The organism is Asticcacaulis sp. P2_B1 (genome assembly GCF_056404915.1).
Genome location: NZ_JBFUDD010000003.1, coordinates 510,094 through 619,107, shown reverse-complemented (window position 1 = coordinate 619,107; position 109,014 = coordinate 510,094). Strand labels below are relative to the sequence as shown.

The 109,014-nt window shown below is 60.7% G+C and carries 81 protein-coding genes and 1 other RNA gene (1 of these 82 only partly in view); 49 read left to right on the top strand and 33 right to left on the bottom strand.

From position 1 onward, the window contains the following. The first annotated feature begins 145 nt into the window (after nt 1–145). Genes hisIE through AC1DX3_RS11880 form a run of 3 tightly spaced genes read left to right on the top strand, consistent with a single transcriptional unit; the run spans nt 146 to nt 1,893 of the window. Nucleotides 146–793, top strand: a complete 648-nt coding sequence (gene hisIE / locus AC1DX3_RS11890) for a bifunctional phosphoribosyl-AMP cyclohydrolase/phosphoribosyl-ATP diphosphatase HisIE (RefSeq protein ID WP_476989495.1) — start codon at nt 146–148, stop codon at nt 791–793. A gap of 52 nt (nt 794–845) precedes the next feature. Then, nucleotides 846–1,358, top strand: a complete 513-nt coding sequence (locus AC1DX3_RS11885) for a DUF805 domain-containing protein (protein ID WP_476989494.1) — start codon at nt 846–848, stop codon at nt 1,356–1,358. Between the two features lie 43 nt (nt 1,359–1,401). Further along, nucleotides 1,402–1,893, top strand: coding sequence for a DUF805 domain-containing protein (locus AC1DX3_RS11880; RefSeq protein ID WP_476989493.1), 492 nt, complete (start codon nt 1,402–1,404; stop codon nt 1,891–1,893). Here the strand turns inward: AC1DX3_RS11880 and AC1DX3_RS11875 are convergent. Continuing rightward, the gene (locus AC1DX3_RS11875; RefSeq protein ID WP_476989492.1) at nt 1,890–2,888 is read right to left on the bottom strand and encodes a cupin-like domain-containing protein; all 999 of its coding nucleotides are present in this window, start codon (nt 2,886–2,888) and stop codon (nt 1,890–1,892) included. The genes AC1DX3_RS11880 and AC1DX3_RS11875 overlap by 4 nt on opposite strands. A gap of 128 nt (nt 2,889–3,016) precedes the next feature. Here AC1DX3_RS11875 and AC1DX3_RS11870 point away from each other — a divergent pair, with 128 nt between their 5' ends. The 4 genes from AC1DX3_RS11870 (at nt 3,017) to dgcA (ending at nt 7,828) form a co-directional block, all read left to right on the top strand. After that, nucleotides 3,017–3,532 carry a DUF805 domain-containing protein gene (locus tag AC1DX3_RS11870; RefSeq protein ID WP_476989491.1) on the top strand — a complete coding sequence of 172 codons (516 nt, stop codon included), beginning with the start codon at nt 3,017–3,019 and terminating at the stop codon, nt 3,530–3,532. A 157-nt stretch (nt 3,533–3,689) separates the two neighbouring features. Beyond that, the gene (locus tag AC1DX3_RS11865; RefSeq protein WP_476989490.1) at nt 3,690–3,971 is read left to right on the top strand and encodes a hypothetical protein; all 282 of its coding nucleotides are present in this window, start codon (nt 3,690–3,692) and stop codon (nt 3,969–3,971) included. A 150-nt stretch (nt 3,972–4,121) separates the two neighbouring features. Continuing rightward, nucleotides 4,122–6,854: a tipN gene (locus AC1DX3_RS11860; protein ID WP_476989489.1), complete on the top strand. Its 2,733-nt coding sequence runs from the start codon at nt 4,122–4,124 to the stop codon at nt 6,852–6,854. After that, nucleotides 6,851–7,828: an N-acetyl-D-Glu racemase DgcA gene (gene dgcA, locus AC1DX3_RS11855; protein ID WP_476989488.1), complete on the top strand. Its 978-nt coding sequence runs from the start codon at nt 6,851–6,853 to the stop codon at nt 7,826–7,828. Before AC1DX3_RS11860 ends, dgcA begins: the two co-directional genes overlap by 4 nt. A gap of 100 nt (nt 7,829–7,928) precedes the next feature. Here dgcA and AC1DX3_RS11850 read toward each other — a convergent pair whose 3' ends face one another. Continuing rightward, nucleotides 7,929–9,164: an MFS transporter gene (locus tag AC1DX3_RS11850; protein WP_476989487.1), complete on the bottom strand. Its 1,236-nt coding sequence runs from the start codon at nt 9,162–9,164 to the stop codon at nt 7,929–7,931. Nucleotides 9,165–9,216: 52 nt separating this feature from the next. Between AC1DX3_RS11850 and pip the strand changes: the two genes are divergently transcribed. Continuing rightward, nucleotides 9,217–10,218: a prolyl aminopeptidase gene (gene pip / locus AC1DX3_RS11845; RefSeq protein WP_476989486.1), complete on the top strand. Its 1,002-nt coding sequence runs from the start codon at nt 9,217–9,219 to the stop codon at nt 10,216–10,218. Nucleotides 10,219–10,572: 354 nt separating this feature from the next. Here the strand turns inward: pip and rodA are convergent, their stop codons facing one another. The 6 genes from rodA to AC1DX3_RS11815 all read right to left on the bottom strand — a co-directional run bounded on the left by rodA (nt 10,573) and on the right by AC1DX3_RS11815 (nt 17,789). After that, nucleotides 10,573–11,736: a rod shape-determining protein RodA gene (gene rodA / locus AC1DX3_RS11840; RefSeq protein WP_476989485.1), complete on the bottom strand. Its 1,164-nt coding sequence runs from the start codon at nt 11,734–11,736 to the stop codon at nt 10,573–10,575. A gap of 3 nt (nt 11,737–11,739) precedes the next feature. Further along, nucleotides 11,740–13,764, bottom strand: coding sequence for a penicillin-binding protein 2 (gene mrdA, locus AC1DX3_RS11835; RefSeq protein WP_476989484.1), 2,025 nt, complete (start codon nt 13,762–13,764; stop codon nt 11,740–11,742). Between the two features lie 14 nt (nt 13,765–13,778). Next, complete coding sequence (locus AC1DX3_RS11830) at nt 13,779–14,372, bottom strand: hypothetical protein (protein ID WP_476989483.1); 594 nt, start codon at nt 14,370–14,372, stop codon at nt 13,779–13,781. Beyond that, entirely contained in the window at nt 14,369–15,559 is a 1,191-nt protein-coding gene (mreC, locus tag AC1DX3_RS11825; protein ID WP_476989482.1) for a rod shape-determining protein MreC, read from the bottom strand. The genes AC1DX3_RS11830 and mreC overlap by 4 nt, the downstream gene beginning before the upstream one ends. Before the next feature lie 78 nt (nt 15,560–15,637). After that, nucleotides 15,638–16,681: a rod shape-determining protein gene (locus AC1DX3_RS11820; RefSeq protein ID WP_476989481.1), complete on the bottom strand. Its 1,044-nt coding sequence runs from the start codon at nt 16,679–16,681 to the stop codon at nt 15,638–15,640. Between the two features lie 364 nt (nt 16,682–17,045). Beyond that, nucleotides 17,046–17,789, bottom strand: a complete 744-nt coding sequence (locus AC1DX3_RS11815) for a TVP38/TMEM64 family protein (RefSeq protein ID WP_476989480.1) — start codon at nt 17,787–17,789, stop codon at nt 17,046–17,048. A 162-nt stretch (nt 17,790–17,951) separates the two neighbouring features. On the opposite strand from AC1DX3_RS11815, the gene AC1DX3_RS11810 reads away from it, so the two are divergent. Then, the gene (locus tag AC1DX3_RS11810) at nt 17,952–19,160 is read left to right on the top strand and encodes a pyridoxal phosphate-dependent aminotransferase (RefSeq protein WP_476989479.1); all 1,209 of its coding nucleotides are present in this window, start codon (nt 17,952–17,954) and stop codon (nt 19,158–19,160) included. A 233-nt stretch (nt 19,161–19,393) separates the two neighbouring features. Next, nucleotides 19,394–20,557, top strand: a complete 1,164-nt coding sequence (locus AC1DX3_RS11805; protein ID WP_476989478.1) for a glycosyltransferase family 4 protein — start codon at nt 19,394–19,396, stop codon at nt 20,555–20,557. Here the strand turns inward: AC1DX3_RS11805 and AC1DX3_RS11800 are convergent. The 6 genes from AC1DX3_RS11800 to AC1DX3_RS11775 form a co-directional block, all read right to left on the bottom strand. Then, nucleotides 20,535–21,047: an N-acetyltransferase family protein gene (locus AC1DX3_RS11800; protein WP_476989477.1), complete on the bottom strand. Its 513-nt coding sequence runs from the start codon at nt 21,045–21,047 to the stop codon at nt 20,535–20,537. The genes AC1DX3_RS11805 and AC1DX3_RS11800 overlap by 23 nt on opposite strands. Next, a complete protein-coding gene (gene arfB, locus AC1DX3_RS11795) occupies nt 21,031–21,459 on the bottom strand; it encodes an alternative ribosome rescue aminoacyl-tRNA hydrolase ArfB (RefSeq protein ID WP_476989476.1) in 429 nt (142 codons plus the stop codon). The genes AC1DX3_RS11800 and arfB overlap by 17 nt, the downstream gene beginning before the upstream one ends. Before the next feature lie 35 nt (nt 21,460–21,494). After that, a complete protein-coding gene (locus AC1DX3_RS11790; protein WP_476989475.1) occupies nt 21,495–23,531 on the bottom strand; it encodes an alpha/beta hydrolase domain-containing protein in 2,037 nt (678 codons plus the stop codon). A 128-nt stretch (nt 23,532–23,659) separates the two neighbouring features. After that, nucleotides 23,660–24,328, bottom strand: coding sequence for a DUF2459 domain-containing protein (locus tag AC1DX3_RS11785; protein WP_476989474.1), 669 nt, complete (start codon nt 24,326–24,328; stop codon nt 23,660–23,662). 98 nt (nt 24,329–24,426) lie between these two features. After that, nucleotides 24,427–24,888, bottom strand: coding sequence for a Dps family protein (locus tag AC1DX3_RS11780; RefSeq protein WP_476989473.1), 462 nt, complete (start codon nt 24,886–24,888; stop codon nt 24,427–24,429). Nucleotides 24,889–24,973: 85 nt separating this feature from the next. After that, on the bottom strand, nt 24,974–25,999 hold the full coding sequence (locus AC1DX3_RS11775) for an SRPBCC family protein (RefSeq protein ID WP_476989472.1): 1,026 nt from the start codon (nt 25,997–25,999) through the stop codon (nt 24,974–24,976). Nucleotides 26,000–26,179: 180 nt separating this feature from the next. Here AC1DX3_RS11775 and nadA point away from each other — a divergent pair, with 180 nt between their 5' ends. The 5 genes from nadA to AC1DX3_RS11750 are packed head-to-tail and all read left to right on the top strand — an operon-like array spanning nt 26,180 to nt 30,413. Further along, a complete protein-coding gene (gene nadA / locus AC1DX3_RS11770) occupies nt 26,180–27,268 on the top strand; it encodes a quinolinate synthase NadA (protein ID WP_476989471.1) in 1,089 nt (362 codons plus the stop codon). Between the two features lie 37 nt (nt 27,269–27,305). After that, a complete protein-coding gene (locus AC1DX3_RS11765) occupies nt 27,306–28,862 on the top strand; it encodes an L-aspartate oxidase (protein ID WP_476989470.1) in 1,557 nt (518 codons plus the stop codon). After that, nucleotides 28,862–29,710: a carboxylating nicotinate-nucleotide diphosphorylase gene (gene nadC / locus AC1DX3_RS11760; protein WP_476989469.1), complete on the top strand. Its 849-nt coding sequence runs from the start codon at nt 28,862–28,864 to the stop codon at nt 29,708–29,710. The genes AC1DX3_RS11765 and nadC overlap by 1 nt, the downstream gene beginning before the upstream one ends. 57 nt (nt 29,711–29,767) lie before the next feature. Then, on the top strand, nt 29,768–30,001 hold the full coding sequence (locus AC1DX3_RS11755) for an AbrB/MazE/SpoVT family DNA-binding domain-containing protein (RefSeq protein ID WP_476989468.1): 234 nt from the start codon (nt 29,768–29,770) through the stop codon (nt 29,999–30,001). Next, nucleotides 29,988–30,413 (top strand): PIN domain-containing protein, encoded by a 426-nt coding sequence (locus AC1DX3_RS11750; protein WP_476989467.1) that lies wholly within the window; start codon nt 29,988–29,990, stop codon nt 30,411–30,413. Before AC1DX3_RS11755 ends, AC1DX3_RS11750 begins: the two co-directional genes overlap by 14 nt. Before the next feature lie 122 nt (nt 30,414–30,535). Here the strand turns inward: AC1DX3_RS11750 and AC1DX3_RS11745 are convergent, their stop codons facing one another. The 6 genes from AC1DX3_RS11745 to uvrC form a co-directional block, all read right to left on the bottom strand. Beyond that, complete coding sequence (locus tag AC1DX3_RS11745) at nt 30,536–31,624, bottom strand: acyltransferase family protein (protein WP_476989466.1); 1,089 nt, start codon at nt 31,622–31,624, stop codon at nt 30,536–30,538. 45 nt (nt 31,625–31,669) lie between these two features. Beyond that, nucleotides 31,670–32,647 carry an efflux RND transporter periplasmic adaptor subunit gene (locus AC1DX3_RS11740; protein ID WP_476989465.1) on the bottom strand — a complete coding sequence of 326 codons (978 nt, stop codon included), beginning with the start codon at nt 32,645–32,647 and terminating at the stop codon, nt 31,670–31,672. A gap of 25 nt (nt 32,648–32,672) precedes the next feature. Beyond that, the gene (locus tag AC1DX3_RS11735) at nt 32,673–33,392 is read right to left on the bottom strand and encodes an ABC transporter ATP-binding protein (protein WP_476989464.1); all 720 of its coding nucleotides are present in this window, start codon (nt 33,390–33,392) and stop codon (nt 32,673–32,675) included. Beyond that, on the bottom strand, nt 33,389–34,528 hold the full coding sequence (locus AC1DX3_RS11730; protein ID WP_476989463.1) for an ABC transporter permease: 1,140 nt from the start codon (nt 34,526–34,528) through the stop codon (nt 33,389–33,391). Before AC1DX3_RS11730 ends, AC1DX3_RS11735 begins: the two co-directional genes overlap by 4 nt. Before the next feature lie 223 nt (nt 34,529–34,751). After that, nucleotides 34,752–35,372, bottom strand: a complete 621-nt coding sequence (gene pgsA / locus AC1DX3_RS11725; protein WP_476989462.1) for a CDP-diacylglycerol--glycerol-3-phosphate 3-phosphatidyltransferase — start codon at nt 35,370–35,372, stop codon at nt 34,752–34,754. A 102-nt stretch (nt 35,373–35,474) separates the two neighbouring features. Further along, entirely contained in the window at nt 35,475–37,364 is a 1,890-nt protein-coding gene (uvrC, locus tag AC1DX3_RS11720; protein WP_476989509.1) for an excinuclease ABC subunit UvrC, read from the bottom strand. Nucleotides 37,365–37,573: 209 nt separating this feature from the next. Between uvrC and AC1DX3_RS11715 the strand changes: the two genes are divergently transcribed. Then, complete coding sequence (locus AC1DX3_RS11715; RefSeq protein WP_476989461.1) at nt 37,574–38,707, top strand: acyltransferase family protein; 1,134 nt, start codon at nt 37,574–37,576, stop codon at nt 38,705–38,707. On the opposite strand, the gene AC1DX3_RS11710 is transcribed toward AC1DX3_RS11715, so the two are convergent. After that, entirely contained in the window at nt 38,708–39,181 is a 474-nt protein-coding gene (locus tag AC1DX3_RS11710; protein WP_476989460.1) for an NUDIX domain-containing protein, read from the bottom strand. It lies immediately after the preceding gene. 114 nt (nt 39,182–39,295) lie between these two features. Between AC1DX3_RS11710 and AC1DX3_RS11705 the strand changes: the two genes are divergently transcribed. Both AC1DX3_RS11705 and AC1DX3_RS11700 read left to right on the top strand, forming a co-directional pair. Continuing rightward, nucleotides 39,296–39,511 carry a hypothetical protein gene (locus AC1DX3_RS11705; protein WP_476989459.1) on the top strand — a complete coding sequence of 72 codons (216 nt, stop codon included), beginning with the start codon at nt 39,296–39,298 and terminating at the stop codon, nt 39,509–39,511. Then, nucleotides 39,504–40,253: an SDR family oxidoreductase gene (locus AC1DX3_RS11700; RefSeq protein WP_476989458.1), complete on the top strand. Its 750-nt coding sequence runs from the start codon at nt 39,504–39,506 to the stop codon at nt 40,251–40,253. Before AC1DX3_RS11705 ends, AC1DX3_RS11700 begins: the two co-directional genes overlap by 8 nt. A gap of 263 nt (nt 40,254–40,516) precedes the next feature. Here AC1DX3_RS11700 and AC1DX3_RS11695 read toward each other — a convergent pair whose 3' ends face one another. The 3 genes from AC1DX3_RS11695 to AC1DX3_RS11685 are packed head-to-tail and all read right to left on the bottom strand — an operon-like array spanning nt 40,517 to nt 44,338. Further along, a complete protein-coding gene (locus tag AC1DX3_RS11695) occupies nt 40,517–42,055 on the bottom strand; it encodes a helicase HerA-like domain-containing protein (RefSeq protein WP_476989457.1) in 1,539 nt (512 codons plus the stop codon). A 35-nt stretch (nt 42,056–42,090) separates the two neighbouring features. Continuing rightward, nucleotides 42,091–43,290 (bottom strand): acyltransferase family protein, encoded by a 1,200-nt coding sequence (locus AC1DX3_RS11690; RefSeq protein WP_476989456.1) that lies wholly within the window; start codon nt 43,288–43,290, stop codon nt 42,091–42,093. 10 nt (nt 43,291–43,300) lie between these two features. After that, entirely contained in the window at nt 43,301–44,338 is a 1,038-nt protein-coding gene (locus AC1DX3_RS11685; RefSeq protein ID WP_476989455.1) for a polyprenyl synthetase family protein, read from the bottom strand. A gap of 225 nt (nt 44,339–44,563) precedes the next feature. Here AC1DX3_RS11685 and AC1DX3_RS11680 point away from each other — a divergent pair, with 225 nt between their 5' ends. Further along, nucleotides 44,564–45,250 carry a tRNA1(Val) (adenine(37)-N6)-methyltransferase gene (locus tag AC1DX3_RS11680; protein ID WP_476989454.1) on the top strand — a complete coding sequence of 229 codons (687 nt, stop codon included), beginning with the start codon at nt 44,564–44,566 and terminating at the stop codon, nt 45,248–45,250. After that, nucleotides 45,244–46,053 (top strand): hypothetical protein, encoded by an 810-nt coding sequence (locus AC1DX3_RS11675; protein ID WP_476989453.1) that lies wholly within the window; start codon nt 45,244–45,246, stop codon nt 46,051–46,053. The genes AC1DX3_RS11680 and AC1DX3_RS11675 overlap by 7 nt, the downstream gene beginning before the upstream one ends. A gap of 32 nt (nt 46,054–46,085) precedes the next feature. On the opposite strand, the gene AC1DX3_RS11670 is transcribed toward AC1DX3_RS11675, so the two are convergent. Continuing rightward, nucleotides 46,086–47,924, bottom strand: a complete 1,839-nt coding sequence (locus AC1DX3_RS11670; RefSeq protein WP_476989452.1) for an acyltransferase family protein — start codon at nt 47,922–47,924, stop codon at nt 46,086–46,088. Next, nucleotides 47,921–48,913 carry a ketol-acid reductoisomerase gene (gene ilvC, locus AC1DX3_RS11665; protein ID WP_476989451.1) on the bottom strand — a complete coding sequence of 331 codons (993 nt, stop codon included), beginning with the start codon at nt 48,911–48,913 and terminating at the stop codon, nt 47,921–47,923. Before ilvC ends, AC1DX3_RS11670 begins: the two co-directional genes overlap by 4 nt. 64 nt (nt 48,914–48,977) lie before the next feature. Here ilvC and AC1DX3_RS11660 point away from each other — a divergent pair, with 64 nt between their 5' ends. The 4 genes from AC1DX3_RS11660 (at nt 48,978) to AC1DX3_RS11645 (ending at nt 55,947) form a co-directional block, all read left to right on the top strand. Beyond that, nucleotides 48,978–49,790: a thymidylate synthase gene (locus AC1DX3_RS11660; protein WP_476989450.1), complete on the top strand. Its 813-nt coding sequence runs from the start codon at nt 48,978–48,980 to the stop codon at nt 49,788–49,790. After that, entirely contained in the window at nt 49,787–50,308 is a 522-nt protein-coding gene (locus AC1DX3_RS11655; RefSeq protein WP_476989449.1) for a dihydrofolate reductase, read from the top strand. The genes AC1DX3_RS11660 and AC1DX3_RS11655 overlap by 4 nt, the downstream gene beginning before the upstream one ends. 9 nt (nt 50,309–50,317) lie before the next feature. Further along, complete coding sequence (locus AC1DX3_RS11650; RefSeq protein ID WP_476989448.1) at nt 50,318–51,319, top strand: M23 family metallopeptidase; 1,002 nt, start codon at nt 50,318–50,320, stop codon at nt 51,317–51,319. A 113-nt stretch (nt 51,320–51,432) separates the two neighbouring features. Further along, nucleotides 51,433–55,947, top strand: a complete 4,515-nt coding sequence (locus AC1DX3_RS11645) for a hypothetical protein (RefSeq protein WP_476989447.1) — start codon at nt 51,433–51,435, stop codon at nt 55,945–55,947. Nucleotides 55,948–55,950: 3 nt separating this feature from the next. On the opposite strand, the gene AC1DX3_RS11640 is transcribed toward AC1DX3_RS11645, so the two are convergent. Together AC1DX3_RS11640 and AC1DX3_RS11635 are read right to left on the bottom strand one after the other, a co-directional pair. After that, nucleotides 55,951–57,300: a hypothetical protein gene (locus AC1DX3_RS11640; RefSeq protein ID WP_476989446.1), complete on the bottom strand. Its 1,350-nt coding sequence runs from the start codon at nt 57,298–57,300 to the stop codon at nt 55,951–55,953. 124 nt (nt 57,301–57,424) lie between these two features. Further along, nucleotides 57,425–58,531, bottom strand: coding sequence for an NADH:flavin oxidoreductase (locus AC1DX3_RS11635; protein ID WP_476989445.1), 1,107 nt, complete (start codon nt 58,529–58,531; stop codon nt 57,425–57,427). 189 nt (nt 58,532–58,720) lie between these two features. On the opposite strand from AC1DX3_RS11635, the gene AC1DX3_RS11630 reads away from it, so the two are divergent. The 7 genes from AC1DX3_RS11630 (at nt 58,721) to AC1DX3_RS11600 (ending at nt 71,436) form a co-directional block, all read left to right on the top strand. After that, nucleotides 58,721–60,679, top strand: coding sequence for a hypothetical protein (locus AC1DX3_RS11630; RefSeq protein WP_476989444.1), 1,959 nt, complete (start codon nt 58,721–58,723; stop codon nt 60,677–60,679). A 219-nt stretch (nt 60,680–60,898) separates the two neighbouring features. Further along, the gene (locus AC1DX3_RS11625; RefSeq protein WP_476989443.1) at nt 60,899–61,168 is read left to right on the top strand and encodes a hypothetical protein; all 270 of its coding nucleotides are present in this window, start codon (nt 60,899–60,901) and stop codon (nt 61,166–61,168) included. A gap of 47 nt (nt 61,169–61,215) precedes the next feature. Further along, nucleotides 61,216–62,583 carry a calcium-binding protein gene (locus tag AC1DX3_RS11620; protein WP_476989442.1) on the top strand — a complete coding sequence of 456 codons (1,368 nt, stop codon included), beginning with the start codon at nt 61,216–61,218 and terminating at the stop codon, nt 62,581–62,583. A 53-nt stretch (nt 62,584–62,636) separates the two neighbouring features. Then, nucleotides 62,637–63,461 (top strand): calcium-binding protein, encoded by an 825-nt coding sequence (locus tag AC1DX3_RS11615; protein WP_476989441.1) that lies wholly within the window; start codon nt 62,637–62,639, stop codon nt 63,459–63,461. Between the two features lie 162 nt (nt 63,462–63,623). Then, nucleotides 63,624–67,853, top strand: a complete 4,230-nt coding sequence (locus tag AC1DX3_RS11610) for a beta strand repeat-containing protein (protein WP_476989440.1) — start codon at nt 63,624–63,626, stop codon at nt 67,851–67,853. Between the two features lie 498 nt (nt 67,854–68,351). Beyond that, nucleotides 68,352–69,065 (top strand): hypothetical protein, encoded by a 714-nt coding sequence (locus AC1DX3_RS11605; RefSeq protein WP_476989439.1) that lies wholly within the window; start codon nt 68,352–68,354, stop codon nt 69,063–69,065. A gap of 1,210 nt (nt 69,066–70,275) precedes the next feature. Beyond that, nucleotides 70,276–71,436 (top strand): calcium-binding protein, encoded by a 1,161-nt coding sequence (locus AC1DX3_RS11600; protein WP_476989438.1) that lies wholly within the window; start codon nt 70,276–70,278, stop codon nt 71,434–71,436. 178 nt (nt 71,437–71,614) lie between these two features. Here AC1DX3_RS11600 and AC1DX3_RS11595 read toward each other — a convergent pair whose 3' ends face one another. Then, nucleotides 71,615–72,712 carry an Mrp/NBP35 family ATP-binding protein gene (locus AC1DX3_RS11595; protein WP_476989437.1) on the bottom strand — a complete coding sequence of 366 codons (1,098 nt, stop codon included), beginning with the start codon at nt 72,710–72,712 and terminating at the stop codon, nt 71,615–71,617. A 157-nt stretch (nt 72,713–72,869) separates the two neighbouring features. On the opposite strand from AC1DX3_RS11595, the gene miaA reads away from it, so the two are divergent. The 7 genes from miaA to AC1DX3_RS11560 all read left to right on the top strand — a co-directional run bounded on the left by miaA (nt 72,870) and on the right by AC1DX3_RS11560 (nt 86,018). Further along, a complete protein-coding gene (gene miaA, locus AC1DX3_RS11590; RefSeq protein WP_476989436.1) occupies nt 72,870–73,730 on the top strand; it encodes a tRNA (adenosine(37)-N6)-dimethylallyltransferase MiaA in 861 nt (286 codons plus the stop codon). A gap of 65 nt (nt 73,731–73,795) precedes the next feature. Continuing rightward, the gene (locus AC1DX3_RS11585) at nt 73,796–75,745 is read left to right on the top strand and encodes an alpha/beta hydrolase family protein (protein ID WP_476989435.1); all 1,950 of its coding nucleotides are present in this window, start codon (nt 73,796–73,798) and stop codon (nt 75,743–75,745) included. 55 nt (nt 75,746–75,800) lie between these two features. Beyond that, complete coding sequence (locus AC1DX3_RS11580) at nt 75,801–77,810, top strand: alpha/beta hydrolase family protein (protein ID WP_476989434.1); 2,010 nt, start codon at nt 75,801–75,803, stop codon at nt 77,808–77,810. 53 nt (nt 77,811–77,863) lie between these two features. Then, the gene (locus tag AC1DX3_RS11575; protein WP_476989433.1) at nt 77,864–79,792 is read left to right on the top strand and encodes an alpha/beta hydrolase family protein; all 1,929 of its coding nucleotides are present in this window, start codon (nt 77,864–77,866) and stop codon (nt 79,790–79,792) included. Nucleotides 79,793–79,905: 113 nt separating this feature from the next. After that, complete coding sequence (locus AC1DX3_RS11570; RefSeq protein WP_476989432.1) at nt 79,906–81,903, top strand: alpha/beta hydrolase family protein; 1,998 nt, start codon at nt 79,906–79,908, stop codon at nt 81,901–81,903. Between the two features lie 56 nt (nt 81,904–81,959). After that, the gene (locus AC1DX3_RS11565) at nt 81,960–83,939 is read left to right on the top strand and encodes an alpha/beta hydrolase family protein (RefSeq protein ID WP_476989431.1); all 1,980 of its coding nucleotides are present in this window, start codon (nt 81,960–81,962) and stop codon (nt 83,937–83,939) included. A gap of 66 nt (nt 83,940–84,005) precedes the next feature. Next, a complete protein-coding gene (locus tag AC1DX3_RS11560; protein ID WP_476989430.1) occupies nt 84,006–86,018 on the top strand; it encodes an alpha/beta fold hydrolase in 2,013 nt (670 codons plus the stop codon). 6 nt (nt 86,019–86,024) lie between these two features. Here the strand turns inward: AC1DX3_RS11560 and araD1 are convergent, their stop codons facing one another. Next, complete coding sequence (gene araD1 / locus AC1DX3_RS11555; protein ID WP_476989429.1) at nt 86,025–87,020, bottom strand: AraD1 family protein; 996 nt, start codon at nt 87,018–87,020, stop codon at nt 86,025–86,027. A 142-nt stretch (nt 87,021–87,162) separates the two neighbouring features. On the opposite strand from araD1, the gene AC1DX3_RS11550 reads away from it, so the two are divergent. The 4 genes from AC1DX3_RS11550 to AC1DX3_RS11535 all read left to right on the top strand — a co-directional run bounded on the left by AC1DX3_RS11550 (nt 87,163) and on the right by AC1DX3_RS11535 (nt 92,963). Continuing rightward, nucleotides 87,163–87,993: a FadR/GntR family transcriptional regulator gene (locus AC1DX3_RS11550; RefSeq protein ID WP_476989428.1), complete on the top strand. Its 831-nt coding sequence runs from the start codon at nt 87,163–87,165 to the stop codon at nt 87,991–87,993. Between the two features lie 266 nt (nt 87,994–88,259). Further along, the gene (locus tag AC1DX3_RS11545; RefSeq protein WP_476989427.1) at nt 88,260–89,462 is read left to right on the top strand and encodes an aldose epimerase family protein; all 1,203 of its coding nucleotides are present in this window, start codon (nt 88,260–88,262) and stop codon (nt 89,460–89,462) included. 6 nt (nt 89,463–89,468) lie between these two features. Continuing rightward, nucleotides 89,469–91,259 carry an IlvD/Edd family dehydratase gene (locus AC1DX3_RS11540; RefSeq protein WP_476989426.1) on the top strand — a complete coding sequence of 597 codons (1,791 nt, stop codon included), beginning with the start codon at nt 89,469–89,471 and terminating at the stop codon, nt 91,257–91,259. 63 nt (nt 91,260–91,322) lie between these two features. Next, nucleotides 91,323–92,963, top strand: a complete 1,641-nt coding sequence (locus AC1DX3_RS11535; protein WP_476989425.1) for a GH39 family glycosyl hydrolase — start codon at nt 91,323–91,325, stop codon at nt 92,961–92,963. Between the two features lie 2 nt (nt 92,964–92,965). Here the strand turns inward: AC1DX3_RS11535 and AC1DX3_RS11530 are convergent, their stop codons facing one another. Continuing rightward, a complete protein-coding gene (locus AC1DX3_RS11530) occupies nt 92,966–97,492 on the bottom strand; it encodes a M10 family metallopeptidase C-terminal domain-containing protein (RefSeq protein WP_476989424.1) in 4,527 nt (1,508 codons plus the stop codon). Between the two features lie 283 nt (nt 97,493–97,775). Between AC1DX3_RS11530 and AC1DX3_RS11525 the strand changes: the two genes are divergently transcribed. Together AC1DX3_RS11525 and AC1DX3_RS11520 are read left to right on the top strand one after the other, a co-directional pair. Then, nucleotides 97,776–99,125: an MFS transporter gene (locus AC1DX3_RS11525; RefSeq protein WP_476989423.1), complete on the top strand. Its 1,350-nt coding sequence runs from the start codon at nt 97,776–97,778 to the stop codon at nt 99,123–99,125. A 107-nt stretch (nt 99,126–99,232) separates the two neighbouring features. Then, nucleotides 99,233–100,075, top strand: coding sequence for a methyl-accepting chemotaxis protein (locus tag AC1DX3_RS11520; protein ID WP_476989422.1), 843 nt, complete (start codon nt 99,233–99,235; stop codon nt 100,073–100,075). Nucleotides 100,076–100,379: 304 nt separating this feature from the next. Here AC1DX3_RS11520 and AC1DX3_RS11515 read toward each other — a convergent pair whose 3' ends face one another. Next, a complete protein-coding gene (locus tag AC1DX3_RS11515; protein WP_476989421.1) occupies nt 100,380–101,414 on the bottom strand; it encodes a GAF domain-containing protein in 1,035 nt (344 codons plus the stop codon). Between the two features lie 212 nt (nt 101,415–101,626). Between AC1DX3_RS11515 and exaC the strand changes: the two genes are divergently transcribed. Continuing rightward, complete coding sequence (exaC, locus tag AC1DX3_RS11510) at nt 101,627–103,144, top strand: acetaldehyde dehydrogenase ExaC (protein WP_476989420.1); 1,518 nt, start codon at nt 101,627–101,629, stop codon at nt 103,142–103,144. Between the two features lie 100 nt (nt 103,145–103,244). Here the strand turns inward: exaC and AC1DX3_RS11505 are convergent, their stop codons facing one another. After that, complete coding sequence (locus AC1DX3_RS11505; RefSeq protein WP_476989419.1) at nt 103,245–103,841, bottom strand: DUF4142 domain-containing protein; 597 nt, start codon at nt 103,839–103,841, stop codon at nt 103,245–103,247. Nucleotides 103,842–103,953: 112 nt separating this feature from the next. Between AC1DX3_RS11505 and ssrA the strand changes: the two genes are divergently transcribed. From ssrA to AC1DX3_RS11485, 4 genes are all read left to right on the top strand, one after another. Further along, nucleotides 103,954–104,317, top strand: a transfer-messenger RNA (tmRNA) gene (gene ssrA, locus AC1DX3_RS11500). A 155-nt stretch (nt 104,318–104,472) separates the two neighbouring features. Then, entirely contained in the window at nt 104,473–105,897 is a 1,425-nt protein-coding gene (locus tag AC1DX3_RS11495) for a hypothetical protein (RefSeq protein WP_476989418.1), read from the top strand. Between the two features lie 99 nt (nt 105,898–105,996). Then, nucleotides 105,997–106,548, top strand: coding sequence for an SspB family protein (locus tag AC1DX3_RS11490; protein WP_476989417.1), 552 nt, complete (start codon nt 105,997–105,999; stop codon nt 106,546–106,548). Nucleotides 106,549–106,748: 200 nt separating this feature from the next. After that, a protein-coding gene (locus tag AC1DX3_RS11485; protein WP_476989416.1) for a serine hydrolase domain-containing protein crosses the window boundary here: on the top strand, nt 106,749–109,014 show its 5' portion. The gene runs 68 nt beyond the window's last position; 2,266 of the gene's 2,334 nt are visible here — the first part of the coding sequence; its start codon is at nt 106,749–106,751; its stop codon lies beyond the right edge, outside the window.

Below are 109,014 nucleotides of genomic sequence, written 5' to 3'. Positions count from 1 at the left end.
GCAAGCGGGGAGGATCAAGGAGACTGTGAACCTCCCCGCTTGCCGGGGAGGGGGACCGCGAGCCGACTCCGAGTCGATGCAGTCCTGAATGGCTCGTGGTGGTGGGGTCCTTGTCGCAAGCCAAAGCACAATAAAAGAGTTTCTAATGCCCGAAGCCCATCACCTGCCCAATCCGCTGACCGTTGCCGATGTGGCGCGGATCGACTTCACCAAGGGCGACGGCCTGGTGCCGGCGATCGTGCAGCATGCCGATACCCTGCAGGTCCTGATGCTGGGCTATATGAACGCCGAGGCCCTGACCGCGACCTTGAAGGGCGGGCTCGTGACCTTCTTTTCGCGCTCGAAAGACCGGTTGTGGCGCAAGGGCGAAACCTCGGGCGACACCCTGGAACTCAGCTATATCCTGACGGACTGTGATGAGGATTCCCTTCTGGTCTATGCCCGGCCGAATGGTCCGACCTGCCACACCAAGACGACCTCGTGTTTCGGCACGGAGACGGCGCCCGGTATCGGTTTCATGGGCCATCTCGCCGCAGTCGTGAAGGAGCGCGCCAAGGCGCCGCCGGCCGACAGCTATACGGCGCGGCTGATGGCCAAGGGTGTCGCCAAGATCGCGCAAAAGGTCGGCGAGGAAGGGCTGGAAACCGCCTTGGCCGGCCGGGCGGGCGATCTCGACGAACTGCATAATGAAGCGGCCGACCTGCTCTATCACCTCAGCGTGCTGTTGATGGCGCGCGAAACGACGCTTGAGGCCGTGCTGGACGTTCTGCGCGAACGCCATAACGGACGCTGATTGACTTCGCCTGGTGATTGCGGTCTGCTGACCTCTACACAGGGGGACTCAGATGAACTTTGCCGTACTTTTTCCAGCGTGGCAGCAATGGCTCAGTCCTTACGGGCGCCTGTGCCGCAAATCCTATTTTGCCAGTCTTGTTGTCTATTTCGCTCTAACGTTTTTTTTCCTGCTGCCAATCGGCTTGGCTTTGCGCGATTGGTCATTCTCGACCCGTCACGGGTCCGGCAGTAATGTAGCAATGTGGTTGGTAAGCGGCCTCGTCATGCTCGCGCTCGCCTATTGCATTTTTTGCCTGCACGCGAAGAGACTCCACGATCTGGGGCTGCCGGCGGCTATCGCGCTGGTTTTCATCATCGGCATGCCGGTGGGACTGGTTGCTGGAATTGTAAGCCAAGTCGGCGCTGCGCCCGAATGGCTGGATATCCTGGAGAAAGGTTTGAATGAGTTGGCACGGGACGCCAACATCGGCTTCGGCGCCTATCTCCTGCTGGCGCCGGGGGAGCGTGGTGACAATCGTTACGGCGAAGACCCGCTTTATACACCTTCCGACGGTTGGAAGTGATGATTAAACCGTTTCCATCTATACGCTGAACAGGAGAGCAATCATGGGCAGGTTGGCTTTGAAAGACCTTTTCCATCCCCGCGGAAGTATCAATCGCATGGACTTCCTGGTGGGTGGCATGCTGGTGGCCATATTCGGCGTGTGTCTTGGATTTGCCATCAGCACGATCATGGGCATGTTCAATGGCCTGCCCGCGCCGGTCGTCGTCCTCATTCAGATCGTCCTGACGGCGCCTCTGGCCTATGGTCAGTTTTGCGTGAGCGCCAAGCGTCTGCACGATCTCAATCTGCCGGCGGTTCTTGCCCTTTTCAGCTTTGTCGAACTGGTCTTTACCCTCTATGTCGGTTTCACTCCGCCTGCCCTGCTGCCGCCGGCACTGAGCCAGAACATCACGACCATAGATAACAGCTTGATGGCCGTCGTCGTCGTTTTCAGTCTCTTGCTGCTGTTTATCCCCGGCACCAAAGGTGAAAATCGTTATGGCCGCCGCACTGTTGCCGACGCTCGCCCCCAGGCCCATAACCTCGAAGGCTAATCCTGCATAGTCTTGCCGAGCTGGCGGCGGATGGCCGCGCGCTGCTCGGGCGTCAGATCGCCCTGGATGCCGCGCACCTCGGGCAACAGGTGATCGGTGATCGGATCGCTTTGGTGGAAGACGAAGTGGTCGAACATCGCCCTCCAGGCGGCATTCTGGTTGGACGGTAAGTCACGCAGGGACAGCATGGCATGGATCAGGACCTGCATCGGCTGGCCCGTGGCGGCAACGGCCGGGTCCCACCAGTAGTTGATCTGGACATTGAAGTCGCCGTCCGAGACGACGTGGTGCCACCACATATAGGGAATGAACAGGACATCGCCCGGTTCGAGATCAGCGACGGTCGCGGTCTCCAGCGCCTCCCGGAACCGCGGATGGACCGCAAAATCGGGGTTTTCGAGGTTGACCATGGCCGTCGGCACGCCGGAAATCGTGGTGTCGAACGGCCCCATATAGAGGTTCTTCGTCTGATCCGGCGGGAACAGGATAAAGCGCTTATGGCCGCCGACCATGCAGGCGAGATTGTCATAAAGATCGAAATGGACCTGGGTGGTCGAACGATTGCCGATCCAGATGCGCGGCTCTGCGGCGATGCCGGGCAGGACATTCTCGGCTTTCGCCGCCGGCAAGTGCTCGTTCAGCGGCGCCGACTGGATATAGATGTGCTCGGCGCCGGCTTGGCCGAACAGGCTGCGCAAACGGTCCAGCGTCAGGCTCATGGGTATGGCGGCGCGGGCGAAGTTCAGGGTTTTCTGGTCGTTGCCGTAGAAAAACTTGCCGTCGCCTTCGGGCGTTTGGCGAAAGGTCGTGGCCGGCTTGCCGTTGTCGCGCGCCTTCAGGTAATCGATCAGGCCGGATGCGGTTTCCGCGGCGGCGACGATCGGCCATGAAGCCGCGACACCTTTGAAAATAACCGGCTTATCGAGGCCCGCCACGGCCTCCGCCAGGGTACCGAGCGTGACATCTGTGCGGCTGGCGACGGGCGGGCAGGTCATGGTGGATCCAGGGATTAAGATGCATGGTCTTAAAGCACAGCCCGCCGGCACGCAAATGCCCCGAAGCAAGAGTTTACATAACGCCGTTGCGGCCCTAAACTGGTTAACAGAACGCGTGGAGGGACGGGATGATCAGTCTGGCATGGAATACGCGGGGACGGCTGGGACGCCGCGCCTATAAGGAAGCCACGGGCTGGATGAGCTTCAGCATGCTGGTCGCCATCGTTGCCGTCGTTCTTGTCATTTTCAACTTCACCCGCAGTCACGTCTATATCACCGGCGTGGTCGCCGCCGTGGTCATGGCGACCCTGCTCTACCTGCAATACCGTTATGCCCAGCTGTCGATCCGGCGCCTGCACGATCGCGGCTTGTCGGGGATCCTCTATTTTCCCGTCATGGCGTTCAGCTTGGTCGCTCTCTATTACGCCGGTTACGCCGTGGTCAAGATTCTCTATGCCGGCGGATTCTGGTCGCTGATCTATAATCTGCCCGGCCTGCTGGAGCCCTATGTCCAGGTCTTTTTCTACAAGGGCATCGGCTTCGGCCTGGCCTGCCTGCTGGTGCTGTACAATATTTTCGTGGCGTGGAATTTGAGCGCCGAGGGTCGCCCAAGCGATAATCGCTACGGTCCAGCAACCGAATAAACCCCGTGGCGAAATTGCCGCAAGGGAAGCCAAATCCGCGGGCGGTTAACCGTTTCCATTGCAACCTCCAAAGTCCTCAGGCAATGCTGCGATTGCGGTGGCGGCCGCGCGTTGCGTGCACCTGATTCGTCATCTCCCCAGCAGCGGAACCCCGGCAATGTCATCCTTTTTTGACATGATCTGCGCCTTCATCGTCTTCCTGATGGCAGCCGCCTTCCAGCATTTCGGCGCGTCCGATGGCACTGCCCTGGGCGATATGCCGACCCCTGCGCCCGTCGTCGCCCAAAGCCACAGCGAAAGCACGATAAGTCCAGATGCGGGGAGTCCGGACGCTATGAAGCCGGATTCGGAAGATAACCCGGTCGCCCGTCCCGAGGACGCCGCAACCCCTGCCGAACCGGTGATGGCGCAACCGCCCGCCGACCGCCACAGCGCCTGACGAAGCGGCCAAAGAAGCGGCCAGAGATTCACGCCGTCATCTGACAAAATCCTTTGCTAAAAAAGTCCGTTAAGGCTAGCTTTCGCGCGATGGGAGAACTGTGCCTGGCTCCCGGATCGCCGAAAGAATTCGGGTCACAGGATTGTTTGAATGAGATCACGACGCCCACCGCTGAATTTGACCGAGCCCAAATTGAAGAGCCAGAGCAAGACTGGGCGGGAAACCGTGAGCGAAGAAACGACCGAAGACGCGGCCGAGGATATTCTCGATGCGCCCCTCACCTCGGCGACGGCCGAAGCGCAACCTGAAACGGCCGGGAATGAAACGGCGAGCGATTTCGACATTCCAGAAACCAAGCCCGAGCCTGCCCTGCATTTCACGCCGCCGCCGGAGGTGACGCCGCCGGCGCGCACCACCCAGGCCAAGACGCCGAAAAAAGCCAAGGACAATGAGAGCCCGCGCCGCGACCTCAGCACCCTGAAGGTCGAACCCGAAGGCGTGATGAAGGCGACCGGCACCTCGCCCGGCATCTTCTGGGGCGCCGTCACCGTGGTCAGCCTGCTGCCGGCCTGCGCGCTCGCCGCCTTCATCCTGGGTGCGCAGGGCGATATCGGCGCCTTTGCGCTCAAACCCTTCAACCTGGCGGTCGTCGCCTGCCTGGCCCTGTTCCCGGTTGCCCTGATCTTCGCCTCGGCCTTTGCCTTGCGCAATGCCGCCGCCTTGGCGCGGCAATCGCAACGCACCGCGGCCCTGGCCGACGCTATGCTGGCTCCGGCGGCCTCGGCGGCCACGGAAACCGCCGCCCTGGTCGAGGCCCTGCGCAGCCAGGTCGACCACGCCGTACGCGCCGTGCGCCTGGCCCATGCCGATGTTACCGAACTGAGCAACAAGCTGAAGAGCGAAACCGACCGCCTCCAGGACGCGGCCCAGATCGCGCGCGCCGCCACCCAGGCGATCACGCGCTCGCTGGAGCACGAACGCGAGGCCATCGGCCAGGTCAGTTCGTCGCTGAGCATCCAGACGACCGGCATTATCGAAACCGTCGATCGTCAGGCGCGCATGGTCGCCGACGCTTCGGACCTGGCGCAAACCCAATTGCGCGAAGCCGAGGCGTCTTTGGCATCGACCGCGTCCGAAATGATGAGCGCTGCCTCCGACGTATCGGATACCGCCCGCCGGGTCAGCGAAGACCTCGATCGCCAGACGCAACGCCTGGAAACGGCCGGTTCGGGCGTGTCCGACCAGATCCGTTCGGTCGAAGAAGGCCTGTCGCAACAACGCGCCGGCCTGGTGTCGGCGGCGCTCAGCCTGCGTGCAGACCAGGAAGACTTCGCCGTTCATATCGAAAACCAGCGCGCGCAACTGACCGAAGCCCTGTCGATCACTCGTGTCGCCACAGTCGATCTCGGCGAGACCTCGGCGCGCGGCATCGACGTCCTGCGTGACATCGTCCTGTCGGCCCAGGAGAATTTCAGCGCGCTCAACGGCGCCGCCGAAAACGAGCGCACCGCCTTCGAGACGCGCATCCACGCCACGCTGTCGAACATTTCGATCATGGCGGCCGACGCCCGCGACGACCTGATCGACGAGACCCGGCGTTCGCTGGAGCAATTGACCGTGGCCGCCGCCGACGCCAAGCGAGCCGCCGATTTGGCGGCGCAGACGGCGCAAGCCCGCGTCGACCGCCTCAATGAAACGATCTTCGAAGCCAGCAAGAAGGCCGACGAGGTCTTCGATTCGCGCTTCAACGCAGCGCGCCGCCTGATCGAGGATTCGGCCGAACTGATCAACGAAGCCGGCGACCAGACGGCCGAAAAGCTCGATCAGAGCTTCGCCCATACGCGTCAAACGATCGATGAGGTCAACCAGGCCCTGACGGAACTGACCCAGAGCGCCGACCAATTGCCGCTGATGGCCCAGGATCGCCTGCACGATATCCGCAAGGCCGTCGAGGACGGTTTGGCGGCGATGACGGCGGCGGCGAAGAAGGCGACGCTCGAAACCGAAGCCGTCGACCTGGCCTTCCAGGACCGCGTCAAACGCAATTACGAAATGCTCAACGAAGCCGTCCGGCTGATGGGCGTGATTTCCGGCGAGACGCCTTTGTCTTCGTCCGCCGCTGCCGGCGCCGACACCTTCCGCGACCGCGATTACGGCCGCACCATCACCACGCCTCGCCGCGAGGTGACGCCCGCCCCCGTTATGCCGCGGCCGACCCCCACGCCGGCCCCAAGCCAGGCGGCGCCGCGCCAGGCCGCCGATTCGCGCCTGCGTCTGTCGCCGCTGGGCAGCGAAACGCGTCCCTCGCCCGGCCCGCAACCAGCGGCTCAGCCATTGAGTCAGCCTGCCCCCCAACCGGCACGCCCGGCTGCACCCAGCCCGCAAAAGACGCCCGACGGCTGGTCGTGGCGCGACCTGCTGAACGGCATGGAAGGCGGCAACCACAACGTCGCCGAAGCCCAGCCCAATGTCCGTACCTATGAGCCGCCGGCCCAGGAGGTCGAGCCGCCGTTCGACGCCGAATTCGATAGCCTCGACGCCGTCATGATCAACGAGGTCAACGCCATGGGTGTCGACGCCGCCGCCCTGCTCAGCCGCGGCCGCATCGAGGAAACCGTCTCCGCGATTATGGCCGAGGACAATGAAGGCGCCCGCATGGTCATCCGCCGCGTGGCGCCGGCCGCCATCCGCCGCCTGACGCGGCGCCTGGTCTCCGACGTCAATCTGCGCCAGCAGGCCAACGACTTCGCCACCTTCTACGACCAGCAGATCAATATCGCCCTGATGTCGAAGGACCCGTCGCGCGCCCTGACCGAGATATTGGCCAATGATACCGGCCGCGCCTATCTCCTGCTCGATGCCGCCATCAGCGACCTGATATGAGACTCACCACCCGCGCCGATACTTTCCCGATTGCCGGGCGCTTTACCATTGCGCGCGGATCAAAGACCGAGGCCCATGTCCTCTATGTCGAGCTCGAAGGCCAGAACCATATAGGCCGCGGTGAAAGCGTCCCCTATCCGCGTTACGGCGAAAGCATGGAGCAGTCGCTGGCCGATCTGGAGGCTGCGCGGCATAAGATCGAGACCGAGCTGAGCTTCGGCGAGCTTTACGACATCCTGCCGGCCGGGGCGGCGCGTAACGCCGTCGACTGCGCTTTGTGGGACCTCAACGCCAAGATCACCGGCATCCCGGCCTGGCAGACAGCCGGGCTGAAGCGGCTGGATCCTCTCAAGACCGCCTATACGCTCAGCCTCGATACGCCCGAAGCCATGGGCGCCCAGGCCTCGGTCAATGGCCGCAGGCCGATGCTGAAGCTGAAAATCGGCGGAGCCCATGACCTCGACCGGGTCGAAGCCGTCCGCAACAAGGCACCGCACGCGCGGTTGATCGTCGACGCCAATGAAGGCCTGTCGTTCGAGGAATTGCAGCAGATCGCGCCGGAGCTTCATCGCCTGGGCGTCAAGCTGATCGAGCAGCCGTTGAAGGTCGGTGAGGACGAGCAATTGCAGGGCTATCACAGCCCGGTGCCGCTATGCGCCGACGAAAGCCTACATACGCGCGCCGAACTCGATCGCTGTTCGCGGCTCTACAGCCACGTCAATATCAAGCTCGACAAGACCGGCGGGTTGACCGAGGCGTTAGCTCTCAAGGCGGCGGCTCTCGACGCCGGTCTCGGCATCATGGTCGGTTGCATGGTGGCGACCTCGCTCAGCATGGCGCCGGCGATGATCGTGGCCCAGGGCGTGGAATTCGTCGATCTCGACGGGCCGTTATTGCTGGCGAAGGATCGCGAGCATGGGCTTGAGATTACCGGCTCGATGCTGCATCCGCCGGTGCCGGCACTGTGGGGTTAATACCAACGATCATAAAGAATGATCGCTGGTATTTTTTTAGCTCAAACGCCGCATGGCTCCTCGCAACGGCTCGGGCGGGCACTTGCCCGCTGCCAACGGCCTATGAGGCAAGATCATGGGCCGTTGGGATAGCCACCAACTTGTCGCGCTCGATATAGAGCCAGACGGCGCTGGCAAGACCTACCAGGACAATCCCCGACATCAGGCCGTAACCACGCGCGCCGAAGGCGGCATAGACGGCACCCGAGGCCAGGGTGCCGATGCCCAGCATGAGCCCGCTGGTATAGGCGGCATTGAGCGTCTGGGCCAGGCCTTCATAGCCTTTCGGCGTCAGGCGGTGGACGAGGTCGAGGCCGGCGAGATAGGCTCCGGCGAAGGTCATGGCGTGCAGCAATTGCAGCGGCCACAACAGCCAGACCGGCGGCAGGGCCATCATGGCGGTCCAGCGTACGATACCGCAGAGGCCGGCCAGGATCAGCAGCCGCCAGGGTCCCAGGCGCCGGCGCAGGCCTTCGCCGAACGCCATGAAGGCGATTTCGCAGGCAACGCCTGTCGCCCACAGGTAACCGCAGGTCGAGGACGACAGGCCGCGTTCCTTCCAGATGATGGTCGAGAAGGCGTAATAGAAGCTATGGGCCGCCTGCATGCAGCCGACGGCGATGACCAGCAGGACGAAGCCTTTGTTGCGCATCAGGAAGAGGACGCGCGTCAGGCCGGAAGGCCGCGGTTGATCACCAAGAGGCGCGTCGACACGGGCTTCGGCGCCCAGGAGGTAACGGGCGCCGAACGCCGCCGCCAGGGCGGCGACGATCATCCAAATGACGATAGCGTCCGAGGGCAGGAAGACCAGCAGGAAGCCCAGGATGATATTGGTGACGATAAAGGCGGCCGAACCGGCGGCGCGCGGAATGGCGTAGGCGAAACTGTCGCGCCTTGCCAATTGTAGGGTCATGGCATCGATCAGCGGCGAGGCCGCGTTGACGCAACTAAAACCCAGGGTAAACAGCACAAGATAGGCGGCGAACCGGACCGGCGGGAAGGCCGTGCCGAGATTGATCAGGAGATAGAAGCTGGCGCCGCCCGCCGCCAGGATCATGATCGGTGTGCGGTAAAGGGTGAAGCGGTCGGCCCACACCCCGCTGAGCGGCCCGGTCACCGCGCGCAACAGCAAGGGCACCGCCAGGATCAGTCCGATCTGCCCGGACGTCATGCCGTGCGTCTTCAACCATAGCGGCATAAATGGCAAGGAGGCGCCCGTGCCGGCGAACAGCAGGGTATAGAACACCGCCTGGCGGAACGGAGTCGTGAGCCTAAAAACGGTTGTGAGTTTGGACATTTTGGGGCTTAGATGATCGGCATATTCAGCCGCCTGTATTTACCTAGAGACCATGACCGATTCTATCAATTCAAAGCCGCAGCCGTCCCGCGGACTTTATCCCGATATCGAGCCCTATGACAGCGGCCATATGCCGACGGGCGGCAAGCATCGCATCTATTACGAACAATGCGGCAATCCGGCGGGCGTTCCGGTCGTCGTTCTCCATGGCGGACCGGGCGGCGGCTGTTCGCCCAACCTGCGTTGTTATTTCAATCCCGACGGCTATCGCGCCGTTTTGTTCGACCAGCGCGGTTGCGGCAAGTCGACGCCGCATGCCTCGGAAGACATTTCGCTGGCCGACAATACGACCTGGGACCTGGTGCGCGACATCGAGGCCCTGCGCGAGCGCCTGGGCATCAAACAATGGGTGGTATTCGGCGGTTCGTGGGGTTCGACCCTGGCCCTGGCCTATGCCCTCACCCACCCGGATCGTTGCCTGGGATTGATTCTGCGCGGCATCTTCCTGGTGCGCAAGTCGGAGCTAAGTTGGTTCTATCAGGAGGGCGCCAGCCACGTCTATCCCGACATCTGGAAGAAGTTTATCGCCCCGATTCCCGAGGCCGAACGCGGCGACCTGATGGCCGCCTATGCCAAGCGGCTGAACGGGCCGGACAAGGCCGAGTCGCGGCGTTGCGCTTTGGCGTGGAGCGGTTGGGAGGGGGACACCCTGTCGATCGAAGGGCCCAGCGAGGCGGCGTCGAAATTCTCCGATCCGGAATTCGCCCTGGCGTTCGCGCGCATCGAAAGCTGGTATTTCACGAACGGCGGCTTCTTCGAGAGCGACACCTGGGTTTTGGACAATATAGACCGCATCCGCCATATTCCGGGCTGGATCGTCCAGGGGCGTTATGACGTCGTGACGCCGATGGCGACAGCCTGGGCGCTGCATGAAAAATGGCCCGAAGCCAAGTTCAACCTGATCAAGAAGGCCGGCCATTCGTCGAGCGATCCGGGCATATTGGAAGGCCTGGTTTCAGCTGCGGACGACGCCTTGGGGCTATTGGCGAAGTAGCCGGCGAGATTCGGAGTAGTTTGGGCCGAATTCCGAGAAAATCGGCACTCCGAATAGAAATTTTGCTGAATATAACAGGCTGTATATTACCGCTACACGGACGCAGTGAAAACGACCTTATATCGCATTCGGAGTGAATTCAGAGGCCCCCTCCGTCGCGGACTTCGCGCCCAAGAGCGCGAGAGCCGCGCCACCTCCCCCGCATCGCCTGAAGAAGGCTCGCAAGGGAGGAGATGGTCTCCAGCGCTGGCGCGTGAAAGCCAGAGATTTGGATGAGATGCTAGCCGGCGCGCGTCGCAGGTACTATTGTACCTGCAAGCGAGACTGCGACGCAGATCGCCAAAGACCTGGCTTTCACTCGAAGCGGGCGAAAATGGAGGCTTGGCGGGGCAATTCCTGATAGCGGTGAACCTTGACACCGAGGACGAGACCGAAGCCGGTCATGACCATGAGCATGGCCGAGCCGCCGTAGGAGACCAGAGGCATGGGAACGCCGACGACCGGGAACAGGCCCATGACCATGGCACCGTTGATCAGGACATAGAGGGCAAAGGTCGCGGTGGCGCCGGCGGCGGCCAAGCGGCCGTAGTGCGAGTGCGACAGGGCCGCCATGCGCAGCGCCATCAGGATGATCAGGCCGTAGAGCAGGAAGACCATGAAGCCGCCGGCGAAGCCCAGTTCTTCGCATACCGCCGACATGATGAAGTCAGTGTGCTTTTCCGGCAGGAAGTTGAGCTGGGATTGCGAGCCGAGGCCAAGCCCCTTGCCCAGGAGGCCGCCCGAGCCCATGGCGATCTTAGATTGGAGAATGTGGTAACCGGCGCCGGACGGGTCGGCTTCCGGGTGCAGGAAGGTCAGGATGCGTTCACGCTGATAGTCGTGCATGGCGAAGGTGAAGACGAGAAACCCGGCGATCGGCGCGATGATGGCGCCGGCGGCAAGCACCCACCTGTTCAAGCCGGCCAGGATCATGACGGTCAGGCCGGTCAGAGCGATCAGCACGGCGGTGCCGAGGTCCGGCTGTTTCATGACCAGCAGGACCGGCATGCCGATGAGCGCGCACGGGATCAGCAGTTTCCACGACCAGCTGGCGTCCTTGGCGGAGCATTCGTGGTAGAAGCGCGCCAGGGCCAGGACGATGGCCAGCTTCATGAATTCAGAGGGTTGGACCGCAATCGGGCCGATATCCAGCCAGCGCCGCGCGCCCATGTGGATCGAGCCGCCCAACATGACAGCGATCAGCAATAGCAGCGAAAAGCCGTAGATATAGTAGCTGAGTTCGAGCCATACGCGCAGGTCGAGCAAGGCCAGGCCCAGCATCCAGGCGACGCACAGGGCAAAGGTAATCAGCTGCTTATAGGCCCAGGGATCCCACTTCATGCCGTCGGCGCTGTAGAGGATCAATATGCCTATGCCGGTCAGGACGACGAGCAGCGACACGAACACCCAGTCGATCTGAAGGAGCTTGCTGTCGTAGCGTTCGCGTTGTCCGGGGCGTGAAAGGGCGCTGTCAACCATGGGTCAGTTCCCTGTCGGTAGAGTTGGAACGGGCGCGGGAGCGCCGTTGGCGTCGGTCGGGTCGATGGGGACATCGATCGGGCCCGCCGCCGCGACCGAGGCCTCTTCTTTATTCAGTTCGGTGGCGTTGAAGGTGTCGGTCACCGGGCCAACGATGCGTTTTTGGATTTCCGGGTCCTTGATCAGGGCCAGGCGCATCAGCTCGCGTGCCTTGGGCACGGCCGCCGAGGCGCCCCAACCGCCGTGCTGGACGATGACGCTCATGGCGTATTTGGGATTGTCGGCCGGAGCGAAGGCGACGAACCAGGCGTGGTCGCGCTTCTCCCAATCGAGGTGCAAGGTAGCGCGTGAGCCGCCGGTAATGGTGTGCGCCTGGGCCGTGCCAGTCTTCCCGGCCATCATAATGGGGCCGAGATTGAGTTGGCCGGCGCGCGCGGCGGTGCCGCCGGAGGCGGCGACAACGTCGGCCATAGCCGCACGGACGAAATCGACATTGGCAAAATTCGCCGGCAAGTTTTCGAATTCAGGATAGGCAACGTCCTTGCCGCCGATCGATTTGACCAGTTTCGGCATGACCGCCTTGCGGCCATTGGCGAGGCGGGCGACCATGACGCAGTTTTGCAGGGCATTGACATTGGTGAAGCCCTGGCCGATGCCCATAGACGGCGTTTCACCCGGCAGCCAGCGCACATTATCCGGTTGGCGCTTTTCGAAATACTTCTTTTTCCACGCCTTGTCCGGCACGACGCCACGCTTTTGGCCATCGATACCGATGTCGAAGAGTTGCCCAAGGCCGAAATTGCGTGCGGTTTCGGCGATCTTGTCGGGACCGACGGCCAGGGCGCATTGGTAGAAATAGACGTCGCACGACGTGACGATGGCGCGGTGCAGATCGAGCGTGCCGTGGCTGGAATCGCAGTGGAAAACGTGGTTGCCGAAGGGAAAGACGCCGTTGCAGGTGTGGGTGGTCTTCGGGTCGTAGCCGTTTTCCAGGGCGGCCAGGGCGACCATGGTCTTGAAGGTCGAGCCGGGCGGATAGGTCGCCGACAAGGCCTTGTCGAGCAGGGGTTGGTGATCGTAGCCGGAATATAGCTTATAGACGTCCGACGAGATGCCCGAGACGAACAGGTTGGGATCGAAGCCCGGCGACGAGGTCATGCACAGGACTTCGCCGGTATGGATGTTCATCATGACCGCCGAGCCCGACTCCTCGCCGAAGACTTCGATGGCGCGCTGCTGGATATCGGCGTCGAGATTGAGGACGATTTCCGCCCCTGGCGTCGCCGGCACCGAGCCGTCGAGGTCGACCTTGACGACCTTGCCCATGGCGTCGACTTCGACCTTCTTGCCGCCGGCCTTGCCGCGCAGCTCCTGTTCGTAGGCTTTTTCGATGCCCTGTTTGCCGATGCGGAAACTGGGGTCGTGCAGCAGCTTGGAGTCGCTGTCATCCGCGGTTTCGGCGTCGAGATCCTTCTGCGATACCTTGGAGACATAGCCGACGACATGGCTGAAGGCGCCGCCGTAATAATAGGCGCGCTGTTCGTTCATGTCGGCGACGACGCCCGGGATATCGTTGGCGTAGAGACTGACCTTGGAAAAGTCTTCCCAGTTGAGGTCGGCGGCGACGATGGTCGGGATCGAACGTTCGTTCTGATTGATATCACGCAGGATGCGGCGGCGTGAGGTCACGGTCTGCGGCAGGATATAGGTCAGCTGGTTCAGGGTGTCGTCGATGTTCGAGACTTCGTTGGCTTCGATCATGACGCGGAAAGACGGCCGGTTGCCGGCGATCAGCTTGCCGTTACGGTCGAGGATATTACCGCGCGGCGGCGGGATCAAACGAAAGTTAAACTGGTTGGCGGTGGCCAGGGTCTGGTATTTTCCGCCCTGGATGATCTGGAGATGGGCTAGGCGCCCGGTCAGGGCGAACAGGCCGAAGGCCACGGTGCCGCCCATGAGAAAGGCGCGCCGGGTGAACATGCCCTGGCGTTCATTGACATCGGTAAAGACGATGGAAGGTTCGGCCATTTGCTCCTCCCTTCCTAACTGAACCGCACGTCGCTGTGGACGTACTTTTCAAGCAGATAGAGGATGTAAGGGAACAGCAGAGCGGTGGCAAACGCCTGTTCGAACACACCCCACAGGCGTGGCACGGCGCCGGCGTCGAGTGTCATCAGGATCGAGGCGAAGGTAAAGAAGATCAGTTCGGTCAGCAGGAAGCAGCCGAAGACGACGATCCATTCCTGGCCGATGATCCAGGTGCGCACCAGAACGATAACGGCATAGACCAGCATGAGGCTGAGCGTCCAGAAGCCGACCGGCGCCCCCCAGAAGAAGTCGAGGAACAGGCCCAGTGCCGCCAGGGCGAAGGGCGCGAAATAGGACGGACGGATCAGGGGCCAGGCGAAGGCCAGGATCAGGGGCGATACCGGCTCGGGCAAATAGAAGCCGAAAGGCTGGAAAGCCGTGGCAAGAACGATGGTTAGAACGATACTGAGCAGGGCCGGAGCGATGATCCAATCCCACGGACCGATGATTTTCGACGCCATGCCGCCGCGCAGGCCGCGATTAACGGCACTGCCCGTCCCTCCACTGCTGAGTCCTCCGCCGCCGAACCCGCCAAAAGGCGTTTTCATCGCTTGCCCCCTACGCTGGAAGAAGTGGCGGGCGGGGTGAACGGCTTGAGCTCGGGCGTCGAGGCGGACGCTGGGGTGGCAGCGGGTTCAACAGGCTTGGACGTAGTGGGTTTGGGCGTAACGGGTTTGGGCTTGGGCTTTACCGGCGGCTTGGCCACGGTTGACGATGACGCGCCGGCGGCGGCGGGCGTCGTGGTCTTCACCGCAGCGCCCGAACTGGCGGAAGCCGCAGCCGAAGACGACGTGGTTGAAGATGTCCCCGTCTGGACCGCCGGCATGGGCGGCGGCGGCAGGATGTCGCTGACCGGCGGGCTGCGTAGCAGGGCGTCGGCATTGGGGAGCTGCGAGAAATCGTGGAACAACAGGACCTTGACGAAGTCGATCGCCGAACGGTTCGAATAGAGGCGAACACGCCACACGCCATCGACGCCCTTGACCGCTTCGCCAACCGGCAGGCCGCGCGGGAAGACGCCACCGTCGCCGGAGGTCAATATCTGGTCGCCGACGCGGACGCTGTCCTTGCCACGCACCCAGTCGAGCTTGGGATAGCCGCCGCCGTCGCCGTCCATCATGGCGCGGCCGTCGGAGCGCAGCATCATGACCGGAACCTTGCTGGTAACGTCGGTGACCATCAGGACGCGTGACACGTCGGGCGAGACGCCTACAACGCGGCCGACCAGCCCCTGGTCGGTGATGACGGGATAGCCGAAAGAGATCTTCTTGTTGGCGCCGGCATCGATCAGGCGGTTGTTGGAAAACGGCCCGCGCGACACGGCAACGGAGCGCGCCGTCACGGTTTCGACCGGCGGCTCGGTGCGCAGATTGAGCAGCTTTTCGTAGCGCGAATTGACGTCCTGGAGCTCGACCATGCGATCATGGTCCTGCTGCAGCAGCGCGACCTTTTTCTTGAGGATGCGGTTTTCGCGGACGGCGAAGAGATAATCGTCCAGCCAGTTGGTACCGTCGCCGACGACGTGGACCGGCGCCGACAGGATCTTGTCCGGCACGCCGGCGACGGTATCGAAGCCGTCGCGATTGGCGTAGGAGCCGGGTTCGACCGCTTCGCGGCGGTCGCCGAGGAACAACAGCGCCGCGACAACGCAGACGAAGCCGACTATGCCCATCACCGCCCAGGTCATGGGCAGTTTCAGATGTTCGAAGTGCTTGTTGTTGTCCCCGTATGACACGCTGTACTGTTCCTGAGGCCGGAGAGCTTTTTATATAGCCGTGATTCTAGTCTTTTTTGTTGCTCTTCTTCGACCTTATTACGACATGGTCGCGTCGAGAATGCCCTTCATCCAGCGCGGGTGTTCGAGAACACGGCCGCAACCGATGGCGACGCAGGAGAGCGGGTCTTCGGCGACAGAGACCGGCAGGCCGGTCTGATCGCGGATTTCGATGTCGAGGCCACGCAGCAGGGCACCGCCGCCGGTCAGCATGATGCCTTTGTCGGCGATATCGGCGGCCAGTTCGGGCGGTGTGGCTTCGAGGGCGACCTTTACGGCGTCGATGATCTGGGCAACCGGTTCGGCCAGGGCCTCGGCGGCCTGACGTTCCGAGATGCGGACTTCGCGCGGCACGCCCTGCATCAGGTCGCGCCCCTTGACGTCGATCGCCATGCCTTCGCCGTCGTGCGGGACGCGGGCGGTGCCGATGTCCTTCTTGATGCGTTCGGCGGTGGTTTCGCCGATTAGCAGGTTATGGTTGCGGCGCATGAAGTTGGTGATGGCTTCGTCCATCTTGTCGCCGCCGACGCGGACCGACTTCGAATAGACGATACCCGACAAGGAGAGGACGGCGACTTCGGTGGTGCCGCCGCCGATGTCGACGACCATGGAACCGGTCGGTTCGTGGATCGGCAGGCCGGCGCCGATGGCCGCGGCCATGGGCTCATCCAGCAGGCCGACGCGGCGGGCCGAGGCGTTGAGGCAGGAATCGTTAATGGCGCGGCGTTCGACGGCGGTGGCGCCCGACGGCACGCAGACAATGACCTTGGGGTTCACGAAGCCCTTGCGGTTATGCACCTTGCGGATGAAGTACTTGATCATTTCCTCGGCGACTTCGAAGTCGGCGATGACGCCGTCACGCATCGGGCGGATGGCTTCCATGTGGCCGGGCGTACGGCCCAGCATCTGCTTGGCTTCGATACCGACGGCGTGGACCAGCTTGCGGCCGCCGACATTGCGCAACGCGACAACGGACGGCTCATTCAGCACGATGCCGCGGCCCTTCATGTAGATCAGAGTGTTGGCTGTACCAAGGTCGATGGCAATATCGTTGGAAAAACCGCCGAAGAAGGACTTGAACATTTTGGGGTACTTACCTTGGTAGCGAAGAAGTTGGCGCTGGGTGTCGAGTGGTCCGGATAGATGTCCGCATCATCAAGGCACAACGGCTTTGAATCAACGGGCTGAAGATGCCGGAAAGCACTCACTTGCCCTTATCTGAAACCAAATTCAAGGGGGTTATGGGGCCTGTCTGAAAAAAGATGGATTCAACCCGTGGGGGAAAAGGTTAATCCATTGGATTCGCTTGTTATTTTACGAAATCACGAAGGCCATCACATAAATTGTCATCATTATTTCTTATAGCAATTTTCCGTGACGCGGAGCGGATTCGATTTCTGTTTGCAAGCGGGAATTCACAGGCTGTCGCCGCCGCCCTCGCCTGCCCTCAACCGCGGTCCTTGGCACGCTGATAGAAGTGCCGCGCCAGCAACATCAGGCCCAGCCAGACCAGGGCGAGCGCCGCCATGCCGACCGCCATTTTCCAGTTTCCGCCCTTCATCAGCGACGTGTAGGAGGTGCCGAACAGCGCCACCAGGGCGGTTTTGGGCAGGATACCGAGCGCGCACCCGGCAATGAAGCTGGGGAACGGCGCCCTGGCCGCTCCAAAGGCCATATTGACGACGATGAACGGCGCCGACGGAATGTTGCGGATGATGAAGGAGGCGGAAAAGGTGTTCTTGCCGATATAGTGCGAAAACTTGGCGAGATGATTGCCGCCGACCTTCTGCAATACGCCGGAGCCGGCGAAACGGCCGATATAGAAGTTCATCGCCGCTGAGATGACGGTGGCGACCCAGCTATAGGTAAAGCCCCAAAGCGGGCCGAAGGCGACGACGCAGGCGGCGATCAGGACGAATTGCGGCGCCCCGAACAGGGACGAGACGCAAAAAACGAGAATAACGATGACAATCGCCATCGGCGAATTCTGGTAGGCCTTCATCCAGTTTTCGAGGGCCAGCGTCAGGGACTGGCCCCATTCCGACTTGCCGATCAGGAAGACGCCGACGACCGAGGCCAGCAGCACCAGGCTGATCCACAGGGCGCGCACGGCCTTGGCATCGAGATGCGTGAAAAAGCCGGTCAGGCGCCGCCAGCGGTCATGCCAGGAATGTTCAGTTTGTTCGGTCATCACGGCGCTATATGCTTTTGCGGCGACAGTTGGAACAAGTCATGCCGTTTCGCAAGCTTTTTTGCCGCCCGGCCATGGACAAATGCGCGATGGCAGTTAAAGAGGGGGCCGTTCAAGAGAGGCCTGCGAATTTGGCCCCCTCCCCACTCCGGAGCAGATCCCATGGCGACCTTCATCGAATCCGATACCCTCAAGCGCGTAAAGCCCTCCCCCACCCTGGCCGTGACCGCCAAGGCGCGGGAACTGGCCCGGCAAGGCAAGAAGGTAATTTCGCTGGGCGCCGGCGAGCCGGATTTCGACACGCCGGAAAATATCTGCGACGCCGCCATCAAGGCGATCAAGCGCGGTGAAACCCGTTATACCGACGTCGACGGCATCCCCGAGCTGAAGACCGCCATCGTCGAGAAGTTCAAGCGCGAGAACGGCCTGGAATACAAGACGACCCAGGTCCACGTGGCGCCGGGCGGCAAGCCCGTCATCTATAACGCCATGATGGCGTCGCTGAACCCCGGCGACGAAGTCATCGTCCCCGCCCCCTACTGGGTCTCCTATCCCGACATGGTGCTGCTGGCCGGCGGCACCCCGGTGTTTGCGGTCGCGGGCATGGAAACCGGCTTCAAGCTGCGGCCCGAGACCCTGGAAGCCGCCATCACGCCCAAGACCAAGTGGCTGCTGCTAAACTCGCCGTCCAACCCGTCGGGCGCCGTCTATACCGCCGCCGAACTGAAGGCGCTGGGCGAGGTACTGAAGCGCCACGCACACGTGTGGATCCTGACCGACGACATGTACGAACATCTGTTGTTCGACGGCATGGAATACGCCACCATCGCTCAGGTGACCCCGGAGCTGTACGACCGCACCTTGACCATGAACGGCGTGTCGAAGGCCTATTCGATGACCGGTTGGCGCATCGGCTATGCCGCCGGCCCGGAGCCCTTGATCAAGGCGATGCAGAAGATCGAGTCGCAATCGACGTCGAACCCGTGTTCGATCGCGCAATGGGCCGCCGTCGAAGCGCTCAATGGCACCCAGGACTTTATCGCCCCGCGCGCCGCCACCTTCCAGAAGCGCCGCGACCTGGTCGTCGCCATGCTCAACAATGCCAAGGGCATCCATTGTCCGAAACCAGAAGGCGCGTTTTACGTCTATCCGTCGATCGCCGGCTGTATCGGCAAGGCGGCGCCGTCGGGCAAGATCATCATGAATGACGAAGACTTCGCCGGCGAATTGCTGTTGACCGAAGAAGTCGCCGTCGTCCACGGTGCGGCCTTCGGCCTGTCGCCCTTCTTCCGCATCTCCTATGCGACGTCGGAATCGGTGCTGACCGAGGCCTGTTCGCGTATTCAGCGTTTTTGTGCCGCGCTGAAATAAAGGGCGGAGGTTCTGCCGCCCTGCAATGGGAAGCTGGCTGGCTTTTCCACGCCGAATGGTTATAACAAGCGACGGATATGCCGCGCTGCGAAGTTTGAGTGACGCACCGCGGCATATCGAGACTTTATTTTTTTGCCTTTAAGTGCCTATTTTAATTCATGGTCGTGGCGGGGCGACCGGGTTGAAGGTCGTCAACCCATGTCCCATCACTATTTAAACAAGAGTTCCGGGGCATGAGCAGTACCCAAATGACATGGCTGATTTCGCCCGCGCTGCTGTTGGGCGCGCTGGTGGCATCGGCGGTCGTGGCGGCGGCTCTATCGTACCTGGTTATCAAGGGCGGCCCGGTCGATATCCCGCGCACCCGCGGATCGCATGACAATCCGACACCGACCAGCGGCGGGCTGGTCCTGATGGCCGCCTCCGGCCTGGTCATCTCCGTGATCATCGCCCTGTTCGGACACGATATTCCGGGCAATTGGCGCGACGGCGCTTTTTTGTTCGGTTTCGCCAGCCTGATGGGCCTGTCGGGCGCGGTCGACGACCTGATCGACCTGCCGGCCAAGCTCAGATTGGGCTTCCAGGTCGCAGTCTGTATCGGTTTCGCCTATTTTTACCGCGTCAACCTGCTCGATTTCGGCCCCGGCATGATCGTCCATCTTTGGCCGCCCATCGGCCTTTTGGGCAGCGCTGCCTGGCTGGTCCTCGGCATCAATACCATCAATTTCATGGACGGCTCGAACGGCTTGGCGCTCGGCACCCAGACTATCGCCCTGCTCGTTTTCGCCGGCTTGATCCTGCTAATGGCGCCGCTGAGCATAGTCGGATCGTTCCTCGGCATCATCCTGCTGATCTGCATCTGCGTCGCCGGCGCCCAGTTGGGCTTCATGCCGTTCAACCTGCCGCCCGGCAATCCCCAGCACGCCAAGGCGTTCCAGGGCGATGCCGGCTCGCTGTTCGGCGGTGCGCTGATCACCGGCGCGACCCTGGTTTTGAAGGCCTACGGCGTCGGCTCGGTGTGGTTCGGCGGCTTCCTGCTGGCGCCATTGCTGGTCGATGTCGTCCTGACCCTGGCGGCGCGCGCCCGCCGCGGCAAGAACCTGATGCGGCCGCACAAGGAGCATCTCTATCAGCTATGGCTGCAACGGCGCGACCCCAGCCATGCGCGCCTGGCCTTGAAGGTCTGGGCCTTGTGCGCGCTGAGCGGCGGGGTCGGCCTGGGCGCGCGCATGATCGACCAGATCTATCACAGCGATATCCGCTTTTTCTGTCTGGTCATCGTCATCCTGACCTACAGCCTGGCCTGGAATAATGTCCGCAAGAGCCTGCTGAAGGCCGAACCCGTCGTTGCAAAGGCCTTGCTGCCGGATGACGTCAGGCTAACTGAAGCCCCATAAGCAGGTCGTCCTTATAGGTGCCGTCGTCGAGCGCGACGCGGTTCGTCAGGCGGCCTTCCAGGACGAAGCCCATCGCTTCATAGAGGGCGATGGCGCGAACATTGTCCTCGCGGCAATAGAGCTCGATGACGCGGATATGCGGCATGTCGCGCCTGACCGTGGCGATGAAATTTTCGAACAATAGTCGACCGACGCCCTGCCCCTGCACCGCCGGATCGACGGCGATGGTCAGGTCGGAAAGGACGTGGGCCAGTTGCCGCACCGGCCGCGCCCAGCCGTGCAATTCGCCGACACAGGCGCCGTCGCGTTCGGCCAGGATCGACAGGCCGGTCGCCAGGCTGTTGGCCATATTGTGGGTGATATAGGCCTCGGTCACCTCGTCTTCACGGCGCAGGATACCGTTACCCTGCCGCGCCGCGGCCTTGTAAACGGCCAGGATGGCGGGAACATCGTCGGACGTGGCACGGCGGGTGTTAAAGGTCGTCGTCATCGGGTCTCTGGCGGTTGGCTTTGACGGTGGAGCGGATGGTCTTGGCGACAAGTCGGCGTTTGACGGCGCCGCGCGTCGGTTTGGTGGCGATGCGCGGCGGCGGCGGCGGTTCGGCGGCCTTTTGCAGCAGTTCGACGAAGCGCGCCTCGGCCGCCTTGCGGTTCATTTCCTGGGTGCGGTGGGTTTGCACGAACAGGATCAGCACGCCCTCTTGGGTGACGCGGCGGCCGCCCAGCTTGATCAAGCGCTGCTTGACGTCATAGGGGATGGTCAGGTTCTCGAAGATCGAGAAGCGCAGTTCGACGGCGGTCGACACCTTGTTAACATTCTGGCCGCCGGCGCCCGAAGACCGCACGAAGCTTTCGTGCAGTTCGTCGTCCGGAACCGAGATGCGGGGCGTGATAAAGACCATGGGCACGCTATGTTGGAAAACTGCCGCGAAGTCTATCAGTAAACCGGCGGCGGAAGGATCTTGCCGTCGATGTCACGATCCCATTCGCGCATGGCATAATCGTGGGAGGCCATGCGCTGTTCCGGCAAAAGCATGCGGTCGGCTATGGCCTCGTCGATAGCCTTGTAGACCGCTACTTCATAGCCGGCGCGATCGCCGTAGCGTTCCTCGATCGACGGTCGCGGGTCGTTGGCAGCCAGGCGCTCGGCCTTCGTTCGGGCGAATGGCAGAAAGCCGCCGTTCAAGCCCGCTAGCAGGCCGAACCTGGCATAGGCCAGAGGATTGGGCCTGGTCCAGGCGGTAAATGTGCCGAGCGGAACTGAGGCGCTGACGCCTTTCCAGCCGCCGCGTTCGTTACCGTCCTTGTCGACCTGCGGCACCAGCAGCGTGTAGTGCTGGCCGGCGACGGGCGGATCCTGGGTGATGATGCCCTGGGTCGCATAGTCCGGGCCGAAGTCGAGTTGCCACACCGGCGGCGGGCCAGACGGGACGTCGAGGCCAGGTACTTTTGGCATGACAATAGCGCTGGCCGGGCCCAGGCTGTCGCCTAAGCGGGGGTATCTCGATTCCGGCGGGGCGGTACCGTCACGCGTCCACGCCTGCAAATTGACCAGCAGGGCGTTCATCGCATCCATCATGTCGAAATTGAAATTGTAGTGCGGAAAGCCGGTGATTTTGGCAGTTTCGGCGTCCATACGGTAACGCGGGGCGTGCACTGTCGACGGAAAATAATACAGACGCTCGTCCGGGTCGAGGGGGAGTTCGGTCTTGCCGTCGGGCGTGACCGTCAGCAGCGAGCCGACACGCGCCCAGTATTCGGACGAGCTGAACGTCTCTATAATCTTGGGCATCGCGTTTTGCGACCGGGTATGGTCAAGAATGCCCTCACGGCGTTGGCCGTCAATATCGCTTTCCGGCGTATCGCTGAATGGGAAGAGATCGACCGGACGCAGGAAGGACAGGACCGAATTGCCAGCCTCACCCGGCATGGCATAGCGATGATCGAAACTGCCGCGGCCGGCGCCGGCGGCGGCAATGATCATGCCGTCATAAACGCGTTTGCCCTGATCATCAGCGTTGAAACCGCGATAGAGGTAGTCGCGCAGGAAGCGGGCGCTTTGCGAATAGCCGTAGACCAGCAATTGCGACGCGTCCCCGGGCCTTTCGGTCAGGACCGAAGCCGGGCCGCGCCCCTTCAAGGCATCGCCGAAGTCGCGGATCGCCGCCAACCCGAGGCCCATAATCCGGGCCGGCGCGGCTTCGAAGGTCACTTCGTAAAACTCGTTTTCAGCCAGCGGGCCGTCGAAATGCAAGGTGCAGGCATCGCGCGTCGACATCCCGGCGGCCATGTGGTCGAAATGGTAGGTTGTCGGGTCGACGGTAGCACCGTGATCGGTCAGGGAGGTCATGACCTTGACGATGGCCGGGGTTTGTGGACTGGCTGCGCAGTAATTGCCGGGAGCGTTCAGATCGAGCTCGTTATTCTTCAGGTCGGTGGCGTCGAACATGATGCGGACTGGTCCGTGGCCCGTGCCGGTCGGTACGCTGAGGCCCATGTGATCGGGGGCCAGGTCGCCCTGCCAGGCCACCCAGGCCAAAGTAAAACCGCGGTCGAAAGGCGTCGCGGCAAGGAATTTTGGCGAGCCGGGATCGGGCAATTTCCAGGCGTCGGCGTCGAAAAAGATGCCCCGCATCTGTGTGGCGCCACGGTTGGGAACCTCGATCAGGGTGGCGCCATTGGCCTTGGCCGGGTCCGCCGGGCGCAGAAGCAGGAAGGGGCCGGAGAATTCTACCTTGCCGTCGGCATTGGTCGGCGACAGGGTGATGTCGGCGATGGTCTGGGACGAGGCGGCCTTCGGGTCTACGGAGTAATGGACGATACCCCTGACCTCTTCATAGGCACCGGCCTGACCGAAGGTGCGCCCGCCAGCAAAAGGCTTTTGCTCGATGACTTCGACCCGGGTGACCTCGCTGTGGGCGGGTCCGCAGACGAGCCCCAAGCCGGTTACAATGACCAGTGCAATACGCCGCATAGCCGCCTCCATAATGCCTGGTGAGACGGTAACACGCCACTTTGGTGAGGGAAACCGGGTTTGGGATTTCGGTTGCTGAAATCTCCGCGGCGTCGGGAACTTGGCTTAAGTGCAGGCGATATTGGCCCCTATTTGACTCCGTCGCGCAGGCGTAGATCGAGCGCCAGGATCGGCGCCAAGCCGTCGAAGAGAGGCGCCGTCTTCAAACCGGCCGCGGACAGTTGATCGGACGTCCAGTTGTTGCACAGCCGGGCAATAGAGAAGTGCTCGGGGCTCATGAAAAAGGCTTCATCTGCGATGACGGGGGCTGCCACCGGCGCACCGGCCATGGTGGTAAAGGATGCGTCCATATGGGCAGCCATGGCGTCAAACCCGGCGCGCGACAAGGTGACGGCCGTGACGCCTTCATAGGCCAGGTCCGGGCGGCGGTCGCTGCCGAAGACGCGGATAACCGACGGATTGCCTGGCACGAACAGGGCACGCAAGCCGTCGAAGGCACGCGCCACGGAAAAACCTTTCGCGCTATAAAAGCCGAGATCGCCCCAGCCATAGACCTGCCACGGGGCGCCGTTGGCAGCGCGGCCGGCCTGGGCGAGGACGCCGCCATGGCGCGCGACCTCATCGGCCGGCAAGGCGATATCGGTATGGAAGCCGTTATTGAGAATATAGACGGTGACCGTGTCACCTTTGCCCGGATAAAGCGCCCGGTCGCCGTGGCGCGCGGTGATCACGCCCAGCAGCACACAGACCACCAAAAAGGCCGCGAAAACAGTCAAAGTCCGGCGCAAAATAAGCATGATGTCCCCCACCTGTCGCGATGGAGGCCATCATGGTTCGGCCGGCCTGTCCAATCACATTATCACGGATGCGTGATAATGACGTGATATGGATGTGATCAGTGCGCCAGGGTCGATTTCAGCATCCAGCGGTGCTTTTCGTGAGCGGTGATGCGGACGGTGCACAGGTCGGTCGTCGACAGGTCGCCGGCGGCATCGGCGACCTTGGCGGCGGCCTTCAGGGTGGCGATGGCGGTTTCGTGGCTGTCGATCAGATCCTTCAGCATATCGGGTGCGGAAAGCGTCGGGTCGCCGTCCTTGATCGAGGTCAGGTTGCCAAGCGCCCCATGGCCCATGGGAGCGAATTGATCGAGCGCGCGAATGCGTTCGGCGATCTCGTCGATCGAGGTCCAGATTTCGTTATATTGTTCTTCGAGCAGCAGGTGCAGGCCGCGGAAATTGGGACCGCGGACGTTCCAGTGATAGCCGTGGGTCTTCTGGTAAACGGTGAAGCTGTCGGCCAGGACCTTGGACAGTTCGTGGCCGACCTTCTTGTCGGTATCGACGCCGGATTCGCTCATTTCTAACTCCTCGAATGGGCCTGATGGGATGGCTCAGATATGAGAAGGCGGCTGTAAAGATACAATGATGGAAAGGCGTTCAGCCTTACTTTCCGTTGTTTGCACGGTAATCGCGTTCGGCCAGCGTCTTCATGTAACCGAGGACCCGGAAGTGGATGTGGCGGGTGACATCGGCTGCCCACCAGTTGAAATAGCCGGCCGGGCGGACATGCAAGCGATACCAGCTGGTGGCCGTTATCGTCGTCGTGCCGTCACCATTGTCGTGCAGGATGATCTGGCCCTGATCGACATCCATATGGCCGATTATCTCAGGGTGCTGGGGCTGTTTGGTGATGGCAAAGGTCAGTTTTTTGTTGGGCTCCAGTTCGACGATACGTTCTTCAAAGGCCTGGTCGCCGGTGAACTTGCAGTCGCGGCGGGCGCCGACCTCTTGCACCGGCGCGACGGAATGAGTCGGCGCCGGCAGGCCGATTTGCCACATCCAGTAATCGGGCGGATTGGGGTTGTCGGGATAGTCGACAACATATTTCCACACATAGCTGGGCGGGGCACTGACCGTGACGCTGTCGGTAATGGCTGAGGCGTGGTCGGGCAAGGGGCCGACCGTTTCGCCGACCGTCGCCAGCAAGATCAGCGGGGCGAAGCTCATGGACAGGGTGCGCGCGCGCTTCAGCTTGGTGGCAAGACGACCAAACATATAGCCGATGCCGTGCAAGGCCCACAGTAGGGGCGCCGCCATCAGGATGCAGATAATGCCTTCGTGCATGATGACGCCGGCCAGCACAGTATTGGCCAGCCACATCAGCGAGATGAAACCGAACCCGGATGCGACCGATTGCCGGCCGCTGCCGCGCATCAGCCCACCGACAAAGCCCTGGGCCAGCGGCAGGAGCAGCAGCAAGCTGCCGATATAGGACCAACCTGGCACCGATGACCCGTCGTACGCCTCTTTGTAACGCAAGAAAAGCGTCACCGCATAGGGTATGAAGATCAGAACCCAGCCGGTCAGCAATCCCCAGGTCAGGCCGCGCCAGAAATGCGAAGGCCCTGTCGGCGCCGGCTCCGGTGTAGCAGCGGCCGAAGCCGGCGTAGTGTCGTCTTGTTCACTCATCGTCCCCTCGCATAGTCAATTAGCTTAATGACGAAATGTAGCCGCGCACATCCAATGAGTCAACCGTCATACTTCGTGAACATTTTTTACAGGTTTCCATATTGCATCCGCGACGGTTTGGACTATTTTATAGCTACCTTATGCTGAAAGTGAGCATAAGGGGCACGCAGGAGAGCCGTCATGGCCGATACAGTCGCCCCCCTGGCCTTTACGCCGCAGATCGAAGCGGAAACCGCGGCCATCTATGCGCGGCTCAAGGGCAAGGTATCGCCGATCGAATGGCAGTTACAGGCCCCTCTGATCGCCGCCATCAACCGGTTGAAGCGCGAGATGAACGCCGTCATCCTGGCGCACAATTACATGACGCCGGATATTTTCCATGGCGTCGGCGACTATGTCGGCGACAGCTTGGGTCTGGCGCGTGAAGCCGCCAAGTGCGATGCCGACATCATCGTCCAGGGCGGCGTCCACTTCATGGCCGAAACCTCGAAGATTTCGGCGCCGGAAAAGACCGTGCTGATCCCCGATCTCCGCGCCGGTTGTTCGCTGGCATCAAGCATTACCGGCGCCGACGTCCGCCTGATCAAGCAGCGTTATGCCGGCATTCCCGTCGTCACCTATGTCAATACCACGGCCGATGTGAAGGCGGAAACCGACGTGTGCTGCACCTCGGCCAATGCGGTTCAGGTGGTCGAATTTGTCGCCAAAGAATGGGGCGTCGACAGGGTCATCCTGATCCCCGACGAATTCTTGGCGCGAAATGTGGCGCGGCAAACCGATATCAAGATCATCGCCTGGGCCGGGAAATGCGAGGTCCATGAGCGCTTCGACGCCCAGGATATCGCCGATGTCCGCCTCGCCCACCCCGGCGCCGTCGTTTTGGCGCACCCGGAATGCCCGCCCGATGTCATCGCGGCGTCCGACTTCACTGGTTCGACCACGGCCATGAGCGACTATGTTACCAAGAACAAGCCGAAACAGGTCGTGCTGATCACCGAATGTTCGATGGCCGACAATGTCGCTTCCGATGCCGAGGGCGTCGAGTTCCTGCGGCCGTGCAATCTGTGCCCGCACATGAAGCGCATTACCTTGCAAGGCATCTACGACTCACTGCGCTTCCGCCAATTCGAAGTGACCGTCGACCCCGCCATCATTCCGCGCGCCGCCCTGGCCGTCCAGCGCATGATCGATATGCCGCCTTTGGTGACGCCGGCGCGCTACGACATGGTCAAGGCCCGCCATCACGTCGATGTCGAGATGATCAGCTAATTTTCCTCCCTCCCCGGGATTTATAGGAGGCATATCCATGCCGACCGACATTCATATCCACAAAGGCCCTCTCGTCATCGGCGCYGGCTTGGCGGGCTTAAGCGTCGCGCTCAATACCGTCCCGCACAAGACCCTCGTCCTGGCGCCGGTGGCGCTGGGCGTCGCCTGTTCGTCGGCCTGGGCCCAGGGCGGCATTGCCGCGGCCCTGTCGCCGGAAGATTCGCCGAAAGACCACGCCACCGACACCATCAATGCCGGCGCCGGTATCGTCGACGCCCTCGCCGCCAAGACTCTGACCGAGATGGGGCCGGACACGGTGCGCAAGCTTAACGCCATGGGTGCGCCGTTCGACCACAAGGCCGACGGCTCCTTCGTCCTCAACCGCGAGGCGGCGCATGGCCTGGCCCGGGTGGCCCGGGTCGGCGGCGACCTGGCCGGCAAGGCGATCCTCGAAGCCGTGGTGCATCAGGCCCTGTTGGCGCCGCATATCGAGATCTGGGAACAGGCGTTTGCGCTCGGCCTGATCAAGAGCCGCGACGGCGCTGTTATCGGCGCCGTGGTGTCGCATGCCGGCCGGATGGTCGACGTCTACGCCCCGGTCGTTATCATGGCCAGCGGCGGCTCGGGCGGCCTGTTTGCCGTCACCACCAACCCGGCCAATCTGCGCGGCGAAGGCATGGCCATGGCGGCCCTGGCCGGCGCGGTCATCGCCGATCCCGAGTTCGTGCAATTCCACCCGACCGCGCTCAATTTCGGCCTCGATCCGGCGCCACTAGCCACCGAAGCCCTGCGCGGCGAAGGCGCTACCCTGATCGACAAGGACGGGGTGCGGTTTGTCTTCGAAGACCATCCCGATGGCGAATTGGCGCCGCGCGATATCGTGGCGCGCGCTGTGCACAAGGCCAATCTGTCCGGCCGCGGCGCGTTTCTTGATGCACGCACCGCGATCGGCGAACATTTCGCCCACGAATTCCCCACCGTCTTCGCCTCATGCATGGCCTCGGGCGTCGACCCGCGCATAGAGGTCATGCCGGTAGCGCCCGCGGCCCACTACCATATGGGCGGCATCGCCACCGACATCTTCGGCCAGACCAGTCTGAAAGGTCTGTTTGCCGTCGGCGAATGCGCCTCGACCGGGGTGCACGGCGCCAACCGCCTGGCCTCCAACAGCCTGCTCGAAGCCGCGGCGTTCGGTGAACGCGTCGGTATCGCCGCAACGAAAGGCCTCGACGAAGAGTGCTTCGCACCCGACACCGCCCATGCCGTCAAGCCGGTCCTCCCGTCGCAACTCAGCGCCGCCGACCTGAAAATCCTGCGCGACGCCATGAGCCGTTATGCCGGCGTGGTGCGCGACGAAGCCGGTCTGAACAGCCTGCTCAGCCTGATCGACGGCCTCGACGCCCGCTATCCCGGGGCGCTCGCCCTGGTCAATGCACGCATGATTGCACTTTGCGCCTTGCATCGGCGCGAGAGTCGCGGTTCACATTACCGTAGCGACTTCCTGGCGACAGCAAAGACCGGCGAGCGCACATTCATAACATGGGCCGAAGTGCTCAAGGAAACGACCCAAAAAACGACCAAGGAACCCGCCTGATGTATATTACCGGCCTCCCCGACCTTCTCATCGAACCGATTATTCGCGACGCCTTGAGGGAGGATCTGGGACTGGCCGGCGATGTCACGGCGTCCGCGGTCATCGCGCCGAAATCGCGCTTCAAGGCCGAATTCAAGGCGCGTGAAGCCGGCATCAGCGCCGGTATCGACTGCACCCGCCTGGCGCTCAGCCTGATGGACCCGCAGGTGCGTTTTGAAACCCTGTTACCCGATGGCAGCGAGGTTAAGGCCGGCGACGTCATCGCCCGCATCGAAGGCAAGGCGCGCGCTATCCTGGCGGCCGAGCGTGTCGCTTTGAACCTGCTGTGTCACCTGTCGGGCGTCGCCACCCTGACCTCAAAATATGTCGCTACCGTCGCCGGCACCAACGCCAAGATCGCCTGTACGCGCAAGACCATCCCCAATCTGCGCGCCTTGCAAAAGCACGCCGTCAAGTGCGGCGGCGGCCATAACCACCGCTACGGTTTGGACGACGCGATCCTGATCAAGGACAACCATATCGCCATCTGCGGCGGCGTCGCGGCAGCCATGGAACGCGCCAAGGCGGGCGTCGGCCACACCATGAAGATCGAGATCGAGGTCGACTCGATTGCGCAACTGAAACAGGCTCTGCCCTATGGCCCGGATGTGCTGCTGCTCGATAACTTCACGCTCGACATGTATGCCGAAGCCGTCAAGCTGGCGGCCGGGAAGACGATTCTCGAGGCCTCAGGCGGAGTCAATCTCGACACGGTCCGCGCCATCGCCGAAGCCGGAGTCGATGTGATTTCGATCGGCGCACTGACGCACAGCGCGCCCAACTTCGATATCGGGCTGGACGCGGTTTAGGTTGAAGAATGCCGCCATTTGATATACATTTCTCACATGTATATCATGGAGGACGTTATGCGTGTCGCCAAATGGGGAAATTCCCTCGCCGTGCGTTTGCCGGCCTCTATCGTCGATGCCCTTGACCTCAAGGAAGGCGACGATGTCGAACTGGCCTTCGATCAGGCGAACAAGGCCACGATCGTCCGCCAGCCATCGCGCGAAGAGTTGATAGAGCGTTTGCGCGCCTTCCGCAGTCGCATGCCCACGGACTTCAGCTTCGACCGGGACGAGGCGCATGAACGTCGATAGCCGATGTTTCATCGACACCAATGTCCTGCTCTACATCTTCTCTTCCGACGCCGATAAGGCCGGCCAAGCCGAAACGGTATTAAATCTCGGCGGGACTATCAGCGTGCAGGTGCTAAATGAGCTGACCAATGTCATGCGACGTAAGTTTGGGATGACGTGGGACGAGGTTGATACTGCCTTGGCCCTGATCAAATCCCTGTTGGACGTTAAGCCGCTGACCTTGGCCATACACGAACGCGGCCTCGCCCTGGCCCGACGCTACACTCTGTCAATCTATGACAGCCTGATTGTCGCAGCCGCCTTGGAGTCGGGCTGCGATATCCTGTGGTCCGAAGATATGCAGCACGGCATGGCGATCGAAGGGCTGACGATATGCAACCCGTTTATGTCTCCGCAAGCCTTATCAGCTTAGCGAGAGACGACCTATCTGCGTTCCAGCCCGCGCAATGCCCAGCGCATAAATGAGGCGGTTGCGGAACTCGAGGCCGGCGAAGGGCAAGCCCACGATCTAAGCGAAGGCCAAACGCAGGAAGATTAAGTCCCACCCTTGACGAAGCTGCGTTTCTGCACCCATTCGCTCAGCGGCTTGTCGACTAGGGCATCGAAGACAAAGGCGGTCGCGATGGCGATCATCACGCCCAACAACCATAAACCCCACTGCAGCGGCGCGCCGAGACCGAAATGCTCGATCAGCTTGGGACTGATGCCGAACCAGACGGCGCCGACCAGGGAGTGGGTCAGGAACAGCGCGAACGAGGCGCGGCCCATGCGGCGCGTGACGAAGGATTCCGGGAAGGTCACACCGCCGGATACGCCCAGAACCACGGCCAGCAGGACCAGGATCAGGGTATCGGCGACGGCTGAACGCGGCAGCAGGCACAACACGACAATACCGGCAAAGGCGCCCAAAAGGCTAAACCAAAAGGTGCGTTGGCCGACGCGTAGATCGGCCGTCATGCGCTCGATCAGATTGCCCATCATGAACAAGGGCACGGCGCGCAACAGCCCCCAGGCAAACGGCAGGTCGACAAACGGGTGGTGAACAATGGCCAGGGATAGCAGGTGCGCCACGACCAGGATGGCCGCCGTCATCGCCGCCATCACCGCCAATGAGCGGTTGAAGATCAGCGGCACATAGACGCTGAACAGGGCATAGCAGATCAACAGCGCCGAGATGGTCCAGGTCGGCACGTTCCACGCCGGTTGTTGTACTATGCCCCAGCCATGAACCAGGAAGGCCTGGGCGAAAAAGGCGATCCCGCCATATTTGTCGGCGTGCTTCGGCAGAAAACCCGCGGCAGCCGAAACGAGGACAAAGGCGCCGAAAGCCAGCAGGACCAGGACATGCGACGGCCACAGGCGGGCGAAGCGGCGCAGGAAGAAGTGCGTTCGCCGCATATGCGACGTCACCAGACGCTGGCCATAGGCGCGCGACAAGATATAGCCCGACAGCAACAGGAAGAAATCGGTCGCCAGCCAGCCCTGGCTGAACACCGGCGCCAGATTGGCCAGGGGCACGGGGGAATTGGCGCCGTAGTGGAACAGCAGAATGAAACTGGCCGCCAGGAAGCGCAGGACGTCGAGGCTGGCGCCACCGGGGCGAGGAGAAACGGGCTGGGTCACGCCATGGTTATAGCGCCATGTCGTTAAAATTTTGGGGTAACCGTCTTACGGTTTCACCGGCGCCACCACCGGAGCGTCATGCTTGGCCCCAGCGACCTGGCCGGGCTTCATGAACTTGACCAGGACGCGCTGGCCGATCAGGAACGGCGCCTCACCCGACGACACCACGACCTCGACGACGCGTTCGTCGGTGGCTTCGTTCTGGCTGTCGGACAGCAATTTGCGGGCGCCGAAGGTGGCGGCGATGCGGATGACCTTGCCGACATAGGTCTTGGTCGGGTCGTTTTCCGAAACGATTTCGACGTCCTGGCCGACATTGACGCTGGGGATCGAGCTTTCGACGATTTCCGAGCGGATGATGTGCGGAATGGCCGGTTCGAGATCGAACATGTTGGAGACGTTCAGCGTCGAGGCGCCGGCGCCGGGGTTGGCATAGCGGCGGATGATCTTGCCGTCCATCGGCGCGCGGATGACCGTCAGTTCTTCGTTATATTGCGCCTGGGCCAGTTGCGCCTGGGCGGTTTGGATACCGGCCTGTTGCGCGGACAATTGCGCCTTGGCGCTGTCGATCGCGTCCTGGGCCTGGTCGAGCTTTTGCTGGGCGACGAAATTGGTCGGAGCCAGCTTGGCCAGACGCTCGTATTCCCGTTGGGCCGTGCGGATATTGACCTCGGTCAGTTGCTCGGCGCTTTGCGCCTGAGTGACGCCGGCGCGCGCCGTCTGGACAGCCAGGCGTTGGGCGTCGTTTTCCTGACGAGCCAGGATCTGGCCCTTGGTCACGACGTCGCCTTCCTGGACATAGACCTCCTCGACCGTGCCGGCGGTTCGGGCGGCGACCTGGATGATGCCGCCTTCGACATCGACCTTGCCGTTGGCGATGGTGGCGTACGGGCTTTCGGGGACCTTGACCGCCGCGGCCTTGCCGCCGCCGGGTCCGCCCTTTTGGCAGGCGGTCAGCGAAACACCGGACAGGGCCAGCAGGGTCAGGGCGATGGCGGTCGAGGTCGTAAACGTGCGAGACATGATGTTTCTCTGTTTTTTCATAATCTTAAGCAAATGAAGGCGGTTCGGAGATCATATGATCGCTGAGGATCTTCCCGTCTTCCATGTGAATGATACGGTCGGCATAGGCTTCGAGGCGCGGGTCGTGCGTCACCACGACAACCGCGGCGCCGCGTTCCTTGGCCGCGTCGTGCAGCAGCTTGATAATCACCTGGCCGGACACCGAATCGAGGGCCGATGTCGGTTCGTCGGCGAAGATCAGGGACGGCATCTTGGACAGGGCGCGGGCGATGGCGACGCGCTGCTTTTCACCACCGGACATTTCCGACGGCCGCAGGCTGAGGCGCGGCCCCAGGCCGACGGATTCGAGAACGGCCCGGGCGCGTGCCTTGGCCTCGGCCTTCGGCACCTTGCAATATTTCAGCACCTGTTCGACCTGCTGGGTGGCATTGAGCGACGGGAACAGGTTGAAACCCTGGAAGATGAAGCCGCAGTGATCGAGACGGAACCTGTCGATCTTGCCTTTTTTCTTCTTCCACAGGTTTTCGCCCAGCGCCATGACCTCGCCTTCGTCGGGCTTCATCAGGCCCGACAGGGCGGCGATCAGGGTCGACTTGCCGGAGCCGGAAGGCCCCATGACCATGGTGACCTGACCGTGATAGGCGGTGAAATCGACGTTCTTCAGCACCTGCTGCTTGGTCTTGCCGATCTTGTAGCTCTTGCCGAGCTGCTTGGCGTCCAGCGCCAGTTTGGGGGTACCGGTCATCGCAACAGATCCGCGGGTTGGCTTTTCTTGAGAACGCCGAGCGAGAACAGGCCCGACAACATGGCGATGAGCAGGAGAACTACGGCCACGGGAATATCGATATAGAGCGGGAAGTCCATCGGGATGGCGATCATCTTGGCGATCAGGCTGACGGCGGCGACCAGGGCGGCGGTCATGAACAGGCCGAAAATACCGACCCAGAAGCTGATCTCGACAATGATCAGGCGCAGATTACCCATCGACACGCCAAGCGCCCGCAAAGAGGCGAACTCCTTGATATTGGCCAGGATGGCGGCCTGCAGGGTCTGCCAGGTGATGACGATGCCGATAAAGACGCCGACCAGGACCATGAAGCCGAGGATGATGCCGATGCCGCCTTCTTTGAGAATGCCGGCCTCGTTCGACTCCGACAGCTTTTCACGGGTCCAGGCGCGGTATTGACCGTTGCCGAGCTGGTTGAGCTCTTTGACGACGTCGTTGGCGCGTTTGGGATCCTTGATCTTGACCAGCAGCGAGCCGACACGCGGACCTTCCTGGACGACATAGAGGAGTTTGGCGGTCTGGCGCGAGACGAAGACGGTCGAGTTGAACATGTTGGGATAGCCGGTCGTCAGACCGCGCACGGTGACGGTGCGGCCGTTCATCTTGGCCTTTTCGTTGAGCTTGGTGCCCAACTTGCCGACCGACGACTGGTCGATAATGACGGCATAGGGCTCGGAAATGGCGCTGAGCAGGTTGCGGTCGAAATCGGTCGGAATGGTCAGGGAGTTCGGCGTTGGATCGATGACGATCACCTGGACGCCGTCGCCCTTGGCGGTCTGACCGTCCTTGGGGAAGTTCTGCCAATAGGCAAAACTGCCGTCGAGCGGCATGGTCTCGACCACGTCGGGATGCTGATAGACGATGGGTATCATGCGCCGCGGCAGGCCGTTATTATTGCCGAACAGGCCTTCGGCGTCGGGCGGCAGGACCATAATCTGGGCCGGCGAACGGTCGATGGTCGCCGTGAATGCCTTGCCGGCGCCGAGGAACATCCCGGTCAGGGCCAAGACCAGCAAGCCAGCGACAGACAGGGCGATGATAGCGGCGAAATAGCGCCGCCACTCATAGATCAAGGTCGAAAAAGCGAGGGACATGTTACCACTTCTAAAGCGTGTGAGGGCAACATCTATAAGTTTTGCATAAAGGTCTAATTAAATCGCCGTAACGTGCATTACCGATTTGACATGTAGCCCAAACGTGACGTTCCCGGCGTTATAACGTTCGATATCGGACAGGCTCCGTCTGCATAATCGCGAGGCCTTGAGTCGCACGTAACGCAATCGGCGGCACGGGCCGCCCTGCAAGGATGGCGATGTCTTAGATGTCCTTGCGCGCGGCGACAAAGTAGGCAATCCCGGTCCACAGCGATATAATCGCCGCGCCGAGGAGCGCCAGATAGCCGATATTGAACACCAAATCGCTGTATTCCGGCGGCAAATCGAAGGCGGGCCAGCTTTCGGCGACCAGCAATACGCCCAGCGCCACCAGTTGCACCGTCGTCTTGATCTTGCCCAGGAAGCTGACCGGGACGCTGATACCCTTGGCGCCGGCGGCCTCGCGCAGGGCGCTGACGGCGAATTCACGGAACAGGATGAACGCGGCCGGCAGGGCGAAATAGGGATTGCCGGTATTGATGCAGAACAGACCGAGGATGGTGCCGCAGACGAGGATCTTGTCGGCGATCGGGTCGAGAATGGCGCCCCAGCGGCTTTCGGCATGGAGCTGCCGGGCTAGGATACCGTCGAACAGGTCGGTAAAGGCGGCGATGACGAAGATATAGACGCCCCATCTTTGCAGGGCGAAGAGGACTTCTGAGGTGACATTGAGGAACGGGATGCCGCCGACGGCGCCGGCCAGCAGGACGAACATGACGACCCCGCCGATGAGGCGGATCATGGTCAGGATATTGGGGATGGGATTGACGTTTTCGCCGGTCATAAGGTCGCCGTTCTGTACTGTGCTAGCTTGGCGCGCATTCTAGACAACAAAAATAAAGGGCCAAAGCGTTTTATCGGATTTGGGGCGGATTGTTGCGCGCCGCTACGCCCCCTCGCCATGGAAGAAGTCGTAGATCTTCTGCGCCAAAGCTGCCGAGATCCCATCGATCTTCATTAACTCCTCGACGCGCGCCTTGCTGACCTCACGCCCCGAACCGAACGCCTGCAGCAATGACCGCTTGCGCCGCGCGCCGATGCCGTCGATCTCGTCGAGCGGATTTTTGGTGATGGCGGCGTCGCGCTTTTGCCGGTTGGCGCCGATCGCATAGCGGTGAGCTTCGTCGCGTAACCGTTGCAGATAATAGAGGACCGGCGATTTGGGCTCCATCATGAACGGCAACCGCCCCGGCATGAAGAAGCGCTCCATTCCGGCGTCGCGGTCCGGTCCCTTGGCGACGCCGACAATATTGATGTCGTCGAGCCCGAGTTCGGTCATCACCGCCAGCACGGCATCTAATTGCCCCTGCCCGCCGTCGACCAGAACCAGGTCCGGCTTGCCGAATCCTTCGGCGGCGGCCGGATCGTCCTTGGCCTTGACCAGCCGCATGAAACGACGGCGGAAGACCTCGGCCATCATGGCGTAATCGTCGCCCGGCACGGTGTCGAGATCGCGGATGGTGAACTTGCGATACTGCCCCTTGATAAAGCCTTTCGGCCCGGCCACTACCATGCCGCCGACCGCGTGGGTGCCGCCGAGGTGCGAGTTGTCGTAAACCTCGATGCGGATCGGCGGCGCATCCAGCCCGAAAGCCTCCGCCACCCCGATCAGCAGTTTCGACTGCGCGCTGTGCTCGGCCAACCGCCGGCCCAGAGCCGCCTTGGCATTGTTGAGCGCGTTCTTGACGACCTCGCACTTGTCGCCGCGCTGGGGCCGGCTGACGACGACCTTGCGATCGGCTTTCAGGCTCAAGGCCTCCATCATCAGGTCGGGTTCGGTCAGGTCATGCGAAATGAGTATAAGCCGCGGCACCTGACGGTCCTGATAGAACTGACCCAAAAAGGCGTCGAGGATCTGGCCTTCATTGTCTTCGCCATCGACGCGCGGAAAATAGGCGCGATCGCCCCAGTTCTGGCCGGCGCGATAAAACACGACCTGGACGCAGGCCGACCCACCTTCCGCAAATACGGAGAACACGTCGGCCTCTTCGTCGCGTAAATCGACCGAGGACGACATCGAGACATGGCTCAAGGCGCGGACGCGGTCGCGCAACCGCGCCGCCGTTTCGAAGTCCATCTCGTCCGACGCCTGCATCATCTCCTTCGACAGGCGTTCGATAACGCTGCGGCTTTTGCCGCGCAGGAAGTCGTGGGCCTGCTTGGCGAGATCGGCATAGTCGTCAAGGCTGATCACCCCGGTGCACGGCGCCGAACAGCGCTTGATCTGGTGCAACATGCAGGGCCGCGTGCGCGAAGCGTAGACGCTGTCGGTGCAGGTCCTGAGCAGGAAGGCCTTCTGCAGGGTGTCGAGCGTAAAATTGACGGCGCCGGTCGAGGCGAACGGGCCGTAATAGTCGCCGGGAATCGAATGGGCGCCGCGGTGCTTGGTGATCTGCGGCGCTTCGTGATCCTTGCGCACCAGGATCTCGGCGAACATCTTGTCGTCGCGCAGCAGGACATTGTAGCGCGGCTTCAACGCCTTGATCAGCCGCGCTTCCAGCAGCAAGGCCTCGCCTTCGGTATCGGTGCGCAGCAGGACCATTTCATGGGTCAGGAGAACCATCCGGCCAATGCGCTGAGTGTGGAAACGGCCTTGCGCATATTGCAGGACACGCTTCTTCAGCGATTTCGCCTTGCCGACATAGAGGACTTCGCCGTCGGCGCCCAGCATGCGGTAGACACCCGGCTTGTCCGGCGCCAACGACGCTTCGTGCTTGATCAACGCCTGGCCGATCAGTTTTTCGGCAGGCGATTCCAGGACGATTTCAGGCCCCAATTCAGGGGCAATTTGCGGATCGGGAACTTCGGACACGAATCAAACTCTATACGCCAGGGCGGCAGCGATACAAATGGTCTCGCCAGACCCTGTCAGTAAGAGTTTGTGTAGTCTGTTACAAAACGACTTCACGGGTCTGTGATTGTGATTTGGTGTTTTTGCCGCAATGCAGTAAGGAAGGCCTGATCATAGACGATTCATAGAGACTGATGACGGATTCGACGACCACCCTGTCCGCGCCGAAAGCGAACGGCGAAATCCGCGCCCTGACCGGCTTGCGCGGTATCGCGGCCATCTATGTCGTGCTGTTCCACGCCAACGGCTTCTATCGTTTTCCGGTCGATATCCTGCCGTTCATCCGCCATGGTTACCTGGCCGTCGACCTGTTCTTTATCCTGAGCGGCTTCGTCATGGCCATGACCTATGCCAGCCTGTTCGAGAACGGCTTCTGCATCCACAAGTTCAAGCATTTCCTGCTGTTGCGGCTGGCGCGCATCTATCCTTTGTTCGCCCTGATGACGGTGATCACCGCCCTGCTGATCGCCACCGTATTGAGCGACACCTACCGTTTCGAAGACCTGCCGCGCGCCCTGCTGTTCAACTTCACCCTGACCCATGTCTGGGGCTTCTCCAATTCGATCGTGCCGCCGTCGTGGTCGATCAGTACCGAATGGCTGGCCTATCTGCTGTTCCCGGCCGGCGCCTGGGTGGCGTTGCGTGGGGCGCGACGCTGGAGCCTGCTGGGCCTGGCTGTCAGTTTCGCCGTCCTGGCCGCTATCGCCTTCGGTCCGGAATGGATCGCCAAGACGGCGCTGCTGCGCCGCCACGGTCCGCTCGATGTGGTCAGTTCCTATGCCCTGGGCACCAGCCTGCGTTGCCTGGCCTCCTTCTATATCGGCCTCGTCGCCTATCGCTTCCGCGACCTGGTTCCCGCCCGCGCCGCCGTTGTCCTGATGGTCCTCGCCATCGGCCTGCTCTGCCTGCAAAAGTCCGATCTCGCCCTGGTCGGCGTCTTCGCTGTACTGATCATGGCGCTCAGCCACGATCAGGGACCGCTGGCGCGCCTGCTCGGCATGAAATGGGTCTACTGGCTGGGCGTGGTTTCCTACGCCCTCTACCTGATCCACGACCTGGTGCAGAAGATCATCTTCAAGACTCTGCCGGCCTGGGGCGTCGACGTGCTGCACCATCGCGGGGCCTGGGTCGTGGTGTCGATCACGGTTTCGATCGCCCTCGCGGCGCTCTGCCACTATACCTACGAAAAGCCATCGCGCCGCTGGTTCCGTAACTTTATCAATCGCCCGGCCGCCAAGCCCGACGCGATCCTGACCCCGGCCGAGTAGTCACCAGTTCGGATCGACCGGATGGCCGAGCAGCGCCTCCTGGATGCGGCGTAAACTGCCGCCGTTCATATTTTCCGGCAGTTGGTCAACCGCGAAAAAGCCGACATTCTTGATCTCGTTATGCGACGTCATGGGAACCGGTTCCCAGTCGTCGACGCGATAGATCAGCACATGGTCGCCGCGAAAAAAGCGTTCATTGCTGTGCACCGACAACAATTGCGGCGCCCCCACCGGATTAATGCCGGCCTCTTCGCGCAGTTCCCGCGCCACCGCATCCTGACAGGTCTCACCCGGATCGACGCCCCCGCCCGGCAGCCACCAGCCGTCGAGATAGGTGTGCTCGATCAACAGAACACGGCCGGTCTTGTCCAGCACCAAACCGCGCACGCCCAGCGTCTTGCCCCGCGTCATGCGCGAATAGGCAAAGAAGAAGGGCCGGCTGTAGGGTTCGACGACTCGTTTCCAATCTCGCATGTGCAATAGGTGGCCGTTTTGCGACCATTTCGCAAGGCGATAAAGCGTCCTATTTTCCGTCTTGTTTCGAAGGCCCAAGACGTTTAACAGGAAGCTATACCATCGGTCATTGGCATGACCGATGGTATAGCATTTGTTGAGCTCAGTCGCCGCATGGCTCCTCGCATAAGCTCGGGCGGGCGGTCGCCCTTGCCAAGCCGCGATGATTTCAGATATGCGGCTTGGTTTATATCCTGTTGGAGTGTTGTCATGATCGCCGTTGCCATTCTTGCTGCCTTTGTCGTGTTCATGGGTGTTCTGAACATCATCGATTTTGGCCGCATTGACTAAGACAGCCTTAGTTACCGGCGCCGCCAAGCGCATCGGTCGCGCCATCGCCTTCGCCCTGGCGCGCGAAGGCTACGATATCGGCGTCCATTACGGCCAGTCGCGCGACGACGCGCTTGAACTGGTGGCCGAATTACAAACCATGGGCGTCAAGGCCCAGGCCTTGCAGGCCGACCTCAGCCAGGTGGCCACCGTCGCCGAACTGGTGACCGCCGCCCGCGCCGCGCTCGGTCCCTTATGCGTTCTGGTCAACAATGCCTCGGTCTTCGCCGACGATCGCGCCCGCAATCTGACGGTCGAAAGCTGGCAAACCCATATGGACACCAACCTGCTGGCGCCTGTTTTGCTCAGCCAGGCCTTTGCCGCCCAGGACGATCTCCCCGAAGGCGCCTCGATCATCAATATGATCGATCAGCGCGTCCTAAAGCCCTCCCCGCCGTTTTTCAGCTATGGCCTATCCAAGGCCGGCCTGTGGCACGCGACGCGCACCCTGGCCCAGGCTTTGGCGCCGAAGATTCGCGTCAACGCCGTGGGACCGGGCCCGACGCTGAAATCCGTTCATCAGAGCGAGGCCGATTTCGCCCGCGAAGCCCGCTCGACTTTGTTGCAAAAGCCGACCTCGCCCGAAGAGGTTGCCGCCGCGGTCATCTATCTGCTCAAGGCGCCGAGCGTCACCGGTCAGATGATCTGCGTCGACTCAGGCCAGCATCTCGGCTGGAAAACCGTGGACATGATGGACCTTTGACGGACCGCCTGCGTCCGGAACCGAACTTTGTCAGGTCATATCCACAGATAAGCCAGATGAGTGGAACGCTACCGCGTTCCCGCTGTGGTGCGGCCTGTATCTCTTCTGACGCGAAGCGTCGTCGATGCATAAGAACGGACGCTTCGCGTCGAGGATAATAACCACAGGAACGCGGTAGCGTTCCACTCATCTGGCTTATCTGGCTTATCTGTGGATAAAACCCTTGTGACCTCAGCCACAAACACGAGGCGTTCTTTTTTACCCTACCGCCGGCGCCGCGTATTGCCCATCATGCCGCGAACCAGCGACCCCATCACCGCAATACCGATCGAGCGCAGGATCGGCACGGCGACCGAGGTCACCGCCTTGACTGTCTGCTGGGTCTGGCGATCATGCTGCTTCTGGGCTTCCAGCTTGGCGCGTTCCTCGGCCTTGGCGGCCTGAACCGCTGCCTGAGCCGCCTGCTTTTCTGCGGCCGACGGCGGCGGCGGAGGTGCAGCCGCCTGGGCCGCCGCCGTGCGTCCAGCGAGTATCTCATAGGCCGACTCGCGGTCCTTCAACGTGTCGTAAACCCCGGCGACCGGCGAGTTGGCGATAACGGCGGCGCGTTCGGCATCGGTCGCCGGCCCCAAGCGCGAATTGGGCGGCCGGATCATGGTGCGGTCGGCGATATTCGGTATGCCCTTGGGATCAAGCAACGACACCAGCGCCTCGCCTGTGCCCAATTGTTGCAGGACGTCCAATGTATTGAAGGCCGGATTGGCGCGAAAACTGTCGGCGGCGGCGCGCAAGCCCTTCTGCTCCGACGGCGTATAGGCGCGCAAAGCATGTTGCACGCGATTGCCCAGCTGACCCAACACCGTATCCGGCACATCGGCCGGGTTCTGCGTGATGAAATAGATGCCGACGCCCTTGGAACGGATCAGGCGCACGACCTGCTCGATCTTTTCCTCCAAAGCCTTCGACGCCTCGTTGAACAACAGATGCGCCTCGTCGAAGAAGAAGACGAGCTTGGGCTTGTCGGGATCGCCAACCTCCGGCAGCTGCTCGAACAGCTCCGACATCAGCCACAGCAGGAAGGTCGAATAGAGCTTCGGGTTCTGCATCAGCCGGTCCGATGCCAGGACATTGACATAGCCCTTGCCGGAAATATTGGTGCGCATCAAATCTTCGAGGCGCAAGGCCGGCTCGCCGAAGAAGTTGGCGGCGCCCTGGTTTTCCAGGGTCAAAAGATTGCGCAAAATGGTGGCAACCGTCGTCGGCGACACCTGACCGTAGGTCTGGCCGATCTCTTTCGCGTGGTCGGAAACATAGTTCAGCATGGCGCGCAGATCGGGCAAATCCAACAACAGCAGGCCTTCCTTGTCGGCCACGGCGAAGGCGATGTTCAAAACGCCTTCCTGGACGTCGTTGAGCTCCAGAAGGCGCGACAGGAGCAACGGCCCCATCTCGGAAATCGTGGCGCGGATCGGGTGGCCTTTTTGACCATAGAGGTCCCAGAACACCACCGGCGCGGCGGCCGGCGTCAGTTCCAGGTTCATCGCCTTGGCGCGTTCCAAAAGCTTGTCGTTCGGCGTCCCCGCTTGCGAAATACCCGACAGGTCGCCCTTGATATCGGCGGCGAAGACCGGCACGCCGACGTCGGAAAAGGCCTGGGCCAGGATCTGCAGCGTCACCGTCTTGCCGGTCCCCGTGGCGCCGGCGATGATGCCGTGGCGGTTGGCGCGGTTATAGAGCAGGATTTCGGGCGCGGTGGCCTGGCCGACAAAGGCGCCGGGAGGGCTGAGGGGGGCGTCGGCCATGGCGGGAATCCTTATGAAGAGAGTCGGTTATCGTTCTAATGTATCGCTGCGGCCGGCGCCAGACGCCTCGTCATGGCCAGTTTGAGATAACGCCGCACCGGCATTTCGAAAAAGGTGAAGCTCAGCCAGGCCAGGCCGATAGCGACCGCGAAAAAGGCGATGAAGAACAGCGGTGAGCTGAACACCGCCAGGCGCACAGCGTCGGAAAAACGCGCCATGACCAGCATGACGGCCAGTTGCAGTGGAAAGTGCAGGAGATAGAGCGAATAGCTCGTGTCGCCGATCCAGGCGATCCTGTGCAGGGCGGCATCCTGCAGGAATCGCGCGCGCCATGTCCCCTGACGCAATCCTAAGAACAGCAGGCTGAGCGGCAGGACGACATAGACGAAGCCGTCGGTGCTGAAGACGAAATTGAGCGGCACGGGCGCGGTCACCAACCATCCGGCCCCGCCGGCATAGGTCAGGAGCCACAGTGGCGGCAGCAACCAGGCCAAAGCCATTTCGATCCGCCGGCGCCAGACGCCCCACCGGGCGCCGCGCAAGGTTTTGACCGCGTGAAACACCAAACCGCCGAGAAAGAAGCTTGGGACGCCGCGGCCGAAATCGCTGGCTTCGGCCGCGAAGACGAGCTTGAACAGGATGCCCAGACCGATCACCGCCACCAGGATCAGCGGCCGGTTCAGGCGCATCAGGCACAACAGGAAAAACAGCAGGTAGAGGAAAACCTCGACCGAAATCGACCAGGAGGGACCGTTAAAACTCATGGCGGCATAAGGCAGCCATTCGTGGACCATAAACAGGTTGAGGACGAAATAGCCCGGCGTATTGCTGTGATAGATGAAGGTGTGGCCATAGAGCAGAAGGAGCAGCCCCTGCCCCGCCGCGACGAAGATCAAGGTGGCGAAATAGAGCGGGTAAAGCCTGGCGAAACGGGCGATGAAAAAGGTTCTGGCCGTCGTGTGGCGATCGGCAATGGCGGTGGCGTAGAGCCAGAAAAAGACATAGCCCGAGATCGAAAAGAACAGCTCGACGAAGAACTGACCATAGACGTAGAGCGGCGCCAGAAGCGTGGCGAACGGCAGGTGGGCGACGTCGAAGCCGCTACCGTCACTGATCAGCAGGAAGTGCTTGTAATGGAAGACGACGACCATAAGCGCCGCCACGCCGCGCAGGATATCCAGTTCATAAAACCGGGGCTCGGCCCCAAGGTCTGGCATGTCGCGGGGGGCAGGCACGGCCAAGACGTCAGGTCTGTCGTTCGACGCTGTAAACGGCCAGGGCTTCGAGCGCCGCCCGCCACGGGCCGGGCTCGAACAGACTGAGCGCCGCGCGCGCCTTGTCGGCATAGCCACGGGCGGTGGCGCGGGCGGCATCCAGGGCGCCGCTGCTGTGCATCAGGGCCTGGGCGTGCTGGAAATCGCCGGCGACCTGTTCGCGCTTGCCGATCGTGCGGGCCCAAAAGGCGTCTTCCTTGCCCTTGGTGGCGCGCATGGCCAGGATCAGCGGCAAGGTCGACTTGCCCTCGGCGAAGTCGTCGCCGGCATTCTTGCCCAGGTCGGCCGCCGAGCCCTGATAATCGAGGACGTCGTCCTGGATCTGGAAGGCGAGGCCGAGATTGAGGCCATAGCTGTAAAGCGCCGTGATGCGGTCTTCCGGGGCGTTGGCGGCGACCGCGCCGCTTTCGGAGGCAGCCGAAAAAAGCGCGGCGGTCTTGGATGAGATGATTTCGATATAGTCGGCCTGGCTGAGGTCGAGATCGAAGGCTTTCATCAATTGCAGGACTTCGCCCTGGGTGATGATGGCCGAGGCCTTGGACAGGATATCGAGGGCACGCAAAGATCCGGTTTCGACCATCAGTTCGAACGCCCGGGCGAACAGGAAGTCGCCGACCAGGACCGAAGACGGCGCGCCCCAGATCAGGTGGGCAGCGACCTTGCCGCGGCGCAGTTGCGACGAGTCGACGACATCGTCGTGCAAAAGCGTGGCGGTATGGATGAATTCGACCGCGGCCGACAGGCGATGATGATTGTCGTTATGGGTACCGCACAAACGCGCGGCGGCGACGCACAGCAACGGGCGCAGGCGCTTACCCCCGGCGGCGATCAGGTGATCGGCCAGGGCGGGGATGACGGCGACTTCGGATTGCATGCGCGCGGTGATCAACGCATTGACCTTCGCCATGTCGGCGTCGGTCAAAGCGACCAAAGCCTTGACGTCGGGCTTCGGCGCCGCCTGCGCGGCTTCCGCGTGCGTCCGCACTGTATCGATATTGGCCGAATCCAAACGCGTTAACTCCTAACACCCTGCCGTTTAGGCCATAAACCGCCTTTGCGTCTTAGTCTATGCCTCGCGCGCCGATTATGCGATAAAACCGGCTGCGTTTTGCCGTGGGCATTTCGTAAGATCACGCTAAATTCAGGCTTTATGACGAACGCCACAGACCAAACCGTAACACATTCTGACACATCTGCGACCTTTTCGCACCTGTTGGGGGGGCGCGTCAAAGTGATGCAGCCCGTGAAAGGCTACCGGATTGGCATGGACGGCGCCCTGCTGGCGGCGGCCTGCGCGGGGTTATCACCGCGTGGAAGGGCGCTGGAACTGGGTTGCGGCGCCGGCGGAGCCCTGTTGTCTCTACAAGCGCGCTGCCCGAACCTGGACCTGAGCGGCATCGAGCGCGAGGCGGACTATGCCGCCCTGGCGCGCGAAAATGTGATCTTGAATGACGGCCGGGCCACCATCATCCCAGGCGATATCGGCCGGGGCTTCAAGAGCTTTGGCCTGGAACGCTTCGACCTGGTCTTCAGCAATCCGCCCTATTTCGACGATCCTGGCTTGCTGCGAGCGCCGCACGAAGCCAAGCGGCCGGCCTGGATCGCCGACGACGGTCTGGGCGCCTGGCTGGACTTTGCCCTGGCGGCAGTGAGGGACGGCGGCGATATCGTCTTTATCCACCGCGCCGACCGGCTGGGCGACCTGTTGACAGGCCTCGCGGCCAAGGCCGGCTCGTTTGTGGTCCGCCCTATCCTGCCCTTCGCCGACAAGGACGCCAAGCGGGTCATCGTCCGCGCCCAACGCTTGGGCAAGGCGCCCCTGCGCCTGTTGCCGGGCTTGGTGCTGCACGACGAGGGCGAACGCAAACACACCCCTGAGGTCGAGTCGATCCTGCGCGGTGAGGCGGTGCTGGGGTGGTAAGTTCTCCCGGGCGCAATCCGGCGCGCCGTAGTCGCAAGATCGGCACGGCGTCGCAAGGCTTCAAAAGCCGCAACGCCTTCGCCATCCCGACACGCGACGGCGGCATGAAGCGTTTCTACGAAAGCTTGGTCAAACCCGTCGAGCTCAAGCTTTCGATCGCTCAGCACAGCTTTGTCGTCCTTGTGGAGCCCGTCTTTGCGGATTTCAAATACTATGTCTCGTTGACCGACCTCATCGAGGTGCTGAAACTCATTCCCGAAGCCGATCGCCGTGACATCAAGATCGTCGTCTTCCGTCAGCCCAAACGCAAGGAGGGCATCTTCAGCCCGGTATGGGGCAGGATGGCCTACTGGGCCGATTATGGCGATCATAGCGGCACCACAGTGGTGATCGAAGCCCAGCCTCTGGACTACCATTATCGCCTCGACACCTCGATAGGTCCAAATTTCGCTCGCGAACTGGACGCTCTACGCCGCGACGGCCACCGCATAGAAACAACCAAACGCCATATCGACGTCACCTGCCCGCCCGAGGCTATTCGCAACACCCAGCTGTTCCGCACCGTACCGCACGAGATCGGCCACAATGTCGACTACCTGACCAAGGTCGACCAGGCCGAGGGCGACTATGATGACCTGCGAGCGCTCTATTTCGCCCGCCCCCAAAGCGAGCGCGAAGCCTTTGCCGACCGCTATGCCGAAAAGGTCATGGCGCCGCATCGAACCAATGCCATCATCCCCTTTCCGCCACTCAAGAATCAAGAAGACAGCGGACTGAATCCGGATTGGTTTTATTCGCACTGATAAGCGTCGCAGAGTGGGTGAATTGAGGGACGTCAATCCACGCCCATATATTGGACGATCCGTCGAGCGCCCGACATACTCAGATGCTGTCCGTTAAAATACAGCACGCCTTGCTCAGCCTCGTAAACATGGCAGAAGTTTGCGTCGCACAGGACGTCGGACGGCTTGAAACTTCCTATATCGTGCGCTTTAGCGAACGCGTCGAGTTCCGCCAATATCGCGGCGTTTTCTCTCAGATATTGCGCCTTCGGCATGCCCACGGCGCGAGGATCGCGACCCAACCGCATCGCCATGCCCACCTGTGACGGCGGATCAAAATGATAGATTGGCAGCGGGTAGATGACAGTCACGAACTTGCCAGCTTCCTGAAGCTTCAGCGCACTAGCCTCCATTCCAGACAACATGGCGTGTGGATCGACGTCGGCATAGCGTTGATAATTGGCGGTTAAGTAGATAATTTTAATGGAGGGATCGGCCCTTAGATGGGCAAGCATATCCTCGTTATGCGCCTGACAGGTCGGATTATAAGCAATACTGTAACCCAAAGACGGCGGACAGGCTGAGGCGGTGAGCTGACGGACCCCCACCCCTTTCGCCGCCAGGTCTTGCCCAAGCACCGGAGCCAGCTCCGCGCCTTCACTGTCGCCCCATATGGCGATGACGGGCGCCGCCTTATCGCCATAGACGCAGGTCTCGCCATAGGCGATGCGGTCATTCTTGGCCAAGTGGCAATGGTTGCGATCATGGTTGAAATCGTCGCTGGCGGAAAAAGCAGCGCGCTGCTCTTCGTTAAAACGCTGCGGCAAACCATTGGCGCCGAAGATCAGCAACGCCGAGACGATCGACACCACCATGACCACGCCCGCCCACAACCAAACCCGCCGCGTGGCCTGCAAGGACGGCACCTCCACAAACCGCCGCGACAGCCACGCCAATCCGAAGGCAAGCCCCAGAACCGGCACGGTGGCGGCGTCGCCGAAAACCATGCGCCCATAGACCAGCAGCGGCCAGTGCCAGAGATAGAGTGAATAGGACAGGTCGCCCGTAAAAACGAGCGGCGGGGCGGCAACGATGCGGTTACCCCAGGCGCCTGAACTGACCAGCAGACAGGCCGTGCCGACAACTGGCAACAGAGTCATCACACCGGGCCAGGCGATACCGTCATGGATAAATACCAGGCTCACGACGATCAGGGCCAGCCCGGCCAGCGACACGCCACGCTTCACCATCTCCGGCAAGGCCGGCACCGCTAAACACAACGCCCCAACCAGCAGCTCAAATGCCCGCGACGTCGGAAGATAAAACGACGCCTCCGGACGCACGCGCATGCCAACTTCAGTGAAGATCAGCGACCCGGCCGCCAGCACACTCAGAATGACCCACAACCAACGCCGGGCAAAACGATGGATCGCCAGCAAAACCATTGGATATAAAACGTAGAACTGCTCTTCGACCCCCAGCGACCAGGTATGCAGCAAGGGCTTCAACCCCGCCGCCGTATCGAAATAATCCGCCAAACGGGCAAAGGCGAAATTGGACAGGAACAGCGTCGTGAAAAACTGGCTGTAAACCTCTTCCTTCAGCAGCTTCGGCGGCAGGATAGCCAGGCCGAGCACCAACGATACCGCCAACACGACATAGAGCGCCGGAAATAGCCGCCTTACCCGGCGCCGGTAGAACTCACGCAGCGAAAATCCGCCGCCGTCCATACCTTTCAGCAGGATTTGCGTAATCAGATAGCCCGAAATAACGAAGAAGATATCGACCCCGGCAAACCCGCCCGGCAGCAGCCCATGCGAGGCATGATAGACAACGACCGCCAGGACGGCGATCCCGCGCAGGCCCTGGATATCGCCGCGTTTCTCGCTCATGCGCCCTTGGCCACGCCGTCAAGATAGGCCTTGGTCCGATCCAGTAAATTGTCCTTCAGCGCCGCTCGTCGGGCCAGCAGGTCAGGACTGCCGGCATCGTAATCCTTCATCAAACGCCACACGAACGCGCCGCTTTGCACGTCTTTCAGCACGTCCTGCATGGCCGCCGTACTGGTCGCATTGATCACCCGCGGACCGGTCAGATAGGCGCCATATTCGGCCGTATTGGAGATCTTCTCGAACCCGCCCGACATGCCCAGTTCCCACAGCAGATCGACCACCAGTTTCAGCTCATAACAGGTCTCGAACCAGGCGACTTCCGGCGGATAGCCGGCATCGACCAGGGTTTGGAAGCCATGGCTCACCAACTCCCGCGTCCCGCCGCACAGCACCACCTGCTCGCCGAACAGGTCGCTTTCGCACTCGGCCTTCATGGTGGTTTCCAATATCCCCTTGCGACCGCACCCCAGCGCAGCGGCAAAAGACAGGCCCAGGGCCTTGGCACTGCCGGTGGCATCCTGATGGACGGCAAACAGGCAGAACACCCCCTCACCCGCCACATAGATATCGCGGATGCGCGGACCGATCCCCTTGGGCGAAACCAGCAGGACATCGACATCGCGGGGCGGCGTCACCAAACCGAAATTGACCGACAGACCGTGCGCGAACACCAGGGCCTGGCCGGCGCGCAGGTTAGGCCCCACCTCATCGCGGAACAAACCCTGGTGCGCCTCGTCCGACGTCAACACCACGATCACATCGGCCCAAGCCACACCCTCCGCCACGCCGACCACCTCGAACCCGTCGGCCTCGGCCTTGGCCCGCGTCGCCGAACCCGGCTTCAAGGCCACCTTGATCTGGCTCACCCCGGAATCGCGCGCGTTCAGCGCCTGAGTGCGGCCCTGGCTGCCGTAACCGATGACCAGCACCTTGGCCGCCCGGATCAGGCCAAAATCACAATCGCGGTCGTGGTAAACAGGCAGGGACATGGCGCCGGGCTTTCGCTATACTCGCTTCAGAATCGTTATCTGTATAAAGCACACACCCAAAATCATGAACGCGTTTGATCATCCCGAATATCAGTATCTCAACCTGGTGCGCGACATCATGGACAATGGCGTGCGCCGCGAAGACCGCACGGGGACCGGGACGCTCGGCCTGTTCGGCCGCCAGATCCGCTTCGACCTGTCCAAGGGCTTCCCGCTGCTGACGACGAAAAAGGTCCATTTCAAGTCGATCGCCGTCGAGCTCCTGTGGTTTCTGCGCGGCGACACCAATGTCAAATATCTCCACGACCACGGCGTCACCATCTGGGACGAATGGGCCGACGATAAGGGCGATCTCGGCCCGGTCTACGGCAAGCAGTGGCGCAGCTGGGCGGCGCCCGACGGCCGCACCATCGACCAAATGTCCCAACTGGTCGAAAACCTGAAGGTCAATCCCTATTCCCGCCGCCATGTCATCTCGGCGTGGAACCCGGCCGAGGTCGAGGACATGGCCCTGCCGCCGTGCCACTGTCTGTTCCAGTTCTTCGTCGCGGACGGAAAACTGTCGTGCCAGCTTTACCAACGCTCGGCCGACATCTTCCTGGGCGTGCCGTTTAACATCGCCTCCTATGCCCTGCTCACCCATATGGTGGCCCAAGCGACAGGCCTGCAGGTGGGCGACTTCGTCCACAGCTTCGGCGACGTCCACCTCTACAGCAACCACCTGGAACAGGCGGCGACGCAGCTGACGCGTACGCCTTTTGCCTTCCCGACCCTGACCCTGGCGCCCAAGACCGACCTGTTCGGCTTCGACTATGCCGACCTCACCATCGAAAACTACGAGTCGCACGGCGCCTTGAAAGCGAAGGTCGCCGTATGATCAAGAAAATCCGCCTGGCGATGGTCGTCGCCATGAGCGAAAACGGCGTCATCGGCAAGGACGGCGGCCTGCCGTGGCACCTGCGCTCGGACCTGAAAAAGTTCAAAGAAATTACCACGGCCAAGCCCATCATCATGGGTTCGAACACCTGGGATTCGCTGCCGAAAAAGCCCCTGCCCGGCCGCCTCAACCTGGTGCTTAGCCGCGACCTCAAGTTCGAAGCTCCGGGCGGTGTCATCTGCTCGACCCTGTTCGAAGCCCTGGAAATCGCCCGCGAACACGCCGTCGAAGAGGATGCCGAAGAGATCTGCGTCATCGGCGGCGCCAATGTCTTCGCGCAACTCCTGCCCAAGGCCGACCGGCTCTATCTCACGGTCGTCCATGCCGAGATCGAAGGCGATACCCATTTCCCTGCCATCGATTTGACCCAATGGACGCTACAATCCCAGGAAGACTTCGCCCGCGGCGAAGGCGACGATTATGATTTCAGCCTGAAGATTTTCGACCGCAACCGTTAGGTGGACACCATGCGCGCCACGATGATCGTTCCCGCTCTCCTGGCCCTCGCTCTGCTGACCCCGGCCCTGCACGCCTCGACCGCGCCGTCGTCGGTCCCGGTCCTGGCCAAACCGATCGCCTGCGATATCGGCACGACCTGTTTCATTCAGCAATATGCCGACCACGATCCCGGCCCGGGCGCCAAGGATTATATGTGCGGCCACAATGTCTACGACAAACATGACGGCACGGATATCCGCCTGCTCGACAAGGCGGCTGAAGCGCGCGGCGTCGCGGTCCTGGCCGCGGCCGACGGCGTCGTCGTCAATTTCCGCGACGGCGAACCCGACTGGGCCGTCGGCGAGTTCGCCCAGGCCAAGGTCAATATGGACAAGGCCTGCGGCAACGGCGTCTTGATTCAACACGCCAATGGCTGGGACACGCAATATTGCCACCTGCGCCAGGGTTCCGTCGTCGTCAAAAAGGGCCAGACGGTCACCGCCGGCACCCAGCTTGGCCTGGTCGGGCAGTCCGGCGATGCACAATTCCCCCACCTGCACCTGTCGGTTCGCCACAACCGCCAGTCCGTCGATCCGTTCGCCTACGGCCAAACCTCATGCGGCAAGGCGGCGTCCCTGTGGGCGCCCGGCACGGCCGATCAGATGCTGTATCACGACCGCCAGATCTTGAACGCCGGCTTTGCCCAGCAGGCCATCGCCGCCGACGATATCGAACGCGGCGGTTTGGCCACGCCCACGCGCTCCAGCCCGGCCCTGGTTGTCTATGTCCGCGCCATCGGCCTGGGGCAGGGCGATGTCCAGACCCTAGTCCTCTATGGCCCCGACGGCAGCGAAATGGCGCGATCAAGCGTCCCTGCCCTCGACCGCGACAAGGCGCAATACCAGATGTTCGTCGGCAAGAAACTGACCGCCTCCGCCTGGCCCTCGGGAAGGTACCGCGGCGCCTACAGCGTCACCCACGATGGCAAGGTCATGCTGAGCCGCGATATAGGGATTGCTCTTGCTAAATGATCCGGTTAAGAAAATTGCGCAAGTAACGCAGTTATGGCATTTCAGCCTATAATGATTGTCCGTTTGCACGGGATCACACAGACGGCGGTTTCCTCTAGCCCTATGAGCCGGTCATGACTTTTTACTCCGTCAGCCCCGAAACACGCGTCAACACGTATACAACCGGTGATCAATCGGAAGAGGCCGTTATCGCTCTGAGCGACGGCGGATATGTTGTCACATGGAAGAGCTATGGCGAAGATGGTTCAGGCTATGGCGTGTATCTGCAGCGTTTCGATCAGATGGGTATGAAGGTCGGAACGGAGGTCCGCGTCAACAGCCATACCAGTGACGATCAGCTCCAGAGTTCCATAACCGCCCTGAGGGATGGAAGCACTGTGGTCACATGGACAGACCGAGCGTGGGATGGAACATCAGAGTGGCGCATCTATAAGCAGGCCTTTGATGTTTCAGGCAATAAATCGGGTTTAGAAATCCTGGTTTCTGGCAGTGTGGACAGCGTTCAACACGCCAGTTCCGTCACAAGTTTGCCTGACGGCGGCTACGTGGTGGTTTGGGATCGCGGTGGACTAGATAACTCTTGGGGGATTTTCCTTAAAAGGTTCGACGCCTCTGGGCATCAGATTGGCTCCGAAACTGAGATCGACTACAGTGCCGATAGTGAACGCTCCCAAAGCCTGGTCACGCCCTTAAGTGATGGCGGTTTTGTTGTTGCTTGGCTGGCCTACGATGAGGACTATACGAGTGCTTACATCCACCTCCAAAAATTTGATGACAATGCCCAAAAGGTCGGCACTGAAGGGATCGTTGGCGAAAATGGTGGTATAGGACCAGAATTTAAATCCGCGACCTACCTGAATAACGGCGGATATCTGATAACTTGGGCTGGCGGACAAGTTATCGACAACCTTGACGTCTATATGCAGATTTTTGATAGTTCCGGTGGCAAGATCGGATCAGAGATTATGGTAAATAGCTATGCGGCCTATGATCAATATGGTAGTTCGGCGACAACTTTAAATGACGGTGGGTTTGTAATTACTTGGAAAAGCTTAATTCAACCTCGTACACTCGGCTACGATATTTACGATATCCGTGCGCAGCGCTTTGATGCCGCCGGAAACAAGGTTGGTTCTGAAGCGACCGTTAATAGTGCTACTGATCATTATCTCTCGGACAGCTCGGTTACAGCGTTAAGTGACGGCGGATTCGTCATTTCCTGGACCGATTATATCGGCGACAGCTCTTATTCGGAAGTATACGCTCAACGCTTCGACGCGTCCGGTGCAAAGTCCGGCTCCGCTATTCGATTTGACAGCAAGGCCACTGGCGAGCAAACCACTCATTTCGTTACCGCATTGAGCAACGGCGGGTTCGTCATCACTATGAGTAGCGTCGGCCAGGACGGATCTGGCGGAGGCATTTATCAAAAGGTCGTTTCGCCGGCGGATGATCTTTTCTCAAATGTCATGCTTAGCTACGACAGTGTAGCTGTCGAGATGCTACGATTGGCAGACGAAGTTTACGGCCGCCCCAAACCCCTTGATCATGGTGCCGAAGGCTTGGGGAGTTATCCCGTAGCTCAGTATGCGCAAGAGAGGAATTGGCATACCGTATCAGCCGACCAACTTGGCATAAGCTCTTCGGGTGGTGGCAATTCTGGCCCACTCAGCTACTCCTTTTCAGATGGCTTCTACCAGGCGCTCGGAAATAACGCCTTCTGGAACCTGACCTCGGCCATGGGTGGCGATCAACCCGAAGCAAACGCCTTGGTTTTGTCCGGCATGGTTGACGGTCAAATGACCTTGTCCATCACCTTTAGAGGGACCGATCAATACGCGGATATCCTGGATTACGTTGACTTCCAGACCCATTACGCCAAATGCAAACCCCTGATCGATGCGGTCCTTACATACCTGAATAATAATCCGGACATCACGCAAGTCCTCGTTTCCGGACATAGCCTCGGTGCCGCAATGGTGGAGTATTTCGGGCACGACATTTTTGCATGGGACAACGAATCCGGACACACGTTCATGGCCTTTACGGACGGCTCGCCCGGGTCGGAAGCCGCGGCCAATCCTGCCAGCGTTGTGAACTTTATAGATACGAATGATCCCGTTCCCATGCTCGGCGATCTCATTTCGCTGCCTTGGGCGGAAAAGCTTGCAATAAAGGAGGCATTTAACTTAGCCGATCCAGTCTTGGGAGCAGCGATCGCATTTGTGTTCGATACAGTTCAGCCCAAACCGAGAGAAGGCAGCGATGTATATATAAACAGCGACGTGTCCTTATCCAATAATATATTGTATTATTTCTCACTTGCGGAGCACGGTAGCAATCTATACGTTGAGAACGTAATTAAACTGCTTACATTTGCACAGGACATACATAGTCCGTTTTACAGTACCGGCCTCGCAGCAGCACTCCGTGACAATACTGTGTACACCGGAGCTGACCTTCACATTTCGGTGGGGTCGCCCATAGGATACGATTCAAATCAGGACAGAGACAATTTTGACGCCCGCTATCCAAGCGTCTTTGGGTCATCGATGCACGGCTACAGAGATGACGACTACGTGCTTGGAACGATCAGTGATGACAGCATTTATTTGAACGCATTGGACGTGGTTTCTGCGAACGGTAAAAGGATATTTGACGGCGGAGCTGGCAGTGACAGGCTCGTTCTGCCTTTTACCAAGGGCAGTTTTACCTACGACAGCAATTTTGTGAACGGTGAAACAAAATTATATTGGCTTGGAGCGGTCGGCTTTGTGGGCTCACTATACCGCATCGAGACCCTGGTCTTTCACGATTTCGTAAGCTTTATTGATGGACATGGTGCCACGGTCGAACTTCCGCATTTCAGTTCGAGTTTGACCGCAGACAACACCTTGCCGACCTTCACACTTACCGGCAACTACGACTACGCCGATGCTGGACACGGCAATATGAATGTCGTCGGCACAGCGGCCGGCGACATCATCTACCTGGGAACCGGCAACAAATCCGTCGACGGTGGCGAAGGCGACGACATCCTTATCGTCAAGGCCGACGATGCCGGCGACACGCTTCGAATCGACGGCGGCGCTGGCGCCGACATCATCTACGGCGGTCAGGGCATCGAGACCTATATCGTTGACGATGCTGGCGACCAAGTCAATGCTTCGACGTCTGCCGGCATGCACACGGTCGAGGCTTCGGCCAATTTCCAACTCAGCGAAAATCTGCAAAATCTCGAACTCACGGGCGGTGCCATCATGGGCTCTGGCAACGCCTTGGGCAACCAGATTACCGGCGACGATCTGTCCAATATTCTCGACGGCGGCGGCGGTGCTGATACCCTAATCGGCGGCCTGGGAGATGACCTCTATTTCGTCGACAACAAAGGCGATGTTGTGACAGAAGCCGTCGATGCCGGCACCGATACCGTCATTTCTTCCATCAGCTACACCCTCGGTCTCAATCTCGAAAACCTCATCCTCACCGGCTCCGCGAAAATCAACGGCGCCGGCAACGCATTGGACAACATCATAACCGGCAACACAGGCGTCAATTCGCTCAACGGCTATGCCGGCAACGATACCCTGGACGGCGGCGCCGGAGCCGACACCATGAAGGGCGGGCCCGGCGACGATACCTTCTATGTCGACAACACCGGCGACGTGGTCATTGAAAACAGCGGCGAAGGCAACGACCACGTCTATGCCTCCGTCACCTGCAGCCTGGCCGGCCAGCAGATCGAAAGCCTGACCCTAACCGGCGGCGCCAATATCAACGCCACCGGCAATGGCCAGGCCAACAGCCTCACCGGCAACGCCGGCGCCAATGCACTGAACGGCGGCAGCGGTAACGACATCCTCGACGGCGGGCTGGGCGCGGATACCATGACCGGCGGGCTGGGCAATGACGTCTTCTACGTTGACAACAGCGGCGACACCGCCATCGAAGCCAATGGCGGCGGCACCGACAGAGTCTATGCCACGGTCAGCTATAATCTGGGCGGTCAGTTCGTCGAAAACCTTACCCTGACTGGCAGCGACAATATCAACGCCACCGGCAACAGCCTCACCAACACCCTCACAGGCAATGCCGGCAATAATGTGCTGGACGGCTCCTATGGAGCCGACACCATGACCGGCGGACTGGGCGACGATACCTTCTATGTCGACAATGCCGGCGACATTGTCGTCGATGCCGCCGGCCAAGGCGCCGATATCATCTATTCCTCGGTGACCTATACCCTGGCCGGCCGCTTCGTCGAGAACCTGACCTTGACCGGCTCAAATGCCACCAATGCCACCGGCAACAGTCTAGACAATATCCTGGTCGGCAACGGCGCCGCCAATCGGCTGAACGGCGGCTTCGGCCACGACGTCCTGACCGGCAAGAGCGGGGCCGATACCTTCGTGTTCGACAGCAAGAGCGGCGCCGACACCATCACCGACTTCTCAACAACCCAGGGCGATACGATCGACGTCAGCGCCTATACTCACGGGACGGCACACGCCGCCTATATCCATCAAGTTGGCGCCGACACGACCATCGATCTCGGCGGCGGCAATATCATCACCGTCTCCAATATGACTGCGACGAATGCCGCCTTCCTCAGCCATATTGTCTGGTAACGACTACGGAATAAAGCTGCCGACACCCTGTTTGAGGATATTGCCGAACATGCTGCCCTTTTTCTTCTTCTTGCCGTCGTCGGACGAGGAGGAAGACGACGACGAACTGGAATTGTCGCTGGCGCTGTCGTCATTGCCGCCGCCGAACATGGCGCCCAATCCGCCCGAAGCCCCCCCCGGCATGGGCTGCCCCAGGATACCGCCCGTCGAAGACCGGTAACGGATCTTGGTTTCCCACTGGATGTTCCACGCCACCTTCGGGTCGACCGGACGGGCCGGATAGACCATATTGGTCTCGCCGCCATAGGCCGTGATGCCGAACATGCTGCCGCCGCGTCCACCGTTGCCGGTGGCGTTGACGACTTCGGCCGGAACCGTACAGGTCGTCGCCGTCCCGGGCAGCAGGATATTCTGCGCCAGCAAGCGGTCGATATCGCCCGGTGTCAGATAGTCGGGCGCCATGCCCATCCATCCGGTTTGCGACGCCGCCGACGTCCACATCACCACTGTATCCTGGCCGCCGCCGATCACCGTCGCGACAAAGCCCTTGGCGCCCGGGATCTGTTGCCAGACCAGCGGCACTGCACCTTGCGCGTCCTTGTCATTGCCGGTGACATTGATCGGCGCCAAAAAGTCCTGCGATGCATTCAGCGTGAAATCGATCTGCGGCGTGTAATTGCCTTTTATCGTATGGGCCCCGACAAGAGAGCTCCCGCCGTCCAGCCCCTTGCTGTTCTTCTCGTTCGGCCACTCACCGAAGCTCTTATAGGTGTCCGGCGAAGGCGGATGGACGGTATCGAGCGTGATCGATGGCGCCATCTGCTTCATCATCTTCTGCGCCGCGGTCGGATCGGTGATCTTGGACAGGTCGATGACCAGAGGCTGGTTTTTCGGCGCGTGCTCACCACAACCCCAGAAGATCAGGATCTTGCCCTTGGGCTGCTGCGGCTCCTGCCGCTCACCCGGCGTATAGGGCTCATGCGTTCCGCTGGTGACGACCCGCTTCCAGTAAAGCGGCAGGTCGTTACCGACGCCAAGCGCCGCCGGCGGCAAGTGATCGGCGGCCGGCGCGGCCTGAGGCGTATTGGATCCCAGCGCCAGATAGAGGCCATGCGACGTACCGCCCTTCATCATACCCATGATCGAAGACATCGACGGCTTGCCGCCGCCCGACATCCCGCCCAGGCTGAAGCCCGAACTGGTCGAGGCGTTCATCCAGTAGACCGACACCGGACCGGTGACGACCTGCTTGGGCGCCGCGGTAGCCCCGATGTTCAGGCCACCGATCGCGACGGCGGACACGATAAGCGCACCGCCACGCAGGCGCCCCTTGATAGACGATATTTTGAACACAGCCAGCTCTCCCTGAATGGCTTCGGGAACAATCTTACGCGCAATCTACAGGCTTACAGACTGTGTTCAATATGCCTAAATAGGCGATCCGGCAAGACGCCGCAGTGTCGCAGGCGGTAGAGTTTTAGTGCAATTCCCCCAACAAGCTACGCGTAAAACCCTCCGCTTCATGCAGCCGTCCCGTCCTCACCTTTTCCGGCCATTCCGCGTCCGACAGTATCGCCCGCCCGACGGCGACCAGATCGAAATCCCCGCGCTCCAACCGCCGCAGCAAATCATCGATCGCCACCGGCTGCGAAGCCTCGCCGCCGAAAGCCGCGATAAATTCCCCCGACAAGCCGACGCTGCCGACCGTGATTGACGGCACGCCCGTCAGTTTCTTCGCCCAACCGGCAAAGTTCAAATCGCTGGCAGTGTCGTCATTTGGAAACTCCGGCTCCCAGAACCGGCGCTGCGAACAATGCAACATATCCGCCCCCGCATCGACCAGAGGCCGCAACCACGCTTCCATCTCGGCCGGTGTATGGCTGACCTTGTTGTCATAGGCGCCCGGCTTCCACTGCGACAAGCGGATGATGATGGGGAAATCCTCCCCGACCTCGGCACGGCAGGCGCGGATGATCGCCGCGGCGAACCGCGTGCGGTCGCCAATTGTCGCGCCGCCCCATTGATCGTCGCGCCTGTTGGTCTCGGCCCAAAAGAACTCGTCGATCAGATAGCCATGTGCCCCATGCAATTCCAACGCGTCGAAGCCCAACTCCTTGGCCGCCTTGGCCGAACGCGCGAACGCAGCGATCGTATCGGCGATATCGGCGTCGCTCATCGGAGCCGCGACCGGCTTGCCGGCCAGGCTCAGGCCCGACGGCGAATCCATCGGCGCCGGGCGATAGTCAGGATTGTTCCCCAAGGTAATACCGGTATGCCAGATCTGCGGCGCGATCTTGCCGCCCTTGGCGTGGACGGCCTCGACCACCCTGCCCCACGCGGGCAAGGCGGCGCCGTAAAAATTCGGGATATTGGCTTCGTTCTTCGACGCCGGCCGTTCCACCACCGTGCCTTCGGTTAGGATCAAGCCGACCCCGCCCGCCGCACGCCGTTCGTAATAGTCGACAACCGCCTGGTTCGGTATCCCGCCCGGCGAAAAGTTGCGCGTCATCGGCGCCATGACGATGCGGTTGGGCAGGGTCAGCGACTTCAATGTGAACGGCGAAAACAGGGTATCGAGGGACATGGGCATCTCCGGGAGGACAGATGCAACTGATGTAGTTACCATTTACGCATACGGCAAGGGCGGATTATTCGGCGGGCTCCCGTCAAACTCGAATAGAATGCGGCGCCTTCTCCGCCACGGGCTGATTTAGATTGTCTTTCTGAAATATCCGGTTACCTTGCCCGGCACAGTACTTTTGGGGGGACTACCATGACCGTTTACACAGGCACGCCGGGCAACGACACCTTTACCGGCACAACGAAGACCGACACCTTCAATGATATCGGCGCGGGAGACACCATCGACGGTGGCGCAGGTACCGATTACATCACCATTGACTTATCGTCGGCGACAAACAACGTTTCTTATGACACGGTTCTGGCCTCAACTTCCGGCGGTACGTCGCCCATTGCCGGCATGATGATCAAGAATATCGAGCACCTGACGTCGCTGGCGACGGGTTCCGGCGATGATACGCTTACCATATCACGTGTGCAGACCGACTTTATCTGGCACGCCGGCGCCGGTACGGACACGCTGGTGGCCAATTACAATGGTGATACAGTTGGTATCACGGCCTATTTTACCGGCAATGATCTGCACGTCAGGACGTACCAGTCCTTCAGCAATAGTTACGTGTGGGCAGTGGGCTACGATGTCGAGGCCTTCAATCTGACCGGCGGTAACGGCGGGGATGATTTTACCGGCGGCACCGGGAATGACACGCTGAAAGGCGCCAACGGTGACGACACGCTTAATGGGGGCACAGGGGTCGACAAGATCGACGGTGGCGCGGGCACCGACTACTGGCATTACGAACGCGCCGAAGCGACGACGGCCATTTCCATCGATATCGGGAACGCCGCCACCAGTTCGGGCATCGTTCTGGCCGATGGCACAAGCGTAAAAAATGTCGAGGTTGGATTTTTGACGACCGGTACCGGCGACGACGTCTTGACGGGCGGCAGCGGCAACGACTTCTTTTTCAGCGGCGCCGGCCACGATAGTCTCACCGGCGGTGGCGGCAATGACGAACTCCATGGCGAGGACGGAAATGACACCATCTCCGCTGGCGACGGATATAACTATGCCTACGGCGGTAACGGTGACGACACCATAACGGGTGGAGGCGACATCGACCACCTGTTCGGCGATGACGGTAATGACAGCTTGTCCGGCGGCGCCGGCAATGACGTTCTGTTGGGACTTGCCGGCGATGACATCATCGACGGCGGTTCTGGGCTTAACTATCTGCGCGGCGGCGACGGCAATGACACCATTACGGGCGGCGACATCGAAGACGCTGTGTTCGGGGATGATGGCAACGATATCCTTAACGGCGGCGTCGGCGCCGATTCTATCGACGCTGGAACCGGGAATGACACGTTGGATGGCGGTGACGGAGCCGACGAAATGATCGGCGGAGCAGGCGACGACACCTACACCGTCGATAACGGCGGCGACACGGCTGTAGAGCTCAATGGCGAAGGCACTGACACGGTCAACAGCTCGATCACGTTCAGTTTGTCTGGTATCTACATCGAAAATCTCAACCTGACGGGAAGCGATGCCATCAATGCCATCGGCAGCGGCCTGAACAATATCCTGAACGGCAATACCGCCGCCAATACGCTGAAAGGTTTTAGCGGTAACGATACCCTGGATGGCAAAGGCGATGCCGATGTGATGCTGGGCGGCTTCGGCGACGATACCTACTGGGTAGACAATGCCGGCGATGTCGTCACCGAACTGAAAGACCAGGGCAACGACACGGTCTTCAGCACCGTCACCTTCTCGCTCGCCAATAGCTTCGTCGAAACCCTGCAGTTGACGGGCACCGCCAATATTAACGCCACCGGCAACAGCAAGGCCAACTCCCTGATCGGCAATGACGGCAACAATGTCCTGAACGGCGGCTATGGCAATGACAGCCTGACCGGCGGCACGGGCGCCGATACCTTCCTCTTCGGCACGGCCAGCGGCGCCGACACCGTCACCGACTTCACCTCATCTCAGGGCGACGTCATCAATGTCCACGCCTACCACGCCCAAAGCACCGTGATCATCTCCGAATTGGACGGTAACACCACATTCGACCTCGGCGGTGGCAATATCATCACCGTCCTCGGCGCCACCGCCCTCGACGTTGCTACGCATACCGTGTGGTAACGGAACCTGTATATTGAGCATCCGGCGTCGCCGCCGGATGCAAAACCCAATGACAGTAAAGGTTTTTGTCCACAGATGACGCAGATGAAGTGGAACGCTACCGCGTTCCTGCTTTCACGATCAACCGGCCGCATCTTCCGCTGATACCGGCTAATTCGGTTGCCATTTTGAAAGATTTGGCTACCGTGCCGGGCACAGTAAGCGTTGGGGGGCACTACCATGACCATTTACACCGGCACGCCGGGCAGCGACACGTTTGTTGGGACAACCACGGCCGACACTTTCAATAATATCAGTACAGGCGACACCGTCGACGGAAGTGCTGGAATCGACGCCATCACGATCGATCTATCGACGACGACAACCAATATTTCCTATAGCGCTATTCAGGCCGCCACCAGCGACGGCACATCGCCGCTTGCCGGCATGATGATCAAGAATATCGAGCGCCTGAAGTCTCTCACCACCGGCTCGGGCAACGATACTTAACCCTGGCCTTTACTCAGGGAACCTTCGCCTGGCATGCAGGGTCGGGCATGGATACGCTGGTGGTGGATTTCACGGGCATTACGCGCGCCGTGACAGCCTATTTTTCCGGTTCGGATTACCATATCGGCGTCGAAGCGCCCCACGACGCGAACGGCCCCTACGGGGCGCCGACCTTAGCCTACGGCATAGAACGGGTTGATTTGACCGGAGGTTCCGCCCGGGACAGCCTATACGGCGGCGCCGGTAATGACAGGCTGTTCGGCGCCGAGAGCAACGATTACCTCGACGGCGGCGCGGGCAAGGATACGCTGGATGGCGGTCTTCACGACGACCAGCTCTATGGTGGCGCCGGCGACGACAGGCTCTTCGGCCGCGACGGTTACGACACGCTCAATGGGGGAGACGGCGTGGACGCGATCGATGGCGGCGCCGGTCTGGACACATGGCAATATGATCGCTCGACTTCATTGATAGATATCTTCATAGACGCCACGGCGGCAAAGACGATCAGAGGCATTACCCTCGCTGACAGCACGACGGTGAAGAATGTGGAGTGGGTCGTGCTGACGACCGGGGACGGTGCCGACCATTTGATCGGCGGCGACGGCAATGACAGCCTGTCCGGCGGTGACGGTGGCGATTTCATCCATGGCGGCGCCGGTGATGATGTCATTGACGACAAAACCGGCAGAGGCAACTTTTATGGCGATGAAGGCAACGACATCCTGACTGCTGGCGACGGTAATGATGTGCTGGACGGTGGATCCGGTGACGATGTGCTCAACGGCGGCGCAGGTCAGGACGATCTCGAAACCGGCGGCGGAATCGACATCGTCGATGGCGGTGCGGGCATTGACTATCTCAACCTTGATCGCAGCGCTTCCGCCTTGAGTCTTAGCGTGGACGTGACGATCGCTGCAACGAGCACGGGTCTGACCCTTGCAGACGGCACAGTCATTAAGAATGTGGAATTGGCCACGGTCATCTGGACAGGCACCGGGGACGACACGGTGATCGGCAGCGGGATAGACGAGGACATACAGACAGGCGGCGGCAATGACACCGCCTACGGCGGAGATGGAAGCGATACGGTATGGGGCGATGCGGGAGCAGATACGCTTCACGGCGATGGCGGCGAGGACATTATTCGGGGTGGCGCCGACAACGACATCTTGGATGGCGGCGCGCATGATGACTATCTTTATGGCGATGCCGGCGATGACATTCTGCTCGGCGGGACAGGATCGGACTACCTGACAGGAGGAGAAGGCAATGACAGGTTGGACGGCGTCGTGGGCGAAGACCTGATGACCGGTGGTTTGGGCGACGACACATATGTAGTCAATGACATTACGGACCAGGTCGGCGAAAGCTTCGCTAGCGGACAAGACGCTGTCGAGGCCTCCATCAACTAGACGCTAAAGGCCCCCTGACCGGCAGCGCGGATCTCACCGGTACAGGAAATGAATTGTCAAATGTGCTGAACGGCAATTCCGGCGACAATGTCCTCAACGGCGGCCTCGGCGCCGACACCCTGAAGGGCGGCCTCGGCAACGACACCTTCACCGTCGACAATATCGGCGACACCGTCGTCGAAGCCAATAACGAAGGCAATGACACGGTCAACAGCGCCGTCACCTTTTCGCTGTTTGGCACCTATGTCGAAACCCTGAACCTGACCGGCAGCGCTGCCAGCAACGCCACCGGCAACCAGCACGACAACACCCTGAATGGCAATGCCGCCGCCAATACCCTAACTGGTCTAGGTGGCAACGACGCGCTCGATGGCAAGGGCGGCGCCGACACCATGGCCGGCGGCCTGGGCAACGACACCTACTATGTAGACAATACCGGCGACACCGTCACCGAACTCAAGGACGAAGGCAACGACATCGTCTACAGTTCCGTCAGTTTCAGCCTGGAAGGCTCCTTCGTCGAAACCCTGCAACTGACGGGAACCGCCTGGCTCGCAACCGGCAACGGCCAGGATAACATCCTGATAGGCAGCAGCGCCGATAATCGCCTGATCGGCGGCTTCGGCCACGACACCCTGACCGGCGGTTTGGGCACGGACGCCTTCTGGTTCGGTTACAACAATGGCGCCGACACCATCACCGACTTCTCCGCGGCGCAGAACGATCGCATCAATATCCATGTCTATACGCGCGGCACGGAGAACGACACACTGCTAAGTCAGGTCGGCGGCGACACGATTATCGACCTCGGCGATGGCAATATCATCACCGTCCTCAGCGCTTCCGTCGCCAATGTCCAGGCCCATATCGTGTGGTAGCGCCTCTTCTCCTCCCAACGCCCTTGCGATGGTGATCGCAGCGGCGCGAACGGGGCCTATGCATACATGACCTGAGTGGCAATGACGCGGCCGCCCCCCACGCATTTGTAAATGCCATGACGCCGGAAAGGTGTTATCCCTGCCGAAACAGGGAGACGCGCCATGGCCCATATCATCGGGACTGACGGCGACGACAAAGGCGCCACGGCGCTGCATGGCACGACCGGCGACGATGTGATCGACGGCTTGACCGGCAATGACGAGCTCGACGGTGGCATGGGCGCTGACCGCATGCGCGGCGGAACCGGCAACGACACCTATTATGTCGACAATATCGGCGATGTCGTCACCGAATATTCCAACCAGGGTACCGACCGGGTCTTCAGCTCGGTCACCTTTACCCTGGGCTCCAGCGTCGAGAACCTGTCCCTGACCGGAACCGCCAATATCAACGGCACGGGCAATAATCTTGCCAATGTCCTCGTCGGCAATACCGGCGCCAATGTCCTCGACGGCCTGACTGGCGCCGACATCATGAAGGGCGGTCAAGGCAACGACACCTATTATGTCGACAATGCCGGCGACGTCGTCACCGAATATTTCAACCAGGGCACCGACAGGGTCTTCAGCGCGCTCACCTACACCCTGGGCGCCAGCCTGGAAAACCTATCCCTGACGGGCACCGGCAATCTCACCGGCACGGGCAACAATCTCGCCAATGTCCTGGTCGGCAATACCGGCGCCAATGTCCTCGACGGCCTGACCGGCGCCGACATCATGAAGGGCGGTCAGGGCAACGACACCTATTATGTCGACAATGCCGGCGACGTCGTCACCGAATATTTCAACCAGGGCACCGACCGCGTTTTCAGCGCGGTCACCTTTACCCTGGGCGCCAGTGTCGAAAACCTGTCCTTGACGGGGACGGATGCTACCAACGCCACCGGCAACAACCTCGCCAATATCCTGTTCGGCAATACCGGCGACAATGTCCTCGACGGCCTGACCGGCGCCGACACGATGAAGGGTGCTCAGGGCAACGACACCTATTATGTCGACAATGCCGGCGACGTCGTGAAGGAATATTTCGCGCAAGGCATCGACACCGTCGTCACCTCCCTCGCCTATGTCCTGGGCGCCAGCGTCGAAAACCTGACACTGACCGGCACGGACAATATCGTCGGTGCCGGCAACAATCTCGACAATGTCCTTACCGGCAATGACGGCGACAATGTCCTGGACGGCGGCGACGGCAAAGACGTCCTGAAAGGCGGCGCCGGCGCGGACATCCTGCGTGGCGGCCATGGCGACGACACCTATTATGTCGCCGACGCCAGCGATACCGTGCAGGAATATGCGAATGAAGGCATCGACACGGTCGTCAGTAACATCACCTTCAGCCTGGGGTCCACCCTCGAAAACCTGACTCTCGGCGGCACCGACAACATCGGCGGCACCGGCAACGACCTCGACAATATCATCACCGGCAATGATACCGGCAACCTGCTGGACGGCGGCGGCGGCAATGACACCCTTTACGGCATGGGCGGCTACGATACCCTGATGGGCGGGGCCGGCCAAAATGTCATGTATGGCGGCGCCGGCAACGACACCTACTACGTCTTTAGCTCCGACGACGTCGTCATTGAAATTCCCGGCGAAGGCAGTGACAAGGTCATCTCTTCCATGTCGGCGACCACGCTCGGCGACAATGTCGAAAACCTGGTGCTTGCCGCCGCGGCCGTTACCGGCACCGGAAATGCGCTCGACAACGCCATCACCGGCGACGGACTCGACAATGTCCTCTATGGCCTGGAGGGCAACGATGTCCTGAACGGAGTCGGCGGCCGCGACACCATGTCCGGCGGTAAGGGCGACGACACCTACTATGTCGATTCCCCGAGCGACACGGTCATCGAACTGGCCGGCGAAGGCACGGATACGGTCTTCGAAAGAGTCGACGCCTATACCCTGGGCGACAATTTCGAAAACCTGACCCTGATCGACTTTGGCCCCGGTGCCGGCTCCATCACCGCCTATGGCAACAGCGTGGCCAATATCGTCATCGGCAACGGCCGCGACAATGTCCTCTTCGGCGGCGACGGCAATGACGTCATCAATGGCGGCGCCGGCAACGACCAGTTGCACGGCGACAACGACGATGACAGCCTGACCGGCGGCAGCGGCGCCGACACCTTTTATGTCGGTAACCACGATATCATCACCGACTTCAACAGCGCCCAGGGCGACAGGATTATCCTGCTGCCCGTGGGCGACATGATGAGGTTTTCCCTCTCGCAACAAGGCAGCGACACTGTCATCGACCTGGGTCAGGACCAGACCGTCACCCTGCGCAACCATCTCGCCACAGATCCCGCCCTGCTCTCCGCCATCACGCTCCCCGGTTATGAGCGATTGATCGTCGGCACCGACGGGGCCGACAACCTGAACGGCAATACGCCGGGCAATGCCTATATAATCGGCATGGACGGCAACGACACCTTGACCGGCGACGGCTTCGACGTCCTGATGGGCGGCGCGGGCAACGATACCTACTATGTCAACGCCAATGGTTACGGCTTCATCGGTGTTCGCATCGGCGAAGCCGTCAATTCCGGCACGGACATGGTCATAGCATCGGGCAGCTATACCTTGTCGGATAACATCGAGAATTTGCGTCTGACGGCCAGCGGCTACGCCATCGGCAACGACCTCGACAACATCCTGACCGGATCCGGAGGCAATGACGGGCTGGATGGCCGTGCCGGCGCCGACCGGATGACCGGCGGCCTTGGCGACGACACCTACTATGTCGACAGTGCCAGCGATGTCGTCGTGGAAGCGGCCTTTGCCGGCAACGACACCGTCGTCTCGGCCATCGACTATACCCTGGGCGCCAATCTCGAAAACCTCATGCTCATCGATGAGGCCTCTATCGGCACGGGCAACGGCCTGAACAATACGCTGACGGGCACGACAGTTTACGGCATGGGCGGCAACGACGCACTGTTCGGCAGCTTCATGTACGGCGGCACGGGCAACGATACCTACCATCAGGGGAACGCCAACGACGTCATCGTCGAAAACGCCAATGAGGGCCGTGACAAGGTCATCTCGACGCTCGCTGATACGACGATCGGCGACAATATCGAAATTCTTCAGCTCTACGGATCCGCCCTGACGGGTACCGGCAATATGCTCGACAACATGATCTCCGGCGACGCCCTGGACAACGCCCTTTACGGACTGGACGGCAACGACATTCTCAATGGCTATGTCGGCCGCGACACCATGACGGGCGGCAAGGGTGACGACGTCTACTATGTCGATAATGCTAACGATGTGGTCGTCGAACTCGCCGATGAAGGTACGGATACCGTTTTCAGCACGCACAAAATCTACAGTCTCGGCAGCAACGTGGAAAACCTGACCCTGGCCGAAGGGACAACATTCACGGCCCTGGAAGGCTATGGCAACCAAGAGGACAATGTCATCACCGGTAACAGCCGCGACAATCTGCTGGGCGGTAACGACGGCAATGACATCCTCACGGGCGGCGCTGGCGCCGACGCCTTCTATGTCGGCATATTGGGGGACAGTGACGTCATCACCGACTTCAACCCCGCCGAAAACGACCTGATCATTATTCGGCCGGTTGGCTTGTTGACGGCGTTTTCCATCTCGCAACAAGGCAGTGACGCCGTCATCGATCTGGGTCAGGGTCAGGGTCAAACGATCGTTGTGCGCAACGGCCTGGCCAGCGACCCCGCGCTCCTGGCGCGCATCATTGTATACAACATCGGGTTTCTTGTTGCCGGCGACGAGTCAGACAATGACCTCAGCGGCTCGCCTGTCCATTCGGGTTATATATTGGGGCTTGGCGGCAACGACACCCTCCATGGCACAAACATTGACACCATGGTCGGCGGTACGGGCGACGACACCTATTATACCAATAATGCCTACGCAAACATCTACGAAAGCGTCAATGAAGGCACGGATACGGTCATCACCAGCGCCTCATTCATCTTGAGGGACAATATCGAAAACCTGACCCTGACGGGCGCCGGCAACGCCACCGGCAATGTCCTCGACAACGTCCTGAACGGGTCGAACAGCAATAATGTCCTGGACGGCGGCGCGGGCAACGACATCTTGAGCGGCGGCGGCGGCGCCGACACCTTCCTCTTCACCACAGCCAGCAGCGCCGACACCATCGCCGATTTTTCGGCGTCCGAGGGCGATATCATCGATGTCCACGCCTACCACGCCCAGGCGACGGCCGTCATAACCCAGTCGGGCAGCGACACCCTGATCGATCTCGGCGGTGGCAATATCATCACCGTCATAGCCGCCACCACTACTGACGTTTCCGCGCATATCGTCTGGTAGATAATTGCTCCCCTCCCCGTCCCCGGCCTGTCCCCATCGCGCCGGAACAGGCGATAACCACCCGGGAAAGCCCGTCATAACGACCTGAAAGGCCAAGACGGCCCCAATTAAATGGGTGGAAATGGGTGACGCCGCGACAATAACGACCTGGAAGGACAAGGCGCCCCCCGCTAAATGGGTGGAAATGGGTGACGCAGCAGCCATAGCGACCTCTAAAAAGGCCCCTTCCCCCGCCCACATGTCGATATGACCGGCAAAACCCGCGATCCCATCCCCGAAATCAACGCGTTTAACGCCCCCTGACACGCCTCGAAAGCTTCCAAACCTCAAAACCAGCCGCCTTAAAGGCGCTTTTCACCGCCGCAAGCACCAGCGTTAGGCACTTTATGAAGCCAACTGCCGCCCTCACGATGATCTTCACATAGCGCATTTGGAGAAACCAACGACGACGCCGATAATCCGCGGTATCATGCTGGAAAGATAGCCAACGGCATCAACATGAAAACCATATATTGGCGGTTTATCGGCCTGGCATTTTTGACCATATGTGCCGTATGCGTCGCCCTCGTGTTCGTCCCGAATTTCCCCTACATGCCAACTGGCGGTGACCCGGATGCCGTCGCAGCCCGCGCGGCAGTCGCAACACTTCTGGTCACCATTGCCGGCGCCTGTGCCGCCTTGATAACCATTTGGCTGTCCATGAAGGACTACGCGGCCGCTCACACCCCCAGGCTTGAGGTGTGGTACGTCGACACAGGTCCCATCGAACCTTACAAACCCTTCGACGTGAATATTCACCTGGTCAACACCGGCAAAAGCCAAGCCCGGCTGCGTGCGGGTTTGCTAAGACGAGGAAAACAGAATTTCCGCAGCGAGGCCTATGTTCTGGTAACGCGCGACAAGCTGTCCCTTCCCCACCCGAAAAAACCGTCCTACGCCGCGGATCCCAACCCCGGCGACACCGTCGTCGAAGTGGGCCAATATCGATGCTGGCCGTTTTCGTCCCACATCATTCTGTCCGAAGACCAATACAACAGCGTCATAAACGAAAAAGGGCCATGGTCGCTTTACGTCATTGGCTTGATTAAATACGGCAATGGCGCAGCGGGAGGATCGGATGCCCATCAACGCACCTTGTTTTGCCGAAAATACGACCGCAAGACCAGGCGCTTCAAGACCGCAGACGACGAGGCCTATGAATACATGACCTGATTGATGAGGACCGGTAGCCACCGCCTGTCCTAACGCGATTGTAAATGCCGGGACACCGGAAAGGTGATACCGCTAGGCATACATGGGGGACAGCCCACGAGGCGGGAAGAATTTGGGGAGGAAACGGTCATGACGAATTATCTTCACCAACGATGACGTTACTCAAGTCAACACAATTACCAATAAGAGAAGCGATTCCGAACCCACCGTTGCTCGGCTCGCTGACGGTGGGTACATCGTTGTCTGGGCAGGTAGCGACACCTTAAACGCCGCTAACGAGATTTACGCCCAGCGTTACGACGTTGCCGGCAACAAGATCGGTACTCAAACCATCATCAATACCTACACAAACCACGATCAGAGTGAGCCTTCCGTGACGGGCCTGAGTGACGGCGGATTTGTCATTACATGGGCCAGTGATACTCAGGACAGCGACGGTTACGGCATCTATCAGCAGCGCTTCGACGCCTCGGGCAACATGGTAGGCGCATATGGCCGGGTCAACACCACGTTGGCCAATAACCAGGATCATCCCGTAAGGAGGGCGTTAGCGGACGGCGGCTATGTTGTCGCTTGGTCTAGCACGGATGAGGATTTTGATGGCTTCGGTGTCTATTTTCAACGTTTCGACTCGTCAGGGCATCAAGTGGGGGCGGAAACCCCTGCCAATACTCAGATTGAGGGCATACAGCTTGGTCCTGACATATGCGTCCTCGCCGATGGAAGCTATCTTGTTGCCTGGTATGTGATTCAAGGTCAGAATGGTGGCGATGAAGGCGTGTATACACAACGCTTCAATAGCGATGGCAGTCTTGTTGGTAGTCAAGCGCGGGTGGGTAATGAGGAATCGGGATCTGTTCCCAAGATCGCGGCCCTGACCGATGGCGGGTACATAGTTACATGGGAAACGGGCGGTACTGAACAACATGGCCCTGAGATTCATAGTCGCCGGTATGCCGCCGATGGCCACGCGACGACGGACGATACCGTCATTGTGACGGGTTCTCCAAATAACGATAGCCCTGATGTCTCAGCACTCAGTGACGGAGGATATGTCGTTGTATGGCACAATCCTGGACACGTCTATTTCCAACTTTTTAATGCCGCCAATCATAAGGTTGGACCAGAAAACTCTTTAGATGGTGGCGGTCCCGCTGTCGGGGCCCCGACAGTGGAAGCGCTGGACAACGGAGGCTTCGTAATAACTCTGGTGACTAGGGCTGATATCTCTCACACCAACATTTTCCAAAAAGTAATCCTGCCGACCGCCAACCTGACCGGCGACCAATATCTCTATGGCACAGCCGCCGCCGACACCATGGACGGCGGTTCCGGCGCCGATACCATGAGCGGTCTGGCCGGCGACGACACCTATTTGGTCGACAACAGCAATGATATCGCCTTCGAGCGTCCCGGCGAGGGCAACGATATCGTCCTGGCTTCGGTCAGCTACACCCTTGGCCTCGACATCGAAACCCTTACCTTGACCGGCACCACCGCCATCAACGCCACCGGCAATGCCCAGGGCAATAGCCTGATCGGCAATAGCGGCAACAATGTCCTGAAAGGCCTCGACGGCAATGACAGCCTCGACGGCGGACTTGGCGCCGACAAGATGGTCGGCGGGCTCGGTAACGACGCCTACACCGTCGACAACAGCGGCGACACGATCGTCGAACTCAGCGGCGAAGGCATCGACACCGTCTCGTCCTCGCTCAGCTTCAGCCTGGCCGGCAGCTATGCCGACAACCTCATCCTGACCGGATCGGGCAATCTCAACGCCACCGGCAACAGCCTGAACAACAGCCTGACCGGCAACAGCGGCGCCAATGCCCTCAACGGCGGCGCCGGCAACGACAACCTCGACGGCAAGGCCGGCGCCGACACCATGTCCGGCGGCTTCGGCGACGACAGCTTCATCGTCGACAATGCCGGCGATACCGTCATCGAGCTCAAGGACCAGGGCAATGATACCGTGACCGCCTCGGTTACCTTCAGCCTGGCGGGCAGTTTTGTCGAAACCCTGATCCTGACCGGCTCGGCCAATCTCAACGCCACCGGCAACAGCCAGGCCAATACCCTGATCGGCAACAGCGGCAACAACACCCTGAACGGCGGCTACGGTCACGACGTCCTGACCGGCGGCAGCGGCGTCGACATCTTCCTCTTCGGCACCAACAACGGCGCCGACACCGTCACCGACTTCACCTCGTCTCAGGGCGACGTCATCAATGTCCACGCCTACCTGGCCCAATCGACGGCCGTGATCACCCAGGTCGGCAGCGACACCACGATCGACCTCGGCAGCGGCAATATCATCACCGTCACCGCCGCCACCGCTGCCGACGTCCAGGCCCATATCGTCTGGTAAGCAACATCCCGGTTCCCTCGCGGCCAAGGTCAGCGAAGCAAAAATAGCGGGCACAATACGGTATTATATTATTACGATACCCACTCATTCCCGTCGTAAAAAACTTAAACAATTCAACAAAACACCGCCGCGAATGAGTGGCTAGTCTACTCATTCCCGCCACAATTCATCATGACCGTCAAACCAGCCCATCCAATACCTTCTGCGCCATCACCTTGAAGCGGCTGGCCATGGCGCCATCCGGCTCCAGCGCCGTCAGCGGCCGGGCGTCGTCGCAGCCCTTGCGCAGGTCGGGATCCAGCGGCACCTCCCCCAGGAAGCTCAAATGCAGGGCATCGGCCAAACGGGCCGCCCCGCCGCGGCCGAATATCTCGATCTCGCTGCCGTCCGGCGACGCAAAAAAGGCCATGTTTTCAACGACACCCAACACCTTGATGCCGGTTTTCTCGAACAGGGTCACCGCGCGCCGCGCGTCGGTCAAAGCCATTTCCTGCGGTGTGGAAACGACGACCGCGCCGTCGATCACCGTCCTTTGCGTCAGGGTCAATTGTACGTCCCCCGTCCCCGGCGGCATGTCGACCACCAGGACATCGAGCGGATCTTCCGCCGTGCCCCAGCGCGTCTGGGTCAACAATTGCGTCAGGGCCTGCGACGCCATGGGCCCGCGCCAGATCATCGCCTGATCCGGATCGACCAGGAAACCGACCGAATTGACTTTCAATCCAAAGGCTTCCGGCGGCACCATCAGCTTGTCCGAACCGAATTCCGGCGGCTTGCGCACCCCCAGCATGGTCGGCGCCGACGGCCCATAGATATCGGCATCGAGGAACCCGACCTTCAAACCCAGCGCCTGCAGGCCGAACGCCAGACTGAGCGAGATGGTCGACTTGCCGACTCCGCCCTTGCCGGACCCGACGACAATGACCTTCTTGACGTGGTCGGGACGCGCCGCAGCCACCGGCGCCTTGGGGCGGTTCTGGTCGATCGCCTTTTCCGACAAACGCGCCTGTGGTGGCCTGGGCGGCGCCGCGGCCATTTCGGCGGTCAATACCACCTGAGCCTTGGTCACGCCCGGCAACCCGGCCAGCAGCTTTTCGGCGGCCAGGCGGACCGGGCCATAGCGCGTCACCAGGTCTTGCGGCACTTCCAGCATGAAGCCGACGCGGTCGGGCGACACGATCAGGGCGCGCACCAGTCCGGCATCGCTCAGGCCCTGCCCCGTCGCGGGATCGATAACGCCATTCAGCGCCTTAAGTACATCATCGCGTTCCAGCATTTGGCTTCCTTTGCGCTCAGGCGCCGCGCGGGCTCCTCGCATCGGCTCGGGCGCACGCTTGTGCTTGCCAAACTTCAATGAAAAAGGCCATTGAAGCTTGGAGAATTAACAACAGGCGCACCACATAGGCGCTATGCCTGCTGGATTAAAGGATAAAATGACAGCTGACGACGCGCCCATCTATCTCCTGGCCGGACCGACCGCTTCGGGCAAGTCGGCCAAAGCCCTGGCCTGGGCGGAACGGCGCGGCGGCATCGTCCTCAATGCCGACTCGATGCAGCTCTATGCCGATATCCCCATCCTGACCGCCCGGCCGGGGGCGGACGATCTCGCCCGCGCCGAGCACGTCCTCTACGGCCATCTGCCCCCCCGGGATCTGTGGTCGGCCGGCGACTGGCTGCGCGCCGCCACGCCCTGGCTCGAAGCTGCCCTGGCTGGCGGCAAACCGGTCTGCGTCGTGGGCGGCACCGGCCTCTATTTCAACAGCCTGGTCTTCGGCCTGGCCGAGATCCCCGACATCTCCGAGCCCGTCCGCCTCAGGGCACGCGCCGCCTATGGCGAGATGGGCGAAGCCTCATTTCGCGAGATGCTGAAGGGTTTCGACCCGGCGGCCGAAGCGCGCATCATGGCCCGCGACCAGCAACGCCTCAGCCGCGCCTACGAGGTCTGGCTGGAGACGAGCGTGGCCCTGAGCGACTGGCAAAGGCAGACCACAGCAGGGCTTTCCGACACTTCCTATGCTTTGGAAGTTTTACGGCCGGACCGTGCCTGGCTCTACGCCCGCTGCGACGAACGGCTGAAACTGATGCTCGATCAAGGCGCCCTCGACGAGGTCGCCGACCTGATGGGACGCGGCCTGAAGGACGACTGGCCGGTCATGCGCGTGCTGGGTTTGCGCGAATTCGCGTCCCACCTGCGCGGCGAGATGACCATGGCCGAGGCCCTGCCCCGCGCTCAGCAGAAAACCCGCAACTATGCCAAGCGTCAGATGACCTGGTTCCGCAACCAGTTCGCCTAAAGCGCTTGCGGCCATGCCCGGAAAGCCATAATCTCGCCTCAGTTGCTTAACCCGGGGGTACCGCCATGTCACACATTGCTCGTCGCGCCTTGCTGAGCGCATCGCTTGCCGGCACAGCCGCTTTGGCCCTGCCAGGCGTCACCCGCGCCGAAGCCACGGCTGCGCCGACGACGCCGAAACCGACAGTGGATATGTGGGCGATTCCGCTTATCGATGAGATCGCCCAGTCGCCCGACGGCAAGTCCATTGCGGTCGTCACACAGAATGGCGATGTCAAGGGTGTGGTCTATTTCAGCATCGCCGATATGGCGCCCTCCAGCGTTGCCCTCGGCAAGACAAAGGTGCGAAACCTCGTCTGGGGCAGCAATGACACCATCGTCGTCGTCCGGTCCGCCACCATGGATGACATATCCGTCAAGTACGAAGTCGCCGTTGCCGGCAGTATCGACACCAAGACCTCCAAATATACCGACTTCTTCAACGACCACGGAAGACTCGGTTGGGTAGGCAGCCAGGTCGGCCGATTGAAAATCGACGGCAAATACCGCGTCACGTTCTCGACCGCCACCGGTATCTACAGTGTCGCCCCCGATACGACCGACGAACAGCAAATGTACAGCGGCAGTGATCTGGACGCGGGCTATGTCTTTACGCCGGATGGACGGCTGGTCGCCCTCGCCCATTACGACGATTTTCGCAAGATCTGGTCGTTGTTTTTCAACACGGCGCCAGGTGTGAAAAATCCGACGTTCAAGCAGGTCTATCAGACCAAGCATCTGGGTTTGACGTCGCCGGATTTGTTGTGTCTTGGTCGGGACGGTAAGTCGGTGGTTGTTCGCATCTATGCCGATGCCGAGGGACTAAGCGACGACCTTTACGAAATCAGCCCCGACGGGGTTTTGAGCGAATCGCTCGACCCCGGCGGCAACGGCAAGACGCGCGCGCCGTTGATCCATCCAGCCACATACCGGCTGGCAGGTTTCTGGCGCGACGACGACTGGTCGCACAACGATTATTCCGATCCTCTGCTGAAGAAGCTGAACGAAGGCGTGGCAACAATCGTCGGTGAAGGTTATCGCAGTGCGATCCTCGAATTTGGAGAAGATCCGCGCCAGGTCATAGCCTACAGCGAAGGTGCCGATGATGCCGGCAGCTATTACAAGATCGACTTCACCACCGGCGCTATTACCCAGGTGGCCGAAGATTATCCACATCTGCCGACAGAGTGGCTGAGTGACAAGCAGGCCATAAGCTACAAGGCGGCCGACGGTCTCGATATTCACGGCTACCTGACCCTGCCGCCGTTCAAGACGGCGCAGAACCTGCCCTTGGTGGTCCTGCCCCATGGCGGCCCGCAATCACGCGACCGCATAGCCTTCGACTGGCAGGCCCAGTGCCTTGCGGCGCAAGGCTATGCCGTGCTCCAGCCAAATTTCCGCGGCTCGTCAGGCTATGGGGCTGCGTTCGTCAAGGCGGGCCACGGCCAGTGGGGCCGCAAGATGCAGACCGACCTGAGCGATGGTGTGCGCTGGTTGGCCGGACGCGGCCTGATCGACCCCAAACGTGTCGCCATCATGGGCGCCTCCTATGGCGGTTATGCCGCGCTGGCCGGAGCGACGCTCGATCCGGGTGTTTATAATTGCGCCATCTCGATTGCCGGCCTGTCGGACCTCAAAGCGACCTATGATGATGCGGAAAATACAGCGGGCATTGGCTCCAACTCAGCGACCTACCTGAAAGATTTCATGGGGGCGCCCAACACGCTCGATGAAATTTCGCCGGTCAAACATGCCGATAAGGCCTCCTGCCCTGTCCTGCTCCTCCACGGTACGGACGATTCCGTCGTGCCGCTCAGCCACAGCCGCAAGATGGAAAAAGCGTTGAAGGCGGCAGGCAAGCCCGTCGAATTCGTCACCTATGCCGGCCAGGATCACTGGGAAACGGTCGGATCGACGCGTATCGAGATGATGAAAGCCGCCTTGGCTTTCCTCGACAAATACAATCCGGCAACGTAAAAACCGCCAGGGGCGCAAAGACACACGAGTCTTCAGTAGAATTAGGGGGATTTCCATGACCACAACCATCCATCGCCGTGCCATGCTCGGCACGTCGGCCGCTGCCGCAGCCCTGGCGGTTGCGACGCGTCTAAGCGCGGACGAATCCGCCGCGACGCCCGTATCGGCACCGCCGCCCATTGAGGCCTATGCCGCACCGCCCCTCGTCAACGACATCGCCCTGTCTCCGGATGGCAAGCGCGTAGCGCTGATTACCCAGAACGGCGACGACAAGGTCCTGGTCTATTTCGACGTCGCCGACCAGGTGCCGAAGAAGCTGGCCATCGGCAAGGTCAAGATGCGTGGGCTGTTCTGGGGCGACAACGACCACGTCGTCTTCATGTCGTCCCAGACCACTGCCCTGGAAGGTTTTGCCGGCCGTAAGCACGAATTCATGCTGGTCAACGCCTTTTCGCTGACCACCAGCAAATTGACCAATCTGTTTTCGCAGGAAGATGGCTTTTACAACATCGTCATGGGCGATGTGCACCGCATCAAGGTCGATGGTGCCTATCGCCTGACGGCCTCGAATTGGCGCATGTCCTTGCCGAGCGACCTGTGCCTGTTCAGCTTCGAGTTCGATAAGTCGCGCGGTCACCTTATCGCCGAAGGCTCCGCCGACAGCGAAGGCTTTGTCGTCGGCCCGGACGGTTATTGCGCCGCCTATTCCGATTTCGACCGCGATCGCAAAACCTGGACCCTGTATATCAACACGGCCGAAGCGGGAAAAACGCCGCACTTCAAATCCGTCTACAAGATGAAGGAAGCCCTCGATTTTCCGTCACTGTCCGGGCTCGGCCGCGATGGTAAATCGGTCGTCGTCTACCTCAACAAAGGTGAAGCCGCCGGCGAATATCACGAGATTTCCGCCGACGGTGTGTTGAGCGAACCCTTGGATCCCGACGCCGGCAAGGGCATGGGCAGCGTCGCCATCTACCATCCGACGACCTTCCGTCTGGCCGGATTTCAGCGCCACGACGACTGGTTCAGCTTCGATTACAACGATCCGCTACTGAAAAAACTGGACGACGCCCTGCCCCAGGTCATGGGCGAAGAGTACCGCGCCTATCCGGCGGCCTATGCCGAAGACCCGCGCAAAATGATCATCTATGGCGAAAGCGCCAACGACGCCGGCACCTATTATTTCGCCGACCTGTCCACTGGCGATACAGCGATCATTTCGGCCAACTATCCAGCCATTCCGGAAGAATGGATCACACAGAAAAAAGCCATCAGCTACAAGGCGGCGGACGGTCTGACGATCCATGCCTACCTCACCCTGCCGCCCTTCAGGGGCGAGAAGAACCTGCCGCTTATCGTCCTGCCCCATGGCGGCCCGGAAGCCCGCGACTATATCGATTTCGACTGGCAGGTTCAGGCCCTGGCCTCGCGCGGCTATGCGGTACTCCAACCGAACTTCCGCGGCTCGTCCGGCTATACCCAGGAATTTATCGATGCCGGCCACGGCCAGTTGGGCCGCAAGATGCAAACCGATCTGTCGGACGGTGTGCGCTACCTGGCCGGGCTCGGCACCATCGACCCAAAACGCGCGGCTATCATGGGCGCCTCCTACGGCGGCTATGCCGCCCTGGCCGGAGCGACCCTCGACCCAGGTGTTTACAATTGCGCGATAGCGATCGCCGGGTTTTCGAACCTGAAGTCGATGATCGATTTTGAAATTACCAACCATGTCGACCGCAATTCACCGGCAGTGCAATACTGGCTGCGTTTCTTCGGCGCCAAGGACGGTTATGACGACGTCTCGCCCGACCGCCAGGCTGCCAAGGCCGGTTGTCCGGTCCTGATGATCCACGGCACCGACGACACGATCGTGCCGATCGAGCAGAGCCGGCGCATGGAAAAGGCCCTGAAGGCCGCAGGCAAGGACGTGCAATTGATCACCTACAAGGGCCAGGATCACTGGGAAACGGTCGGTTCGGCGCGTATCGAGATGATGAAGGAAGCATTGGCCTTCCTCGACAAGCATAATCCGGCAGTCGTGCCGGGTGATAGAGGGCTGTCTTGACGGTTAACCTGCATCGTCGGGCATTACTGTGCGCTTCGGCGGCGGCTGCGGCCATGGGATCTATTCCGGGCGGCGCCGGAGCCGCCCCGTCTGTTGGCGAGGCATCCGCGCGGCCGCCGATAGAAGCGTATGCTGCCGGCCCGTTTGTCACCGGCGTCGCCTTGTCGCCCGACGGCAAGCGCGTTGCTCTCGCAACCCAGAAGGGCGACGATAACCTTTTGGTCCATTTCAATGTCGCCGATCGAAAATTCAAGATGATCGAACTGGGYCCGGGCAAGGTGCGTGACATATTTTGGGGCGATAATGACCGCGTCGTAGTGGTCAGTTCAGAGACCGCGGCTTTATCAGGCTTTGCCGGCGGCCGGCATGAATTTAGTTTGGCCACGTGTGTGGCCGTCGATACCGGGAAGGTCACAGCCTTGTTTTCGAAGGAACCTGGCTTTTTCAACGTTATCCTTGGTGATGTACACAGAATCAAGGTCGACGGCGCCTATCGCGTCACCGCGTCAAACTTTGACATGAAATTCCATGGCGGCCTTAGTCTGTTCAGCTTCGAGTTCGATCAACCGCGTGGAAAGCTAATCTGTAAAGGCGACGAGATAACGGAGGGGTTCGTCGTCACACCGGATGGCTCATGCGTCGCCTATTCCGACTTTGACGACAGCCGCAAAACCTGGAGCCTTTATTTCAATGTCGCGGCGCCGGGAAAGCCTCCCAGCTTCCACCCCATCTACAAGGTCAAGGAAGCTATCGACTTTCCATCGCTTGAAGGTCTGGGGCGAGACAGCAAGTCCGTTATCATTCGGATCAATACCGGCGAGGCGGCGGGGGAATATCGCGAAGTTTCCGTTGACGGCGTACTCAGCCCGTCTTTGGACGACAATATCGGCAAGGGCATGGGCAGCGAGGCTGTCTTTCATCCAACGACATTCCGCCTGGCGGGTTTTCGTCACCGTGACGACTGGTTCAGTTTCGACTATATCGATCCGTTGCTCAAGCAGTTGAACGATGCCCTGCCCGTTATCTTGGGTAACACTTATCGCTATTACGTTTCCGCCTATGCCGAAGACCCGCGCAAAATGATCGTCTATTGTGAAAGCGCCATTGATGCCGGCAGTTACTATTTTGTCGATCTTTCCGTGGGCGTTTTGATTCCCGTTGCGGTCAACTATCCGGATATTCCGGAAGAATGGGTTACGCAGAAAAAGGCGATCAACTATAAAGCCGCGGACGGTATGGACATCCACGGCTACCTGACCCTGCCCCCTTTCAAAAGGGATCAGGACCTGCCCCTGGTCGTTCTGCCGCATGGCGGACCACAAGCCCGTGATGACATCGGTTTCGACTGGCAGGCACAAGTCCTGGCGTCGCGCGGCTATGCGGTCCTACAACCAAATTTCAGAGGATCCGGCGGCTATACGCAGGCCTTCGTCGACGCCGGTCACGGTGAAATGGGGCGGAAGATGCAGACTGACCTTTCGGACGGCGTGCGCTATTTGGCAGGACTCGGCACGGTCGACCCCAAACGGGTGGCGATTCTCGGCGCCTCCTACGGCGGTTATGCCGCGCTTGCCGGCGCGACCCTGGACGCAGGTATCTACACCTGCGCCATTTCAATTGCCGGCCCGTCCGACCTGCAGGCGTTTCTGAACTTCGTAAGCGAAAACCATGCGACCAATCACGACCCGGCGATCCTGTATTGGCGGCGTTTCCTCGGCGACAAGGACCATTATGACGACATCTCGCCGGCCCGCCAGGCGGCCAAGGCCTATTGTCCTGTCCTGTTGATCCACGGCACGGATGACACGGTCGTACCGATCGATCAAAGCCAACGCATGGCAAAGGCCCTGAAGGCGGCTGGCAAAGACGTGCAATTGATCACCTACAAGGGCCAGGACCATTGGGAAACAATCGGCTCGGCCCGTATTGAAATGATGAAGGAGGCGCTCGCCTTCCTCGATAAGCACAATCCGGCGACCTGAGCTTTCAATGACCTTGGCGTCCGTGGCAGGCGTCGGCACTGTCTTTTCAGAACCTTGCGCGTATGGATAGAAAATTATAGCGTTAAACACCGGGGCTTTGGGGGCTTTTTATTGTGACATCAAGATTTAACCGTCGCGCATTTCTGGCGGCATCGGGTGCGGCGGCCGGTCTGGGATTCGCTGCGCGCGGTTATGCGGCAGACGCACCGCCGCCCATCGAAGCCTTCGCCCAGTCGCCCGGCGTCGACGATATCGCCATATCGCCGGACGGTTCGCGCATCGCCATCATGACCCAACTTGGCGATAACAAGAAGCTGATCTGGTTCAACCTCGCCGACCTCAAGCAAACCGTGATCGAGATCGGTGCGAGCAAGACCCGGGGCTTGGTGTGGAGCGACAACAGCCACGTTCTATCCATCAGTTCGACGACCGCGCATGTGCCGGGCTTTGTCGGCTGGAAGCAGGAGTACAAGGTCGGCTACTATGTCGATATCGCGACCGGGGAAAGCAACTTCCTGTTCGGCAATGATCCGGGCTTTTACAACATTATCGCCGGCGACCTGCACCGCATCCGCAGCGGCGACGGCTATGAGATGACCGCCTCCAGCCCATTTGTTCGCGGTGGGGGCAAGTTATTTCTCTATGCCTTTACGCCGAAAGGCCATCACGGCCGCCTCGTAACGGCGGGCACGGCGGAAACCGAACGATGGGTCGTCCGCCCCGACGGCTACGTCGTGGCGCGCAGCGATTATGACGAGCACAAGAAGGTGTGGTCCTTATTGTTCAATACGGCGGCGCCCCAACCCGGCGGCACCTACAATGCCGGCGATTTCAAGATCGTTTACACGGTCACTGCCGAACTGGATTACCCCGAACTGATCGGTCTGGGGCGCGAAGATACCAAGGTCATCGTCTATATCAGCCAAGGCGAAGCCGGGGGGGACTATCACGAAGTCGGGGGCGACGGCGCGCTGGGTGAGCCGCTCGACCAGGATAGCAAGAACAATCCCCTCGACCGCTACGCAGATCGTCGCGCCCTGTTTCATCCAACGACCTTTCGCTTAGCTGGCTTCGCCCGTCAGCGGGATTGGGAGATCTACGACTATTTCGATACCAAAATGGCGAAGCTGATCGACGCCGTTCCGACCTATCTCGACTTCGACTCCCGTACCCGCCCTGCCAGCTATGCCGAAGATCCGCGCAAGATGATTGTCTATCGTGAATCGGCCAACGATGCCGGCAGCTATCATTTCATCGATTTTTCGACCGGTATCTCGCTTCCGGTGATGCAGAACTATCCCGACCTGCCCGTGGCGTGGATCAGCGAGAAAACAAGCGTCAGTTATCAAGCCGCCGATGGCCTGACGATCCACGGTTATCTGACCTTGCCGCCGATGCGTGAGGCCAAGAATCTGCCACTGATCGTGTTGCCGCATGGCGGGCCGGAGGCACGCGACGACATCGGCTTCGACTGGCAGGCCCAGTGTTTCGCCTCACGCGGCTATGCGGTATTGCAACCTAATTTTCGCGGATCTTCGGGTTATGGCAAGGCATTTATCGACGCCGGCCATGGCGAATGGGGACGCAAGATGCAGACCGACCTGAGCGACGGCGTAAGATGGCTGTGCGCCCAGGGTACGGCCGATCCCAAACGCGTGGCCATTGTCGGCGCCTCCTACGGCGGCTATGCGGCCTTGGCGGGCGCCACGCTGGATACAGGTGTCTATCGTTGCGCCATATCGATCGCCGGACCATCGAACATGCAGCGCATGATCGACTTTGAGTCCGTCAATTCGGGCTATAATCGGAAAAGTTCGGGCGTCTTGTACTGGAAGCAATTCATGGGCAACCCGGCGCATTATGACGAGATTTCCACCGACAAGCAGGCCGCCCGAGCCGATTGCCCGATTCTGCTGATCCACGGCACGGATGACACGGTCGTACCGATCGATCAAAGCCAACGCATGGCAAAGGCCTTGAAGGCGGCAGGCAAGGAAGTCGACTTCATTACCTACAAAGGCCAGGATCACTGGGAGACCATCGGCTCGACACGCATCGAGATGATGAAGTCGGCCATGGCCTTTCTCGACAAGCATAATCCGGCGACGTAAACATCGGCCAGGGCATCGAAAAGACGCGAGTCTTTCAGTAAAGTTTGGGGGACACCATGACCACATATATCCATCGCCGCGCTGTCCTCGGCACGTCGGCGGCGGCCGCAGCCTTGAGCGCGGCGCCGGTCTTGCGCGCGCAGGATGCACCGGCGGAAGCAACCGCGCCTTCCCCACCCCCACCGCTTGAAGTCTATGCCGGCTCGCCCTTTATCGACCAAATTGCCCTGTCGCCCGATGGCAAACTTGTCGCCCTGGTCAGCCAGAAGGGCGACGACAAGGTCCTGGCCTATTTCGACATAGCCGATATGAAGATCAGCCGTATCAAGCTGGGGCCGGTCAAGATCCGCAACCTGTTTTTCGCCGATAACGACCACGTCGTTCTGGTCAATTCGACCACGACCCCCTTCTTCGGCCGGCAACGCGAGCTGTTTCTCGGCCGGGTTATCGAGCTGAAAACCGCCACGCTCAAGACGCTGTTTTCGCAAAATGACGATTTTGTCGGCATGGTGACCGGCGACTTGCACCGCATCAAGGTGAATGGCGAATACCGCGTCACTGCCTCGAACCTGCGCATAGGCGGCGGCTATAATTTTTGTCTCTTCAGCTTCCCGGTCGACGCTGCGCGCGGCCATGAACTGGTCGAAGGCACCAACGACACCGAAGGCTTCGTCATCCAGCCGGACGGCACGCCGGTCGCCTATTCCGATTTCGATGACAGTCGCGACGAATGGGTGCTCTATTACAATATGGCGGCGCCGGGGAAATCGACCAGCTTCAAACCCATTTACAGGGTCAAGCAGGCCCTGGACACCCCGTCCCTCGAAGGGCTAGGGCGCGACGGCAAATCGGTCGTCGTCTATATCTATACGGGGGAAGCCGGCGGCCAGTATCATGAAATCTCCGCCGACGGCACGCTGAGCGAACCGCTGGACAGTGACGACGACGGCAAGAAGGGCAGCGACGCCGTCTTCCATCCGACGACCTTCCGTCTGATCGGTTTCCGCCGCCATATCGACTGGTTCACCTACGACTATTTCGACCCGGTCTTCAAGAAGTTGGCCGCCGCTTTGCCCGAGGCCATGGGCGAGGCCTATCGCACGCGCATGACCGACTTCGCCGAGGATCCGCGCAAGATGATCGTCTATGGCGAAGGGCCGGACGACGCTGGCAGCTATTTCTTTATCGACTTTTCCAATGGCAACGTCGCTCCCTTGGCCTCCAACTATTCCGCCATTCCAGAAGAATGGATTAGTGAGAAAAAGGCGATCGTTTATAAGGCGGCCGATGGGCTGGACATCCATGGCTACCTGACCCTGCCGCCGCGCAAGGGCGACAAGAACCTGCCATTGGTGGTGTTGCCGCACGGCGGGCCGTGGGCGCGCGACTATATCGATTTCGATTGGCAGGCCCAAGTCCTGGCCTCGCGCGGCTACGCCGTTCTGCAGCCGAACTTCCGCGGTTCCAGCGGCTACACCAAGGCCTTTCTCGACGCCGGCCGCGGCGAAATGGGGCGCAAGATGCAGACCGATCTGTCGGACGGCGTGCGCTATTTCGCCGATCTTGGGACGATCGATCCGAAGCGCGTGTCCATCCTCGGCGCCTCCTACGGCGGCTACGCGGCCATGGCCGGTGCCACGCTCGATGCCGGTGTTTATCGCTGCGCCGTCGCCATTGCCGGACTGTCCGACATCAAAATGTGGGTCGATTCCCTGGTCGAAAAGTACGGCACGCGCACGGACGCGGGGGTCATGTACTGGACGCGGTTCCTGGGCGACAAGGAGCGTTATGACGACATCTCGCCGGCCCGTCAGGCGGCGAGCGCCTCCTGTCCCGTGCTGCTGATCCATGGCACCGACGATACCGTGGTGCCGATCGAACAAAGCCGGCGCATGGAGCGGGCGATGAAGGCCGCCGGCAAGCCGGTTGAATTCGTGACCTACAAGGGTCAGGACCACTGGGAAACCGTCGGCTCGTCGCGCATCGAGATGATGAAGGCCGCCATGGCCTTCCTCGACAAGCACAATCCGGCATGACAGGTTTCAGCTTGAACCGTCACGCGTGAAACGATAGGTTGTCGGTTAGAATTTTAGGGGGATTTCATGACCACATCACTTAACCGCCGCGCGCTATTGGGCTCCTCTGCCGCCGCGGCCGCCATGTACGCGGCGCCGGGTGCCCGGGCGCAGGACGCGGCGCCTCCGCCTATGCCGCCGGTCGAGGCCTATGCCATCCCGTTGGTCGACCAGATCGCTTTGTCGCCCGACGGCAAGCGCGTTGCCGCGGTGACGCAAAGCGGTGATGACAAAATCCTGATTTCCTTCGATATCGCCGACAACAAACCGACGCCCATCGTCATCGGCAAGGAAAAGGTGCGCGACTTGATCTGGGCCGATAATCAACGGGTCATCCTTGTCGACTCGGTGGCCCTGACCCTGCCGCACTTCGGCCCCTACATGCAGGAATTTTCAGAAGCGCGCAGCATCAATCTGGCGACTTCCAAGGTCTACACCTTCTTTGCCCAGCAAAGCAGCGGCGGTAAGCAGGTCGGTTCGATCATGGCCGGCAAGGAATCTCTCTATTATCCGATCGTCATCGGGGAAATGCAGCGCGTCAAACTCAACGGAGAATACCGCGTAACGGCCGCCAATTATCGCGTGGTCGACGAATACGACCTGTGTTTGTTCAGCTTCGGCGGCGACAATGCCATCGGTCAATTGATGGCAGAAGGCTCGACCGATACAGAGAGCTTTGTGGTGACGCCCGAAGGTGAAGTCGCTGGCTTCGCCGAATACGACGATTTCCGCAAGATCTGGCGCCTGGCCTACAACACGACGCTCGGCACCGGCCATCGCAAATTCCAGACGATTTATAAGGTCGAAAACATAGCCCTGCATTCGCCGACTTTGGTCGGACTTGGGCGCGACGGTAAGTCGCTGGTCGTTTACATAGATGCCGGTGAGGCCAGAGGCTATCATGAAATCGGTCCGGATGGGACATTGGGCCCCGTGCTGGATTCCGACCACGTCGGCAAGACGCAAGTGCCTCTGTTCAATCCTGTCACTTTCCGTCTCGCCGGTTTTGCGCGCTACGATAACGGTACGGTCTACGATTATTTTGACCCGCTGCTAAAAAAGCTGCACGATTCCATTCCGCAAGTCATCGGCGACGGCTATCGCTTCTACCCGGTCAGCTATGCCGAAGACCCGCGCAAGATGATCGTCTTCAGCGAAGGCGACGACGACGCCGGCAGCTATTATTTTATCGATTTCACAACGGGGGCAACGTCGAATGTCGGCGTCGATCACCCGGACCTGCCGACCGAATGGATGTCACCGAAGAAGCCGATCAGCTACAAAGCCGCCGACGGCTTGGAAATCCACGGCTACCTGACCTTGCCGCCGTTCAAAGGCAATAAGAACCTTCCCCTCGTGGTTATGCCGCATGGCGGGCCGGAAGCACGCGATTTCAGCGAGTTCGACTGGCAAGCGCAAGTCCTGGCGTCACGTGGCTATGCCGTGCTGCAACCCAACTTCCGGGGCTCTACCGGGTACGGCCAGGCCTTTGTGGATGCCGGCCATGGCGAATGGGGCCGCAAAATGCAGACCGATCTGTCGGACGGCGTGCGCTGGCTGGCAAGCCTAGGTACCATCGACCCCAAGCGCGTGGCAATCCTGGGTGCTTCCTACGGCGGTTACGCGGCGCTTGCCGGTGCGACGATCGACACCGGCGTCTACAATTGCGCCGTATCCATTGCTGGACCTTCAGATCTGGCGGCCATAGTCACTTGGGAAGACAACAAGACTGGGAATAGCGGGTCGGACACGGTTTTGTACTGGAAACAGTTCATGGGCCCGACCAGCGGCTGGGACGCCATTTCTCCGGCAAAACAAGCCGCCAAGGCCTCGTGCCCCGTCCTGTTGATCCACGGCACCGACGATACAGTCGTACCGATCGACCAGAGCCGTCGTATGGAAAGTGCGCTGAAGTCCGCCGGCAAGCCGGTCGAGTTCTTCACCTATCCCGGCCAGGACCACTGGGAAACGGTCGGTTCGTCATCGATCGCCATGATGAAGGCAGCACTCGATTTCCTGCAAAAGCATAACCCCGCTTAGGCCTGCTTACAGCGCCTTGATCTCGACCTTGTGGTCGTCATTGGTCGCCAGCGCATTGCGCAGCCCGTAGACATACGGGGCGGCGGTGATTTCGAAGATGTCGCCGTCCTGGGTCTTGACGCCGTCGGCAAACGAGGCCGTGGCCGTGCCGAAGCAATGGACGTGGACGTCGCCCGGCTGGCGGAACAGCTCATATTTGAAATGATGGTGTTCGAGATTAGCGAAGGTGTGAGACATGTTGTCCTCACCCGAGATGAACGGCTTTTCCCAGATGACTTCGTTGCCGCGCCAGATGCGCGAGGTGCCGCGGACGTCCTTGGGCAATTCGCCGGTCAGGATTTCGACGCCTAGCGAGGCCGGACGCAGCTTCGAGTGGGCCAGCCAGAGATAGTTTTGCTTTTCGGTGACGTGGTCGCTGAATTCGTTGGCGAGCGCAAAGCCCAGGCGATAGGGTGCGCCGTCGTCGCCGATGATATAGATGCCGGCCATTTCGGGCTCTTCGCCGCCGTCTTCGGCGAACGCCGGCGATTCCAGCGCGACATTGGGCCCGACCAGGGTATTGCCATTGCCCTTGTAGAACCATTCCGGCTGAGCGCCGATCGTGCCTTCGGACGGCTTGCCGTTGGCGACGCCCATCAGGAACATGCGCATGGAATCGGTCTGGGTTTCGGCGGCCGCCGCGGCCTTGTGCATCTTGTCGCGGCCTTCGGCGGATCCCAAATGGGTCAGGCCGGTGCCGGTGACGTGGAGGTGAGCGGCGTCCGGGTGATCGATCGGCGCCAGGACGCGGCCTTCCGCCAGGGCCAGGGCGACATCGGCATCATCGCCGAGGCCTTGCGCCGCGATCTGGTCGGCCAGGGATTTACCGGCGGCAATCGCTTTGCGCGCCAGTTCGTAAGTGCTGTCGACCCCCAGGATCACCTTGGCCGAACCGTCGGGCTCGCCCGCCAGAACCTGGCGATCGCCGGACGACGTAACGATCTGGATCAAACGTAAGGCCATGACGGCTTCCTCCTGGGGCAGTGTGTACTTAGGGTGATGCGCTTGGCGGCACCTAATACTCAGACAAATAGACGATTGAGCTAGCTCTTTACGCCATAAATTGGCTTTGTCAAACAGACAATTCAATGTCATGTGTGGACATATGAGAAAACCTGCGAATCCGACGGCGCCGGGCGACGCCGCACAAGACATCAAGGGTATCAGCCGCCGCCTGAAAATGAGCGGTCAGCGTCCTTTGCGGTCCGATGCGCCCCAGGCCGGTTCTTCCGGTCATATCATGTATCAGGGCCGCCTGCACGGCGCCCTGGCGCACCGTCTGGGCGTCGACATCCTGCGCGGCGTCTATAAGTCGGGCGAGATCCTGCCCAACGAAATCGATTCCTCGTCCAGCCTCGACATTTCGCGCTCGGCCTACCGCGAAGCTATCCGCATTCTCGCCGCCAAGGGCATGGTCGAAAGCCGCCCCAAGACGGGCACGCGCGTCACCGAACGCGCGCGCTGGAACCTGCTCGACCCGGAAGTCCTGGGCTGGATGTTCGAGACGGAACCGTCGCAGGACTTCATCAAGGCGCTGTTCGAACTGCGCCTGATCACCGAGCCGGCCGCCGCCGAGTTGGCGGCGCTGCGGCGCACGGATGAAGATGTCGAACAGATGCGTCTGTCGCTCGATATCATGAAGCGCGAAACCCTGACGACCGAGGCCGGCCGCCGCGCCGACCTGGAATTCCACCATACCCTGATCCACGCCACCGGCAACGAAGCCCTCGCCTCGCTCAGCAGCTCGATCGAGGCGGCGGTGTCGTGGACGACTCGCTATAAAGCGCGTCACAACGCCCTGACCCGCGATCCGGTGCCCGACCACGAACGCGTCTGGGAAGCGATCCAGCGCCAGGATGCCGGCGCCGCCCGCTGGTGCATGGAATCGTTGATTCGCATGGCACACGAAGACACCCAACGCACCTTTACCCCCTAGGCGCGAATCAGGCCCTTAAACTGGCGGACCAAATAGGTCTCAGGCCGATCTTGGTGAGCCGGCAGGTCTTCAATGTACAAAATCAGCGCATTCCGCGTTCCCTGAGCGTTATTTTGTACGATATTAGATTTTTGTATTGTCTGACTAATTCCGTCAGGTTATGACGGACGGCAAGATAAAACGCGTTGGGCCAATCCATCGCGAAGCAGGTATGGAAAAGCCGGCGCCAGACCCTGGCGTCATCGGTCACACAAGAAGGTGGTAACATGTCGATAACGAAAAGATTTGCGCTGGCAACCGCGTTCGGCGCCCTGGTGGTTGGTGCCTCGCTGGGCCTGAGCGCCTGCAGCAACAAAGCCAGCGACACGCAAAGCAGCGCCTCCGCCGCAGCCAGCGTCACGGCGACCCGCCTGCCCTTCGGCGCCCTCTCCGACGGCACCAAGATCGAAATGGTCGAGCTGAAGAATTCCAAGGGCGTAACCGCCCGCTTCATCACCTACGGTGCCACCATGCAAAGCCTGCTGGTCCCCGACCGTAACGGCAAGTCCGAGGACATCGTCATCGGTTACGACACGATCGAAGGCTTCGAAAAGACACCGAACTATACCAATGTCACGGTCGGCCGTTATGCCAACCGCATCGCCAAGGGCCACTTCTCGCTGGATGGCAAGGACTATACCCTGGCCATCAACAATAAGCCGAACGCCCTGCACGGCGGCGTCAAGGGCTGGGACAAGCGCGTGTGGACGATCAAGGACGTCACCACCTCCGGCGACGTCGCTTCGGTCACCTTCACCTATACCTCACCCGACGGCGAGGAAGGCTATCCCGGTACGGTCACGGCCGAAGTCACCTTCAGCCTGAACGAAAACAACGACCTGGGCATCACCTACAAGGCCACGACCGACAAGCCGACCGTCATCAACATGACCAATCACGGCCTGTATAATCTGGGCGGCATTCCGGCGACCCGTTCGGCCCTCGATGCCACGGTGAAGATCGAAGCCGACTCCATCCTGCCGGTCGACAAGACCCTGATCCCGACGGGCCAGGAAATGCCGGTCAAGGGCACGCCCTTCGACTTCACCACCGCCGGCGTCATCGCCGACCGCGTCACCTCCAAGGACCCGCAGATCGTCATCGGCAATAACGGCATCGACCACAATTACAACATCCGCGGCGGTTTGACCGCGACGCCGAAACTGGCTGTCACCCTGGAAGACAAGACGTCCGGCCGCGGCATGACGATTTCGACGACCGAGCCCGGCGTGCAGATGTATACCGGCAACTTCCTCGACGGCAAAATTGCCGGCAAGGGCGGCCAGAAACTGACCAAGTATCAGGCCGTGGCCTTCGAGACCCAGCACTATCCCGACAGCCCGAACCACCCGGCCTTCCCGACGACACGCCTGGATCCGGGCCAAACCTACACCTCGACAACCGTCGAGCATTTTTACACGGTACAATAACAAACGATGACCGATACCCCCAAACTTCGTTCGCGAGCCTGGTTCGACAATCCGGAAAATCCGGACATGACGGCGCTATATCTTGAGCGTTATATGAATTTCGGGCTGTCGCTCGAAGAGCTCCAGTCGGGCAAGCCGATCATCGGCATCGCGCAAACGGGGTCGGATCTTTCGCCCTGCAACCGGCACCACATCGTGCTGGCCGATCGCATCCGCGAAGGTATCCGCGAAGCCGGGGGTATCGCCATCGAGTTTCCGGTCCACCCGATCCAGGAAACCGGCAAGCGTCCGACCGCCGGATTGGACCGCAACCTCGCCTATATCGGCCTGGTCGAGGTCCTGTACGGCTATCCGCTGGACGGCGTCGTCCTGACCATCGGTTGCGACAAGACGACACCGGCCTGTTTGATGGCGGCGGCGACCGTCAATATCCCGGCCATTGCCTTGTCCGTCGGCCCTATGCTCAACGGCTGGTACAAGGGCGAGCGCACGGGCTCCGGCACCATCGTGTGGAAAGCCCGCGAACTGCTGGCCTCGGGCGAAATCGACTATCAGGGTTTCATCAAGCTGGTGGCGTCGTCGGCGCCGTCGACCGGCTATTGCAACACCATGGGCACGGCCACGACGATGAACTCCCTGGCCGAAGCGCTGGGCATGCAACTGCCCTACTCGGCTGCCATCCCGGCGCCGCACCGCGACCGTCAGGAATGCGCTTATCTTACGGGTAAGCGCATCGTCGACATGGTGCGCGAGGACCTGAAGCCCTCGGACATCCTGACCAAGGAAGCCTTCGTCAACGCCATCCGCGTCAATTCGGCGATCGGCGGCTCGACTAATGCCCCCATCCACCTCAACGCCCTGGCGCGCCATATTGGCGTCGACCTGAAGGTCGAGGAATGGCAGGAATACGGTGAAGAAGTGCCGTTGCTGGTCAATCTGATGCCCGCCGGCGAATATCTCGGCGAGGATTACCATCATGCCGGCGGCGTGCCGGCGGTCGTCAAGCAGTTGATGAACCAGGGCCTGATCCATGAAAACGCCATGACGGTCAATGGCAAGACCATCGGCGAAAACTGTGGCAAGGCGGTCACCGAAGACGAACGCGTCATCAAGCCGTTCGACCAACCGCTGAAGGAGCGCGCGGGTTTCCGCGTCCTGTCGGGCAACCTGTTCACTTCGGCCGTCATGAAGGTCAGCGTCATTTCGCCGGAGTTCCGCGAACGCTATCTCAACAACCCTGCCGATCCCGAAGCCTTTGTCGGCCGCGCCATCGTCTTCGACGGGCCGGAAGACTATCACCACCGCATTGACGACGAGTCCCTGGGAATCGACGAGCACTGCATCCTGTTCATGCGCGGCGCCGGTCCGATCGGCTATCCGGGCGCCGCCGAAGTCGTCAATATGCGCGCCCCCACCTACCTGCTGGCGCGCGGCATTCACTCACTCGCCTGTATTGGCGATGGCCGTCAGTCGGGAACCTCGGGTTCGCCGTCGATCCTCAATGCGTCGCCCGAAGCCGCCGCCGGCGGCAACCTGGCCCTGCTCAAGACGGGCGACAAGGTACGGGTGGACCTGTTGAAAAACACGGTCGACGTGCAGATTTCGGACGAGGAAATGGCGACGCGGCGTCAGGCCCTGGAAGCGGCGGGCGGGTACCAATATCCGGCCAGCCAGACACCTTGGCAGGCCATGCAGCGCCGTACGGTCGGTCAGATGGATACGGGCGCCTGTCTGGAAGACGCCGTGCCGTTCCAGAGAATTGCTCAAACCCAAGGCCTGCCACGGGACAATCACTGATCCCTTCTCCTCCCTTGCGAGCCCGCAGGGCGAATTGGGGGAGGAGAATAAAGGGAAAAGACCATGCTTCGTTGGTTCGCTTTCGCCGCCGCCCTGATCGCCCTGCCGGCTCATGCCGAGGACAGTTTCCCCGTCCATATCCAGGTCGATGCCGCCGCCAGCCAGGGCAAGGTCGAGCCGATCTGGCGCTTTTTCGGCGCCGACGAGCCCAACTACGCCACCATGAAGGACGGCCGCGACCTGCTGACGTCTCTGGGCGCGCTGTCGCCCGGTCACGTCTATTTCCGCGCCCACAATCTGCTGAGTTCGGGCGACGGAACGCCGGCCTTTAAATGGGGCAGCACCAATGCCTATAGCGAAGACGCCGACGGCAAACCGGTCTATGACTGGCATATTGTCGACCATATTTTCGATACCTACCTGGCGCGCGGCGTCAAACCCTATGTCGAAATCGGCTTCATGCCGGAAGCCCTGTCGACCCACCCAGAACCCTATCAGCACGCCTGGCGGCCGGGCCTCGATTATCGCAACATCAAGACCGGCTGGGCCTATCCGCCCAAGGATTACGCCAAGTGGGAGGAACTGGTCTATCAGTGGGTGACGCACTGCGTGGCGCGTTACGGCCGCACCGAGGTCTCCAGCTGGTATTGGGAAACCTGGAACGAGGCCAATCTCGACTTTTACTGGGGTGGCACGCGCGACGAGTTCTTCAAGCTGCACGACACGACAGTCCGGGCCGTACGGCGCGCCCTGCCCGAAGCCAAGGTCGGCGGTCCTGACGCCGCCGGCACACGCGACGACTATCTCGACGTCTTCCTGGCCCATGAAGCCGCAAGCGCTACGCCGGTCGATTTCATCTCGTTCCATGCCAAGGGCGCCCCCAGCTTCGTCGACGGCCACGTCCGCATGGGCATCGCAACCCAGCTTCAGGTCGCCGACCATGACTTCGCCAGCATCGCCGCCAGCCCCTTCAAGGACAAACCGATCGTTATCGGCGAGTCGGACCCGGAGGGTTGCGCCGCCTGTCAGGGGCCGTCCAATGCCTATCGCAACGGCACCATGTACTCGAGCTATACGGCCGCCAGCTTTCCACGCATCGAAGCCCTGGCGCAGCGCCGCGGCGTGTATTTGCAGGGCGCCCTCACCTGGGCGTTCGAGTTCGAGGACCAGCGCTATTTTGCCGGCTTCCGGCAACTGACCAGCAATGGCATCGACCTGCCGGTGCTCAATGTCTTTCGCCTGTTCGCCATGATGAAAGGAGACCATGTCCAGGCGACGTCCGATCACCAGGCGGCTTTGGACGCGGTTTTGAGCGATGGCGTGCGCAACGCGCCGGACGTCGGCGTCACCGCGACACGTGACGGCGACAAGATCGCGGTCCTGATCTGGCACTATCACGATGACGACCTCACCGGCCCAGGCGCCCAGGTGACGCTTGACGTCGCCCACATGCCCGCGGCCTTCGCCAAGGGCGCGATGGCCGTTCAATATCGCGTCGATGCCACCCATGCCAACAGCTTCGCCGTCTATCAGGCCATGGGCTCGCCGCTGGCGCCCAATGATGCACAATATGCCGCCTTGAAAGCCGCCAGCGAACTGAAGGGCGACAGCGCGCCGGTCGCTATGAAAAGCAAGACCGGCACTCTGAGCTTTGATGTCCCCCGGCAGGGCGTCACACTCGTGATGTTGACACCCGCCGGGTAAAACTACCAAACCATATGGGCTGACACGTCGGCGACACTCGCGCTCGTGACGGTAATGACGTTCGTGCCGCCGAGATTGATCTGGACGTCGCCGCCGACCTGAACGATGTAGGCCGCATGGGCGGTGCCGTGGGTGTAGGCGTTGACATTGATGCTGTCGTTTTGCGCCGCCGAGAAGTCGGTAATCGTATCCGCGCCGCTCGACGTGCCGAACAGGAAGATGTCGGCCCCGCCGTGCCCGGTCAGGTTATCGGCGCCAAAACCGCCGTCGATCGTGTTGACGGCATTATTGCCGATCAGGATATTGGCCAGGCTGTTGCCTGTGGCATTGACGACTGAGGTGCCGTTGATGGTCATATTCTCGACCTGCTTGCCGGCCAGACTGTAGGACACCGAAGAATAGATAATGTCGGTGCCCTCACCGGAGCCTTCCGTAACGGAATCACCGGCATTATCGACGTAGTAGGTGTCGTTCCCGGCCCCGCCCTTCATGGTGTCGGCCCCGCTTCCACCGTTGATGATATTTTCGCCACCATTCCCCATGATGATATTGGCCAAGCTGTTACCCGTGGCGTTGATATTACCTGCGCCCATCAGGGTCAGGTTTTCGATCTGCTGGCCGGCCAGGGTGAAGGTGACGGTTGAATAGACGATGTCCGTCCCGCCGCCTGCGCTCTCGGTAACGGTGTCGCCGGCATCGTCGACGTAATAGGTATCGTTGCCGCCAAATCCGGACATGGTATCGCCACCTACCCCGCCGTCGATGATATTGGCGCCGCCATTACCGGTGATCATATTGTTCAGACCGTTACCGGTCCCGTTGATGGCGCCGCTGCCGGTGAGCGTCAGGTTTTCCAGGTTCGCGCCGAGCGTAAATGTAACCGAGCTCTGGACGGTATCGGTGCCGGCAGCGAAATTTTCATTCACCGTGTCGCCGGTATTATCGACGATATAGGTGTCATTGCCGATGTCACCGGCCATGACATCAGCGCCGATGCCGCCGTCGAGCGTATTGTTGCCGGAGTTGCCATAAAGATTGTTCGCCTGGCTGTTGCCAGTGGCATTAATGGCGCTGCCTTGCAAGTGCAGGGTTTCGACGTAGGTGCCGGCGAGGCCGTACGAGACTGTGGCATAGATGGTGTCGTTACCTTCACCACTGGCTTCGATCACCTGATCGGTAACATCGTCCACAAAGAAGCTGTCATCCCCCAACCCGCCCTTCATGATATCGGTACCGCCCAAGCCGGCAAGGGAGTCATTGCCGGCCCCGCCATCCAGCGTGTTGGCGCCAGAATTGCCGTAGATGGTGTTGTCATGGCCGTTGCCGGTGGCGTTAATATCGGCAACGCCGCTGAGGTAAAGATATTCGACGAAGCGACCGGCCAGGGTGTAGGTGACCTGCGAATAGATGGTGTCTGTTCCCTCCCCGTTCATTTCGATGACATTATCGCCGACATTATCGACATAGAAATAGTCGTCGCCAGCCCCGCCCTTCATGACGTCGGCGCCACCTTGGCCGTCGAGGTGATCGTTGCCGTCCTGACCATTGATGGTATTGACCCCGCCATTGCCATAAATGATATTGTCGGCCGCATTGCCCGTACCGTTGATATTGCCGGAGTCCAGCAAGGTGAGATCTTCGACATTGACGCCCAGGGTATAGCTGACCGAGGTCTGGACCAAATCGGTGCCCTGGTTGGCGTTCTCGATGACCTGGTCGCCGATATTGTCGACGAAATAGCCGTCGTCGCCGAAGCTGCCCTTCATGATGTCGGCGCCCATGCCGCCGTCCAGGTTGTCGTTACCGGAACCTCCGTCCAAGGTATTGACCGCCGAATTGCCGTAGATGGAATTGTTCAGCGAATTGCCCGTTCCGTTGACGGCCGCCGAACCTGTCAGGATCAAGGTTTCGACATAGCGGCCACTCAGCGAATAGGTCACCGAGCTGTTGACCGTGTCGGCGCCTTCGCCGGTCAGTTCGACGACATTGTCCCCGGCATTGTCGACAAAATAGGTATCATTGCCGACTCCGCCGGTCATGGTGTCGGCGCCGGTGCCGCCATCCAGCGTATCGGCGTTGGCACCGGCTGGCACACCGTTGCCCGCCAGCGAAATATTCAACTCGAAACCTGATCCGTTGGGAATGACTACGTGGTTGTAAGCCGCGACTTCGACATAATAGGTGCCGGCCGCCAAGAAGGTGTAATGGAAAAAGGAGTCGGTCGTTGTCGTGCTGCCGCCGCCGCCATCCGTCAGGTTATTATCGTCATCACCACTGACGACAAGTGTGCCGCCGGCATTATAAACGCGCACAAAGGTATCGAGCGAGACAGTGTTGTCGATATCGAATGTCCCGACAACCCCCGCCGCCGTCACCGTGATGGCATACATGCGATAGCTGCCGTCGCCGGTCGAAACGACCGTGGCATGGTCCACAGTGGTTGAGTTTTCGATATTGGCGTCGGCGCGGCGCGAAAAATCGGCGTAACTGATCGCCAGCGCATTGGCGATGGTGTTGTGTACGGGGAGGCCGACATCGATAATGTCCCCACCATCCGATACCCCACCGTTCAGGGTATCCGTTCCGCCGCCGCCCATCAGAACATTGCTGCCGCCATTGCCGGTTATGATATTGGCGACCGAATTGCYCGTACCGTCGATGTTCGCGTTGCCGAGCAGGGTAAGGTTTTCGGAATTTGTCGCCAAGGTATAGGACAGGGTCGAATTGACCGTATCCGTACCTTCGCCACTGGCCTCGGTCACGACATCTCCGACATTGTCGACATAATAGGTGTCGGCACCCGCGCCACCGATCATGGTGTCGGCGCCAGCACCGCCATCCAGGGTGTCGTTGCCGATGCCCGCCGTCAGAATATTGACGCCGCTATTTCCGACCAGAACATTGGGGCCGTTGGTGCCCGTGGCGTTGATATCGGCGGATCCCAGCAGGACGGCATTTTCGATGTTGGTGCCGTTAAGGTCAACGGTGAAGACAGTGGCGATCGTGTCATTGCCCTGGCCCGCATATTCCTGAATAAAATCAGCGGCATTGTCGACAAAGTAAGTGTCGTCACCGAGTCCGCCGATCATGTTGTCAGCGTCACCGCCGCCATCCAGCAGGTCATTGCCGTCATTGCCGGTCAACGTGTTGGAAATTTCATTGCCTACGATCTTGTCATTGCCTGAGCCCCCGATGGCATTTTCAATCAAGGACTGGGTATTGCCCTGATAAAGCAACGCATTGGCGATATTGCCGGGCGCATAATTGACGCCGCCACTATGGGCGCGATTGTTCGCCAGTTGAGCCGTATTAAACGTCGACCAGCCACCGGCGCGCAAATCGATGCTCTGACTGCCGGTGAAATTGCTGAAGTCGTAGGTATCGTTGCCACTACCGTCCCAGACGGTGCGGAAGACCTTATTGCCATCCGGATCGCCTTGGCTCACGCCATTGATAAACATCTCCCCCGTCGTTTCGGAGACTGTGTAGACCGAATCCGTGGCATTGGTCGTAAAATTGGCACCGTAGAGATATTGCAGGGCAGCAATGTCGTCCTGCATGTAGGTTTGCGGCTGATTGAATTGATCGCCTTCGAAAACCACCGCGTTACCTGGATCGGAACGGTAGGTCATCAGCGACCAGGCCTGACCGTCGTGGTCGTGCGGCAAGGCGGCCGTCCCGTAAAATGGTCCCGGACCGTCAAGGTAGCCGCCGACCGTCAAATCGAAGCTCGTATAGTTGTCGTGGCCATGCTTCAACCCCATGGTATGGCCGATTTCATGCATCATGGTCGCCTGGCCCCAATTGCCGATATTGGGTGTCAGGTAAAAGGGTTGATTGGTCTGGCCGAACCAGATGTCGCCGTCTGAGGCGTCGCTGCCGGGGAAATTGCCCTCCGCGGAGGCCTCACTGGTGCTGGAAGTTTGTGAAATACGAATATTACCGTGAACCGTGTCGGTCTCCGTGACCTGGGTAAAGGTGAGACTGGTATAACCCGAAACTAGACCAAAGGCATATTGCGCGGCCAATTGCTGGGCGGCGTTCAGCGGAACCTGATGGAGCGGCAGGTCGGGATTGTAATAGGGCGTGTTGTAATGCGTATTGTCGACCGGGAAGCTATAGGTCAGGTCGGTAATCGACCATTTTGAACCGAACAGGACGGCGTCCGTGTCCTGATTGCCGCTGAAATGCCAGGTGCCATTCTCCTGATACTCAACCAACTTTTCGGTCAGTCCCGGGGCGGATGCATCGGTAATGCCCGTGCGGGCGGCGGCCGTATAGGTTCGCGGCAAACCGTCGTGCGGAGTTCCGGGCAGGACTCCGGGCGCGAACGCGTCCGTTGGACCGAGGCTGGAAACGAGCGGCACATCCTTGACCGCGTAGGTGACCGAAAGATCCTGAACCGGCATGACCGTCACTGGCGCCGGGGGGGCGAAATCCGCCAGGGGAATCATCATGGCTGCGGAATCGCCGCCGTCGATACGGGAAAGTCCGGCGGAGGCCGCTTCGAGATTGAAAAATTTGCGCATGGAATAAGCCTGAATGTTACGGGGGTTTTTGATGAAACTCTACCGATGCAATACATAGCTGCCCGCGCCGCCGCCCAAGCCCGCTGTTAAGTCACGTCCTTGATCTACACCCGATGGAGCGATCGCAAAAGATCATAAAAGTCGGCATTGAAAAGTTAGCCGCAATTTAGCCGCAAACCCTCAAAGACTTCCGTCTTGACACCGGTGTCACAATATTGCCTATTGCCATGAGGCCTCGGGTATAATTTGATGCCGCCTATATAAAATCAGGACGGAGACGTACATGGCAACGGACAAGGAGGCGGTCACCACGGCCGCCGCGCAGCGGGCTGGCAATTATCGCTGGGTCATATGCAGTCTGTTGCTGGCGGCGATTGCCATCAATTACGTCCATCGTCAGACGATTGCCGGCCTTAAGGAACCCCTGTCGCAGGAGTTCGGCTGGGATGAAAACGGCTATGCCAATGTCGTCTTCTGGTTCCAGGCCGCCTATGCGCTGGGCTATGTGGCGTGGGGCCGCATCCTCGACAAGGTCGGAGCCCGGGTCGGCTACACGGTCGCCTTTTCCATCTGGACCCTGGCCCACACCTTGACCGGCGCCGTCACCTCCGGCTTTCAGTTCATCCTGGCCCGCGCCGCTCTGGGTATCGGCGAATCCGGCAGCTTCCCGTCCAGCATCAAGGCCGTGACCGAATGGTTCCCGCAGCGCGAACGCGCTTTGGCAGCGGGCGTCTTCAACGCCGGCTCGAATATCGGCGCCATTATCGCCCCCCTCGTCGTGCCGATGATCGCGCTCGGTGTCGTCAACATGAATTTCGGCTCGGTCAAATTGCACATGGACGGGCTGGGCTGGGGCTGGCGCGGCGCCTTCTATCTCACCGGCCTCGCCAGCATGATCTGGGTCGTCGTGTGGTGGCTGGTCTATCGCCGGCCGACCGAGCACACCAAGGTCGGCGCCGCCGAACTGGCCCTGATCCAAAGCGACCCGGCCGACAAGGTGACGCAGGTGCCGTGGCTGAAGCTCGTATTCGTCAAGGAAACCTGGGTCTTCGCCCTGGCCAAATTCATGATCGATCCGATCTGGTGGCTGTACCTGTTCTGGCTGCCCGACTTCATGCATAAGCGTTACGGCCTCGATATCAGCTCGTTCGGTCCGCCGATCGTCGCCATTTACCTGCTTTCCGATATCGGCAGCGTGGCCGGCGGCTGGCTGTCCTCGACCCTGATCAAGCGCGGCCTGTCGGTCAATGCGGCGCGCAAGATCACCCTGTTTGTCTTCGCCCTGATGGTCCTGCCCATGCTGTTCGCCCAAGGCGTTCATGACCTGTGGACGGCCGTGCTGATCATCGGTTTGGCGGCAGCGGCGCACCAGGCGTTTTCGGCCAATGTCTATACCTTGCCGTCTGACCTGTTCCCGCGCTCGGCGGTCGGCTCGGTCATCGGTATCGGCGGCATGGCTGGGGCGATCGGCGGCATGTTCATGTCGAAATTCGTCGGCTTCATCCTGGAAACCACGCACAGCTACGAGATCATTTTCGCCATCGCGGCCTTCACCTATCTGGCGGCCTTCGGCGTCATCCATCTGCTGAGCCCGAAGCTTAAACGCAACGAGTTCATCCCCGAAGTACTGTAATACCGACGACCCATGAGTCACGCTCATGGGTCGTTCATATAATACGAAATCCTAAACCTTTCCGGGTAGCTTGACAAAAAAGTCAGCGTACTACGGAGGTTTTCATCATGTCGATCCGCGCCCGGATTCTCGCCCTGGTGGGCTGTTTCGCCGTCATGGCCATGGCGGTGACCGCCTTGGGGCTGGTCACCATCGCCGACTATAACCGCATGATGAAAAGCTACGACCACGCCTATGACAGTGCGTGGCGCGGCGAACGGCTCAATCACATGGTCAGCAATGTCGTGATGGAAACGCGCGGGCTCTACATCGCCCGCCAGCCCGAAGAACTGGCCGGCTTCGTCAAGGGATTGAACGAAAGCCTCGACGACATGGAAAGCCTGCTGAGCGAATGGAACACCATGGCTCCGCCTGTCGACCGGCCGCAGCTGACATCCATCAGCAACGACGCGACGCGCTTCATCGCCGTACGCCGCGAAGTGGCGCGCCTGGCCAGCTCCGGCCATGTCGAAGATGCCTACAATCTCAGCACGGGTAATCGCCCGGAGCGCATCGCTTTCCAGACCAAGGTCGAAAACCTGGTCCAGACGACGCGCACCAACCTCGCCGCCGCCAAGATCGAAGCGGGCAACTACAGCGACAAGCGCGCCAGCGACTTTTTCCTCACCGCCCTGATCGGGATCGTCATGATGATGGGCCTGACCGTGTGGATCGTCTCGCACTTTATCACCGGGCCATTGCGCGCCATTGCCTCGGCCATCGTGCGCACGTCGCAGGGCGATTATAATGTGCCCATGTCCGCCCGTGGCGGCACGGACGAAGTGTCCAGCGTTTGGCAAGCCCTGGCCGTGCTCAAGGAGCGCTCCGTCGAGGCCGAGCGGCTGGCGGCGGCAAAACGCGAAGCCGAGCATCGGGAAGAGCTCAAGCTGCGCGAAATCCTTTTGGACTAATGCCAAGGGCAGATCCCCGCCGTCGGCTTACAAAATGGCGGGCGGCGAGATTCGGAGTAGCTGTGGCCCTGTTCCAGGAAAACCCGCACTCCGAATGGCGAACCAGCCACGTACAAAAAGTAATATAATACCTTTGTTGAGGGGCGGCAGGTATGCATCGGCTAGACACCGGCCGAGCCATTTATGACCATGAACGGCCGGCGGTTTGACATTCGGAGTGTGGGTTTTCCTGGAATCGGGCCACAGCTACTCCGAATCTCTTTCGGCGGCCGACGGCAACGGGGCAAACCCATGCGCCCTTGGTTTAAGCCAGATCGCCCAAGCGGCGGTAAATGGTGCTGCGGTGGATATTGAGACTGCGGGCGGCGGCGCTGACATTGCCATTATGCGCGTCCAGGGCTTGGCGGATGCTCGACAATTCGATGTCTTCCAGGCTCAGTTGCGGCGCGGCGGGTCCGATCGGAGCGTGACCATCCATCTGGGCGAAAAACTCGCGGCCGTCATGGGTGCGCAGCCGGCTGGATGTCAGGCCTGAGTCAAAAATATCGTCGACGCGCATTTGATCCAACCCATCCCAGCTCCTGCCGACCAGGGACAGGCCGCGGCGGTTGGCGGCGACGACCACCCCGTCCTTCACCACCAATATGCCTTCGCGGGCGACACCCAGCAGGTTGGGATCGGTCTGAAACCGCAAGGTCTCGCAACCATCGAAGCCGCCACGGAACAGCCGGTGTTCGATCTGTTCGACAGCCATGCGCACCATGCCGAGCACGTGACCGTTCTGCTGTGAGGCCGGCGAGGAGATGTCGAGCACGCCGACAATGGCGCCGCGCGGATCGATGATCGGCGTGGCGGCGCAGGTCAGGCCTTCGTGACCGTGGAAATAGTGTTCGGCGCCGTTGACGACGACGGCGCGGCGCTYAGCCAGGGCCGTGCCGATGGCATTGGTGCCGGTGCCGTCCTCCGACCATTGGGCGCCCGGCCGTAAAGCCACCTGAGCGGCCTTGTCGGCAAAAGTGGCGTCGCCGACAGCGTCGAGGATCTCGCCCCGGGCATTGGTGAGGATAACGATGCCGGAAATTTCGCGGGCTTCGGTATAGAGAGCGTCGAGCTCCGGCCGACAGATGCGGCGCAGGGCTTCGTGCTTTTCCTGCAGCAGCCGCAGTTCGGAAGCGGTCGGCGCATCGATCGCCGGCAAGGCTTCGGCATCAAGGCCCATATCGGCGCAGCGGATCCACGAACGCAGCACCGCGTGGCCGATGTGGTCGACCGGCAAGCCCTTGCCCGCGAAAAAGACTTCGCGCGCCTTTTGAATCTGTGTCGGGTCGGGTGTGGCCAAACCGGGTTTCCTGCTGGAGTGTCGCAGTTTGCGACAGTCGACTTTTTGCTGTCGTTTCAAGCGACAGGGTAGCGCTGCAAAGCGAAAAAAGTCCATCGAAAATGCCGTGATTGGACTGAGACAAGGTGTCCCGCCCTTGCCCGAAATTGCCTCAGGGCGCAGCCTTTCTCCATAAGACGCGGCATATCGGCCGCTCAATACAGGAGGATATCATGACGAAATTCGAACGCCTGATCGAAGCGGGCACACCGTTCAAGACGCGCTACGGCAATTTCATCGGCGGCGAGTGGATCGAGCCCGTCCAGGGCCGCTATCTCGACAATATCTCGCCGGTCAATGGGCTGAAAATCTGCGAAGTACCGCGCTCGTCGGCCGAGGATATCGAGTTGGCGCTCGACGCTGCGCACAAGGCCAAGGACGCCTGGGGCCGCACCAGCGTCACCGAACGCTCCAACATCCTGCTGGCCATCGCCCAACGCATCCAGGACAATCTCGCCGTTATTGCCGAAGCCGAGACCTGGGACAACGGCAAGCCGCTGCGCGAAACGACCCATGCCGATATTCCGCTGGCCGTCGACCATTTCCGCTATTTCGCCGGCTGCATCCGCGCCCAGGAAGGCGGTATTTCCGAGCTCGATCACGATACGGTCGCCTATCATTTCCATGAGCCGCTGGGCGTGGTCGGTCAGATCATACCGTGGAACTTCCCCATCTTGATGGCGGCGTGGAAGATCGCTCCGGCGCTGGCCGCCGGTAACTGCATTGTGCTCAAGCCGGCCGAGCAGACCCCGGCTTCGATCCTGGTGGTGATGGAATTCATCCAGGACCTGCTGCCGCCGGGCGTGCTCAACATCGTTTCCGGCACCGGCCTTGAAGCCGGCAAGCCGCTCGCGACCAGCCCGCGGATCGCCAAGATCGCCTTTACCGGCTCGACCGCCGTCGGGAAGGCGATCATGGGCTATGCCTCGAACAACCTGACCAATATTACGCTGGAACTGGGCGGCAAGTCACCGAACGTCTTCTTCGCCGACGTCATGGCCGAGGACGACGCCTTCCTCGACAAGGCCATGGAAGGTTTCGCCTTCTTCGCCCTGAACCAGGGCGAGGTCTGCACCTGCCCGTCGCGGGCCCTGGTGCAGGAATCGATCTATGACCGCTTCATGGAGCGCGCCATCAAGCGCGTCGAGGCCATCACTCAGGGCGACCCGTTGCACCACGGCACGATGATCGGCGCCCAGGCGTCGCAGGAACAATATGACAAGATCCTGCGCTATCTCGAAATCGGCAAGAATGAAGGCGCCAAGGTGCTGACCGGCGGTGAGGCCAATATTCTCGACGGCGATCTGAAGAACGGTTTCTATGTCAAACCGACCATCTTCGAAGGCAACAATTCGATGCGCGTCTTCCAGGAGGAAATCTTCGGGCCGGTCGTGTCGGTGACGACCTTCAAAACGGTCGAGGAAGCCATCGAGATCGCCAATGACACGATCTATGGGTTGGGAGCCGGTGTCTGGACGCGCGATATGAACTTGGCCTATCGCACCGGGCGCGGCATCCAGGCTGGGCGCGTCTGGACCAATTGCTATCACCAGTATCCGGCGCATGCGGCCTTCGGCGGTTACAAGCAATCGGGTATCGGGCGCGAGAACCACAAGATGATGCTGGAACACTACCAGCAAACCAAGAATCTTTTAGTCTCTTACGCGCCCGCCAAGGTCGGCTTTTTCTAAGTTTCGGGGTCGAGGGGACATGTCCCCTCGCCTGTTCTAATAAAGATATGCCCGCCTCTTCGCAGAGGCGGGCATATCTTTCGTCGCAAGGCGGTTAGGATTACATCTTGTCGATCATATCCTTGTGGGATTGCAAGGTCGGCAGGGTGTCTGCGGCGAATTGCTTCAGAGCCGCATCAGTGCCGTTCTTGGAATAGTTATCGAACAGGCTGACAGCGTCGCCGTGGGCATCCTTCTGGGCGCTGATATAGGCGTTGTCGAAGTCGTCGCCCTTGGCCTTCGCCTTCAGGTCGTCGAGCTTCTTCTGGTGATCATCGTCGAGCGCGGCCGGCGCCGTGACGGCGGTGTCGGTGGCCAGGACCGTCTTGAAGGCCTTGCCGGCCTTGGTGTGGTCATCGACCATCTGCTGAGCAAACGTTTTGACGTCGGCACGGGTACCTTGCTTCAGCGCCAGCTTGCTGGTTTCGATCTCGAACATATTGGCGATAGCGGCCTTGGTGGTGAAATCCTGCGGGCTGTCGGGCGTCACAGCGTCAGAAATGGCGGCACCGGCATCGGAGACGGCGGCACCAGCGTCCGAGGCTACGCTCTCGGCGGTGTCGCTGGTTTTCGGGGAACAGCCGGCCAGGGCGCCGACGGCGGCAACCAGGGCAATTGCGGAAATGGCGGCCTTGATGGGGGATTTGAAGTTGGTCATGGAGGTATCCTGTAGGCGGGGTTAATCGTGGGGCGGACGCTATCAGGGCCGTCATAAAAACGCGGGGCGGTAATCGCCATGGCTTGCAAAGAGTTGGTAAGAGCCGCGCTTTCCCCTTCCCCTTTCGCCACGGACACCCTATATTGTTGGTGTCGGGTTTCGGCCCGACTATGGGGATAAACGCCCACGTAATAAGCGAACTGGACCCGGGTGCGATTCCCGGCGGCTCCACCATCCCTCTGCTTTTATGAGGATTTTTATGGGGCCGATCAGCATCGACAGGCGTGTAAAGGTGAAGCTTTCCCTCAGTGTGAGGCTCTGTGATCGCCTCATTTTTTAACTGCGAACGATAACTTCGCTCCGGAAATGGCTCTCGCCGCGTAATGCGACGGGTGTGAATTCCACGCCTACAACTCCTGGAGATTAAGCCCTCCAGGCGGGGCCCGGCAGGCGCCTTGCAACAGAAGCCTGCCACTTCACCACATTATGAGCGCCTGCAAACGCCCGACCGGGCGTCGGCGCTATTGCGCCGCCCTCGCGGAGGCCCTCGGCCGTGAGCGGGAAAATGCCGCCTGGCAACAGAAGCCTGCCACTTCACCCTATCTTAAAATACCATGGTTAAGGTCGCGGCATGAAAGCCAGCGATTTCAAAGCCGTGTTAACGCCTCCCGTCCTTATCGGGCTGGCGATTTTCGCCATGGTGATGTGGCCGTCGATCGTCCTTAACGACTCAGACTCCTGGTGGCACGTCTCGGCCGGCGACTGGATGATCGCGCACCGTGCCGTACCGCATGTCGATCCGTTTTCCCTGACCTATGCCGGCAAGCCGTGGACGGCCCATGAATGGCTGTCCGAAGTGCTGATGAGCCTGGCCTTTTCGCTGGCGCAGTGGCGCGGCCTGATGCTGCTGACCGCCGCGGCCTGTGGCTTGAGCGCCGGGCTGCTGGCGCACGAGGCGGCGCGGCACATGAAAGGCCTGCCGTTATGGCTAACCGTTTTGGGCGGCTTGACTCTGGCCGGGCCGCACCTGCTGGCGCGGCCGCATATCTTCGTCACGCCCCTGATGGTGCTGTGGTTCGCCGGCCTGCTCAGGGCGCGTGAGGAGAATCGCGCGCCAAAATGGTGGCTGCTTGCGCCCATGCTGTTATGGGCCAATATGCACGGCAGTTTCATCATTGGCCTGGCCATGATCTGCCCGTTCGCCCTTGAGGCCCTGCTGGGCGCCGCACCTGCGCGACGCACATCGGTTATCTTGGGGTGGGGCGGCTTCGGCCTTGCCGCGCTCATCGTCAGCCTGATCACCCCGTTCGGCCTCGAAGGCTTGCTGTTTCCGATCAAGCTGATCCTGATGCCCGGCGTCACCGGCATCCAGGAATGGTCACCCCTGGAGCTCAACAAGCCCCAGCCGCTGAGCGTCGCCGTCCTGGCCCTGGTCATCGTCTGGTTCCGCCAGAAACCCAGGATCGGCATCATTCGCGGGCTGACCCTGCTGGGCCTCCTCTATATGAGCCTGTCCAGCCAGCGCCACGAACTGATCCTGGGCATGATGGCCGTGCTGACCCTCGCCAAGCCGCTGGGCGACAGTTTCAATCAGACCATAACCCCTGCTGAAAAGCTCAACCGTCCTGCCTTGGCTGTCGTTCTCGCCGCCGCCGTTGCGCCTTTGGTCGCCTTGCGCCTGCTGGTGCCGATGAATGAGCCGATCAACGCCAAGAACCCCTACGCCGCTATCCGCGCCGTGCCCGCCTCGCTGAAGTCGCAGCCGGTGTTCAGCGCCTACAGCTTCGGTGGCTACCTTATTCATGCCGGCATCCGCCCCTTTGTCGACAGCCGCGCCGATATGTATGGCCCGGTTTTCCTCAATCACTATGCCGATATATCCTCAGGCAAACCGGCCGATCTGGCGCCGACCCTGCAGCAGTACGGCATTACCTGGACCATCCTGAAGCCGAACGATCTGGCTGTCCGGGCCATGGACCATATGCCGGGTTGGCATCGCCTCTATGCTGACGACCGCGCCATTGTCCATGTCCGCGACGGCGTGCCAATGCCCTAGCCGGCGCGCTAAATTTAGGCTTCACAGCAATTTGCTGTTCCGTTTACGGACGGGCGTGCTAAGTCTCACCGCAGTTGCACAATAAACACGAAGGTGGCTATGTCCGAAGAGCAGATCATCGTCGATCAGATGGATTATGCCGGCATGACGCAGAACGCCCTGCGCGGCGTCATCCGTCAGGCCCTGTTGCGCGCCGCCGCACCGGCCGGCCTGCCCGGCGAGCATCATTTCTACATCACCTTCCTGACCCGGGCGCCCGGCGTGTCGATCCCGCCCGACCTGCTGGCGCGTTACCCCTTCGAAATCACCATCGTGCTGCAGCATCAGTTCAAGGACCTGCGCGTCACCGACGATTTCATGCGCGTGACCCTGACCTTCGGCGGCGCCCCCAAGATCCTGACCGTGCCCTATGGCGCCATTACCCGCTTCCATGACCCGCACGCCCAGTTCATGCTGGAATTCGAAGTCGACGATCCGGCCGCTCTGACCCAGGACCTGGACGCTATCGACGGCGAGACCGAAGAGGCGCCGGAAACGCCGAAGGCTGATATCGGCGCTGACATTGCCGAGATCGTCGCCGAAGCTGAAAAGCCGGCGGCCGGTGACGACGCGCCCAAGATCGTATCGCTGGATCAGTTCCGCAAAAAATAGTCTGGTCAAAAAATAGTCTGGTGCCGTCGGAAAAAGACCGACTCATGTCGCAAGAATCGCCTAGAATTTCGGCATACTCCGCGCATACCGCGACCGTCGCCGGTTTAGGATAGGTTTCGCGGCAAAAATCGGCTTTGCGCATCGGGATTTGGCACAGAATGGCTTGGCGAATTGACTTCGTGACGGCAAGGCGAACCGTTATGGCGGCCTTGATCACAGTGCTGGCGGGCGCCCCCTTCGCCGCCGGGCCGGCCGTTACGCAACAGGCCGAGACGGCAACCTCCGCCGTCGAGCCGGTTCTGCGTCCCTTCGTCCCGCCGGCTTCGGTTTCAGCGTCTGCGTCGTCGCCCACCCCGCCATCGGTCTCGTCAGCTTCCAGCAGCGCATCGAGCGCGGCGCCGAAAAAGCCAAAACCCAAACCGGCGGTCACGACGTCGACCGGCGCCTCGTCGCCGAAACCTGTTGCACCGCTTCCAGGACAGCCCCTGCCCTATGGCACCACGGTCGCCAGCACGGCGCCGGCCAAGCCGGCGGTCGTGGCGCCCGCTCCCGTCCTGCCGATCCCAGCGCCGGTAACGCCCGGCGTCCATGGCGCCACAACGCCGATCAGCGCCGACGACATCGAGACCTTTACCGACTCGGTCGTGCGCACCCTGATGCAGCGCGACCACGTGTTGGGCGTCACTGTCGCCGTCGTCCAGGGCAATACGCCCATCCTGGTCAAGGGCTACGGCTATGACCGGCTATCGCCGGCGCGCCGTGTCGATCCCGGCAACAGCCTGTTCCGCATCGGTTCGGTGACCAAGACTTTTACCTGGATCGTAGCACGCCAGGAAATCGAAGCCGGCCGCATCAAGCTCAATGCCCCGATCGCCACCTATCTGCCAGCCGACATTTTCAGTGAGGACCGCCGTTACAAGCCGCTGACCCTGGCCTCGCTGATGGACCATACGGCCGGTTATGAAGACACGTCGCTTGGCCATCTGTTCCAGCTGAACGGCGCGCACATGGCCAGTATCGACACCTATTTCCGCCGCCACAAGCCACGGCGGGTGCGCAATCCCGGCGAATTCAGTTCCTACTCCAATTTCGGCGCCGCGATGGCCGCCAGCGCCCTGACCCAAACCGCCAAGGCCAAGGACGTACCGAGCCTGATGGAGGCGCGCATCTTCCAGCCGCTGGGCATGGATCATACCTCCCTGCGCGAACCCTATCCCACCGAGCTCAGCCAGGCCGAGAACCTGCCTGCGCCGTTGTCCGGTGTCCTGACTCAAGATCTGTCGGACGGCTTTATCTGGGACGGCGCCACCTATGAGGCGCAACCCTTCGACCACGCCCTGCCGCTGTCGGGCGCCCTGGGGGGTTCGTCGACTGCCAAGGACATGGCGCGCTTCATGGCCCTGATGCTCGGCAACGGCCAGATCGACGGCATCCAGCTCTATAACCCCGACTCGGCGCGCGCCTTCCGCACGCCGATGCTGAAAATGCCCGAGGGCTATAACGGCTGGGCATCGGGCCTGGTCATCCGCCAGAGCCCGTCGGGCTACACGACCTACGGCCATGGCGGCGCCACCTTGTGGTTCAATTCCAACCTGGTCATCGTGCCGGAGCTCAATCTCGGCATCTTTATCAGCACCAATACCCAAACCGGCGCCAATATGGCCGAAAGCTATCCCAATCTATTGCTCGACCATCTGGAAGGCGATCTGGTGCGGCCACCTTTGATGCCGACCGCCAACATGGCCTATGCGGGCCACAAGGATTATTACCAGGCGCTCAAAGGCCAGTACGTCGCGACGCGGCGCGCCTATGGCGGGCTGGAAGGCGCCATTACGCGCCTGATCAACACGGTCGAGGTCAGTGTCGACCAGGATGGCCGCCTTATCCTGACCACCCAGAACGGCATTTCAGCCTTTGTGCCGGCCAGTGCCCAGGGCTTCTTCAATCAGCAGGACAGCGAAGACCCCGGCCCGGCGCAACAAACCGGCGGGCTGCACTTCATCTTCAATACCGCCGGCACCCAGGTCGCCGCGTTCGAAACCCAGACCAATCTCGGCCGCTACGAGCGTGTCGGCTGGATCCATAGCCCCGAGACGGTGGGCCTCCTAACCCTGTTCATGATCGGCACCTGCGTCGTGGTGTGGATATCCCTCGCCAAGGGTCCGTCGCGCCATGAGCGGCCGACGACCGAACAGGCGCGCGCCTCGATCGTCTCGGCGGGCCTCGCCCTGTTGTGGATCGTGGCCATCTTCACCTTCAATTCGTGGAAGTCGCATCTGGCCGACAACCCGACATCGCTGTTTACCCATTGGCCCAGCGGTCAGGTGCAACTGGCGTCATGGCTGGCCCTGGTCGCGACGCTCGGTACGCTCTATCAGGCGGCCACCTACTATTTCGTCTATAACGAAAACGGCCGCTATGGCGAAGGCTGGGCCTTGTGGCAGAAGATCGCTCACGCCTTGCTGC

Excerpts from the sequence above, each read along its gene's own strand:
- hisIE (WP_476989495.1), top strand. The coding sequence starts at position 146 with ATGCCCGAAGCCCATCACCTGCCCAATCCGCTGACCGTTGCCGATGTG.
- AC1DX3_RS11885 (WP_476989494.1), top strand. The coding sequence starts at position 846 with ATGAACTTTGCCGTACTTTTTCCAGCGTGGCAGCAATGGCTCAGTCCT.
- AC1DX3_RS11880 (WP_476989493.1), top strand. The coding sequence starts at position 1,402 with ATGGGCAGGTTGGCTTTGAAAGACCTTTTCCATCCCCGCGGAAGTATC.
- AC1DX3_RS11875 (WP_476989492.1), bottom strand. The coding sequence starts at position 2,888 with ATGACCTGCCCGCCCGTCGCCAGCCGCACAGATGTCACGCTCGGTACC.
- AC1DX3_RS11870 (WP_476989491.1), top strand. The coding sequence starts at position 3,017 with ATGATCAGTCTGGCATGGAATACGCGGGGACGGCTGGGACGCCGCGCC.
- AC1DX3_RS11865 (WP_476989490.1), top strand. The coding sequence starts at position 3,690 with ATGTCATCCTTTTTTGACATGATCTGCGCCTTCATCGTCTTCCTGATG.
- AC1DX3_RS11860 (WP_476989489.1), top strand. The coding sequence starts at position 4,122 with ATGAGATCACGACGCCCACCGCTGAATTTGACCGAGCCCAAATTGAAG.
- dgcA (WP_476989488.1), top strand. The coding sequence starts at position 6,851 with ATGAGACTCACCACCCGCGCCGATACTTTCCCGATTGCCGGGCGCTTT.
- AC1DX3_RS11850 (WP_476989487.1), bottom strand. The coding sequence starts at position 9,164 with ATGTCCAAACTCACAACCGTTTTTAGGCTCACGACTCCGTTCCGCCAG.
- pip (WP_476989486.1), top strand. The coding sequence starts at position 9,217 with ATGACCGATTCTATCAATTCAAAGCCGCAGCCGTCCCGCGGACTTTAT.
- rodA (WP_476989485.1), bottom strand. The coding sequence starts at position 11,736 with ATGGTTGACAGCGCCCTTTCACGCCCCGGACAACGCGAACGCTACGAC.
- mrdA (WP_476989484.1), bottom strand. The coding sequence starts at position 13,764 with ATGGCCGAACCTTCCATCGTCTTTACCGATGTCAATGAACGCCAGGGC.
- AC1DX3_RS11830 (WP_476989483.1), bottom strand. The coding sequence starts at position 14,372 with ATGAAAACGCCTTTTGGCGGGTTCGGCGGCGGAGGACTCAGCAGTGGA.
- AC1DX3_RS11820 (WP_476989481.1), bottom strand. The coding sequence starts at position 16,681 with ATGTTCAAGTCCTTCTTCGGCGGTTTTTCCAACGATATTGCCATCGAC.
- AC1DX3_RS11815 (WP_476989480.1), bottom strand. The coding sequence starts at position 17,789 with ATGACCGAACAAACTGAACATTCCTGGCATGACCGCTGGCGGCGCCTG.
- AC1DX3_RS11810 (WP_476989479.1), top strand. The coding sequence starts at position 17,952 with ATGGCGACCTTCATCGAATCCGATACCCTCAAGCGCGTAAAGCCCTCC.
- AC1DX3_RS11805 (WP_476989478.1), top strand. The coding sequence starts at position 19,394 with ATGAGCAGTACCCAAATGACATGGCTGATTTCGCCCGCGCTGCTGTTG.
- AC1DX3_RS11800 (WP_476989477.1), bottom strand. The coding sequence starts at position 21,047 with ATGACGACGACCTTTAACACCCGCCGTGCCACGTCCGACGATGTTCCC.
- arfB (WP_476989476.1), bottom strand. The coding sequence starts at position 21,459 with ATGGTCTTTATCACGCCCCGCATCTCGGTTCCGGACGACGAACTGCAC.
- AC1DX3_RS11790 (WP_476989475.1), bottom strand. The coding sequence starts at position 23,531 with ATGCGGCGTATTGCACTGGTCATTGTAACCGGCTTGGGGCTCGTCTGC.
- AC1DX3_RS11785 (WP_476989474.1), bottom strand. The coding sequence starts at position 24,328 with ATGCTTATTTTGCGCCGGACTTTGACTGTTTTCGCGGCCTTTTTGGTG.
- AC1DX3_RS11780 (WP_476989473.1), bottom strand. The coding sequence starts at position 24,888 with ATGAGCGAATCCGGCGTCGATACCGACAAGAAGGTCGGCCACGAACTG.
- AC1DX3_RS11775 (WP_476989472.1), bottom strand. The coding sequence starts at position 25,999 with ATGAGTGAACAAGACGACACTACGCCGGCTTCGGCCGCTGCTACACCG.
- nadA (WP_476989471.1), top strand. The coding sequence starts at position 26,180 with ATGGCCGATACAGTCGCCCCCCTGGCCTTTACGCCGCAGATCGAAGCG.
- nadC (WP_476989469.1), top strand. The coding sequence starts at position 28,862 with ATGTATATTACCGGCCTCCCCGACCTTCTCATCGAACCGATTATTCGC.
- AC1DX3_RS11755 (WP_476989468.1), top strand. The coding sequence starts at position 29,768 with ATGCGTGTCGCCAAATGGGGAAATTCCCTCGCCGTGCGTTTGCCGGCC.
- AC1DX3_RS11750 (WP_476989467.1), top strand. The coding sequence starts at position 29,988 with ATGAACGTCGATAGCCGATGTTTCATCGACACCAATGTCCTGCTCTAC.
- AC1DX3_RS11740 (WP_476989465.1), bottom strand. The coding sequence starts at position 32,647 with ATGTCTCGCACGTTTACGACCTCGACCGCCATCGCCCTGACCCTGCTG.
- AC1DX3_RS11735 (WP_476989464.1), bottom strand. The coding sequence starts at position 33,392 with ATGACCGGTACCCCCAAACTGGCGCTGGACGCCAAGCAGCTCGGCAAG.
- AC1DX3_RS11730 (WP_476989463.1), bottom strand. The coding sequence starts at position 34,528 with ATGTCCCTCGCTTTTTCGACCTTGATCTATGAGTGGCGGCGCTATTTC.
- pgsA (WP_476989462.1), bottom strand. The coding sequence starts at position 35,372 with ATGACCGGCGAAAACGTCAATCCCATCCCCAATATCCTGACCATGATC.
- AC1DX3_RS11715 (WP_476989461.1), top strand. The coding sequence starts at position 37,574 with ATGACGGATTCGACGACCACCCTGTCCGCGCCGAAAGCGAACGGCGAA.
- AC1DX3_RS11710 (WP_476989460.1), bottom strand. The coding sequence starts at position 39,181 with ATGCGAGATTGGAAACGAGTCGTCGAACCCTACAGCCGGCCCTTCTTC.
- AC1DX3_RS11705 (WP_476989459.1), top strand. The coding sequence starts at position 39,296 with ATGACCGATGGTATAGCATTTGTTGAGCTCAGTCGCCGCATGGCTCCT.
- AC1DX3_RS11695 (WP_476989457.1), bottom strand. The coding sequence starts at position 42,055 with ATGGCCGACGCCCCCCTCAGCCCTCCCGGCGCCTTTGTCGGCCAGGCC.
- AC1DX3_RS11680 (WP_476989454.1), top strand. The coding sequence starts at position 44,564 with ATGCAGCCCGTGAAAGGCTACCGGATTGGCATGGACGGCGCCCTGCTG.
- AC1DX3_RS11670 (WP_476989452.1), bottom strand. The coding sequence starts at position 47,924 with ATGAGCGAGAAACGCGGCGATATCCAGGGCCTGCGCGGGATCGCCGTC.
- ilvC (WP_476989451.1), bottom strand. The coding sequence starts at position 48,913 with ATGTCCCTGCCTGTTTACCACGACCGCGATTGTGATTTTGGCCTGATC.
- AC1DX3_RS11660 (WP_476989450.1), top strand. The coding sequence starts at position 48,978 with ATGAACGCGTTTGATCATCCCGAATATCAGTATCTCAACCTGGTGCGC.
- AC1DX3_RS11655 (WP_476989449.1), top strand. The coding sequence starts at position 49,787 with ATGATCAAGAAAATCCGCCTGGCGATGGTCGTCGCCATGAGCGAAAAC.
- AC1DX3_RS11650 (WP_476989448.1), top strand. The coding sequence starts at position 50,318 with ATGCGCGCCACGATGATCGTTCCCGCTCTCCTGGCCCTCGCTCTGCTG.
- AC1DX3_RS11645 (WP_476989447.1), top strand. The coding sequence starts at position 51,433 with ATGACTTTTTACTCCGTCAGCCCCGAAACACGCGTCAACACGTATACA.
- AC1DX3_RS11635 (WP_476989445.1), bottom strand. The coding sequence starts at position 58,531 with ATGTCCCTCGATACCCTGTTTTCGCCGTTCACATTGAAGTCGCTGACC.
- AC1DX3_RS11630 (WP_476989444.1), top strand. The coding sequence starts at position 58,721 with ATGACCGTTTACACAGGCACGCCGGGCAACGACACCTTTACCGGCACA.
- AC1DX3_RS11625 (WP_476989443.1), top strand. The coding sequence starts at position 60,899 with ATGACCATTTACACCGGCACGCCGGGCAGCGACACGTTTGTTGGGACA.
- AC1DX3_RS11620 (WP_476989442.1), top strand. The coding sequence starts at position 61,216 with ATGGATACGCTGGTGGTGGATTTCACGGGCATTACGCGCGCCGTGACA.
- AC1DX3_RS11610 (WP_476989440.1), top strand. The coding sequence starts at position 63,624 with ATGGCCCATATCATCGGGACTGACGGCGACGACAAAGGCGCCACGGCG.
- AC1DX3_RS11605 (WP_476989439.1), top strand. The coding sequence starts at position 68,352 with ATGAAAACCATATATTGGCGGTTTATCGGCCTGGCATTTTTGACCATA.
- AC1DX3_RS11595 (WP_476989437.1), bottom strand. The coding sequence starts at position 72,712 with ATGCTGGAACGCGATGATGTACTTAAGGCGCTGAATGGCGTTATCGAT.
- miaA (WP_476989436.1), top strand. The coding sequence starts at position 72,870 with ATGACAGCTGACGACGCGCCCATCTATCTCCTGGCCGGACCGACCGCT.
- AC1DX3_RS11585 (WP_476989435.1), top strand. The coding sequence starts at position 73,796 with ATGTCACACATTGCTCGTCGCGCCTTGCTGAGCGCATCGCTTGCCGGC.
- AC1DX3_RS11580 (WP_476989434.1), top strand. The coding sequence starts at position 75,801 with ATGACCACAACCATCCATCGCCGTGCCATGCTCGGCACGTCGGCCGCT.
- AC1DX3_RS11565 (WP_476989431.1), top strand. The coding sequence starts at position 81,960 with ATGACCACATATATCCATCGCCGCGCTGTCCTCGGCACGTCGGCGGCG.
- AC1DX3_RS11560 (WP_476989430.1), top strand. The coding sequence starts at position 84,006 with ATGACCACATCACTTAACCGCCGCGCGCTATTGGGCTCCTCTGCCGCC.
- araD1 (WP_476989429.1), bottom strand. The coding sequence starts at position 87,020 with ATGGCCTTACGTTTGATCCAGATCGTTACGTCGTCCGGCGATCGCCAG.
- AC1DX3_RS11550 (WP_476989428.1), top strand. The coding sequence starts at position 87,163 with ATGAGAAAACCTGCGAATCCGACGGCGCCGGGCGACGCCGCACAAGAC.
- AC1DX3_RS11545 (WP_476989427.1), top strand. The coding sequence starts at position 88,260 with ATGTCGATAACGAAAAGATTTGCGCTGGCAACCGCGTTCGGCGCCCTG.
- AC1DX3_RS11540 (WP_476989426.1), top strand. The coding sequence starts at position 89,469 with ATGACCGATACCCCCAAACTTCGTTCGCGAGCCTGGTTCGACAATCCG.
- AC1DX3_RS11535 (WP_476989425.1), top strand. The coding sequence starts at position 91,323 with ATGCTTCGTTGGTTCGCTTTCGCCGCCGCCCTGATCGCCCTGCCGGCT.
- AC1DX3_RS11525 (WP_476989423.1), top strand. The coding sequence starts at position 97,776 with ATGGCAACGGACAAGGAGGCGGTCACCACGGCCGCCGCGCAGCGGGCT.
- AC1DX3_RS11520 (WP_476989422.1), top strand. The coding sequence starts at position 99,233 with ATGTCGATCCGCGCCCGGATTCTCGCCCTGGTGGGCTGTTTCGCCGTC.
- exaC (WP_476989420.1), top strand. The coding sequence starts at position 101,627 with ATGACGAAATTCGAACGCCTGATCGAAGCGGGCACACCGTTCAAGACG.
- AC1DX3_RS11505 (WP_476989419.1), bottom strand. The coding sequence starts at position 103,841 with ATGACCAACTTCAAATCCCCCATCAAGGCCGCCATTTCCGCAATTGCC.
- AC1DX3_RS11495 (WP_476989418.1), top strand. The coding sequence starts at position 104,473 with ATGAAAGCCAGCGATTTCAAAGCCGTGTTAACGCCTCCCGTCCTTATC.
- AC1DX3_RS11490 (WP_476989417.1), top strand. The coding sequence starts at position 105,997 with ATGTCCGAAGAGCAGATCATCGTCGATCAGATGGATTATGCCGGCATG.